Genomic DNA, 115,343 nt, shown 5'->3' on the forward strand with positions numbered 1-115,343 from the left:
GGTTCCAGCCCTTGTTAGCCGTCGCGCTCACCGAGGAGATCGCGCCATCGACTGTGTCCTGGCCTGTGCCCCCTACATTGCTCATGCTGAGCTGACCGGTCTGGATGTCGTAAGCCGAGTTACCGCCGAGCGCCGTTGCGGTCAAATTTCCGAGCATGTCGACACGCTGACCAACGCCGTTTATAGCCTGGTTAGTTGCAGATAGTTGCGACCCGTTGATCGCGTCCGTCGAATTAGAGGCGACATTGCCCGCGGCCACGTTAGTGATTTGCCGCTCATTTCCGGCAGAGCCCACGCTGACCACACTCCTCGGTGAGGTGCCAGCATAGCTGTACGTCTTACCATCGATTGTGTCGCTTGCGTGAGAGCTTGCCGAACCTGTAGCTGAGTTCGCGCCCAGTGCGACATCACTTTCGTGAGTGGCAGTCGCGCTGGAGCCCAGAGCTATTGCATTGCGGGCGCTCGCAATCACCATTGCCGTAGTGCCAAGGGCGATGGCCCCCGTGGAATTGACTGTTGCCCCAGGGCCAAGGGCGATGGCCTGCGAGGAGTTGGCTGTTGCCCCACCGCCAAGGGCGATGGCCTGCGCGGAATTGGCTACTGCCAAATTGCCAAGCGCAATGGAACTACCGCCGCTGGAAATAGTTCGAGCACCTATGGCGACGGCGCTATCGCCAGACGTTACACTCGCATCTCCGATTGCGACCGAAAACGCTGATTGAGCTTGGCTATTAAAGCCAATTGCCATCGCTCTAGCGTCGGAGGCCCGGGCGTACTGACCGATTGCGACAGAATCAAAACTAGATGCGCCGTCGTTGTTGTAGTTGCTTCCTGTTCCCGTCCCCGTCGAACTAACGCTGTAGTAGTGGGTGGTAGCCGCTGCCTTCGCCGCGTCCAACTGACTCAAATTAACGGCATCTGTGGCTGATGTCCCAGCAGCAAGATTGATGATCTTACGGCTGTCCGCATCGATGCCACTGGTTGTGACGCTAGGGCCATTGCTGATCGTCATGCCGGTGGAGGTGTAGATCGCGACGGTAGTGCCGTCGTCGACGGTCACGCCATTGCTACCCATCGAGACAGTCGCTCCTATCGAAGCACCGGAGACCAACATGCCGAGCGTCATGACGCCCACCAGCGCAGCTACTCTAGTCGCCCCGCCCCTACGAGGCCGCCGCTGTGCATTTGAACGACCAGAAAGCGCTCGATTGTCACCAGCACAGCCCGCCGCACTACTTGAAACTTTTTTACTCGCCAATTCGGACGTAACTACCAGTTGATGAAGAGCATGATTCCATACGACGTTGTATATTTTATTCATTATAGTTTTCCTAGAATATAAGTGCAGCAGTCCATCAGGCTTATTGCATGTAGATATTTACCGCTATACGTGCTATTGGTTAACTTATTCAAAGACAGAACAATGCCCTGTGTAAGAACGCAGAGAGCCGATTACTAAAAACTTTAGTATTCGAATAAGTCACCTCAGCCGAAGAAGCACGTAAGGCCAATAGTGCTAGGGGTATAGATCAAGACAGGCTTATAATAGGCACCCCCTTGCCAGCATTGACTTCACCGCGACATCACGAAACTCAGTGCTATATAATTAAGGCAGCCATCCATAACTCGTAAGGCCAAATTTATAAAATACGCATTGGACCAAGTCGCCTGCCTCGTAAATTTGTGCGCTATCCCGTGATAACTTTTAAACATAACAACAAACGTATTTTTAAATGAAAGTCGAACCCCGGGCAGGCGGAAATAATTAGTCGACGACTTGTGCCAAACATGTAAGCGCCTCATAAAAACTCATACGCTCCACCCCATAAAGCTGTCTCTTTTTCGTAAAACACACAAAGATCGACTTGAGGTTTAAGGGGATGAGGACGTTCAATGCAGTAGCCCTGAAGCCAGCGGATGTTAGCCACGGCGGCTAGTTCGATGTCGTCCGCACTCTCAATTCCTTCCGCAACAACGTAAGGTGCTAATGTCTGACAAAAAGCAACAAGCTTACGAAGCCGATCGGCAGCTGATAGATCGCTGCGTGCAGCATGCACATAAGTGCTATCGATTTTTATGACGTGAGGATTAATCGCGTTCGCGAAAGCTAAACTACTGTGCCCAACCCCAAAGTCGTCCAATGCAATCCGACACCCCGTTTTCTGAAGACGACGCACAAAAATGCACGCAGCATCAAAATTTGAAAGTGGCGCCGTTTCGGTGATCTCCAGCGTTAGCCGAGCTGCCACGTCAGGATTAATGACGAGGCGCTCAATGAGAGACTCCCACAGTGCATCTGAACTAAGGCTTTGGGCAGAGATATTGCAACCCAACTGTATAAAAGGATCGATCTCAAGGCGTTTGACAACAGCCATCATCACCGCGTGATCTAGCACTCGGACGAGCCCCAATCGCTCAAGAACATGAACAACTTGTGCGGGCCCTGAATTTGACTGACTCAGCCCAGTATCTAGACGAACCAGCGCTTCCTGATAAAGCACCGAACTAGGGGCACCATGCTGGACGATTGGCTGAAACACTAAGTTGGCTTGCCCCTGGGCCAAGGCTCGGTAAAAGGTGAGCGCCACCTCCATGTCACGCTCATAGCTCAGTGCCCATCGTTTTCCATAACAGACAGGCGGTAACGACAAGGGCGCTACGTGGCGCTCCAACTCATCGGGATAGCGCAAACAACCATCAGTCAATCCCACACTTGAAACACTCACGGCTTCAACGGTCACTGCCGGCAGCGCCGTGACACCGCCAAAATTCAAAGCCGTCATGAATAAGGCACACTGCCAACGCTCTATAAGAGCAATGAGTGGGCGCTCTTCATGCGGTAACTGCGCAAGCGAAACCAGGAAGCAATGTGAACCAATAACAAACACCGAGCCGCCCCACAGATGCGTGCACAGTTGCAATTTACGCATCGCCGCTGCCGCAAAATCGTCCCCATAAGCAGCCGCCAAATGAGCGTAATTACGCAATTCAACCAAGCAATGGGTCCGCACATCAAAGGCGTCGCTCATACAGCGCCTTCGGAACGGACATTATCCCGCCCCTCAAAATAGCCACCGAACGATCGTGAAGGCGCTCCGATAACTCCTTTTCTTTGCGAATCGCTTCCACTGGTGTACATAAGGGTTCCCTTATGTAACGATGTTTTTACGTTCGAAAACATGTAGAAAAGTGTCGCAATCGCGGCATTTTGGATGAGCGTCAGCCCTCGTGACAAAAAGGAACCTTTCTGTCAACACAGGGGGCGCGTCTAAAAGATAGCTTTCACGTTTGGTGCGCTTCAACGAGTCACCATGGCTGCAGCTTAAAGATCTCGCCCCCTTTAAATGAGGGCAATCATCCATGCTGATCGGGTACGCACGTGTATCAACCGAGGAACAAAACCTCGACTTGCAAACTCAAGCTCTTCAGAAGCTGGGATGCGACAAAATATATTCAGATTTTGGGGTCTCGGGAGCGAAAAACTCTCGCCAGGGACTGGACCAAGCGATGGCGCGCCTCAGATCAGGCGATAAGCTAGTAGTTTGGCGTCTAGACCGACTAGGTCGTTCGCTCGCACACCTCGTACAACTATTAGAAATATTGGGGCGGCGAAATATTCGCTTTCATTCGATAACCGAACACATTGACACCAGTTCATCTGGGGGCCGGCTGGTATTTCACATGATGGCTGCGCTCGCCGAGTTTGAACGCTCACTCATCAGCGAACGCACGCGAGCAGGTATCGCGGCTGCAAGGGCGCGCGGAAAACCCATAGGTCGTCCGCATTTGCTCTCGCCCGAGCAGGTTAATAGAGCCCGATCCTTAATTGAGAAGGAGCACCACACACAGCGAGAGGTAGCAAAATTATTGAGAGTACACCCAAGAACATTGCAAAGAATGCTAATCAGGGAAAAAGCGAAGGGCGGTGTTTTAAACATGCGCGGAGAGCTGAAACTCTATAAAAAACAAAACCTTTCAGCCCCTTAAAACGCGTGGAAGTTTAAGGTTTTACCGCGTCTATCTCATATATTTGATATGCGCGGCGCGGTGGGAAGCTCCATCGCGATTCGCAGTTCGCTGGCCAAGGACAGGCAAGTGAACTGCTGCTGCGTAAGCTTCGCTGAACTCGTCAGAACTTATCTCAATAACTCCGGCTAGGACATCCTCAAACTGGTGCTCAATCAGTTTGAGGATAATACTTTTAAATATTCTTCAGCGATATCTAGGATATGGAAGCAGAAAAAACCATCAAGGCGCTCAGACTCGAACGGTACGGCTGCGCTCTCAGATGTCGAGCTGTAACGGCTCTGCAAGAGATCTCGAAGGACCAGAGCATACTCGCCGTGTAGACCAATGAACCTAAACCTACTCCCCCCGTCGCCAGACAACCTTGAAATCATGACCCTAAACGGGAGACCGCCCGCGATCGCTATAGAGCAATACCCGCGATTCGTCAAGCAAATGGGAATGGATCAAGACTCTCTTATTTCGCTTGATGTGTAATCTGCACACATTAATGTGTAATTTCGTAACAATTAACGCAAAAATCTCACGCATTACGCCACTAAATGTAACACTTCTATTTCGCTTATAATTTTTCACCTCGCCCCGCCCCACAAGGGAAAATAAATAACTATCCAAACGGTCAATTTATATTTCATAAAAATCAGATAGTTAGTTAAGTAACCTATGAATAACAACTTACCTGTGACGTTAATGAATCCAAAACATGGCACGCATGTGGCTTATGGTATGGACAGCTTGTATACAATAAACAGCCAACATACATACACCTTGCATTTGCGGCGTACTTGCAAATGCCCTAGAGCCTGCCGGAATGCGTACAAGCCTCTCGAATGACCTCGCACTGGATCTGCCCTCCTCAGCCCTGCCCCCCGACGCCACCCAACCCGGCCCGTTGGTGCTCAGCCCGCGGCTGCACAACAAAGACCTGGCGCCCACCAAGGTGGAAGGTCGACGTTGGGGGCGCTACAGCATCTTTGCGTTGTGGACCAATGACGTGCACAACATCGCCAACTATTCGTTCGCCATCGGTCTGTATGCGCTGGGCCTGGGCGGTTGGCAGATCCTGTTGTCACTGGGCATCGGCGCGGCGCTGGTGTACTTCTTCATGAACCTGTCGGGCTATATGGGGCAGAAGACCGGCGTGCCGTTTCCGGTGATCAGCCGAATCAGCTTTGGTATCCATGGCGCGCAGATTCCGGCCTTGATCCGCGCGGTGATCGCGATTGCCTGGTTTGGCATCCAGACCTACCTGGCCTCGGTGGTTTTCCGCGTGTTGCTGACGGCGATTCATCCTGGATTCGCCGACTATGACCACAACTCAATCCTGGGCTTATCCACCCTGGGCTGGGCCTGTTTTGTGGCGATCTGGTTCGTGCAACTGGTAATCCTGGCCTACGGCATGGAGATGGTGCGGCGCTATGAGGGCTTCGCCGGTCCAGTGATTCTGGCTACGGTGGCCGCATTGGCCGGTTGGATGTACTTTCAGGCGGGCGGCCAGATTGCGTGGTCGATCCGTGAGCCGCTGAGCGGCGGCGAGATGTGGCGCAATATCTTCGCCGGCGGCGCGCTGTGGCTGGCGATCTACGGCACGCTGATCCTCAACTTCTGCGATTTCGCGCGTTCCTCACCGTGCCGCAAGACCATTCAGGTCGGCAACTTCTGGGGCCTTCCGGTGAATATCCTGATATTTGCCGCCATCACCGTGCTGCTGTGCGGCGGGCAATTCCAACTTAACGGCCGAGTGATCGAAAGCCCCACCGAGATCATCGCCGCCATCCCCAATACCTTCTTCCTCGTGCTCGGTTGCCTGGCCTTTCTGATCGTCACCGTGGCGGTGAACATCATGGCCAACTTCGTCGCCCCTGCCTTTGTGCTGAGCAACCTGGCGCCCAAGTACCTCAACTTCCGCCGCGCCGGGTTGATCAGCGCCACCGTCGCCGTGCTGATCCTGCCGTGGAACCTCTACAACAGCCCGCTGGTGATCGTGTACTTCCTTTCCGGCCTGGGCGCACTGCTGGGGCCGTTGTACGGCGTGATCATGGTCGATTACTGGCTGATCCGTAAAAGCCAGGTGGACGTGCCGCAGTTGTACAGCGAAGACCCAAATGGCGTTTATTACTACAGCCGGGGGGTCAATTTGCGCGCGGTGGCGGCGTTTATTCCTGCGGCGGTGATCGCCATCCTGCTGGCGCTGCTGCCTGGGTTCGCCAGTGTCTCGCCGTTTTCCTGGCTGTTTGGCGCCGGTATTGCAGGGCTGCTGTACGGGCTCATCACCAAGCGGCAGCCGTTCTACGCCGATGTCAGCGGCGAAAGCATTGCTGCCGATAACCATGGTTATTAATAAAGAGTATTTTTATGATCTGGGCGAGGATCTCATTTCAATATAGGCCAGTAGAACTTTAACGGTGAAAAACAGGAAGCTTTCTTAAACAAGCAATGCGAAAGCTTTTTTCGCAGCTTTATAGTTTTCTATCTTAAACTTTGAGAGATTAAAAATCTGGGAATTCACTTGAAGCAAACTTCGGTGTGCAAACAGATATTAATGGTTCGACAGGCATTTAACAGCTATTTTTCTAGCGCAGAATTAAGCTGATGGAACTCTTCAGCTATAAAGGTAAAAAGCTTTGATTATTGGATACGCGCGAGTTTCAACCGAAGACCAGAATCTGACCCTCCAAATACAAGCTCTGAAGGCAGCAGGATGTGTTAAGATTTATACAGATCAAGGGTATTCCGGCAGTCTAAGTTCTCGCCCTGGATTGGATAGTGCAATTCGAAGCCTCAAACCAGAAGGGAAATTAGTAGTATGGCGCCTTGATCGGTTAGGGCGCTCTCTTTCACATCTGGTGCAATTGTTAGGTAAACTAGCAAAACGACGCGTAAAGTTTCATTCGATTACAGAGAATATTGATACAACTTCTTCAGGAGGGCGTTTAGTTTTCCATATGATGGCGGCCCTGGCAGAATTTGAGCGTTCACTTATAAGTGAGCGCACTCGCGCGGGGATGTTAGCCGCGCGCGCTGAGGGCAAGACGGTAGGACGCCGTCCTTCGCTCACGTCGCAGCAATGCGAGCTAGCTCATCAGTTGATTGTGCAGCATGGTCTTTCTAAACAAGAAGTTGCTGCGCACTTTCATATACACGTGCGCACACTACTACGCCTTTTATATAAGCAATCCGCGAACTACACTCACTTAGATTCTAATAGTTCTGAAATCTTCGATGGACAATGTAGAACTAAATCCAAAAGCCAAGCCACTAGAAGATCATAGCAATGACGAGACACTTTCTAGAGATCGGACTGACTATTTAAATATTTGGCAGGTCGATAGGCTTGAGGTTGTGGCGATCAACAGGTACGCACGCACCATTCTCAAGCGATATCGCATAAAACGACGACAGCAACGGCTGATTCTCCAGATCGATGAGCAGGGTACTGATCCCTGCGTAGGCGCAGAACGCGCCCATATTAAAGCCAACCGTGGTTTTACCCGGCCCGCCTTTGGTTGAAACGACTGCAGCGACTTTCATGACATTTACCTCTGAATCGTGGGATTAGAGACGAACTCATGCGGGTCACGCTGTGCGCTTTGATCACCCCGGAAAAATCCAAAGCAAAAAAAAAGCCTGCATCGCTGCAGGCTTTTCCCTATCTGGCTCCACGACCTGGACTCGAACCAGGGACCCAATGATTAACAGTCATTTGCTCTACCAACTGAGCTATCGCGGAATTCGCCGTATGTTACTGATTGAAAAGGAGAAGTCAAGCCTTCCCTGCGGTTTTGGCGGATTAATCCGGATGACCGGTTGAACACTGCGATTCCCTGGCGAGTTCCAGCCAGGCGCGTGCCGCTGGAGGCAGGTGAGCGCTGGCGCGCCAGGCCAGGGCGATGTGCCAGTCGGTGTGGGGTTCGTCCAGGGGGATCAGGGCGATGCCGGGATGTTGGTGTTTGTGCGCCAGCATGCGTGGCAGAAAGGCAACGCCTAGGCCGGCGCAGACCAGGTCAACGATAAAGTCGATCTGGCCACTGCGGGCGGCGACGCGGGGCTGCACACCTTTATGCTCGCAGGCGGCGAGGATTTTGGCGTTGAGGGCGAAGCCGGCTTCGAACAGGATGAACGGTGAATCCGCCAGGTCAAGGAAGTCGATGCGTGCCCGCGTGGCCAGCGGGTGGTTGCTGGGCAGTACGGCCATCAGCGGCTCGTTGCGCACGGGTTGATAGTCGAAACCTTCGTCTATGGGCAACAGCAGCGCCGCCAGGTCGACCTCTCCTGCTTCCAGGCATTCGCGTAGTTTTTTGCTGCCGTATTCCGTGAGTTCGATGTCGATGTCCGGGTAACGATTGCGGTAGGTGGCGAACATCGTCGCGAACAGCACGCCACACCCCACCGGCGGCAGGCCGATGCGCAAGACGCCGCGCTTGAGGCCTCGCAGATCGTTGATTTCCGCCACCAGGTCAGTGTGCTCTGCCAACAGCATCAGGGCGCGGCTGTAGGCGATTTCGCCGGCAGCGGTGAGTTCGTTCTTGTGCCCCAGGCGATTGAGCAAGGGCATGCCCAATTCTTCTTCAAGGGTCTTGACCGCCTTGCTCACGCTCGATTGGGTCAGAGACACCACCTCGGCCGCCTGGGAGAAGCCGCCTTGGCGCACCACTTCAACAAAGGCACGCAATGTTCTCAGGTTCATCAGTATTCCTTCAGCGACTGACTACTAGCGATAAAAGTTGCTTTTATCATGACAGATGTTTGCCTATCTTGGAGCTACCCTGCCCTGGAGAGACACCGTCCATGATCATTTCGTCCGCCTCAGACTACCGCGCCGCCGCCAAGCGCAAGCTGCCGCGCTTTCTGTTCGACTATATCGACGGTGGCGCCTACGCCGAACACACGCTGCGCGCCAACAGTTCGGACCTGGCCGATATCAGCCTGCGCCAACGCGTGCTGCGCAATGTGGACAGCCTGAGCTTGAAGACCACGCTGTTTGGTCAGTCCCTGGACATGCCGGTGATCCTCAGCCCCGTGGGCCTGACCGGCATGTACGCGCGACGTGGCGAAGTGCAGGCGGCCAAGGCGGCGTCCAACAAGGGCATCCCGTTCTGCCTGTCGACGGTGTCGGTGTGTTCGATTGAAGAAGTGGCGGCGCAAAGCCCGCAGGCGATCTGGTTTCAGCTCTACGTGCTCAAGGACCGTGGCTTTATGCGCAACGCGCTGGAGCGGGCCCAGGCGGCCGGCGTGACGACACTGGTGTTCACCGTCGACATGCCGACACCGGGCGCGCGTTATCGCGATGCCCACTCGGGCATGTCCGGGCCGTTTGCCGCGCAGCGACGCATGCTGCAGGCCGTCACCAAACCGCAATGGGCCTTTGATGTCGGCTTGATGGGCCGCCCCCACGATCTGGGCAATATCTCCAAATACCTGGGCAAACCTACTCATCTGGAAGATTACATCGGCTGGCTCGCCAACAATTTCGACCCGTCGATCAGTTGGAAAGACCTGGAGTGGATCCGCGAATTCTGGAAAGGCCCGATGATCATCAAAGGCATCCTCGACCCTCAGGACGCCAAGGACGCGGTGAGCTTTGGCGCCGATGGCATCGTGGTGTCCAACCACGGCGGGCGCCAGCTCGATGGCGTGCTGTCCACCGCCAAGGCCTTGCCGCCGATTGCCGACGCTGTGGGTGATGACCTTACCGTGCTGGTGGATTCGGGGATCCGCTCCGGCCTCGACGTGGTGCGCATGCTTGCCCTGGGGGCCAAGGCTTGCTTGCTGGGTCGCGCGACCGCGTACGCCCTGGCCGCGGATGGCCGGCACGGTGTGGAAAACCTGCTGGACATCTTCGCCAAGGAAATGCGCGTGGCGATGACGCTGACCGGTGTGACCTCGATTGAGCAGATTGATACCAGCACCCTGGTGCAGTCAGCCAAATAACTGCCACTCCACCCAGCGACTGTTTTTCGGCTTAAAAACAGTCGTTGATTAATATGGAGTTTTTTTAAACTGAACGATCTGGCACGAATCTGGCTCTATGTCTGTTCAATCAGGTTGAACGATGACAAGACGTGCGGCAGGGTCCAGGGGCATTAGCCCTTGGTAAAGCGATCCAAGCTGTTTCCATTGTTTTACGCAATTGAAGGAACAGCAAAACGCTTGGTACTCGCCACGCTCATCGAGCCTGTAAGACAGTTAAGTGCTTAGAGGCCGATTGCTGATGAAAACACCTACCCAGACCCACGCAATCGATTTCGACAGTGCCAAATTGCAACGCCTGGGCTTTGGCCAGCCTTCTTCGCTCCCCCGTCGCCCCACGACCGTCGTGCAACTGCGCCAGCAGTTGGTGCAGCAGCTGCAAGTCAGCCTGGAGGTGGAGCGGATCCTCAGCGTGTTCTTTCGTGAGATTCAACGCTTGGTTCCGTTGGACGCCCTGCACTACCGCCACGAAGCCAGCGACCTGCGCCTTGAGTTCGGCCAGCGTGGCCACCACTGCGTAAGCTACAACCTGAGCCATGAAGGCGAGCATTTGGGCGAGCTGGCTTTTCGGCGCAACCAGCGCCTGGCTGAAGACGAACTCGGCCAACTCGAATCCCTGCTGGCCACCCTGCTTTACCCCATGCGCAACGCCCTGCTTTATCGCGCAGCCACCCGTAGCGCACTGCGCGACCCGTTGACCGAGACAGGCAATCGCATTGCCATGGACCAGACGCTGCATCGCGAGATCGATATAGCCCGTCGACACATGAGCCCACTGTCATTGCTGATGCTGGACATCGACCACTTCAAAATCGTCAATGACACCCACGGCCACGCAGCAGGCGATAGCGTATTGCGCAGCGTTGCTGCCGTAATCAAGAGCCAGTTGCGTAACGTGGACATGGTGTTCCGGTTTGGCGGGGAAGAGTTTCTGATCCTGCTGTCCAACACCGGGCGGGACGCGGCCGGGATGATCGGTGAACGACTGCGCCAGGCGGCACAGTCCCACGATTATTGGGTGGAAGATAAACGCGTTGAACTGACGGTGAGCCTGGGGTGCTCGACCTTGCTGGCCGCTGAGTCTGCTGAAAGCCTGTTGCGCCGGGCCGACAGCGCCTTGTATGTGGCTAAGCGCGAAGGCCGTAACCGTTTGGCAATGGCGGGGTAAAACCCCGCCATCTGTGTTACATCACGCTTCGCTGGCGACGCGCATCTGGCGTTCGCGCACCAACGCAGGTGCTTTCTCTTTTTCCAGGCGGATGCAGCTTTCCAAAAACAGATACATGTAGTCGTAGCTCTTGCACACAGCCTGGCGCAGCTCGACCTGCAAGGACCTGCTCGGGTTCATCCCCGCCAGAGTGCAGATGATTTCCAGAGCCTCCCAAGGGTGCGCATCGTCATACTGGGCATGCATCTTCAGCCACTTCATCGCACGCTTGCGGTCTTCCTCGGGGAAGGCCGCCGCGTAGACGCCGGTGGAACACACCACCGCAGACCACTCCCCGGTGGCCCCCTCAATCGCGTAGTTGGTCGCGGCAATCGCCACGATCAACGAGTCGGCTGAGCTGGTGTGCCAGCACCAATGGCTGAGTGCGTGCAATTCCGGCGGTACGTTCTGCGCTTGCAACTCGTCCAGGCTGACACCGTGGGCGCGAGCCCAATGTACCCAGTAGTCGGCATGGTTGAGTTCCACACGAATATTGCGCATCAGCCAACGTCGCGCCATGTCCTCACCAGGATGGCGGGCAAACTTGGTTTTGGTGAGGTTCTGTGCCATGTACAAAGCAAACTGTTCCACCACAGGCCAGCCACCGATCAAGTAGTGACGCATGGTCTTGGCGCTGAGCGTGTTATCGCGCATGCGCTGGTACAGTTCGTGTTCGACAACGCGGCGCTTGCTCTCGCTACAGTCCTGGATCAGTTGCTGAGCCCAGGCTGGGTAACTCGAGGCTTCCATAAGCGGACCGGTTCTGATGAATGTGTCGATCACTGTAACGCTCCTTTTTTAGTGTGATTGTACAGACCAACAGATGTTTCAGCGGAATGTGCCGGGCGCCTTGAATAACAGAGGCTGCGGCCGCACAGGTCGACACTGCAAGCTATCAAAGGTAAACAATTGCGGTCGTTCAATCAGGTAACCCTGAGCGTAATCCACACCAATTTCGAGTAAAGCCTGTTCGATTTGCGGTGTTTCAACAAACTCGGCAATTGTGCGCTTACCCATGACGTGGCCGATGTGGTTGATCACTTCGACCATGGCGCGGTTAATCGGGTCGTCCAGCATATCCTTTACGAAACTTCCATCGATCTTCAGGAAGTCTACAGGTAAATGTTTCAAATACGCGAACGAGGACATTCCGGCGCAAAAATCATCGAGTGAAAAATGGCAACCTAACGCTTTGAGTTCATTAATAAAACGAATCGCACTGCCCAAGTTCGCAATCGCACTGGTTTCAGTTATTTCAAAACAAATCATTTCTGGAGGGATGCTGTAACTCTCGAATTTCTCTCGTAAAAATCCTAAAAAATCATCATCGCCGATGGTTATTCCTGACAGATTAATCGCACACATGGCCATAGGCCGGGCCGGACGCTCGTGCATGCAACGGCCGATGATCTTGAATACGTTTTCCACCACCCAGCGATCCAGGGATGTCATCAAGCCATAACGTTCGGCGGCGGGAATAAAACTGTCGGGGAGGATAATTCGGCCCGCTTCATCATGCAGCCGCAGCAGGATTTCGATGTGTCCGTTGCCGGCATCCGTGTGGCCGAGTGGTGAAATTTCCTGGGCATACAGGCAAAACCGGTTCTCCTCCAAGGCCATGTGCAGGCGCTGGACCCAGGCCATCTCACCAAAGCGCAGGGACAGTTCGGAGTCATCAGAATGGTAGACCTGCACGCGGTTACGTCCCTTCTCCTTGGCCATGTAGCAGGCCATGTCGGCGGCGCGCAGCGAGGTCTCCAAAGTAGTCGGCGTGTTGGATGACAGATGCACCAGACCAATGCTCACGGTGGTCATGAACGGCCGGCCCTTCCACACAAAATGCAGGTTTTGCACGGTATGCCGCAGGCTCTCGGCGATTTTTTCCGCCACCGACGCCGGGCAGTTCTCCAGCAGGATGCCGAACTCATCCCCCCCCAGACGCGCCAGGGTGTCGCCTTCACGCAGATCCGATTGCAGCAACGCGCAGATATGGCGCAGCAACTCATCGCCCGCCGCGTGGCCGCAGGTGTCGTTGACCAGCTTGAACTGATCCAGGTCCAGAAACATCAGCGCATGGCGCCCGCCCTGCTGGTGCCCGGCAGGGTGCAGCACCTGTTCCAGGCGATACTCGAATTCGCGGCGGTTGGCCAGGCCGGTCAAGGCGTCGTGGGTCGCCTGCCAGGACAGGTTGGCAATATATTGACGCTCCTGGGTCATGTCGTGCAGCACCAGTACCGCACCGCTGATCTTGCCGGCGCTGCGGATAGGCGCGCCGACCAGCGTGACAGACACCGTGCTGCCATCCAGTCGCTGGATGGTCTTGGCGTGCTCGCTGCCGCCGCGCAGTTGGCCCTTGACGATGTGTTCGATCAGGGTAAAGCCGTCGGGCTGGGCATCGTCATCCAGCAGGCTGAACAATGCTGCCAGGGGCAGGCCCTGGGCCTGGGCGGAGTTCCAGTGAGTGAGCGCCTCGGCCGCAGGGTTCATGTAGGCGATCGCTCCGTCTACGTCAGTGGTGATCACCCCATCGCCGATCGACTCCAGTGTGATCTGGGCCCGTTCTTTCTCCTGCTGCAGAGCGTCGGCAAATGCATGGCGCTGGGCCAACAATTTATGGGTGCGCAGCAGCGCCAGCACGATCAGCCCCAGCGCAGTGGCCAGGTTGGTGATCAGCAGCAGCCGCAGAATCATGCGCGAGCCCTCGCCCAACGCATCGCTGAAGGCTTTGGCGGCGGGTGTCACGCCCTCATTGATGGCCGTGATATGCGCCTTCCATCGCCGTACGTCGTTGGCGCTGACTTGGTCGCGGCTGATCGCGTCGTGCATCTCCCGCGCCAGGTCGTCCAGTTGAACCAGGTAACCATCACCAATGGTCCACAGTTCGATGGCTTTTTCCAGGTAACTGAAGTGCCGAAAATTGAGGTACAGCCAGATCAGGCTGGGGACGTCATCCGCGTGGTTGCCGCCTTTGAGGATGCCTTGGCGCGCCGCAGAGAGGTCAGGACGAGGTCGGTCCAGGGCAATACGCAGTTCATGCCCGCCCTGGGGCACGGCAATCGCCTGCTGGTATTTGAGGTAGGTGGCTTGATCACGGTTATCGGCGTAGAGCGTCAGGTAATAGATCGCGTCCTTCTGGCCCTTGGACCACAAGCTCTCGCCGCCCACATAACCACGTACCGCTGAAAGCACGTAGAGGCTGACGCAACCCAACAATGCCTGAAACAGAACGACAGCGATGAAAGGCCAGACGATGCCCAACAGCCGAGGCGTTCCGAGAGTCCGCTTTTGCTTCATGAAGTCCCTTGCATATGCACTGCTGGATACGCACGCAAACATCCGCTTCCGATGGCACAGACTAGGCTAAATCAGCGCACTTGTTGCAAGTGTCCATACAGTTTGGCGTAAAGACCACCGTCGGCGATCAATTGCTGGTGATCGCCATCCTCAGCGATATGACCGCCGTCGAACACCAGGACTCGATCCGCCTGCTTAACGGCCGACAGACGGTGGGCAACGATCAGTGTAGTACGCCCACTGAGAAACCGCGCCAGGGCCTGATGCAGGTTGTATTCGGTGGCGGCATCCAGTGCGGACGTGGCTTCGTCGAGTATCACCACCTTCGGCTCGGCCAGCACCATGCGCGCAATTGCCAGGCGTTGGCGCTGCCCCCCGGAGAAACGTACACCGGAACGCCCCACCACACTGTCCAGGCCCAGTGGCAGGGCTTTGACGGTGGCATCCAGTTGGGCAATTTCCAGCGCCTGCCAGCAGGCCTGGTCACTGCGCTCGCGGCCCATGGTCAGGTTGGCACGCACGGTGTCGTTGAACAGCGCCGGGTGTTGCAGCACCACCGCAACATGCTCGCGGATGGTCTCCAGGCCGATCTCCTGCTGGGTTGCACCACCAAATCGGATGCTGCCCGCCTGGGGCGTGTACAGCCCGAGCAGCAACTGCACCAGGGTGCTTTTGCCTCCGCCGCTGGCGCCGACAATCGCGACTTTTTCACCCGGGGCAATCTGCAGGTGCAACTGGTTGAGTACCAGCTCGTCGCCATAACCAAAGTCGAGGCCGCGTACCTCGATGCCAACGGTCTGATGCCCGGTGAACGGGTCGGCGCCACCGGCATATTGCGGCTCGTCGGCACGCGCCAGCAGCTCATTGATGCGACTCAACGCGCCGCCCGCGGCGTAATAGGCGTATTGCAGATTCAGCAACTGCTCCACCGGGCCGATCATGAACCACAGGTAGCTGAACACCGCGAGCATCTGGCCGATGGACAGGTCGGAAAACAGCACGGTGAGCATCGCTGCCGCACGGAAGATGTCGATACCGAACTGGAACAGCAGCCCGCTGGCACGGCTGGACGCATCGGTTTTCCACTGGGAATGGATCGCATAATCGCGCACTTCCTGGGCACGCTGGCCCAGACGCCCGAGGAAAAAGCCCTGGCGGTTGCCCGCGCGGACTTCCTGTATGGCGTCGAGGGTTTCAGTCAGGGCCTGGGTGAAGCGCGAGGTGCTGTCGTTTTCCAGTTTCTTGAGGTGTTTGACGCGCTTGCCTAACTGCACCGTGGCGTAGATCACCAGCGGGTTGAACAGCAGGATCAGCAATGCCAGTTGCCAATGCATCCACACCAGGATCGCCGAAGTGCCGACCAGGGTCAGCATGGCGACCAGGAAGCGGCTGAGGGTTTCACCGACGAATTTATCCAGGGTATCCAGATCGGTCACCAGATGGGTGGTGACCGTGCCGCTGCCCAGGCTTTCGTATTCGCCCAGGGAGATGCGTTTGAGGCGCTCGATCAGGCGCACGCGGATGCGGTACACGATGTCTTTGGCCAGTCGCGCAAACAGCCGCGCCTGCACCACGTTGAACACCAGCGCGCCGCAGCGCAGCAGCAGGGTCACCAGCAGCATCAGGCCGATGTAGCCGGCGGCTTTCTGCCAAACCAGCGGCAACGCATGGTTCATCACCTTGAGCGCCGCATCACCATGGCCCAGCAGGACTTCGTCCACCAGCAACGGCAACAGCAGAGGAATCGGCACGCTGCACAGGGTCGCCAACACGGCGACGCCATTGGCGATCCACAGGGATTTTTTGTGACGCAGGGCCAGGCGGCGAATTTCCGCCCAGGTCAGGCGATCCGTGCGTTTGGGCTCATCAGGCACTGGTCGCTCTCTCCAGCCATCGAGCGAGCAGCGGTGACAGCTCGGACAGCGGCTGATAGCCGTTGGTGAGCAGTGCCAACTGACCATTGCGCTCAGCCAGCAAGGTCGGGAACCCGGCGATGCCCAGATCCTGCACCCAGGTGAAATCCGACGCCGTGGCAGCGTGTTGCTCGGCACGGTCAAACTCGCCGGCGAATTCGATACGCGGGATGCCTGCCTGTTCGGCCAGTTCCACCAACACGCTGGCGAGGGTCACGTCGCGGCCCTCGACATAAAATGCGTGCTGGATGAGCCCAAGCAGCGTCCACGCACAATCCGGCGCCAGGCTGCGTGCCGTGACAAGGGCCCGGCACGCCGGCTCCGTGTCATACACAAAACCATCGGGCAGCGCGCCTTCACGTTTGAACGGCTGGCCGGTGGCGTCGGTGACCGCCTGCCAGTGCTCAAGAATGTAGCGCCGGGTGGTCGGCTCCAGCGCAGCGCCGCTGCCGGTGCGCAAACCACCCACCACCAGGTGCACGTCGACGCCGGCCGCCTGGGCCTGCTCAATCAGCGCCTGCGCCACCGGGGCAAAGCCCCAGCACCAGGAACACATCGGGTCCATTACATAGAGCAGGCGCGCGGACATGGGTCAGACCTCGGAAGGGGTTTGCTTGTAGTTGAAGCCAATCGGGTGCGGCATATTGCGGGCCTTGGCCAGCTCAATCTGCTTTTGCCGGTCGATCGCGCTGCGACGGGTTTTCTCCGGCAGCTTATCCCAGCAATGCGGACAACTTATGCCGGCCACATAGTGCTCGGACGCGCGGTCTTCGACGCTTACGGGTGTGCGGCAGGCATGACATTGATCGTAGTCGCCTTCGCTCAAGTCGTGACGCACGGTCACGCGATTATCGAAAACAAAGCAGTCGCCCTGCCATTTGGTCTCTTCCTGCGGCACTTCTTCGAGGTACTTCAGGATCCCGCCCTTAAGGTGATACACCTCATCGAAGCCTTCGCTGAGCATATAACTGGAGGCCTTCTCGCAACGAATGCCACCGGTGCAGAACATGGCGACTTTCTTGTGCCTGGCCGGATCGAAGTTGGCTTTGATGTAGTCGGGAAATTCGCGAAAACTGGTGGTCTTCGGGTCGACCGCGCCTTCAAAGGTACCGATGGACACTTCGTAGTCGTTACGGGTGTCGATTAACAGCACTTCCGGGTCGCTGATCAGCGCGTTCCAGTCTTTGGGGTCGACGTAGGTGCCGACCTTTTTGTTCGGGTCGACGCCTGCGACGCCCAGGGTCACGATCTCTTTCTTGAGCTTGACCTTGGTGCGGTAGAACGGCTGGTCATCGCAGTACGACTCTTTGTGGTCGATGTCGTCCATGCGAGGGTCGTTCTTCAACCAGGCCATCAGGCCGTCGATGCCTTCGCGGCTGCCGGAAACGGTGCCGTTGATGCCTTCTTCGGCGATCAGCAAAGTGCCTTTGATGCCGTTGTCGACCATCGCCTGCAGCAGGGGCTCGCGCAGGGCGACGTAATCTTCGAGGGTGACGAACTTATACAGTGCCGCCACGACAATCGGTTGAGTCATGGGTGTTCTCTCCAGGTGGCTACCCTCGTAAGGGGTGAACCGGATAACGGCAGTTGCAGGTTTTTAGCTGCAGGCTGCAAGTAAAAGCAAAAAAAACGCGCCGACTGAGCGGCGCGTGGGGATTCTAACAAGAAGGAAGCTACGTGCGGTAAGAGTGCTTCAATCTTGTGGTTGGCAACTGAACACGTTCCGCTGCTTCACTCTCCCCCTGCGCAGGTCGGCGAGGCCGGCGCTGCGTCGATGGTCGCCCATTCTTCGGGCGTATAGGTATGCAGCGCCAGGGCATGAAACTCGCTCATCAGGTCACCCAGGGTGGCGTAGACCTTCTGGTGGCGCTTGACGCGGTTGAGCCCCTCAAACTGCTGGCTGACCAGCACGGCCTTGAAGTGGGTCTGCAACCCACGGCTGTGCATATGGCTTTCATCCAGCACGCTCATGTGTTGAGGCTCCAGAGCGGCGAGCGTCGTTTCGATACGCTGTTGCATGGTCATTCCTGCTTACTTCTTCTTGGCCGGTGCGGCGGCTTTTGGCGCCAGCTCGTTGGTCATGTCTTCCAACAGCTTGTTGACCACCGGCACTGCGCTTTCCAGCTTGGCCTGGGTCATCTGGGCCGATTGCTGGGTCAACTGCGGCATTTTTTCCAGGACTTTCTTGCCCAGTGGCGACTGGTAGAAAGCGACCAGGTCCTTGAGCTCGGACTCGCTGAAGTTGGTGGTGTAGAGCTTGACCATGTCCGGCTTCAGCTTCGGCCAGCCGATGGCCTGGTCGAGAGCGGCGTTGGCCTTGGCCTGGTAGCTGTCCAGTACGGACTGCTTGGTGGCCGGTGCCTTGGTCTGTTCGAAACGCTGGGCGAACATCTGCTGCACTTGCATGTACACCGGGGTACCCAGCTTGTCGGCATGGGCCAGGGTCAGGAAGGCTTCGGCACTGGCGTTGTGGCTGGCGGTATCGGCAAGAACCTGGCCGCTGGCGCATACCAGAGCAACCGCGGTACAGATGGCACGAAGACGAGTCATCGAGTTTCCTTTCTAGCTGGCGGGGTCAGTCCCCAAGGGCGCCCATTCTGCGCCTAAAAAAGCTTGCGGCTCAACCCCGAGCCTTATCGGCCGTGGATTGGCCGATGAAACGTCTTTTGAGGGAACCCACTTGGCCGATCACGGCCTAAACTGCGCTGACTGACTTCAAGGAGAGTGCCCGATGAGCCGTATCGAAACCGACAGTCTGGGAGAAGTAGCCGTCCCGGATGACGCCTACTGGGGTGCCCAGACCCAACGCTCACTGGTGAATTTCGCCATCGGCGAACAACGCATGCCCCTGGCGGTGCTGCACGCCCTGGCCCTGATCAAAAAGGCCGCCGCACGGGTCAACGACCGCAACGGCGACCTGCCCGCCGACATCGCCCGCCTGATCGAACAGGCCGCTGATGAAATTCTCGACGGCCAGCACGACGACCAGTTTCCCCTGGTGGTCTGGCAGACCGGCAGCGGCACTCAAAGCAATATGAACGCCAACGAAGTGATCGCCGGCCGCGCCAACGAGCTGGCGGGCAACCCGCGCGGTGGCAAAAGCCCGGTGCACCCCAATGATCACGTGAACCGCTCCCAGAGCTCCAACGATTGCTTCCCCACAGCCATGAGCATTGCGGCGGTGCAAGCGGTGCATGAACGCTTGTTACCGGCGATCGCCTGCCTGTCCGGCGGTTTGGCGGAACTGGCCGCGCGGCATATGAAGCTGGTCAAGACCGGTCGCACCCACATGATGGATGCGACGCCGATTACCTTCGGCCAGGAACTCTCCGCGTTTATCGCCCAACTCGATTACGCCGAACGCGCCGTGCGCAGCGCCCTGCCCGCTGCCTGCGAGCTGGCCCAGGGTGGCACGGCGGTGGGCACCGGGCTGAATGCGCCCCATGGCTTTGGCGAGGCGATTGCCTCAGAGCTGGCCGCCCTCTCCGGATTGCCGTTTGTAACCGCACCGAACAAGTTCGCCGCCCTGTCCGGCCACGAGCCACTGGTGACCCTGCACGGCGCCCTGAAAACCCTGGCCGTGGCCCTGATGAAAATCGCCAACGACCTGCGCCTGCTGGGCTCGGGCCCGCGTGCTGGGTTGGCGGAGGTCAAACTGCCGGCCAACGAGCCGGGCAGTTCGATCATGCCGGGCAAGGTCAACCCGACCCAGTGTGAAGCGCTGTCGATGCTGGCCTGCCAGGTGCTGGGCAATGACGTGACCATCGGCATTGCCGCCAGCCAGGGGCATTTACAGTTGAACGTGTACAAACCGGTAATCATCCACAACCTGCTGGAATCGATCCGACTGCTGGCCGACGGCTGCAATAACTTCCAAGAGCATTGCATTGCAGGCCTTGAACCGGACGCCGGGCAAATGGCCGATCACTTGGAGCGCGGGCTGATGCTGGTGACGGCGCTGAACCCGCATATCGGCTATGACAAGTCGGCGGAGATCGCCAAGAAAGCCTACGCCGAAGGGCTGACGCTACGCGAGGCGGCCTTGGCGCTGGGCTACCTCACGGATACGGAATTCGATCAGTGGGTACGCCCGGAAAACATGCTCGGCAGTTGACCTTACGAAGCCATGCGCAGCCGCCGGGCCTTGAGCCCGGCGAGCAGCGACGGTGCCAGCGCGACCGTCGCCGAGCCCAGCACCACCACCAGTGCGCCGAAGTAACCCAGGGCGTTGATCTCTTCGGCCTGCACGTAGTCCGGCCACCACCACGCCGCCAACGCCACCGCAACAAACGTCACCAGCGGCGTGAGGGCCAGGGTCGCACTCACCCGCGAGGCCTCCCAATGTGCCAGCGCCTCAGCAAACGCACCGTACGCCACCAGGGTATTCATGCAGCACGCCAGCAACAGCCAGCCTTGCAGCGGGCTCAGTTGCAGCGCCTCCAGCGGATGCGCCCACGGCGTGAGCAGCAAGGCGCAGGTCAGGTAGATCACCATCATCACTTGCAGCGAATTCCACACGGTCAGCAGTTGCTTCTGGCCCAGGGCGTAGAACACCCAGACCGACGTCGCCAGCAGAATGGTCAGCACGCCGGCGGTGTAGGCGCCCAGGGACGTGAGCAGTTCCTCCAGGCGTTGGTTGAAGAACAACCCGAAGCCTGCAATCAACACGATCAGGCCAAGTACCTGTCCGCGACTGAAACGCTCCTTGAATACGAACACACTGGCGACCATCAAAAAGATCGGGCCCATCTGCACCACCAACTGGGCCGTGCCGGGGCTGAGCAGCTTGAGACCGACCAGGTACAACACGTAATTGCCCACCAGGCCGCACACCGCCATCGCCACCAGCCAGCCGCCTTTAGGACCCAACACCTTGCGGCTGGGCAAACGCTTGGTGGCCGCGAGGTAAACGAACAGCAGGCTGCCGGCGACCGTCAGGCGAAACCAGGTCACGGTGATCGGATCCATCACCTGCAGCACCTGTTTGAGTTTGATCGGCAGGATGCCCCAAAGCAGCGCGGTCAACAGGGTCAATAAAAAACCGTAGACCCAGCGACCGGAAGAGATATGCATGAATGCCCCAAAAGCCAAAGGTGGAAGAGCGGGCATTCTAGGGCGCTGCGGTGCGCTTTGGGTACAGGTCATTCCTCAAGCGGCTTCAGCCGTGGCTCATGGCACCCCCATGACCAGTACTCCGCTCCCGCTTATGGCCCCGGCGGCCGGCAGCGATGCCGCTCGCCGCACCAGCGAAAACGTCACATCGTCACCCCCGACGCTGTTGCTGATCTGAGTCAGGAACGATCCATTCACCGGAACGGCAACGCCGCCACGCACAAGGGCTGTACCCACTTGCGGGTTGCTCATCATCAGCAGCCGGGTGTCGAACGACGACCGGGTTCCCTTGTAAGTAATGGTGATTGGTGTGCTGATCCCGCCCTGGGGGCATGAGTAATTCAGCCTGCGATTGCTGATGATGGGGGTGGTCAGCGGGTCGCTGCCGATGGCCCGTTGATTGACCTCGCCGAAGTTGATTTCGATCGGGTTGTTATTGTTGATCGTGCAGGTCGACGGCGAGATGGTGAAATTGTTGTTGGCCAGGTAGGTGACGGTAAGTCGCGACGAACCGCTCCCCGAGTTGTTCGTCTGGGTCATGCGCAGCAGCCCCAGGTTGTCACCGACCCGGATGTTGATCGGATTCCCCGGACTATTACGCATCACTATGTAGGGCGCGACATTGATTGGATAGCCGACCCTGTTGTCCGGCAGCGTAGCCACCCGGATACCACCGGCCACCGGGTAGTTTCGGTACACACCGTTGACGCGCAGGCCCGTGCCTTCGGAGGCGAACTTCGGACCGGGTGTCCACGGAATACCGGCGGAACTGCCGGTGGCCCAATAGTCTTCGGCACGAGAAGGAGTTTGAGGGCCGGGCGTGTATCGACATTCGAGGTTCGCCCCTTCCATTAAGATTCGATTCTGGTTGGTATCCAGCCGAACATTCACAGGCACCTGCAAGTTGATATCCTGCCCCCCGCCTACCGTGATCCAGGGACCGCCATTCATACGACAGTCAACGGCGCCAGCCGTCGTAGCCACACCGGCAAGGAACAAAAGCGCCATGGCGCCAGCTGTTTTTTTCATGTTTATTTCTCGTCGCTCTGCCCTGTCCAGGCACAGCCTATGGATAGTCCAACGTGAAGGTTGAGGTCACCGAGTACGCCCCGTGCCCGATGGTTTGATCCCTGATCGCAGCCGGCTCGCCCTGCACATAGGCTTTGAGCTCGATCACGTTGCTGCCATCACTCAACGCCTGCCTGTCGCTTTCGGTATTCAAGGGCAACGGCTTATCGCCGAGTGTTTCCAGGCCGACCCCGATGCCCGAGGCGCCACTGCCGGCGTCCAGCGCGAACAAACCGGGAAGCTCGGGGTTTCCTGCACCGCCGAAGGTGATGGTCACCGAGTCGCCGATGGTGGTGTCGCAGTCTTCCAAGTGCAGCTTGAAACGCCTGCCCACCGAACGCGTGTTGATATAGAGGTACTTGCTGGTCAGGTCCCACAGTTCCAGGGTGATGGCCTCGTCACCGGGGCGCAGGGTGCAGGCTTCCTCTACCAGATTGCCCTTCAAACGCAGGTTGTCCGCTGCCTGCCCGAGCGGGATCAGGCCGCAGGAGAGCAGCAGGGCCAGTGCGCCCTTATGAACCCTTTCATGTCGCATAGACTCGACTCCTACTGGTATTCAGCCAACAACGTGGCCACCGCCGTGAATCCGGTGGGGCTCAGGATTGCGCCGGGCTGCTGGACGGGCACCACTTCCAATGTCGGCGGTGACGACAGAGTGATATCCAGGGGGGTATTGAGCGCAAACGGCTGGTTGTCCTGAAAAACCCGTATCCCCAGCGCAGGCGCGCTGGTCTGCACCGCCGAGCCGTCAAACGTGGTGGGTGTACCGTTGACGCTCAACTTCAACGCCCAAGGCAGCGTGTCGGTACCACAGCGGATGGTGTAACCCACGTGCTTGCGGTACCTCACGCCATCGACGCGCTTGACCCCCACATCGCCAAAGTCGACTTCAATGGTGTCGCCGCCATCAATCGTGCAGGGCGGTGGCTCATTCAACGTTCCGCTGAACGTCACGTTGGCCGACGCGCCGCCACACAGGCCGATGGCGCACAGGAAGAGCAGCGCTCGCTGCTGCCTGATTGTCATTGATCGTTCCTCTTTATCACGGCATCAGACGCCATCATTGATAATCGACCACCAGGGTGGCGGTCGCATCGAACGCCCCCCCGGTCAGTTGGCTACCGGCACGCTTGACGGGCACCGCCTGCACCACGGGGAAATCCGGATGGGTAAAGTTCACGGCGCTGTTCAACGGCCAGTCGGCGCCATTGACGAACAGCTTGACCCCTAGATCCGCCTTGCGGGTCGCAAGCACGCGGCTGTCGAACGCGGCGCCCGTGCCCTTGAGTTCCAGGGTCAAGGCGTTACTGAAGGGAGAATCACAGGTGACGGTGTAAGGCACCTCACGACGATAATTGACCCCATCGATCCGCGACGTCAGCAGGTCATTTCCAAACGGCACATCCAGCGTACCGCCGCCGTTGATGACACACGGCGGCGGCGCAACGATGACCGCGCGAATGATCAAACTGGTGTCGGCCTGTACCGCCTGGCAGGCCGCCCACAGCAAGGTGCCCCCGGCCAGAATGGCGCGCGAGCCGTTTGTGTTAACCATTGTTCTGCCCTTACTCATAGTTGAGCCTGAAGTCCACGACGGCCCTGAACGCTCCGCTGGTCAGGGGCGCGGCGGTGCGTGTGGGTTGAACCTTCCAGGTCTGGGTGGTAGCGCCCACGGCCAGGAACAGCGGTTGGCCCCTTGACCCCAACTGCACATCCCGCCCCAGCGCATCGGTCAGGCGCAGGCCCATCCCGGTGATGCCTTGCACCTTGACCAGTCGCGGGTCATCGGCATCGGCAGGTGCGATAAACGCCACCGACAACACCGGCTGATAGGCACTCCATGTCAGGTTTCCGGTACGTTCATTACGGATGCTGCCGGCGGTGCGCTGGCAATCATCGAAGCGCAGTTGAAAGGCCACCGGGTTCGCTTGATCGCCGGGGCGTTGCAACTGGCTGGTCGAGACATCTCCCAGGTCAATCGTTTGATTGACGGAGGTCATCTCCAGGCTGCAAGGGCTTTCATGCAGCGACCCGAGCACGTTCAGCATGCCATTCATACCCTCGACGTCCTGGGCCTTCGCCCATCCCGTCAGCATCAGTAACAGGCCACCGAGTACTTTCACGGTGTTCGACTTCATGACGTTCTCCATCCCCAGACGTTACTCATTGGACGGTGCTACCTGGCAGGTTTCGCCACGGCAGGTGAAGGCCAGCAACGGACGTCCGCCGTAGTCATTCACGTAGCTCAAGTAGGGAGCAGTTCCCAATGCCGTCGCCGAGGGTTTCAATTTCAGCGAGCCTTTGGGCGCAACCATCATGGGCTCGAAGCCCGCCACGGTTTTACCGTCCTTGGTGCTGCGGGCATCCACCAGGGTCACGTAGTAAGGCGTGGGGTTGTTAACGGTGTAGTGGTCGCCCTCGCGAGTCAGGGTGAGCTTTTCCTGCCAAGGGTTGGACAGGTCCTGCTGGCTCGGCTCAATGGCCTGCGGCCGATAGAACAACTTGATGCGGGTCTGCAGGGCAATTTGCAGGGTGTTGGATTTGTCGCTGCGCGGCGGAATCTCCCGCAGGTTGAAGTAGTACACCGTTTCCCGGTCCTGCGGCAGCAACCTGGCCGCCGGCAAGGCCTGCACCTTGACCTGGCTTTGCTTGCCGGGCTCCAGCCGCTGCACCGGTGGCAGTACGATCAGCGGCGTGGTGATTTTCTGGCCGGTTTCATCTTCAATCCAACCCTGGGCCAGGTACGGCAACTGAGTGTTGTTATTGGTGATGTTCACGCTGGTAGCCTGTTTGCCGCCGTCGAAAATCACGCGGGTACGATCCAGGCCGACAGCGGCGCTGGCATTTTGGATAAAGCCAGGCCCCAGCAGCGCAAAGGCCAGGACGATGAGGCACGTGTTCGGCATCATGAGGATGTGTTCTCCGTATCGATAGGCGTCCCGGTCAATACGGCCGGGTCGGGTGAAGATTGATCGGCGGCCAATAGCTGGCAGCCCAGGTTCAGCGCATCGGTCAGGCCATCGGCGGGCAAAATGGTCGGCAGCGTGAGGGTGCAACGCTCGGCACCTCCCCAACTGACGATCATCCGTTCGCCAGCCTGAATCCCGCTCAGGTAGACATGACCGTCGTCATTCACAATGCCGGTGTCCTGCTGCTTGAGGTTTTTCACCGTGGCGCCGAAGGGCGGTGCGCTGCTGTCCGGCAGGCGCAGCACCGCCATGGCTTTGTCACCGGAAATCACTTGCAGCGAGCGATAACCGATGGCGCCCTCGGTGAGCGTCAGTTGTGTCACGGATTGGGTGGCTTCGACATTGCCGGGCAAACGCTCCAGATCGACACTGGCGGAGGTGCGCTGATAGCTGCCGATGTCGGCAATCACCGCCTTGCCAAACGCATTACTGCGGGTCGGCGAGCCGTAACCGCGCACCGGCACATCGGGCACACCCGCGGTGTCGATCATCAACCGGGTACCGCCGGTGCTTTGAGTACGATGCAGGGCCGCACCGTAAGGGGTGAGCGTGGCACCGCCACGTGCGGACACGCCGAGGCTGCTGTAAGCGCCCTTTTGCGTACTGGCACTCAGATCAATGTCGGCCCCGTCCCCCATGTGGCTCAAATAACCACTGGCCGACTGGTTGCTCGCACCGATCTGGTAACTGTTGCGCTCATCCAGGCGATCGCTGTAGCGCGTGGCCAATGAGTTTTTACCCGCAGCGCTGTTGGCATCCATCGACAGGGTGCCGGTGCGCCCCAGCGGCAGGCTGACCATAAGCGACAGGCCGTTGTCCTTATAGTTGTAGTCCTCGCTGCGGTACATGTTCAGGGACAGGCTCATGTTTTTCACCGTGCCCACATTGAAGTAGCGCGACACCGACAGATTCCAGCGCTGGGTGTCCGAGCGATTCCAATACGTCTGCTTGTTGTAACTGGCATAGACGGTGGTGCCCAGGTCGCGAAACTGCTTGTTCAGTGTCACGGTATAAAGGGCTTTGCTGGCGCCAAGCGGCTTCCAGTTGTCGCGTTCCACACCGTACTCATCACGGCTGCCGCGTTCGCCGTTGAGCCCGTAATAACGAGCGTCCAGGTATTCACTCATGCTCAGGAAGTTTTCCTGGGAGAACCGGTAACCGGCAAACGTCACCTGACTGTCGTAGTCTTCAAAGTTCTTCGAGTATTGAAGGCGCAACGACTTGCCCGAGAGGCTTTCATTCCAGACGCTGGCCCGCGATTGCGTCACGTCCAGCGAGACGGCGCCGAACGCCAGCAGGTCGCGCCCTGCCCCCACTGACAGTGCCCGGTAGTTGTTATCGGTGATGCCGCCGCCGAACAAGGACCAACCGTTACTGATCCCCCAGGAGAACTCGCCGGAAGCAAACGTATCGCCGTCAGCACCGTGTTGAAGTCGACTCGGTCGCCCACTCGCCAACTTGTAACGAACCTGGCCGGGACGTGTCAGGTAGGGAACGCCCGCCGTATCGATCTGGAAGGTGTGGACCGACCCGTCCTGCTCTTCGACCCGCACATCCAGGGTGCCCGTCACCGCGTCATTGAGGTCCTGGATACGAAAAGGCCCCGCCGCAACCAGGGTTTCATACAGCACACGGCCCTGCTGGCTGACGATCACCTTGGCATTGGTTTTCGCCACCCCGACCACTTCCGGCGCGTAACCTCGCAGGTTGGGGGGCAACTGGCTTTCATCTGAGTTGAGCGCGGCACCGGTAAAACGGAAGCTGTCGAACAGGTCCGAATACAGGTAGTTCTCACCCAGCATCAAACGGGCGCTCAGCCCTGGCAGCGCGCGATAGGCGTAATAACGGCTCCACTCCAGCTTCTGGGGCCCGGCCGCCGACTCGCGACCGTTTTCGACACGCCCCTGCCAATCCGCCCGCAGGCGCCAGGCCCCGGCATTGGCCCCCACCGTGCCGTTGCCACTCAGGTTTTTGCGCTGGCCGTCATTGCGCTGGAAGATCGACTGCGCCGTCAGGTTGTAGTCAACCAGCAAGCCCGGTACGCCATCATCCCAGCGTGACGGCGGATCCCAGTTGATCGCGTTGTAGCGAAGGTAAGCCTGGGGCAGGCTGATGCTCAGCGTGGACGTGGCCAGGTCTGCACTCACCTGCGCGCCCGGCAAGCCTTGAACATCAAGGCATTCCCCATCTCGCCACGCTGCAAGGCCAGCGGCGTGTGCGGCCTTGAGGCCCAGTTGCTCCACCAGGGCGGGCGAGACACACGCCTGACTGCCCTTTGGATCATCGTCGGGGGGATAGAACGTCACTGATTGTTCGGAAACAGCCTGGGCGTTGACCTGCACAACCATTGAGTAAGTGCCCGGCAGAATAAACCCGCTGCGCGCAAACCGGGACAAGTCAATATTGCGGCGATCACTCAGGTCAAGCACGTCAGTATTGAACTCGATATCCCCTGCACCCAATGCCGTTCCGGCCAACGACATCAACCCTCCCAACAGACTTGGGCGAAACGTCTGTCTGACTTTCGATGTATTCAACATGCAAGCAATCCATCACTGTTCAAAAGTATTCCAACCTGAACCGCACGGCGGCACTGTGGGGCCCGACGACCAGTGGCAATCCGTTGCCGACCAAATTGAGCGTGTAGTGAAGGGTCATATCGCCTTCACTCAATGGCCTGGGTGCCATCCGTTCACCCGGCACGCTTTCCTGACCGGCGGAATCGACGATATGCAGGGCAACGCCCTGTGAGCCGCCGAAGACCGCGAATGAGCGCCCGCTCCGATCGGTCGGGCCGTCAAACGTCACTTGCATGTGCTGCCAATCCGGCAACGTCTCGCCTGGACGCGAAGGGTCGGGACGCGTCAACGTGCAATTGACCAGGCGCAACTGGAAGGGATGTGTTTCACCCTGCGCGTTTCGCAGCAGCCGCCCTACCGGCTCAGCAGGCATCTCGACGGTTTGATCGAGGCTGCTCAGCTCCAGCCCACAGGCTGAATCAACCACCTCGCCACCTAACGTGACGGCCCCCTCGCCCTGGGAAGACGACTGCGCGAAAACGCAAGGGCCAATGAGCGCCGTCAATGAGAAGGCGATCGGGATATGTATGGATATGTTCACGTGGACCTCCCGCCAGCGTGCCCCCGCCACAGACAGTGGCGGGGGCAGAACTTACTGATAGGCCAGGGTGAAATTGGCGACTGCGCTGAAGTCCCCGGGAACGATGTCCCCCGTGGCGACGCCTTGCACATAGGCACCGAATTCCAGGGTGTTATCGCCGGCACTGATTGGCTGCGGGGCGGTTGGCACGCCTAACTGCACAGGGCTGCCGCCGTGAGTCATCATGATGCCGACGCCGCCGGCGCCGCCCACGGTACCGATAGCACCCGGCACTGTGTTTGAAGGTGCCCCGGTGAAGGTGGTGGTCACGGTGTTATCGGTGAGCCCGGCCAGATCGCAGCCTTGCAGTTCGATCAGCACAGGTCGGGCCTCGGACTTGCCACCGGCTTGCAATTGATGTTTGGCAATGGCGCCCAGGTTAACGGTTTGATCAACGGACTCAGGCTTGATAGAGCACGCGCCCGAATGAACCGAGCCCAAAAACGTCACCGTTCCCTGCGACGCCTGCGCAACAGACAACGAACCAGCCAACACACAGGCAGACAACAGCGCAACGTTAAATATCGTTTTCATTCACAGTTTCCCACTTAACAAGTGTCATTAAAAAGCGCCGCCACAGACGGGCAAAGCGCTAACTAACCAGCGGTTTTAAACAATGCGTTTGCTCGGCCAGCCGTGTTCGCCTTTGCAACTTTTTCACTGCGAAATCAGGCCGCCGATCAACGGCATGCAAGTTCCCACTCCACACTTGAATAAACAACCCAGCGACGTCAGATGGTCGCGTAGGCAAACTGCATCACGATGCATAGGAAACTTATTGCTTCCTACAAAAATATTAAGAACGTCTGAAGGACGCGGACTACATATGTTTAATTAAAACTGATGTTCAACGGCAAAACTCCACAAGAAAAAAAAACGACGCCTTTAAACATTTCAGCCTTGTTAAACTCCAAGCCGTTAATAACTGACTGATAAATCGACGATATAGAAAAGGGGGAGCAAGCTCCCCCTTTATAGTTGTCGGGTGCCACAGCGCCTGAGTGCGCTAGCGCACCGCCTCGAACAACCCCGTCGCGCCCATGCCACCGCCAACACACATGGTGACGATGCCGTAACGCAGGTTGCGCCGCTGCAACTCCCGCACCAGATGCCCGACTTGCCGCGAGCCGGTCATGCCAAACGGATGGCCGATGGAGATGGAACCACCGTTGACGTTGTACTTGGCATTATCGATGTCCAGCCGATTGCGGGCGTAGAGGCACTGGGACGCGAACGCTTCATTGAGCTCCCACAGGTCGATATCCGCCACCTGCAAGCCGCGCGCCTTGAGCAACTTGGGCACCGAGAACACCGGGCCGATGCCCATCTCATCCGGCTCGCAACCGGCCACCGCGAAACCGCGGAAGAAAGCCTTGGGCTTGAGTCCCAGCGCCAGGGCTTTTTCCAGGCTCATGACCAGGGTCATCGACGCGCCATCGGACAACTGCGAAGAGTTGCCCGCCGTCACCGAGCCATCTTCGGCGAACACCGGTTTCAGGCCCTGCAGACTGGCAAGGGTGGTGTCGGGACGATTGCAGTCGTCACGATCGACTACGCCGTCGAGGATCTGCACCGCGCCGGTGGCCTTGTCCTCGACCTTGTACTTGACCGCCATGGGCACGATTTCATCATCGAACAAGCCGTCGGCCTGAGCCTGGGCGGTGCGCTGCTGGCTTTGCAGGGCGTAAAGGTCTTGTTCCTCGCGGCTGACGTTATAGCGGCGCGCGACGATTTCGGCGGTCTGGCCCATGGGGAAATAAATGCCTGGCACCTGCTCTTTGAGCAACGGGTTGATCAGGTTGTCGGTGTTGACGCTTTTCATGGTCAGGCTGATGGACTCGACACCCCCGGCGACGATGATGTCGCTGCACCCCGACGCGATCTGGTTCGCCGCGATGGCGATTGCCTGCAGCCCCGAGGAACAGAAGCGGTTGAGGGTCATCCCTGCCGTGCCGGTACCCAGTTGCGACAGCACCGCTACGTTGCGCCCGATGTTATAGCCCTGGGCACCTTCGTTCGAGCCGGCGCCGACAATGCAGTCTTCCACCGCGGCCGGGTCGATGCCATTGCGCGTCAGCAGCGCATTGACGCAATGGGCCGCCATGTCATCCGGACGGGTCTGGTTGAACTTGCCACGAAAGGACTTGGCCAGGCCGGTTCGCACGCTGTCGACGATCACTACTTCACGCATGGGCTACCTCGATCTTGTGGTTGTTGGGAGATGGATCGAGGATAGATCCGCACCCCGGCAACCGCGACGATCATTCATCACGTAGATGCAAAAGCATGGCGAGAGGGGCGAATCGCAGTGGTGGGGATGAGCGGGCGTATTGTGGTGAGCGAGCTCACCACAGGGGGCTTCGCATCGGCCGTGGGGTTACTTCTTTTTCTTCTTGTCGTGTTTGTCGGACTGCTCGAACGCTTCTTCCAGCGCCAGGTTGATGGTGCGCAGTACCTTGACCCGCGCCCAGCGCTTGTCATTGGCTTCCACCAGGGTCCAGGGCGAGATTTCGGTGCTGGTGCGGTCGACCATATCGCCCACGGCGGCACGGTAATCGTCCCATTTATCGCGGTTTCGCCAGTCGTCCTCGGTGATCTTGAAACGCTTGAAGGGGATTTCTTCACGGGCCTGGAAGCGTTCCAGTTGGGTCTGCTTATCGATCGCCAGCCAGAACTTGACCACGATCACCCCAGCATCGCGCAGTTGTTCTTCAAAGTCGTTGATCTCGCCATAGGCGCGCATCCAGTCCGCCGGGGCGCAGAAGCCTTCGATACGCTCCACCAGCACGCGGCCATACCAGGAGCGGTCAAACACGGTGAACATGCCGCGCGCCGGGATTTTCTGCCAGAACCGCCAAAGGTAGGGCTGCGCGCGTTCGTCCTCACTCGGCGCGGCAATCGGCACGATATGGTATTGACGCGGGTCCAGGGCCGCCGCCACCCGGCGAATCGCGCCGCCCTTGCCGGCCGCATCGTTGCCTTCGAACACGGTGATCAACGCGTGTTTGCGCATGCGTTTGTCGCGCATCAGACCAGACAGACGCGCCTGTTCGGTAATCAACTGTTCTTCGTAATCGTCCTTTTCCAGGCGCTGGGTCAAGTCGAGGCTGTCCAGCAGGCTCTTCTTGTCCACCGCTGCTATCAGCGGCGCCGGGTTCATGCCGCTGGCTTTGCGCTTGGGCAATTTGAGCGCATTCTGCATGCCTTCAAGCAGCAACTTGCCCACCGTGAGGCTGCGGTAGTTGCTGTCCACGCCTTCAATCACATGCCACGGCGCATAGTCGCGACTGGTGCGGCGCAGGATACGTTCACCAAAGTGCACGAACTTGTCGTAGGTCTTCGACTGTTGCCAGTCCAGCGGGCTGATGCGCCAGCTGTGCAGCGGATCGTCGGCCAGAGCCTTGAGGCGTGCCTTCATCTGCTTTTTGGAGAGGTGAAACCAGAACTTGAAGATCAGCGCGCCTTCGTCGCAGAACATTTTTTCCAGACGCTCGGCACCGGCAATCGCCTGGTCGAGCCGCGCATCCTTGATGTGCCCGTGTACACGGCCTTGCAGCATCTGGCTGTACCAGTTGCCAAAAAACACACCCATGCGGCCTTTGGCGGGTAGCTGGCGCCAGTAACGCCAGGCCGGTGGCCGCGCCAGTTCTTCGTCGGTCTGCTGGTCGAAGGTGCGCACTTCGATCAGGCGCGGGTCCATCCATTCGTTCAGCAACTTGACCGTTTCGCCCTTGCCGGCGCCTTCGACGCCATTGATCAGGATGATCACCGGAAAGCGCTTTTGCTGTTGCAGCTCGTACTGCACCTCCAGCAGGGCCTCGCGCAGCGCGGGCACTTCGCCGTCGTAGGTGTCTTTGTCGATGGCGTGACCGATTTCGGCGGATTCGAACATGGGCAGCTCCGTTTCAAGATGGCTCAAGACTAGCGGATTGGGCAGCACCACGCGGGAGGAAATTCCACACACGCTTGCCATGGGTCAATTGATTGCCTGTTGATCAGCTAGAATGGCCGCCTTGCCTTTGCCTGCTTTATTTTCGATGAGCCGCCCATGAACCCCGTATCCCACGCCCAGCTCGACTGGGATGAACAAGGTCGCCCGCACTCGCGGGTATTCGACGACGTGTACTTCTCCGACAAGTCCGGCCTTGAAGAAACCCGCTATGTGTTCCTGGAACAGAACCGCTTGCAGGCGCGCTTTGCCGCCCTGCCGGCCGATGGGCGCCTGGTGATCGGCGAGACCGGTTTCGGCACCGGGCTGAACTTCCTCTGCGCCTGGCAGTTGTTCGAGCAGCACGCCGTGACCGGGGCACGCCTGCATTTTGTCAGCGTGGAAAAATACCCCCTGAGCCACGCCGACCTGCAACGGGCATTGGCTCTGTGGCCTGAGCTGCAGCCCTTCGCCGCCCAATTACTGGCCCAGTACGTCGCCATCCATCAGGGCTTCCAACGCCTGATTCTGGACGGCGGCCGTGTCACCCTGACCCTGCTGATCGGCGACGCCATGGAACAGTTGCCACAACTGGACGCACAGATCGACGCGTGGTTTCTCGACGGCTTCGCCCCGGCGAAAAACCCCGACATGTGGACCGCCGAGCTGTTCGCCGAACTGGCGCGGCTGACCGCACCCGGTGCAACCATCAGCACGTTCACCAGCACCGGCTGGGTACGCCGCCTGATCAATGCCGCCGGGTTCAAGATGAAGCGCACCCCCGGCATCGGCCATAAGTGGGAGATTCTGCGCGGTGAATTCGTCGGCTGGCCCGAAGCGACAGCCTTGCCTCCCGCCACCGCTCCATGGTTCGCACGGCCTGCGCCACCTGCCGGCGAACGCCGCGCCCTGGTGATCGGCGGCGGCATGGCCGGTTGCACCACCGCCGCCAGCCTGGCGGCCCGGGGCTGGCAGGTGAACGTGCTCGAGCGCCACGATGGACTGGCCCAGGAAGCTTCCGGCAACCCCCAGGGCGTGCTCTATCTCAAACTCTCCGCCCACGGCACCGCGCTGTCGCAATTGATCGTCAGCGGTTTCGGCCACACCCGCCGGTTGCTGGAACAGCTGCAACGCGGGGTGGACTGGGATGACTGCGGTGTGCTGCAGCTGGCGTTCAACACCAAAGAAGCCGAGCGTCAGGCCCAGTTGGCCGCCGCGTTCCCGAGCGACTTGCTGCACCCGGTGGACGCCACGCAAGCCGCAGCCCTGGCGGGTGTGCCGCTGGAGCACGGCGGGCTGTTTTATCCTGAAGGCGGTTGGGTGCATCCCCCCGCTTTGTGCCAATGGCAGGCGCGCCATCCAGCGATCACGGTGCAGGTGCATCACGATGCCCTTACCCTGCAACGGGTCGATGGCCAATGGCAGGCCCATGATGGCGAGCGCCTGCTGGCCAGCGCGCCGGTGGTGGTGCTGGCCGGCGCCGCCGAGATCAAGCGCTTCCCTTTCAGTGCCGAGTTGCCACTCAAGCGTATTCGCGGGCAAATCACGCGTTTGCCCGCCACCGCCGAGAGCCGGCGCTTGAGTACCGTGGTCTGCGCACAAGGCTATGTCGCCCCCGCGCGCCTGGGCGAACACACCCTCGGCGCCAGCTTCGATTTCAATAGCGATGACCTGACGCCGACCCATGCCGAGCATGTGGGCAACCTGGCGTTGCTGCAGGAAATCTCCGCCGATCTACTGCACGCATTGCACGTCGACAGCCTGCCGATCGAGGCCCTGGAGGGCCGCGCTGCGTTTCGTTGCACCAGCCCCGATTACCTGCCGATTGTCGGGCCATTGGCCGACGCAGCGGCGTTTACCGAGGCATATGACGTACTCGCCAGGGATGCCCGGCAAGTTCCCGACACGCCCTGCCCCTGGCTGGAGGGCGTGTACATCAATAGCGGCCACGGCTCACGCGGCCTGATCACCGCGCCGCTGGCCGCCGAGCTGCTGGTGGCGTGGCTGGAGAACGAACCGCTGCCGCTGCCCGCCGCCGTGGCCCATGCCTGCCATCCGAACCGCTTTGCGCTGCGCGAACTGATCCGCGGCAAACGCCGGCCGGCGCCGTGAGCCGTGAGCCGTGCTAAGGCAACTCGCACACCGCCAGTTTGTCGACCTCCAGTGCCGCGCGGGTCAGGCGCTCAATCTCAATTTCCTCGGCGACCCGTTGCTCCCTGAGGACGCTATTCATGCGGGTACGGTAGGTTTCGCTGTCGAGATCCAAGGCCTGATCGAACACCTCGCGCATGCGGGTATCGAACGGTTCGTTGAGGGTTTCGAAACGGGTGGCGTGGATTTTCTTGAGGTAGCTCTGCCAAAACGGTAACTCACCTAGAAAGCGCAGCAGCGCAGGCGTCAGCTCGGCGGCCCGCACGGTGGCTTCAGCGGCGTTCAACTGCGCCTGTGTGACACCGCTCAAACTGGCATAGCGCATATGCCTGGGTTGGCCCGGCAAATAAAACATGTCGGCCAGGCCCGTGCGGTAGGCCAGGCTGACTTCCAACGGATCAGTGCCCGGATTGTCGAGGCTGTGGGAGCGCGCGATGCTTTCCAGTCGATCGAGTCGGTACAGGCCCTGACCCAAAGCCAGCAGTGCTTTGGCGGAAACGTGCCCACCCTCGATCTGGAGACTGGCGTCGCTGATTTCCACCAGTATCTCCAGGCTGCTGAAGTTCAACGCGGCGGCGTCATCGCAGTTGATCGGTGTCGCAGCGCGTTCGAACACTTCAGTCGCCAGTTCCGCACGCTGGCCGGTGGCTTCGAGCACACGCCAGACCCGGCGTGTCATGTCTTCGCGCACGTGCTCGGTGTCTGCCGAGCCGCCCAGTTCAGCCAGCAGCTTGAACAGCCCATCACTGTCCTTGTCGTCGCGCAGCATCAACCAGAGGTCATTTTTCTGCGGGTAATCGGGCAGGCGCGGGTCGGGCATCCACAACTCACGGGCGGCCTGTTCGTTAAGGCGCGCGATATCGTCTTCAAAATAGCCCAGGCCGGTTCCGGTTTGCCGGCGGTAGTCGGTCAACTGCGACAGCGTCGAGGAAGACAGCGGGTTGTGGCGCAGGTTGATCGCCTGGGTACGCTGGCGAGGCGCGCGGAACAGCCAGTCCGGCAGGCGGCTGATGTCGTTCTGGCGCAGGTCGACCGTTTCCAGGAACGGCAAGCGCCATAAGCCTTCGGGAAAGGTCTTGAGCCGGCAATCACGCAGGATCAAGCGGCGCAGGTCGAACAGGTGGTCCAGTGGCGGCGGATCGACCAGCCGGTTGCCGGCCAGGCTCAACACCCGCAGGTTGCGCAAGTCGGCAAGCTTGGCGCGGGTGTACACCGTCAGCTCAAGGTTATTGTGGTCCAGGTACAGCGCTTCGAGGTGGGGCATGTGCGACAGCGCCTCGGGCAGTCGCGTCAGGCGGTTGCTCGACAGGTCCAGGGACTTGAGCCCTTTGAAATACTTGAGGAAATAGGCCGCTTCATCGCCGACGTCCATATTTTTCAGGGTCAGGTGGCGCACGTGATCAAAATTGACCACCGACGGCAATGTCGGCAGCGCCCCCACCCGCATGCCGTCGAGCGCCAGCCGCGAATCTTCACCCAGCCCGGTCAGGCGTCGCCAGCACTGCTCCAATTGCTGCGCCGCGTGCTTGCGGCTCAGGCGCGCCTCTACCAACGGCTCATTGATGCGTTCCAAGCCGGCCCGGTCGTTGCGCCAGGCATCGAGCGTGCGGTGCAGCGCCTCAAAGGACAGTTGCAACAGCTTGACCACATGGGCGCGGGCCAGATGGTCCTCGCCCAACCCTTCGATCAGCCCCGACGCCTGAACCTCGTTGAGCATGGGGTAGAGTGTTTGCACCTTGCGGATCAGTTGCCGCGGCTGCAGCGTCGTGGCCGGGGGAGCCGCCTGCATGCAACCCAGTTGCGATGGCGCCAGGGGTTCGGGTGCAGGCTCACGCAGGTATCCACCCACATGGTCGCGCGCTTCAGCGACCAGCAAGCGCAGCTTGGCCTGCAGTTGCGCAGCGCCCTGCTCACCGCTGGAATAGATGCCCAGCCGGCTGCGCTGCAACGCTGACAAGCTGCCCAGCAGCGCCTGGTAAAACCCTGACGGCCCAAGCACCGGGGCGTGCAGGGCCTGCCCTTGCGCGTCGAACAGCTGATAGCCACGTTCGGACGTGACCAGCGTATGCAACACGCCGGTCGATGCCTCTGCGCGCTCGGCCAGCAACGCGCCGTCCAGGGCCCCGGCACGCAGTTGCACATGGATTTCCCGCGGCCAATGGGGCAGGCGCCCGAGCAAGCCGATCGCCAGGCGTTCGGTCGGCGCCGTGGCCAATGGGGGTAAATACAGCCCCGCCACCGCGCGATCCTCCACCAACGCATGTAACGCCTGCCGCGCTCGTGCGTGCAGGCGGCGCGGCACACGTTCGGTATTGCGCAGCAGTTGGCGGTCGACGGACGAAGTTTCGCCCAACAATTCCTGCGCCACGCCCGTCGGCAACTGCGGGAAGCGTTTCTTGAGCAAGGCGACACTGCCTTCGGCAAGCGGGTCATAGTCTCGGTAGAGTTGCTCGAACAGTGTCTGATAATGGCGCTTGACGCTGGCCAGCAAACGCACCGACAGCCGCTGCTGCAACTGCTCGGGCGCGACGTCTGCGCCCAGCAGCGTGCGGCGTTCTTCGTCGCTCAGGGCATCAAGCAGGATCTGGGTCAATTGACCGTCCTTGAGTTGCTGTTCGCTGACATGGATGCTCAGGTCTTCGTAATCGAACGGGGCGGTGTCCGGATAACGCTTGAGCAAGTTGCCGCTCTCATCCAGCAATTCGAAAAAGCGCCCCCTGGGCCAGCCGTCCAGCAGCGGCAACGCAGTCATTTGCACGCGCGCGGTGCTTGGCTGGCCCTGGCCGTGATAGTCCAACTGCCAAAGCAGGTCGCGAATAGTCTGGTCCAACCGCCAGCGCGCCACGCTGTCGCGCAGCCGCGACGGCAACGCCTGGTTTTGCTCGACGAGCAGGCGCAAATCATGCAGTCGGCAGTGGGTGGCGGTGATGATTTCGGCCAGTCGGCCGTCCGGCAGCGAATTCACCCCCGGCGACAGGCGTTCGAACGCATAGGTCGGCGTGCGCCATTGATCCACCCGCTCGCCCATGTGGCGCCAGCCACCGGCGTCATTGTGCTCAAGCGGCGGGCTGTACGCTGCCTCACGCGAGGGATGCAGCACGCGCCAGCGGCTGATGGCAGGGTCATAAGACACCCGGTAGAACGCGCCGTCGATGGCGATATAGGCACGCCCATGGGCTTGATAAATCCCGCGATAACTGGGGGTCGCCAGCATGTCGGCCTCGGGCACGTGACGATACGGACGCAGACTGTTGCGCCACAGACGCTTCTGCGTGCTGGACAGCTTCACGGCATCGAACTGCTCGAAAAACGCAGCGGGCGGTTCCGCCGTCCGTTTGAACAGCGAGCCCACGACCTTGCCCGCCGCCATAAACAGCGCCATCGAAGCGACGCCTTGCGCCACATTCAACAGGTGCTCCAACGCTTCGGTTTTACGCTGGTGGGTCCAGTCCTCAACGCCCTCATAGACCTCGGCCAGTAATTGCCCGATGGCCACGCCCATCATCAACTGGCCCAGGCCAGGGGTGAAAAAACCGGCGATATTGGCCAATGTCAGGCCAGCATCCAGATACCGTCGAAGCAAGGCGCGGCGAGCCTCCTCATCCACCTGAACGACGGGCACGGCCAGGACCATCGCGTCCAACTGCGCCTTGCCCACGTAGGCCTCGAAAAAACTCTGCGACACGCTGACGTTTACCGCCAGCCCTTGCAGATTCAGGCGTTTGTCGCGATCAAAGCCCACGAAGAAATCCGGGCGCTCGGACTCATCCAGATAGCCTTTAAAAAACTCACGATAGGCCGGGATCTGCAACTTCAAGCTGAGATAGCCCGTAAAGTCCTCCAGCGTCTCGTACTCGAACCAGGGCCGAACCGGCTCATTGGGCATGTACACCACGCAGCGGCCGTTGGATAAACCTTTGCCCGTATGGCCGGCAAATACCAGCACGCTCCACAGGCACGCCTGGTTCATGTTCAAGCCGTGCCAGGTCAGCGCACGCCCCTCTATCAACAGGTCCTCGATCGGATGGGTATCGGCATTGCGCGCCAGCATGGCGAGCAACCGCTCGTACATCGGCTTGCTGACGTCCCCCTTCGCCAGGGCGATATGCAGGTCGGTACGCATGTCGAGCAGCTTGAGCCGGCCAATGTCGCTGGCCACCTCGTTATAGCGGCCGGCAACCGTTTGTTCGCCGGGAGCCGGCAGGTTGAACACCTCGCGCACATGGCGCTGGTATGCGCTGCCCAGGTCCAGTTCGCGGCAGTGCCGGACAAACTCGCCGGCGCTGATCGACGTGTTTCGCTCACCCGTGGCGGCGCTGCGGATCATCGCAGTGATCGACAGGCCGCCGTTTTGGGCCTGTGAGGCGCTGAAGTTCTGCATGGCCGCCTGCAACAGGCTGTGCTTTTCGGTGGTGACCGTGACCAGCAGCGGCCCTGCGAGGTCGGGGTTGAGGTTGGTCAACGAGCGGTGGGCCAGTTCCAGCATGTCCTGTTTGACATCAACACCGTGCACGCCCTTGGCCGCCAGAAACGCGTCCAACCGTTCGGCGCAGAACGTGTCGAGCGGCTCCAGCCTGTTCAGCGTGGCCTGGACCTTTTCACGCAGGGGCCCACTGTCCTGGTGAGCCTGTTCGAGCGCCGACAGCGTTTGCGCCTCCGCTTCTACCAGCCATCCCGGCAAAGTGGCTTGCAGCGTCTGGGCGGTGTCCAGGTCCTGGGTGACTTCCAGCAAAACCTTGGGCAACTCGGCCAAGACTTCAGGGGTGACCACGTCGTTCAATGTGCGTTCTTCGCCCATGTCATTCCTCCTTGATGGTGCTTGATGAACGCGCCCTACGATAACCCCGGCGCCCCGCGGGAAAGGTTTGAATAGCTGCTGGGACGGCCTGCGAAGCGACCCGAATTTTGCGTGCCGAATTGACGTAACTAACGCCCTGCCGGCAACGCCCCGGCGCAACGCCGAACGCCGTGCGCCTGGCCCCGCTGGGAGCGACCGTTGGTAACATCCAGGCAAATTTCAGGGAACGATCAAGCGCCACCGGGACTCGTAAAAACCAGACTCCTTACGACGGCGCGCTCTGATCATGCTTTCGCGCCGCAGGGAGCGGGCGCAGATCAGAGCAGTACGTCCGCTCCGAAACAGGGCCGCAGCGCTACTGATGCTGCAACTGAATCCGTTCGTCCGTACCGGTCGAGCTGAACGTATCGGACAGGGTGAACATCGGTACCACAGGCGTACCGACACTCAGCAGTAGCGCCGAGGCCCAGCCAAAACAAGGGCTTTAGCACCATGTGCGGATTAGCTGGCGAGTTACGTTTCGATCATCAACCTGCGGACCTTGCAGCCGTGGAACGCATCACCCATCACCTGGCCCCGCGAGGCCCGGACGCGTGGGGTTTCCATGCTCAGGGGCCGATTGCCCTAGGGCATCGCCGCCTGAAAATCATGGACCTGTCGGACGGCTCCGCCCAACCGATGGTCGATGCCCAACTGGGACTGTCTCTGGCCTTCAACGGCGCCATCTACAACTTCCCGGAACTGCGCCAGGAGCTCGAAGCCCTGGGCTACGCCTTCTATTCCGGCGGCGACACCGAAGTGCTGCTCAAGGGCTATCACGCCTGGGGCGAAGCGTTGCTGCCCAAGCTCAACGGCATGTTCGCCTTCGCCATCTGGGAGCGCGATGCCAAGCGTCTGTTCATCGCCCGCGACCGCCTGGGGGTGAAGCCGCTGTACCTGTCGCGCACCGGCCAGCGCCTGCGCTTTGCCTCGGCGCTGCCGGCGCTGCTCAAGGGTGGTGATATCAACCCGATCCTCGATCCGGTGGCGCTCAACCATTACTTGAACTTCCACGCCGTGGTGCCGGCACCGCGCACCTTGCTGGCGGGTATCGAAAAGCTACCGCCAGCCAGCTGGATGCGCATCGACGCCGACGGCGCCACCGAGCAGAAAACCTGGTGGACCCTGCCCTACGGCCCCCACGACGATGAGAAAAACCTGACCCTGCACGACTGGACCGACCGCGTGCTCGAGAGCACCCGCGAAGCCGTGGCCATCCGCCAACGGGCGGCAGTGGATGTGGGCGTGTTGCTCTCCGGCGGTGTCGACTCGAGCATGCTCGTCGGCCTGCTGCGGGAAGTCGGGGTGCAGGACCTGTCGACCTTCTCGATTGGTTTTGAAGATGCCGGCGGCGAACGCGGTGACGAGTTCCAGTATTCGGATTTGATCGCCAGGCACTACGGCACCCGTCACCACCAACTGCGCATTGCCGAAAGCGAGATCATCGAGCAACTGCCGGCGGCGTTCCGCGCCATGAGCGAACCAATGGTCAGCCACGACTGCATCGCCTTCTACCTGCTGTCGCGGGAAGTGGCCAAGCACTGCAAAGTGGTGCAAAGCGGCCAGGGTGCCGACGAGCTGTTCGCCGGTTACCACTGGTACCCGCAAGTGGATGGCGCCAGCGATCCCTACGCCGCCTACCGCGATGCATTCTTCGACCGCAGCTACGACGATTACGCCGCCACCGTCGCGCCGAAATGGCTGACCGCCAATGACGCCGCCGGCGACTTCGTGCGCGAACACTTCGCAATGCCCGGTGCCGATGCCGCAGTCGACAAGGCGTTGCGCCTGGACAGCACGGTGATGCTGGTGGACGACCCGGTCAAACGCGTCGACAACATGACCATGGCCTGGGGCCTGGAGGCGCGCACGCCTTTCCTGGACTACCGCCTGGTGGAGCTGTCGGCCCGTGTGCCAGGAAAATTCAAGCTCCCCGATGGCGGCAAGCAGGTGCTTAAAGAAGCTGCGCGCAGGGTGATCCCGAGCGAAGTCATCGACCGTAAAAAAGGCTACTTCCCGGTACCCGGCCTCAAGCATTTGCAGGGCGACACCTTGAACTGGGTACGTGACCTGCTGCTGGACCCGAGCCAGGATCGCGGACTGTTCAACCCGGCCATGCTCGACCGCCTGCTGACTGATCCCCAAGGCCAACTGACCCCGCTGCGCGGCTCCAAGCTGTGGCAACTGGCGGCGCTGAACCTATGGCTCAGCGAACAAGGAATCTGATTGATGAAACCCCACGCAGCGGCTTACAGCCAACGCTTGATAAAAGGCCAGGCGCCCACCTACGAGCGCCTGCAGGCCCGACTGGCCGAAGACGGCAGCCCCCTGGCCGCCGAACCGATTGCCGTGCATTGTGGCTGGGGCCGCCTGTTGATCGGGCACACCTTCCCCGACCCCGCGAGCCTGGCCCAGGAACTGCTGCATGAGCAGCCTGGCGAGCGCGACATCGCGCTGTATGTGGCCGCGCCGCAGCAGATTCTCGGCATCGACCCGCAGCAGTTGTTCCTCGACCCGTCCGACACCCTGCGCCTGTGGTTCAGCGACTACCGCCCGGCCACCCGCGTGTTTCGCGGTTTCCGTATTCGCCGGGCGCAAACCGAGGCCGACTGGCTGGCGGTGAACCAGTTGTACCAGGGGCGCGGCATGTTGCCGGTCGACCCCGAACGCCTTACGCCCCGCCATCAAGGCGGCCCGGTGTACTGGCTGGCAGAGGACGAAGACAGCGGCGCGGTAATCGGCAGTGTCATGGGCCTGAACCACCAGAAAGCCTTTCACGACCCGGAAAACGGGTGCAGTTTGTGGTGCCTGGCGGTCGACCCGCAATGCAGTCGCCCCGGCGTCGGCGAAGTGCTGGTGCGCCATTTGGTGGAACACTTTATGAGCCGTGGCCTGAGTTACCTCGACCTCTCGGTGCTGCACGACAACCGCCAGGCCAAGAGCCTCTACGCCAAGCTCGGGTTCCGCGCGCTGACCACCTTTGCGATCAAGCGCAAGAACGGCATCAACCAGCCGCTGTTTCTTGGGCCAGGCCCGGAGGCGGGGTTCAACCCTTATGCACGGATCATCGTTGAAGAAGCCCACCGACGCGGCATCGATGTGCAGGTCGATGACGCCGACGCCGGCCTCTTCACCCTCAGCCACGGCGGGCGCCGCGTGCGCTGCCGTGAGTCGTTGAGTGATCTGACCAGCGCCATCAGCATGACCCTGTGCCAGGACAAGAGCCTGACCCACAAAGTGCTCAAGGCCGCCGGCTTGCAGCTGCCGTCGCAGCAACTGGCAGGCAGCGCCGACGACAACCTGGAGTTCCTCGACGAACACCAGCGCGTGGTGGTCAAGCCGCTGGATGGCGAACAGGGCCAGGGCGTGGCGGTCGACCTGCAGAGTATCGAAGAGGTGCAGCAGGCGATTGAAACCGCGCGCCAGTTCGACAGCCGGGTGCTGCTCGAAAGCTTCCACGAGGGCCTGGATCTGCGCATTCTGGTAATCGGTTTCGAAGTGGTCGCCGCTGCGATTCGCCGCCCTGCCGAAGTGACCGGGGACGGGCAGCATTCCATCCGCGCGCTGATCGAAGCGCAAAGCCGACGCCGTCAGGCCGCAACCGACGGTGAAAGCAAAATCCCGCTGGACGCTGAAACCGAACGCACCCTGGCCGCCGCCGGCTTTGACTACAGCAGCATCCTGCCGCGTGGCCAGACCCTGGCGGTGCGCCGCACGGCCAACCTGCACACCGGTGGCTGCCTGGAAGACGTCACTGCGATCCTGCACCCCACGCTCAAGGATGCCGCCGTGCGGGCCGCACGGGCCCTGGACATTCCCATGGTGGGCCTGGACCTGTTGGTGCCCGCCGCCGATCAACCCGAGTACGTGTTTATCGAAGCCAATGAACGAGCCGGCCTGGCCAATCATGAACCGCAACCGACGGCGGAAAAGTTTGTGGATCTGCTGTTCCCCCACAGTCAGCCGACGGCTTGAGACACAGGCTGCCCGTACCGCCGCTGTCGCGGGCAAGCCCGGCCCTGCAGGTTGATTGCCTTTCCCTGCTGGAGCCGGCTTGCCCACGATGCGGCTGTCACAGGCGCCACCCGCTCACCTGTCATCAGGAGTTTCCATGACCCGAACCATCCCAGAACCGGATCTCAATTACCTGCAAAAGGTGCTGCTGGAAATGCTCGCCATTCCCAGCCCCACCGGCTTTACCGACACCATCGTGCGCTACGTCGCCGAACGCCTGGAAGAGCTGGGCATCCCGTTTGAAATGACCCGGCGCGGCACTATTCGCGCCACGCTCAAGGGCCAGAAAAATAGCCCTGACCGCGCAGTCTCAGCCCACCTCGACACCATCGGCGCCGCCGTACGCGCGATCAAGGACAACGGTCGCCTGACCCTCGCGCCGGTGGGTTGCTGGTCGAGCCGCTTTGCCGAAGGCAGCCGCGTCAGCCTGTTCACCGACAACGGTGTGATCCGTGGCAGCGTGTTGCCGCTGATGGCCTCCGGGCACGCATTCAACACGGCGGTGGATGAAATGCCGGTGAGTTGGGACCATGTGGAACTGCGCCTGGACGCCTACTGCGCGACCCGCGCCGATTGCGATTCGCTGGGCATCAGCGTCGGCGACTACGTGGCCTTCGACCCCTTGCCCGAGTTCACCGAGAGCGGGCATATCAGCGCGCGCCACTTGGACGACAAGGCCGGCGTCGCCGCCCTGCTCGCCGCGCTCAAGGCCATTGTCGACAGTGGCGAGCCGCTGCTGATCGACTGCCACCCGCTGTTCACCATTACCGAGGAAACCGGCAGCGGGGCCGCGGCCGCATTGCCGTGGGACGTGAGTGAGTTCGTCGGCATCGATATCGCCCCGGTCGCGCCGGGCCAGCATTCCAGCGAGCACGCGGTAAGCGTGGCCATGCAGGATTCCGGCGGCCCCTACGACTATCATTTGTCGCGCCATCTGCTGCGTCTGGCCGCGGACAATGACCTGCCGGTGCGCCGCGACCTGTTCCGCTATTACTTCAGTGACGCGCATTCGGCGGTCACCGCCGGCCACGACATCCGCACCGCGTTGCTGGCGTTTGGCTGCGATGCGACCCACGGCTACGAACGGACCCATATCGACAGCCTGGCCGCCCTGAGCCGCTTGCTGGGCGCGTATATCCTCAGCCCACCGGTGTTCGCCAGCGACGCGCAGCCGGCCCAGGGTTCGCTGGACCGTTTCAGTCATCAGTTGGAACATGAGACGCAGATGGAGAGCGACACACGGGTGCCGTCGGTGGACAGCCTGGTCGGTCAGAAGTCCTGAGACTGGTCACACGGGTCCCGGCGCAGTAGCATCGCCGGGACTTAATACCTGAGGCTTGTATGCTGATTCCCTACGACGCACTTGAAGTCGACACCCTGACGCGCCTGATCGAGGATTTCGTCACCCGTGACGGCACCGACAATGGCGACGACACGCCCCTGGAAACCCGCGTACTGCGCGTGCGCCAGGCGCTGACCAAGGGCCAGGCGCTGATCGTGTTCGACCCCGACAGCGAGCAATGCCAGTTGATGCTCAAGCACGACGTGCCCAAGCACCTGTTCGACTGACTAGGGGTTACTGTCCGGTTGCGTTGACGTGAGCGAGCGCTTGAGAAGCGTGCGGTGCGCCTCGTCGCGGCGCACGTGCCCTCCGGCAGGCGCCTGAACGCCGACCTTCACGTGATGACCGTTCACTTCGAGGATGTGCACGGCAATGTCATCGCCAATGCAGATGACTTCGCCTACGGCGCGGCTTAAAACCAACATGGCGTGTGTCCTTTTGCAGTAACAGGACCTCGACCATGCGCGCTCAGCAGATTTGCAGCAATGGCTTGCGGTCAAATCAGGCGCGACCTACATAACAAGGTAATTTGCCTGACAGACCGCGCCTTATTCAGCCTTTAACAGCCTGCGCCTTGGCGCGCATTTTGTCGGCCATGGTGGTCATTTCGTTGTAGAGCAACTGCGGGTTCTTCTGTTTCAAGGCCCACGCCATCCGCCCCTGCTCGTGGGGCAAAATCATGAACTCCCCCTCCGCCACACGCTGATAGATGTAATCGGCAATGTCCGCCGCCGAGATCGGCGAGCTTTCAAGCAACTTGCCCACCTGCGCCTTCATGGCCGGCGTTGGCCCACGGAACGAGTCCAACAGGTTGGTCTGGAAGAACGACGGGCACACCACGTGCACGCCCACCTCCTGTTGCTTGAGTTCCACCAGCAGGCTCTCCGACAGCGCCACCACACCGGCCTTGGCCACGTTGTAGTTGCTCATGGCCGGCCCCTGCATCAACGCGGCCATGGAGGCGATGTTGATGATGCGGCCCTTGCTCTTTTCAAGCAGGGGCAGGAAGGCTTTGCAGCCCTTGACCACGCCCATCAGGTTGATTGCGATCTGCCAGTCCCAATCCTCGAGGGACAGCTCGGCGAAAAAGCCACCGGACGCCACCCCCGCGTTATTGACGATCACGTCGATGCCGCCCAACTTGACCTCGCAGGCCTGGGCAAACGCGGTGAGCTGGCTGTAGTCACGCACATCGCAGCGCTGGATAAAGCCATCGCCACCGGCCTCGCGCACCTGCTTGAGGGTTTCCTGCAGGCCCGGCTCGCTGACATCCGACAAGGCCAACTGCCAGCCCTCACGGGCCCAGCGCAGAGCGATTTCACGACCCAGGCCGGACCCGGCGCCAGTGATCATCATGCGATTTTGCATAGGAAGTAGCCTTGTGGTTCACAGAAGAAGTGATCGGCAGTGTAGCGAAGGTTTTTCCCGCACCCACGCACCATCAGGCTGATGAATGCCCCAGGCAAACCGCGGGCCCGGTCGGATGTCGGCGGCGTGGCTAAGTTCAATGTTTTTCAACTAAGCGATGCTTTTAGTGCACGCGTTAAAAGAAATAACCCACGCAGCGAAATGCTTTAAAAAAACTTGGAATTTTCTGTGAAGCGCACGAGTCGGAGTTGTTAAGGCGTTCGTAACAAGATGTGCGAGCGTGTCGTTAATGACCGGTCTTTATAGAAGGCCAATAAGGAAAAAAACCATGAGCCTCATTCTGATCATTATCCTGATCCTCCTGCTGGTCGGTGGTCTGCCAGTGTTCCCTCACTCCCGCAGCTGGGGTTATGGCCCGTCGGGTATCCTGGGTGTTGTGCTGGTGGTGCTGCTGGTGCTGTTGCTGCTCGGCAAGATATAAAACGCAGACAAAAAAAAGAGGCCTTTTCGAAGGCCTCTTTTTTATTGCGCGTCAGTTAGTCCGGCTTACCGTCGACGACACCGGCGGTGTTGTCCAGCAAGCTTTTGGTGGCGGTCTGCAAGAACGACTCAAGCTTTTGCTTGAGGGCCGCCTCGTCCGGCGATTCAGGAATGACTTTACCGCTCGGCTCCGCGCCCAGTTGGTATGCCCACAACTTCGGCGGCATCTCCTTGGGCAGTACCAGAATACGGTCGCCCGTGACCAGAGCCACGGTCTGATCGCTGCCCGATGGTTTGATCACGCCGAAGCCTTTGTCGCCTTCCGGCAGGTTAAGCAAGTCACGTCCCCAGCACTGGTGCAGGGTGTCGCCACCCAGGCGGCCCATGATGGTCGGCACGATGTCGATCTGCGTGCCCACGGTATGGTCACGCTCGCCGAACTTCTCCTGCATGCCCGGTGCGATCATCAGCATCGGCACGTTGAAGCGGCCCAGGTCCATTTCGGTGATCTGCTGTTCGTTGCCGAAACCGTGGTCGCCCACAATCACAAACAGGGTCTCCTTGAAGTACGGCTCCTTGCGGGCCTTTTCAAAGAACTGGCCCAGGGCCCAGTCGGAGTAGCGCATGGCCGTCAAATGCTCGTTGAGGCTGCCACGGTCGGTGACTTTCTCGACCGGCAACGGGGTCGGCAATGCATACGGCGTGTGGTTGGACAGGGTTTGCAGCAGCGCATAGAACGGCTTGCCGCCTTCGCGCGCCTTGAGCTCTTCCAGGCCACGGTTGAACATGTCCTGGTCGGACACGCCCCACGTCGGGTCGGAGAACACCGGGTTGACGAAGTCGTTGCGGCCGATGAAGTCGGTCATGCCCTGGTTGCTGAAGAAGCCCGACTGGTTGTCCCAGGCAAAGTCGCCGTTATAGACATACACGTCGTTGAAATCACGGGCGCTGAGCAGTTGCGGCAGGCCTGACAGCTTGTGGCTGCCTTCCGGGGTCTGCATCAGGTATTCGAAGCCTGGCAGGTTCGGGAAGCACGCCATGGTGGCGAACATGCCCTGGTGGGTGTGGGTGCCGTTGGAGAAGAAGCGGTCGAACAGCAGGCCTTCCTTGGACAATTTGTCGAAGTACGGCGTGATGTTACCCGGACGGCCCAATGCGCCCACCGAGTGACCAGCGAAACTTTCCATCAGGATGACCACCACGTTCTTGATCGGCAGGGTCTTCTCGGCCGGTGGCATGTAGTCACGGCGTACGGCCGCGCTGTCGGTGTCGACCAGTTTCTCTTGCGGCAGCACCAGCATGTCGCGCACGGTCTGAGTCGCCAGCGGCTGGTCCAGGGTGGCCTTCCACACGTTGGAACGGTCTTCACCGAAGCGCGCCTTGGCCGCGGCGATCAACGACAAGGTGCCATTGAGGCCCAGTTGGTTGGCGAAGTTGGAATCGGTGGTATACACGTCACCCCAGCGCAGCGGCGGACCCTGGCGCAGGGTGCCGCGCGCGGCGACCACAGCGATCAACAGGCAGACCACGAACACCGCAATGCGTGAATACCATGGCGCCACCTGACGGGTGCCGATGCTGCCGCCGCTGAACGGCCCTCGTGGACGGGTGGCGCGGTCGGCGCCTTTGAACGCCATACTCAGGATCAGCGTACCCACGGCCCAGGCCAACAGGTAGCGCACCACCGGAAAACCGTACCAGAGCATGCTCATCACGGTTTTCGGGTCTTCCTTGACGTACTGGAAGACCAGGCCGTTGAGGCGCTGGTGGAACTCGCGGTAGAAGTCCATCTCCATCAAGCCCAGGAACAAGGCGATGCTGGAGGCGAGCGTCAGCCAGAAACGGAATAAGCCTCGCGCGGCCATGGCGCGCACGCTGAACAGTGCCAGCAGCAACGGAATGAGCAGGTACACCACCAGACGAATATCCAGGCGCAGGCCGTTGGCGAACGCTTCAAGGAAGGTCGAGGCCGGCGTGTCGAGGATCATTTCGCGGTTATAGACCAGCAGCGCCAGGCGCAGCAGGGAGAGCATCACCATCATGACCAGTGCGCAGAGCAGCGTGTACGCCAGATGGGATTTGACGGTCGGTTGCAGCAGGCGATTTGAAGCTCGCTGCTGACTCAGGGCGTCCGGGTTAGCCATGTCGTTTCAGGACCCAATGGAAGTTTAAGTTGCGAAATAATGCAGGGGCGTCCGTCCCTCGCCCAGGCTGGCTGGGGTAGGCGGTTAACGCGGTGGCGCAAATGGTGCCCGATCAAGACCGGCAAGGCTATTAATTACTGAACGTACACCCCTGCCCCGCCTTTAATGGCCTTTGAGATAGAGCCTTGGCAGGCAGATAAAGCCGGCGAATTGTCTTGGATCAGATGTGAAAATTCTGTGCAGCGAATATTTCGACACACAAAATTAAACGGAGGAATGTGCAGGAAGCCCCCGGCCGCGGTGACCGGGGGCGGGCGATCAGATGCGCACGTTACCGCGCGGCCCGGCAATCGCCCAGATGATCAGGCCCAGTACCGGCAGCAGCAGGATCAACAGGATCCACAAGACTTTGGCGCCTGTGCTCGCGCCGCTTTTGAACACGTTGATGATCGCCCAGATATCCAGCGCGAGGATGATCAGGCCGATCAAGCCGTTAAAAGTGGAACCCATGGTGTCGCTCCTAAGTGAGGGCATGCCCTTCTAGGATAGTCAGCGCAGCCAGGGGTTCCGTTTTATTTCAGACGTGCACGGCGATCTTCAGCGCTTCCAGCGACGGCTCGGCCTTGATGCCCACCTCGGCGCACAATTGCAACACGCGCGGCAGGTCGTTGCCGAACACCAGTACGGCCTGGATCTCGTCATCCAATAGCTGGCTGAAGTTGAGCAGCACATAGCCGCCGTCTTCCGGGCTGAGAGCGCTCATCTGGATCTGGATGCGGTTCAACGCCGTGAGGTCTTCGGTCTTGGCCAGTTGCTTGGGCTTGAGGTTGAACGCCACGCCTGGACCAAACGAGGCGACGATCTGCGCAAACAAGTCGCCATAGGTGTCCGCCTGAAACAGCACGGTGTCCGGCAAGCTCCCCACCACCACCCATTCACCCAGCGGGATCGGGAAGCTGTCGTCGTAGTTGATGTCCGGGTTGGCCGCCAGGAATGCCACAGGATCGGCGTAGGCCTGGGCGGCCTCATCGGCGATGCGCGCCACCTCATCCTCGCCCATGACCCCGGCGCTGATTTTGCTGATAAGTTCGACGAGGGCGGTTTTCATGGGGCGATCCTGTGACGGGCGGGTTTTCGAGGGCGCGTAGCCTACACCAGTTTCTGCAACCGCGCCGCCGTATCCGCCGCGCCCATGGTCAGCGCCGCCGCCAGCGCCGTGGCACCCTGGGCGTCAGTGGCCTTGGGGTTTGCGCCCTGGCCGAGCAGGTAGTCGAGCATCTCGACACGGTTGAACATCGCCGCCATCATCAAGGCCGTGCGGCCATCAGACGATGCCGCCTCCACCGGCGTGCCCCCGTCAATCAGCGCCTTGACCACCTCCAGGTTGCCCTTGAACGCCGCGCCGGCAATCGGCAACTGGTTCTTGTCATTGGCGATGAGTGGGTCGGCCTTGAACTCCAGCAGCACTTTGACCGCCTCGGCGTGACCATGGTAGGCCGCAAGCATCAGCAGAGTGTCGCCATTGTGATTGCGAAAATTGGCCGGCAAGCCTTTGGCCAACAGTGCAGCGAGCATCGCAGCATCACCACGGCGGGCCACATCGAAGACTTGCTCGGCAAATTCGGCGGCTTCGTCTTCGGTCATTTGTTTAGGCTGGTCGGACATGTGGGGCTCCTTTTCGAATACTGAATAGGCGTCAGTGTCGCGACGGAGTTCCCACCTGTCATGGCTTTTTTGTCAAAAGCGCCCATAGGCATAATCAATAACGGAACTGACCCCCCTGGATCTGCGCAAGCAATTGCACGGTTACCGGCACGTAGCTGTCCGAGCCCGGCAGCCAGGCATACACCGGGTCATTGCCCGCCCTGGCCGGGTCAAACGCTTCCTCCTTGAGCTTGACCTTCTGGTACTTGAAGGTGCCAGTCGTCTCCATCTTGACCTTGATTCTCAAAAACAGTGGCACCGCATACGCCGGCAACTGGCCGTGGGCAAACTGCAGCAGCTCGCGCATATCCAAGGCGGCCAGCGACTCGCTCGGCGTGATGGCGACCATGCCCGCGCGGCCGTTAGTATTTTCGATCTCCACGCCATAGGCCACCACTTCAGCGATCTGAGGGTGTTGCAGCAGCACGTTCTCGACTTCGGTGGTGGACACGTTTTCGCCCTTCCAGCGATAGGTATCCCCCAGACGATCGACGAATTGCGCATGACCGAAGCCAATGCTGCGCAACAAGTCGCCGGTATTGAAGTAGCGGTCGCCTTTTTCGAAGACGTCCGTGAGCACCACGTTGCGGTTCTTTTCCGGGTCGGTGTAACCGTCGAACGGTGACTTATCGTCGATGCGCGCCAGCAACAGCCCCTGTCCGCCCGTGGGCACTTTGCGCATAAAGCCATCGCCGCCCCGCAGCGGTTCACCGCTGTCATGGGCGTAGTCCACCAGCGCCCACTGTTGCAGGCAAAAGCCGATGGTGTTGTCGAAATTCAATACATTGGTAAAGCCGATATTGCCGTCGCTGGCCGCGTACAACTCGCAAATATGCTCGACGCCATACCGCGCCTTGAACTGTGCCCACACGCCTGGACGCAAGCCATTGCCAACCATCTTGGTCACGCGGTTGTCGCGGTCGTTTTCGCTGAGCGGCTGGTCCAGCAGGTAACGGCACAGCTCGCCGACATAACCGAGGGTGGTCGCGTTGAATTTACGCGCATCCTCCCAGAACTGACTGGCGCTGAACTTGCGGCGGATGGCGAAGCCTGACGCGCCGACAATCGCCGAGCCCCAGCACACGCAGAGCCCGGTGGCGTGGTAGAGCGGCAACGTGCAATACATGACGTCGTCCGGGCCCATGTCCAGGGCAATGCTGCCGAAGCTGACGGCGGTTTTGGTCCAGCGCCCATGTTTCATGATGCCGGCCTTGGGCAGGCCAGTGGTGCCAGAGGTGTAGATATAGAAGCAGGGGTCGTTGGAGAACACCTGCGCAGTGCTGGCCGGGTTGTCCGCGGGGCACTCGGCGCTGGTCGCCAGCAGGTCGATGTAGCGCTCCGGCACCGTGCCCGATGCTTGGTCAGCAACGAACCAGGTCCTTTGCCGAGGAATCTGAACCTGATCACGCACCGCGTCAAAGGCCGTCACCAGCTCTGCCCCCACCACAATCGCCACCGGGCTCACCAGGTTCAGGCTGTGCACCAGCGCCGCCTGGGTTTGCGCGGTGTTGAGCATCGCGCAGATGCCACCCAGCTTGGCCACGGCCAATACGGTCAAGAGCAATTCGGGGCGGTTTTCGATAAACAGTGCCACCACATCCGCCTTGCCGATGCCCTGAGCGTGCAGGTGATGGGCAATACGGTTGGCGCGCGCGTTGGCTTCGCGGTAGCTGAGCACGCTGTCGCCGTACAGCAGGGCATCGCCTTCAGGGTTGCGCTGGGCTGCTTGCTCAAAGTGCCAGCCCAACCCGCAGGGCTGCGCAGGGTCGGTGACGTTGGCGGCACGCATGCCGCGTACCACCCGAGGCAAGGCGCGCACGATGGCGGGCACCTTACGCAGCAGCTTGCTCCAGGTGATCATGTCGTTCTGCGGATGGCTCATTGGAACGTCCTTTTTCTTATTCTTTGTATGATCCAGAAACGCCGGCATTCGTAGGCAGGAGGCCAAATGCCTTGCAGGAAAATACGTCAGCCGTTCTTCAGCTGTACACGCAGGATTTGAAATGTTTTGTATCCCGGCACGCCGGCGATCAAAAAAGGAATTTTGCCGCGTAATGGCAGTCTTTATGGATGACGGTACCCTATGTGCACCGTCCGAGTAGCGCAAAATGCAGGATGCACGATGGCCATTCATGCAAATTGCACGAAATTGAAAATTCATAGAACTTGTAATGTATTGATTTATAAGAACATTTTTATAATTCAATAGCTGGCACAATCACTGCACCTATCTCTCCATGCTTGCCCACTTGAGCCAATGGAGCTGATAGACATGAGCCTGATCCAAGATAAATTCGCTTCAGTATTCTCCAACTATGACGTCACCACCCAGCCACGCCCTGACGGCGGCATCCTGTTGACCCTGCGCAACAGTGAAGGCAAACAGGTCAAGCGCTCGATCTCTTACCAACAGTTGCACACCGCCGATCAACTGACCTGGGTCATCAGCGCCATTCGCCGTGACTTGGCCGAACAGGCCAGCGACCTGCCGCAGATTTCGATGTTGCAAAGCCAGAACCGCTTTGCCTTGCCGACCTACCACTCGGCTTAAACCACGCACTACAAAGAAGGGCCGCGACGCCGTTGAGCGTCGCGGCCCTTTTTCATGGGCTCGCCACAAGGCCCTGGCGCGTCGCCTCATTCATGGCCTGCACGCGGTTGGTCACTTCCAATTTGCCGTAGATATTGCGCAAGTGGAACTTGACCGTGGCCTCGGACGTGGCACGGATCTGGCTGATCTCCCACACGGTCTTGCCTTCCGAGGCCCAGCGCAGGATCTCCAGCTCCGCCGGAGTCAGGGGCTTGCCGGATAAATTCAGGCGCCGTCTCACGGCGTTGGGCACACGATAAAGCGGCGGGCTCGGTTCCTCTGGGCCATTCATTACGTTCTCTCCTTTCTTATTGGCGCATGCCTATTACCGTTCGGATTCCTCCTATAGACAGGCGATATAAACGTTGAGGCCGCAGAGAGTTACATAACGGATGGAATCAGTGCGCAGAGAGGCCAACAAACAGCCGATCCCTACAAAAACTTAGGCTTCTTCCCACAGCAACTTCCACCTTACCGGGGTTGAAGAGCCTAATCAGTGGACCTCAGTCGTCCAAGCCTGGGAAACGACGGGCAATAGCGTCGCGAGTGAACTCGGGCGCTGCGCCTTTTTGCCCACTGGATAAACGCAATGCCACCACATGCGGGTTCTCACCCATATCAAACCAGTGCGCCACGCCTGCCGGGATGATCAACAGATCGTTTTTCTCACAGCGCACGGCGTAGACGTAATCGCCAGCGTGCACGTTGAACAAGCCCTGGCCGGCGATGAAAAAAAGCGCCTCATCTTGTTTATTGCGTCGCTCATCAAGGTACTGCGCGCGCAGTTCGGCGTTCTGTGGGTGCTCGCTGGTGATGCTGAGCACGTCCACGTGCGCGTAGCCAAGGGCGTCGACTTGCGTCCGGTACGCCGCGATCATCGCAGCGTCGCTGGCGCCCTTCTCGATCGGGCTGGGCTGCCAGCGCTCGAACCGCACGCCGTGCTCGGCCAGAGCGGCGGCGATGTCGTCGGCATGGGTCAGCACCTTGTTCGGGGTATCCGGCGTAGTAACGGAGTAGACGGCGACATAACTCATTGAAGGGTTCCTTGGTTCTGCTCGTGCATTCGAAGACCAATGATAACGGCTGCGGCCAGGGCGGCGACGCTGGCGATACTAAAGGTGAAGGTGGGCCCCAGCAGGTTCCAGCTATAGCCGGAATACAGCGCGCCCAGCGCACCGCCGGTGCCGGCCAGAGCGGCGTACAGGGCTTGGCCCTGGCCTTGTTGTTTATCGCCGAAACTGCGTTGTACAAAGGCAATCGCGGCCGCGTGAAAGCTGCCGAACGTGGCGGCGTGCATCACCTGCGCCAGCAGCAGCACCCAAAAGTATTCGGCAAACGAGCCCAACAGCAACCAACGCAGCGCCGCCAACAGGAAACTGGCCAGCAGCACCCGGCGCACCGAAAAGCGCGTGAGGATGCGGCTCATGCCCAGGAACATCAGCACTTCGGCCACCACCCCCAGGGCCCACAGCATACCGATCACGCCTCGGCTGTAGCCCAAGTGTTCGAGGTGCAGGGTGAGGAAGGTGTAGTACGGGCCATGGCTCATTTGCATCAATGCCACGCAAACGTAAAACGCCAGCACGCCAGGGCTGCGCAGTTGCCTGAGGAACCCATCGCCCGCCAGGCGATTACCCCCGGTCGCAGGCTGCGCGTTCGGCACCCACAGGCTGGCGCCAATGATGCCGGCCATGATCACCACAATGACCACCGGATAAATGTCCAGGCTCAGCCAATCGAACAGGCGGCCCATTATCACAACGGTGAGGATAAAACCGATGGAGCCCCACAAGCGCACCTGGCTGTAGCGCGATGTCTGGTGTTGCAAATGAGCCAGGGTGATCACTTCAAACTGAGGCAGCACCGCGTGCCAGAAGAACGCATGCAAGGCCATCACCAGCGCCAGCCAGGCATAGGTTTTGCTGACGAAAATCAGCGAAAAACTGATCAGCGTGCACACCGCGCCAAAACGCACGATGGCCAGGCGTCGGCCGCTGTAGTCCCCCAGCCAGCCCCACAGGTTGGGGGCCACGCAACGCATCAGCATGGGAATGGCCACCAGCTCACCGATGCGCGCGCTGGAGAAGCCCAGATGATCGAAGTACAGCGCGAGGAACGGCGCTGTCGCCCCGAGCAGGGCGAAGTAGAACAGGTAGAAGCTGGAAAGGCGCCAATAAGGAAGGGCTGTCACAACCAGCCCGTCACAGCTGGCCCAGCACCGGTGTGCTCACACGCACATCCGCGTTTTGCCCACGGTTGCGCAGCAGGTGATCCATCAGCACGATGGCCATCATCGCCTCGGCAATCGGCGTGGCACGGATACCGACGCACGGGTCGTGACGGCCCTTGGTAATCACGTCCACCGGATGACCGTGTACATCGATTGAGCGGCCCGGCGTGGTGATGCTCGACGTGGCCTTGAGCGCCAGGTGCGCAACGATCGGCTGGCCGGAGGAAATACCACCGAGGATGCCGCCGGCGTTGTTGCTGAGGAAGCCTTCAGGGGTCAGCTCATCGCGGTGTTCGGTGCCCCGCTGGGAGACACACGCGAAGCCGGCGCCGATTTCCACGCCCTTGACTGCGTTGATGCTCATCAGCGCATGGGCCAATTCTGCGTCGAGGCGGTCGAAGATCGGTTCGCCCAGGCCAGGCTTCACGCCTTCGGCCACCACGGTGATTTTGGCGCCCACCGAGTCCTGATCACGGCGCAACTGGTCCATGTAGGCTTCCAGCTCCGGCACTTTGTCCGGGTCCGGGCAGAAAAAGGCGTTGTCCGCCACGCAGTCCCAAGTCTTGAACGGAATCTCGATCGGGCCCAACTGGCTCATGTAGCCACGGATCACGATGCCCTGGGTGGCCAGGTACTTCTTGGCAATGGCGCCGGCGGCCACGCGCATCGCGGTTTCGCGCGCCGAGCTGCGGCCACCGCCACGGTAGTCGCGTTCGCCGTATTTGTGGTGGTAGGTGTAGTCGGCATGGGCCGGGCGGAACAGGTCCTTGATCGCCGAGTAGTCCTTGGACTTCTGGTCGGTGTTGCGGATCAGCAGGCCGATAGAGCACCCGGTGGTGCGGCCTTCGAACACGCCGGAGAGGATCTCGACTTCGTCGGGCTCCTGGCGCTGAGTGGTGTGGCGACTGGTGCCGGGCTTGCGCCGGTCGAGGTCACGCTGCAGGTCTTCCAGGGACAGCTCGAGGCCGGGCGGGCAGCCGTCGACAATGGCGACCAACGCCGGGCCATGGCTTTCGCCCGCGGTGGTGACAGTGAACAGCTTGCCGAAGGTATTGCCGGACATGCAGAGCGCTCCGTGAAATCAGTTGAATCAAGTCAACCGTAATAACTTAAGGCGGCCAGTATACGCAGGCTAACCGACTAGTTCATCCTCGAAACCTTCCCGGTAGGCGCCTGTCCAACCGGCACCTTCCCATGATGGCGCGATGATGCTTCGAGTTCTGCTGCTAACCCTCACCTTGTTTACCGCCGTGGCCCACGCCGCCCCTGTCGTGCTGCAACGGCCCATCAGCCTGGACACCGGCAGCGGCGAGCTGTTTGGCTCGCTGTTACTGCCACAGTCGGATAAACCCGTGCCTGTGGTGCTGATCATCGCCGGCTCCGGGCCCACCGATCGTAACGGCAACAGCGCCGACGGCGCGCGCAACGACAGCCTCAAGCGCCTGGCCTGGGTGCTCGCCCGGCACAATATCGCCAGCGTGCGCTATGACAAGCGCGGTGTGGCCGCCAGCCTCGCCGCCACGCCGGACGAGCGCAATCTGACCCTCGACGCCTACGTCGCCGACGCGGTGGCCTGGGGCCAATTGCTCAAGGCCGACAAGCGCATGGGCCCGCTGATTGTGCTCGGTCACAGCGAAGGCGCGCTGGTGGCCGCCCTCGCGGCGCCGCAGTTGGACCCTGCAGGCGTCATCTCCCTGTCCGGCAGCGCACGCCCGGTGGACCAGGTGATCCGCCAGCAACTGGCTGACCACATGCCACCTGCGCTGCTGCTGCGCAGCAATGAAATCCTCGATCATCTCAAGGCCGGCCAAGTGGACACCGACGTGCCTGCCCCGCTTCAGGGAATTTTCCGCCCCAGCGTCCAGCCTTATCTCATCAGCCTGTTTCGCGCCGACCCCGCGGCGGCCTTCGCCAAACTGCACATGCCTGCGCTGATCATCCAGGGCACCAACGATATTCAGGTCGGTGTCGGCGACGCCAGGCAGCTCAAACGCGCCAAACCCGACGCGCAGTTGACGCTGATCGAAGGCATGAACCACGTGATGCGCATCGTGCCCAACGAGGTCAAACAGCAACTGGCCTCCTACAACGACCCGCAATTGCCCCTCGCCGCTGAGCTGGGCGACCGTGTAGTACGGTTTATCGCCGGACTTCAATCCCGTTAAGCGACAAATTGCCTCCAGTCCTGGCGACAGCGGCCGATAAGCCCAGGGTCGACAGAAACAAGACAGTCGACTCGCTGGGCTTGGACAGGATCGCACCGCATGACAACCTCTGAAGCAATACCCGAACCGACCGCCGAAACCGCGGTTGAAACGACCGAGGCCACCAACACCGCCCCCCTGCCGTGGGCGGACGTTCAGGCCGAGCATTTCAAGATGCTGCGCCTGGCGCCCCTGGCAACTGACCGCGCCACCGGCGTGCGGCCGCTGCGGTTCGTGCAGTTCGGTTATGCCGAGCGCAATGACAAGCATCACAGCCTGCTGCGCATGGTTATCCAATTGCCCGGTCAGCGTGTGCGGCGCGAGCAGAACCATCTGGATATCTGGGTCGATCACGACACCCATCGCGTGCATTTCGGCCCGGGCAACAGCCTGGAGATCGAACCGGCCAACAGGGGGATCGGCCGTTTCCTGGTGGCCCAAGGCGCGGCGTGGGCGAAAAAGAAGTGGTCACACTACCGTGTCGACGGTGTCGACCTGGCCAACAAGGACGCGCTCAACGAAGCCACACGCCTGCGCCGCGATCACTTCCTGCGTGTCCAGGGCTTTGATGTGGCCTACGCCGATGTGCAGCATTTGAAAGGTAACGTGCAGCCGGGCAAGGTCAGCGATGTGCTGGACAGCTGGAACACCGAGAAGGTGCAGTTTGTCGAGATCCTTGAAGCCGCGCAGATGCTGCAACAGGCTGAGCACAACCTGCTGGAGCAGGAAGTGAAGCTGCGCAAGGAAGAAGAAAAGGTCACCAAGTTCAAGCGCGAGGACAGCGGTCTGCGCTTTACCATCACCTGCCTGGTGGCGTTTACCGTGTTTCAGGCGGGCTTGTTGATCTGGATTGCCACTCACCGGTAAGTCACGATTTACCTGTGCATACCGAATGCAATTGTGGGAACGGGCTTGCTCGTTCCCACATTAAATCCAGCCTTTTCAACCTGTCAGGTTAAACCCGCGCAGCAAACACCGCCTGATGCGCCCGGCACTGCTCGGCCGTGAGCATGAATACCCCATGCCCACCGCGCTGGAACTCCAGCCAGGCAAAGTCCACCTCCGGGTACAGCGCTTCGACGTGCACCTGGCTGTTGCCCACTTCGACAATCAGCAAACCCTTCTCGGTCAGATGGTCCGCCGCTTCGGCGAGCATCCGGCGTACCAGGTTCAAGCCATCGTCGCCACAGGCCAGACCCAGCTCCGGTTCGTGCTGGTACTCGTCCGGCATGTCAGCGAAATCTTCGGCATCCACGTACGGAGGGTTCGACACGATCAGGTCAAAACGCTGCCCCGGCAGGCCATCAAAGCCGTCGCCCTGCACGGTGTACACGCGCTCGTCCACGCCATGACGCTCGATATTCTGGTTAGCCACCTCCAGCGCTTCGAAGGACAAATCGCCCAACACCACTTCGGCGTCCTGGAACTCGTACGCGCAGGCGATGCCGATGCAGCCGGAGCCCGTGCACAGATCAAGGATGCGAGCTGGCGGCTGGGCCAACCAGGGCTCGAAGCGGTTTTCGATCAGTTCGCCAATCGGTGAGCGCGGGATCAACACTCGCTTGTCGACGATGAACGACATGCCGCAGAACCAGGCCTCACCCAGCAGGTAAGCGGTGGGCACGCGCTCATGGATGCGCCGATGCAGCAAACGCTGCACGTGGGAGATTTCCTCTTCCTCCAGGTTGCAGTCCAGGTAGCTGTCGGCAATTTCCCACGGCAGGTTCAAGGCGCCGAGCACCAATTGCCGAGCTTCGTCCCAGGCATTGTCGGTACCATGGCCAAAAAACAGGTCTTCCCCATGGAAACGGCTGACAGCCCAACGGATATGGTCGCGCAGAGTGCGCAGGCGGGAAGTGATCACGGGGCAAGCTCCTGGAAAAAACGACTGGCGATTCTAACAGCCTTCGCCTGTACCGACGATGTACGAAAACGTGTTGCCATACGTCGGATTTCATCCAATTTGCCGGCTTTGTAATAAACAAGCCCACCTCTTGACATGGCTGCACGCCAGCAACGGCGTACCTTACGATCGTAGCGATTCACAGAACCGCTCAGCCAGTGGACAATGTCGCAAAAGCCCCCCTCACAGGAGCCCCAGAATGTCCGTTCCAAAGACGATGTTTCAACTCAGCGGTCGTGGTTACGCAGCTGCCAACCTTGCCCATGCGACCCTCGTGATCATCGACGCCCAGAAGGAATACCTCAGTGGCCCACTCGCCCTTTCGGGCATGGACGCCGCCGTCGGCAACATCAAACAACTGGTCGGTGCTGCACGCAACGCCGGGCGCCCGATCGTGCATGTGCGCCACTTGGGCACCGTCGGCGGCCTGTTTGACCCGCAAGGCGAGCGCGGGGAGTTCATTCCCGGCCTCGAGCCTGAAGGTGACGAGACCATCATCGGCAAGCTGCTGCCGAGCGCTTTCCACGGCACTGGCCTGGAAAAACACCTGCAGGACCTCGGTTCCCTGGACCTGATCGTCTGCGGCTTCATGAGCCACTCCAGCGTCAGCACCAGCGTGCGCGCCGCCAAGAACCTGGGCTTTCGCTGCACCCTGGTGGAAGACGCCTGTGCCACCCGTGACCTGCCCTATAAAGGCGGCATCCTGACTGCCGAGCACGTGCAGCAGACGGAGATGGCAATCATGGCCGACAACTTCGCCACCCTCGCGCTGACCAAAGACCTGATCTGATCGACCTCCCGGTGAGCGGTGCTTCAGTGGCCCGCTCATCTGCAAAGCCTGCTCATTTGGCGCATTTGCCTCCCGTACAGGAACAACCTGTGCATCTTCCGGTCGAAGGGCCGATACCCTGGAGGAAAGGTCGGAATGAAGATATCCGATGGTTTTGACGCTCGTCGCTTGCGCCCCAAGGGCCCGAGCAATTGGCGTCTGCGCCTGGTGGCCGGCATTGCCGCACTGCTGGCGATCGTAGGTCTGTTGTTGGCCGGCGCTGGTGGCGCCGGTTTGTTGGGTCACTCGCCGGCGCTCGGGGAACTGAATGCCAGCCCAGGCGGTGCAGCCCTCTTGCTCGGCGTCGGGCTGGTGGTGCTGTGGTTGGGCGTGTGGTTGTGGCGCCGCAGCCGGCGCAAAATGCGCCAGCCGCTGTCGCTGAACATCGCCTCACACCTGATGAAAAAGCACGACTAGTGGCGCTTGGATAGCGTTTCCTGCGCCCGGGCCGCCGCGATTAGGTAAACTGCCCGCCCTTCGCGGAGGCTGACATGCAAGACGACGACTTTTCCCTGTTCAAAAACGAGCTGCGCGGCGTCAAGCCGATCAAGCACGACCGCGCCGACACCGGCAAACCCAAGGCTGACCGGGCGCAGATCGCCAAACTGCGCCAGGCCGCGACCGTGCGCACCGACGCCACCACGGTCGATGGCCTGTCGGACCAGTTCGTGATCGACGTGGGCCCTGAAGATGAGCTGATGTGGGCGCGCGACGGCGTGCAGGAAAGCCAGATACGTAAGCTCAAGGCCGGTCAGATCCCCTTCGAAGGCAGCCTGGACCTGCACGGCATGACCGTAGAGAAAGCCCGCGAAACCCTGTGGGCCTTCCTGGCCGAAGCCACCAAGTTCGAAATCCGCTGCGTGCGCGTCACCCACGGCAAGGCCGTGCGCCTGGATGGCAAGCGGCCAATGATCAAAAGCCACGTCAATACCTGGCTGCGTCAGCATGCCCAGGTACTCGGCTTTACCTCGTGCCAGGCCCGCCACGGCGGCGCGGGTGCGGTGTATGTGATGCTCAAGCGTACGATGATGGAAGGGCGCGACGAGTAAAAATAAAAAAGCCCAGTACGCTGGCTGGGCTTCCTTTTTCGCGTCTATTCGCTGGCGAGCTCTTTAGCCCTTTTTTCTCTAGCCAGGGAAATCACGGCTTTTTGCATCGTGATCGCAGTATTGGCTGCGCTTCGATAAACCGCTCGCCTCTCTTCTACCGAACAGCTTCGGAAAAAATCGGACAGGGTCGTTGAAGGGTATTTTTCTAATGCTTCCGTGATTTCGCCTTTCATGAGGCTACTCCGGTCAACAATTGCTCAAGTTGATCTGGATGGTAGGGCTGCCTGACCAGTTCGTCAATTTCGTCGGTTGAAAGGTCAATACCAATCTCGGCGTCGCTTCCATCGGTGTCTTTTAGAATGACGTCGACCTGAAGATCTCCCAGAAACTCACGTTTCAGTTGGCATACGGTTACCTTGGATGCGTAGAACTGGCGTACGAATTCCATGCAGGGGATATTTCTGCCTTCTATGGCCTCACGCGCAAGCACAAACTCCCACGCCAGTTGCGGCTTCTGATAAACATAGATGACTTGAACCGACCGGTTTGCCTTATCAAGCGCACGTTGAACATTTTTTCGCGCAACGTCGAGATTCGCCAGTGTCCCATCCAGAATAAACGACTGCTGCTGCTGGTAAACAAGGTCAATGGCCCGCTCAACCATGACAGTTACACCACGCTGAAAAAGACTCGAATTCGCACCGGTGTACTCGGGAAAATACGCTCTGAAATCGTCTGGGTCGATACGAAGAGCCTTGGCACCATGGATTTCCATCAATTGGATAAAGGACTTTGATACTTCCGTCTTACCCGCGCCAGGAGAACCGGCCATAAAGACCGAGACGGGATACTCTTCGCCTGGATAGCGCTCCAAACAAGCCAATTCCCTGGCTATGCGTGTCCGATTAGCCTTGGCAAAAAGCACGGCCCGCTCAGAAATGCTTCGTTCCAGTGGTGTCCTTGAGTCCTCCTGACTGGAGACCGACTCTAACATCAGCATCGACCAGGAATACACCTGTCGGCATACCTACGCTACTATGTGCGCCAATAATCAGCGCACACTGCGGTATTTGCGGTGAAAAAACGCTTCACATTGGTACAGGCATACACCGTACCGTTCTGCAACCCATACGGAAACAGTGCTGTGACATTGGAACAGAATTACACCGCGATCCTCGGCCAACTCGGCGAGGACGTCTCCCGCGAGGGCCTGCTCGACACGCCCAAGCGTGCCGCCAAGGCAATGCAGTACCTCTGCCGCGGTTATGAGCAGACGCTCGAAGAAGTCACCAACGGTGCCTTGTTCAGCTCCGACAACAGCGAAATGGTGCTGGTCAAGGACATCGAGTTGTACTCGCTGTGCGAACACCACCTGCTGCCGTTTATCGGCAAGGCCCACGTGGCGTATATCCCCAGCGGCAAGGTGCTGGGGCTGTCCAAGGTCGCGCGGATCGTCGACATGTATGCGCGCCGCCTGCAGATCCAGGAAAACCTCAGCCGCCAGATCGCCGATGCAGTGATGCAAGTGACCGGCGCCCTGGGCGTGGCCGTGGTGATTGAAGCCAAGCACATGTGCATGATGATGCGCGGTGTGGAGAAACAGAACTCTTCGATGATCACCTCGGTGATGCTCGGAGAGTTCCGCGAAAACGCGGCCACTCGCAGCGAATTCCTCAGCCTGATCAAGTAACGGGCCGGGTAGGAAAAACCGGCGTTCATCGCCGGTTTTTTTTCGTCTGCAGAAATCAGGTAAGCTGCGCCCCCTCAGTTCTGGGCAAGAGGTAACAGCCATGTTCGTCAAAGCACTTCGAGTGGGCCTCGGCCACGTCATCATCGCGGGCGACTTCCTGACCCGTCCACGCAAAAAGCAGCGCCCGGCCGAACAACAGGCGCAGGTCAATGCGGCGGCCAAAGGCCTGACGCTGTATCAATTCCACGCTTGCCCGTTCTGTGTGAAGACCCGTCGCACCCTGCACCGCCTGAACGTACCGGTGGCGTTGAAGGATGCGAAAAACAACGAGCAGGACCGCCAGACCCTGCTGGAGCAAGGTGGCAAGATCAAAGTGCCGTGCCTGCGCATCGAAGAAAACGGCCAGACCACCTGGATGTATGACTCCAAAGTGATCATCGATTACCTCGACAAGCGCTTCGCCGCGATCTGACCGACACCGACCCGCTATGGGGGTTGTGTGAGCGGTCCTACATCCGCTGCCACCATTTGACCGGCGTTTAATCCAGCATCGCCACATGTTTGGGATGGCTGGCCACGCGCTTCAACCACGCCTGCACGGCCGGGTAAGGCGTCAAATCAAACCCGCCTTCGTGGGCTACATGGGTGTAGGCATACAACGCGATATCGGCGATCGAATATTGCTCGCCCACCAGGTACGGCGTGGCCTGCAACTGACGCTCCATGACCCGCAGGGCTTTGTAACCGCCCTTGTGGGTGGTCTTGTACTCCTCAAGACGATCCTCGGGCATGTTCAGGTAAAACTGGATAAACCGCGCTACCGCAATGTACGGCTCGTGGCTGTACTGCTCGAAGAACTGCCATTGCAGCACTTGGGTGCGCAGGCGCGGCTCGGTCGGCAGAAATTCGCTGCCGTCGGCCAGGAAGTTGAGGATCGCGTTGGACTCCCACAGGCATGTGCCGTCTTCCAGTTCCAGCACCGGGATCTTGCCGTTGGGGTTCTTGGCCAGGAACTCTGCGGTCTGGGTATCGCCCTTTAGGATGTCGACATCCACCCACTGGTACGGAATGCCCAGCAGGTTGAGCATCAACTTGACCTTGTAGCAGTTGCCCGAACGGTAATCGCCATAAACCTTGTACATGGGGCTCCCCTTATGCCGCTTGCGCGTGCTGTGCTTGACGGACCACCGCGGCCAGGCGCTTGAGACCTTCGTCCAGGCGGGCCGGGTCGATATGACTGAAATTGAGGCGCAACGAGCCCAGGTGTCGGTCCGGCTCGGAGAAGAACGGTTCACCGGGCATAAACGCGACGTTCTGCTCCAGCGCTTGGGCCAATAAGGTGCGGGTATCCAGCGGTTGTTTCAAGGTCAGCCAGAAGAATAATCCGCCCTGGGGCACTTGCCAGTCGGCCAGCTCACCAAAGTGGCGCTCGAGGGCGGCCTGGAAAGCATCGCGGCGCTCGCGGTAAAAATGGCGCAGTTGCCCCAGATGGTGCTGGTATTTTTCTGTGCCGATCCACTGCATCGCCTGCCATTGGCCCACACGATTGGTGTGCAGGTCGGCCGATTGCTTGAGCTTGAGCAGATGCGGGAACAGGTCGGGACTGGCGATCAGGTAACCCACACGCAGTCCGGGCAACAGGGTCTTGGACACGGTGCCGGTGTAGATCCAGCTGGCTTTGGTCAGGCGGCTGACGATGGGCTGCGCGCTGGCGCCGTCGAAGCTCAGTTCGCGGTAGGGCTCGTCTTCGATCAGGGTCACGCCGAACTCATCGAGCAAGGCCGCCACGGCGTCGCGCTTGGCGTCGCTGTAGCGCACGGCCGAGGGGTTCTGGAAGGTCGGGATCAGGTAGATGAATGCCGGGCGATGGCGCTCCAGGTTGTCGCGCAACGCGGCCAAGTCCGGGCCGTCGGCTTCCAGTTGCACGGTGAGGCATTCGGCGCCGAACAGTTGGAAGATCTGCAACGCGGCCAGGTAGGTCGGGCCTTCCAGCAGGATCTGCGTGCCTTTGTCGATATACAGCTTGGCCGCCAGGTCCAGGGTTTGCTGGGAGCCACTGACCACCAGCACTTGGCTGGCCTGGCACGGCACGCCCAGTGCGCGGGCTTCGGCGGCGAGCAGTTCGCGCAGCTGCGGTTCACCTTCGCTCATGCCGTACTGGCCGATGTTCAACGGCATGTCGTCCCAGTTCAGCGCGGGCAACATGGCTTCGGCCGGCAGACCGCCGGCGAACGACATCACTTCCGGGCGCTGGGCCGCCGCGAGAATTTCCCGGATCAGGGAGCTTTTAAGGCGTGTCACACGTTCAGAGAAGGCCATGGAGGTCACCGCTAGCGAAGGCTGTAGGAAATACGTCAAACTGGTTGACCGAAATTACGCCGACCCGAGTAGATACGTCAATATGCTTGACCTTAAAAACCAGACCAGCCAGCAACAAGCCATGGAGGCGTTCTTCTTCGGCTATCAGGCGTTTACCGCCAAGGCTGACGAAATGCTCGAGCGTCGCGGCCTGAGCCGGGTGCACCAGCGCATCGTTTTTTTTATCGCGCGCTACCCGACGTTGAGCGTGAAGGAGCTGTTGGAATTACTCGGTGTGAGCAAGCAGGCGCTGAATATGCCACTGCGCCAATTGCAGGAAATGCATCTGGTGGACAGCGTTGCGTCCGCGACCGACAAGCGCAAACGCCTGCTGCAATTGACCGAAGAGGGGCTGCGTTTCGAGCAGTCGTTACGCCGTGAACAGGTGAAGTTGTTGCAACGCGCGTTCAATGAGGCCGGCGAAGAGGCGGTGAACGGATGGTTGGCGGTGAACCAGGCACTTGCGGGCCAACCTTGAGCCCCTGAAGCGCCGCTGCGCGTCCCAACGTGCACAAACCCGCTCGCCACAGGCGTCATGTGGGCGTTGCCTTTCATCTCTTTCGCACACAAAATACAAAACATTATTTGCTTTATTTGTATACAAAAGCATAATTCGCTTCGTGCGAGTTCCTGACCTTTCAGTCAACAAACCCGCAGGTACCTCACAGCGCCTTGGCGCTGGACATAACAATAAAATGCTTGAGGAGTACTCGCTGTGGATAGCCGCAAATCCGAAGCCCCGCTGGACCTTGCCCCGCCAAACCTCGCCCCCGTCAAGCAGGGCTGGCTGGAACGCCTGTTCAAATTGAGCGTGCATGGCACCACAGTGAAGACCGAGCTGATCGCCGGCCTCACCACCTTCATCACCATGGCCTACATCATCTTCGTCAACCCCAACATCATGGCCGACGCCGGCATCGATCACGGCGCCGCGTTCGTCGCCACCTGCATTGCCGCAGCACTCGGTTGCCTGTTGATGGGCCTGTACGCCAACTGGCCCGTGGGGCTGGCGCCGGGCATGGGTTTGAATGCGTTTTTTACCTACACCGTGGTCGGAACCATGGGCTACAACTGGGAAACCGCGCTGGGCGCGGTGTTTATCTCGGGCGTGCTGTTCATGATCCTGACCCTGTCGCGCATTCGCGAATGGCTGCTGAACAGCATCCCGGTGAGCCTGCGCCATGCCATGGGCGCAGGTGTCGGTCTGTTTCTCGGGGTGATCGGCCTGAAGACCGCCGGCATCATCGTCGACAGCCCGGCCACGCTGATCAAGCTGGGTTCACTGCATGAACCGGCGCCACTGCTGGCGGCCATCTGCTTTTTGCTGATCGCGATCCTCAGCTATCACCGTGTATTCGGCGCGATCCTGCTGAGCATCATCGCCGTGACGCTGGCCGGCTGGGGCCTGGGCCTGGTGCAGTATCAGGGCATCGTCGCCACCCCGCCGAGCCTGGCGCCGACCTGGATGGCCATGGATGTGATGGGCGTGTTCAACGTCAGCATGATCAGCGTGGTGTTTGCCTTTCTGTTTGTGCACATGTTCGACACTGCCGGCACCTTGATGGGCGTGGCCCAGCGCGCCGGTCTGGTGAACCCCGACGGCAGGATCGAAAACCTCTCCCGCGCTTTGAAAGCCGACAGTGCGTCCAGCGTGTTCGGCGCCATGGTCGGCGTGCCCCCGGTAACCAGCTACGTAGAAAGTGCCGCGGGCGTGGCCGCCGGTGGGCGCACCGGGCTGACAGCCGTCACGGTGGGCGTATTGTTTGTGGCGGCGATGTTTTTTGCACCGCTGGCAGGCATGATTCCTGCCTATGCCACGGCGGGCGCGTTGATCTACGTGGCGATGCTGATGATGAGCGGCATGGCGCATATCGAATGGGACGAAGCCACCGACAGCATTCCGGCGATCGTCACCATGATCATGATGCCGCTGACCTTCTCGGTCGCCGATGGCATCGCCCTGGGCTTTATCACGTACGTGGCGCTCAAGGCCGGCACCGGCAAGCACAAGGAAATTTCCTTGAGCCTGTGGGCGTTGTGCGCAATTTTCATCGCCAAGTTTGTCTTCCTGTAAATCGGGAAGTGGCGAACACTGCCTCGCCTTCGGACGGGGCTTTTGCATGATTGGAGAACTGTAATGAGTGTGGAAACCTGGCTGCTGTTCAGCGCCGCTGCCTTGATCGTGATCCTGATTCCAGGCCCCCTGTCGTTGCTGATGATCAGCAACAGCCTCAACTACGGCCTGCGCCGTTCGTATCCGGCCTTTCTCGGCGGAGTGTTTGCCTCGATCTGTCTGTTGAGCGCTTCGGCCCTGGGCCTGGGCGCGCTGTTGCTGGCCTCGGAGCAGCTATTCAGCGCCTTGAAGATCGCCGGTGCGCTGTATCTGTTCTACCTCGCCTGGCAGAGTTGGCAGCAATCGCGCCTGCCGTCCCAGGGCGCGGTTGTGCCGCAAGCGGCTGCGGTGCCGCGCTTTCGTGCCTTGTTTGGCCGCGCCTTTGTACTGGGCGCCAGCAACCCCAAGGACATCCTGTTTTTTGCCGCGTTCCTGCCGCAGTTTCTCAGCAGTGAGCAACCGTTTTTACCGCAGTTGCTGATCATGATCGCCACCTGGACCGTGCTCGACCTGCTGTGCAAGCTGGCTTACGGCCTCGGCGCCCATGGTGCTGCGCGGTACCTGCGCAGCGGCAAGGGCCAGAGTTGGTTCAATCGCGTGAGCGCCGGGTTGTTTGGCGGCGCCGGGGCCGCATCGTTGCTCAGCCACTGACCCCCCTCCCTTAAGCCGGTCGAACCTATGGCAGGTCGGCCGGCCTGATGAAGTACACGGTGGGCGGGTTGACGTTCTGGATCCCCGCGAACAGTTTGACCAGCCGCCCCTGCTCCTGGGCCGCCTGGAATGGCTTGTAGATGTCCGGGTGCAATCTGCTCTTATCCATTAGCCAGGCATGCGACATCGCGCGTTCTCTGCCGAGCTTCATGGAAAGGCTTCGACCGTCCAACCATTTGATCAACACGAAATACCGGTTACCAGATGCCGGGTGCGTGCAGTCCAAGTGAAGGTATTGAGGATGGTGTGGAACGGGCACTCGCTTGACCACAAACCCCTGGCGCCTGAGAACATCGCTGACCGCATCGGCGCTGGCGGTTACCCGAGCGTGTGTGGTCGCCCTGTCACCAGTGCGCCTGCTGAATAACTTTACGTCCAGGGCAGCAGGCAGGTAGAAGTCCACCCGTTCGAAGCCTCCCACTTCAGTGTCCGCGCCGACATAAAGCGTGCCTTTCTTGCGTGGGCTCAGCGGCCGCAGCATGGTCAGCAAATCATCGGTTTCAACCATTGCGCCTACGCTGCGAGGCGTCCATTTATTCAGCGCCGCGCGGATGTTCAACAGGCGGGTACCGGTCACAGCGGTGCCCGCATCGGCCAGCTCCACCAAACGGCGCGTGACCTGCTGAACGCTTGAGGGGGTCAGGTCCGGGAAGCGCGCGCCCATTGAAGCAGGCAGCGGCTGACTGAACAGCGGTTCGCGCGCCGTCCAGCGCAGGTCTTCGCCAAAGGTGAAAGGCGCAGGTTGCTGGGGAAGGTTCTCACTCAGGCAGCGGGTCAACTGATCGATGCTCTGCATGAGCTCGCCCCTGGGCTTGAGGAAAACCACATCGGATTGGGACTGGGCGCCGGCCGGGAGCGTGTCGTAATAGTGCTCGCCTATTTTCAGCAGCGCCCCTCGTCGCCCATCGGCGATGTACAACCGTTTGTCCGGCACCAACTCCCTGACCTGGGCGGCGTCCAGCGCCTGCCCCCATTCGCGCCAGTAACTGGTGAGGTTGTGGGCGCGTTTTGTCAGGTCTCCGGCCAGATACTGCGAGGGCGGGGCCCAACTGACCGGGGTGGACGACGGGGTGGGCTGCCAGAAAGGCCCCGCGCCGGCACTGGTCCCCGGCTGTGGCTCCAACCGGTCCGCGCCCAGCAACCAATCCCGTGGTTCCTCGACGTACACGAACAGCTCGTTTTCTCCTGGTGTCTGCCGGTTTCTGAAACGCAACCGCTGCTCGCCTTCACGCTGGTAGACGCCAAAACGCTGGCCGTTGGCGTCGGGCACATAGTGTTCGCCGTTGCGTATGAATGTGCCCTTGTCCAGCGGCGCCTTCAGCTCGATGGCCTCGCTGGCGGCGCCGGGCAGCTTATAGAGGTCCACGCCCTTGAGCCGGATGGGCGACGGCGGCGGCCCCACAGCCAGGGTGCCCAGCCTGCGATAACCGCGACGCAAGTGCCTTAACGCCGAGCCCATCAAGCGTCCAGACGCGCCCGTCAGCGGCTTGGCCACCGCGCCTGCCCCTTTGACCGGCACAAACGTCAGCGCCACCTCGATCAGCACTTGATGCAGGGTGATGGCCAACTCGACAGCATCGTCGGCACTGCCACTGTGATAAAACCGGCGCGCAGCCACCAGCGCCTCATAAGCCAACACCCCCAGCCCCACCAGCGGTATCAGCGCCAGCAGCCCACGGGTCACCCGCGCGGTGGCTTCATCCTGGCGCCAGGCGCGATAGGCTTGCAGGCTGTGCCTGGAATTGGATTCGGCGCGCGCCTGACGCTGCACCTGCAGCACGTGCGCGTGGGCCAGCAGCCCGAGCATGTCCTCGGCGTTCGTGGCGCTGATCCCCAGCCATTGTTGCGGATCAGCGTCGCGCTGCTCGTGCAGTTCGGTTTCTATCTCGCTCAGGGTCGTCGCCGGAAATACGCGCTTGGTCTGGAACCATTGATACAGGCATCTGCCCACCGCCACGGCCGGGCCGAGCACCGACGAAAGCGTGAATAGTCTGGAGCGCTCCAGCATGCAGCGCCAACGCGAGGCTGGTTCCACTTGTGCCCTGAGCTCGCCGGGGTAGCTGGCCAGTGCTTCGGTTTCGGAGCCGGCGGCGACACTGCTGGCCAACGCGGCGAGGGCCTCCTTCGTCTGCCCTTGCGCCACCAAGGCCTGACGCAAGGCATTGAGGTCGGGGTATTCGGTCAGCGTCGGTAAGCCGTTGGCCTGCGGCCAATACAGCAGGCAATGAGGGCTGTGGCGGTCTTGGATGACCACCATCCCGGCGATGTGTCGCGCCCACGGTAAGGTCAGCGCCTCCAGCCGGACCACGGACAACGACGAAGCAGCCCGTCCCGGCCTAGACGCCGCCTTCAATGCCTGCTCGAACAAACGCACACCTTTGTCGCTCAGCGCGCGCTGCCGGGCATCGATCAACTGCAGTTTCGCCTCGCGCCGAACCGGCCTGCGCAACAACTCATGCAACAGCGGCGCGGCCTGGGCCGTCGCTGCCATGCCGTCCTCGCCATAACACACCTGGAAAATCTTGCGCTCGTAGTGGCCGCCGATATCCAGGGCGGCGATGGTCCTGATCAGGTAGTCCACGTTCAAGCGCGCCCGCCAGGCCGGGTCCAGGCATTTCATGTGGTTCAGGCGCCAGCGGGTCCACGGTGCTTCGGGGTCCAGGTTATGCAGCGCAAGTTGCACAAAGCTGAAGGTGGTGCGCTGGGGACTGACCACGGTTTTCGGTCCGGCCTCACCGGGCAGGCGCTCGGGATGGCCCGCCCAGACCATGCTCACATCGTCGGGTACATCGAACAGCGGGGTGTCGATATTCACCTGCGGGTACACCCCGTCCTGCGTCAGTTGTCGGATCAAGCGTTGACGGCCGAAATGCTCAACGTCCCCCAGGTGCCTGACCAGCCAGCGTTGCAGGTTGAGCGCGCTGTGTTGTTGCCGCACGAACAGTCGTCTGCGCTGCTTGCGCACCGACGCCGGCGCATCCACCGTGCCGACCGGCAGCGCCGCGCTGAGCCGCGCAGCGGCAATCACCAGTTCGATGTTGCTGAGCGCGCGTTCGCGGGCGTCGTTTGACGGCACCTGCAGGTTCCGGGAGGTTTCCATCGCTAACAGGCGCATCGCCAGCGCCGTGTCGCTCACCTCGCTGAACAACCGCTCATTGCGTTGCAGGCGTTCGCGCGCCTCGGCGAAGGCGGCGAGCTGTGCCTGCAGCCCGGCCTTCATGGCATCACCGTCGATCGTTTCGAACGACACCACCGGCACACTCTGTGCAGCCAGGCCCTGGACCCAGGCGCGCGCGGCAGTGCGCTGGCCACGCGCGATGCAGTGCCAGAGCGCGCCCGGTTCGCCCGCGGTGAAACTGGCCTGCACGCGCTGGGACAGCACCGCCAGGGACCTGAACCGTTGCAGGCCACCCTCGCTGCCCGGCACGTACAACAACACCGCCTGGCTGGCGGAAACATCGCCGGGCTCAGCGCCTCCCGCCACCACAAACGCCCCCACCAGCGAGTACCTGGGCTGGGTTTGGCCGCCGATGCTGAGCGCCAGTACCTGGCTGCGGTCAGCCTCACGCGCGCGCGCCGGCGGATCCACCACGGCGCTGATCCGCGCCAGCAAAAGACCATCGATGCGCTTCAAACGATGCTGCAGCTGGGCTTCGGCCACCAGCGCCGAGCCACGGGCGGCCAGCAGGCTTTGCTCCACGCTGTCACCCCCGCCGCCCTTGGCGCGCCAGAACGCCGGGTCATCCAGACGCTCTTCATGCCCATCAAGCAACGCGGCGCAGCGCGCACGTGCCTGTTGCCACTGGTGGTGCAGCGCGACGACGGTGCCGAAGTCCTGGCTTTCCCGGCCGGGATCCAGCGGATCAAGCAGGCTTTGCAAGGCCTGCTCGTGGCGACGCACCTTGGCTTCGCAGGTGCGCAACGGCAGGCGTGTCGAAAGGCTGGCGAAGCTGATTTCCAGGCGCCGGCGCTGCCTGTCACGTTCCAGCAACTGCGCCAGCACGGCTTTCAAGCCGGGCTGCACACAGGCGGCGCTGCGCCCTTGCTCGACATGCAACAAGCGCTCGGCAGGGCTCATGGCGGTCCCCTTGATGGCATTGTCGGGAAACAGGTAGGCGATGTTCACCTCAAGCAATGTGGCCAGTTCGTTGTCCCATTGCACCTGCAACAACGCCTCGGCGCTGTGGGCCAGGGCATCGTCTGTGATCAGCGTGCCCCGGTGGCCTGCGCTCATCGGCGCGCGCCCGTTGATGTTCCAATCGGGCAACCGGTGGCGATCACGCAGGGGCAGCACGCCCCATAACCGTCCCCAATGGGCCTGGGCCAGCGCCGGAAAATCGCGTTGCCAGTGCGCGTACGTGCTGAACTCATAGAACAGCGGGTCCAAGCCCGGCAGGAACAGCACCTGGCGCGTATCGGCAGTGTCGCCGGCATAGAACAGATGCAGCGCACCGCTGAACACAGTCAGGCTGTTGACCTGCCCCGGGCAGACCACGTCGGCCACCTGCAACCCGGCGCGCGCGCCGCCGGCCCGCGTGCGCGCTTGGGCCGTGGGCGCCTCAACCAGGGTCATCAGCATGGCCAGGCCCGTGTCGGAAAGTTGATTCAACGCATGGGCCAACAGCGCATGGTCTGCCACGTAGGTTTTATATAACGCGCACCAGCGCTGACGGCGTGAACACATGTCGCCTTCGGCCAATACCTGCCAGTACGCCGGTGCTGCGGCTTCGATCCGCGTCAGCAGGTCCTCATCCAGCACCTCATCCAACACCTTGTCGGCCAGCGCCCCGACCCGGCACGCCTGTTCACTCAGGTGCTCGGCCCTGGCACAGCTGCGCTCGGCGAGCAGACGCATCACCGTGTCGGTCAAGCTGGGACGCCAGGGCGGGTCGCGGCGGGTCAATGGCACATTGAGCCGCAACGCGTCGGGATCGGTCTGGAAGGTTTCGCGCAGAGCCTGTCGGATCAGTCGACTGATGCGCGGCGAACGCACCAGCGCCTGCTGCAGGACGTGGGCATGCGCGGCGCAGCGCCTCTGAGCGTCATACAACCGGTTGAGCAGGTGACTGGGGTGCGCACTGGTCTGCAGGCGCTCGCTCAATACCCGCTCCCACCAGGCCCGGCCACCGGGTGGGTGGGCCTGTGCCCCTGGGTCGTTTTCCGTAGACAGCAACTGTTCGGGTTCCATGCCTGCATTCGCTCTTCGCTTGAAAAGCGCAGGTTAGGCGGCCGACGCGCACGGCTGGCGTTACATAGATGGCGTCAGGCAGGTGCTGCGGAGGCTGGCGGCCGACGAAAAAAAGCCCGCAGTGTGCGCGGGCGAAACCAACGAAGAGCTTTGGGGGTGTGAAGCGAGGTGACGCTCAGCTACCGCGATAAGTGGAGTAGCTGTAAGGCGAAATCAGCAGAGGGACGTGGTAGTGATCCTGTTCGGCACTGATACCGAAACGCAGCACCACCACATCCAGGAAGGCCGGCTGCGGCAATTGCACGCCACGGGCGCGGTAGTAGTCGCCGGCACTGAACTGCAACTGGTAAACGCCGCTACGGTAGTCATCACCTTGCAGCAACGGCGCATCGCAACGGCCGTCACTGTTGGTCACGGCGCTGGCGACCAGTTCGAGCTGAGCGCCATCGACGCGGTACAGTTCTACCTGGATGGCACTGCCGGGGCAGCCGTGGGCAGCATCCAGTACGTGTGTGGTCAGTCGTCCCATGGCACGGGGCTCCGTTAAGTCGAGTGAAAAGGCCGCCCCTTTACAGGGCACAAAAAATCGGCGACGGGCTGATTAAGACATTTTTCATAAAAATTGTACACAATAAAAACCACAAAGTTTTTCGCAGAGGTTTGGCGCGCCGTCTTAACGATAAATGACCACTAAGCATTGCTTTTAAACAACCTTTCATCCATTTACTGACCAGATGGGCAAGTTTCTTGCAGGTGCATACCGTGACAAGCGCCTGGAAAAAATGCAGAAATACAGGCTTACAAAGTGCGCATCAAGTTGTATACAATCAGCCCATCGCTGTGACGCCACCAGGTCTTTCCGCTGGCTGCCACGCACTTGCTACCACGAACAAGAAGGAAGACTGCAGTGAGCGCTGACTACCCACGCGACCTGATCGGTTACGGCAGTAACCCTCCTCACCCCCACTGGCCGGGCAAGGCACGCATCGCGTTGTCTTTCGTACTCAACTACGAAGAAGGTGGCGAGCGCAATATTTTGCATGGCGACAAAGAATCCGAAGCGTTCCTCTCGGAAATGGTCTCGGCCCAGCCGTTGCAGGGTGAGCGCAACATGAGCATGGAGTCGCTGTACGAATACGGCAGCCGTGCCGGCGTGTGGCGCATCTTAAAGCTGTTCAAAGCATTCGATATTCCGCTGACCATCTTCGCCGTGGCCATGGCTGCCCAGCGCCACCCGGATGTGATCCGTGCCATGGTCGAGGCCGGCCACGAGATCTGCAGCCACGGCTACCGCTGGATCGACTATCAGTACATGGACGAGGCCCAGGAGCGCGAGCATATGCTCGAAGCCATCCGTATCCTCACCGAGCTGACCGGCGAACGCCCCCTGGGCTGGTACACCGGACGCACCGGCCCCAACACCCGTCGTTTGGTGATGGAAGAAGGTGGTTTCCTGTATGACTGCGACACCTACGACGACGACCTGCCCTACTGGGAACCTGACACCCCCACCGGCAAGCCGCACCTGGTGATCCCCTACACCCTGGACACCAACGACATGCGCTTCACCCAGGTGCAGGGTTTCAACAAGGGTGATGACTTTTTCGAGTACCTAAAGGATGCCTTCGACGTGCTTTACGCCGAAGGGGCCGAGGCGCCGAAGATGCTCTCCATCGGCCTGCATTGCCGCCTGATCGGCCGCCCGGCGCGCCTGGCCGCATTGAAGCGCTTTATCGAATACGCCAAAAGTCATGAGCAGGTGTGGTTCACCCGCCGTGTGGACATCGCCCGTCACTGGCACGACACCCACCCGTACACGGGAGCGGCGAAATGACGGCGTTCAAGACCCTCAAGCCATCGACCCTGAGCCGCGATGCCTTCGTCGCCGCCTTCGCCGATACCTACGAACATTCGCCATGGGTGGCCGAAAAGGCCTTCGACCTGGGCCAGGATGCGTCGATCGACCAGATCGAAACCCTGCACCAGCGCATGAGCGACATCCTGTTGAGTGCCGATCATGCCCGCCAGCTGGCCTTGATCAACGCTCACCCGGACCTGGCCGGCAAAGCCGCCGTCCAGGGCCAACTCACCCAAGCCAGTACCGATGAGCAAGCTGGCGCGGGGATTCACCACTGCACGGCCGAAGAGTTCTCACGCTTCACCGAGCTGAACGAGGCCTACAAGGCCAAGTTCAAGTTTCCCTTCATCATGGCGGTAAAAGGCAGCAACCGGCATCAAATCCTGGCCGCGTTCGAAACGCGCATTCACCACTCGGTAGACACCGAGTTCAAGTGCGCGCTGGACGAGATCAACAAGATCGCGTTGTTCCGTTTACTGACCCTCTAAACGACCATCCCCAGCCACTCTATCTAAGGCAGACAAGAAGAATGAAAGCGCAACCGTTACCTTTCGAAAAATTCGTCAACCTGGCCGATGCCCGTCTGGGCACCAAGATTCTCTCGGTGACCGACGACTGGTTTGCTGACGCCAACCGTCTGTTCCAGCCGACCCCGGCCGTGTGGAAGGAGGGCGTTTTCGATGACAACGGCAAGTGGATGGACGGCTGGGAGTCTCGCCGCAAGCGCTTCGAAGGCTACGACAGCGCGGTGATTCAACTCGGCGTACCGGGTTCGATCAAGGGCGTGGACATCGACACTTCATTCTTCACCGGCAACTTCCCGCCGTCGGCCTCCCTGGAAGCCTGTTTCCTGACCTCGGGCGAGCCGGACGAAAACACTCAGTGGACCGAAGTGCTGTCGGCCGTCGAGCTGCAAGGCAACAGCCACCACTACCACGAAATCAACAACGACCAGGCCTTCAGCCACCTGCGCTTCAACATCTACCCGGATGGCGGCGTGGCCCGTCTGCGTGTGTACGGCGTGCCGTACCGCGACTGGTCTTCGGTGGGCGACAACGAACAAGTTGACCTGGCAGCCGCACTCAATGGTGGCCGCGCGCTGGCCTGCTCCGACGAGCACTTTGGGCGCATGAGCAACATCCTCAACCCAGGCCGTGGCGTCAACATGGGCGATGGCTGGGAAACCGCGCGTCGTCGTACCCCGGGCAATGACTGGGTGATCGTCGCATTGGGCCACCCAGGCGAGGTGGAAAAAATCATCGTCGACACCCTGCACTTCAAAGGCAATTACCCGGACACCTGCTCGATCCAGGGCGCCTTCGTCAAGGGCGGCACCGACAGCCAGATCGAAACCCAATCGCTGTTCTGGCGCGAACTGCTGCCGGCGCAGAAACTGGAAATGCACGCCGAACACACCTTCGCCGAGCAGATCAAGGCACTGGGCCCGATCACCCATATCCGCCTGAACGTGTTCCCGGATGGCGGTGTGAGCCGCCTGCGGGTTTTGGGCAAGGTCTCCAAATAACACCCGATCGGACGCAGAGCGTCCAGGCAGCGTTCCCACGCAGAGCGTGGGAACGATCTATAGACAAGATAAGAAGACAGCCATGCGCACATTGATGATCGAACCGCTGACCAAAGAAGCCTTCGCCCCTTTCGGAGACGTTATCGAAACCGACGGCAGCGATCACTTCATGATCAACAACGGCTCGACCATGCGCTTTCACAAGCTGGCAACGGTAGAAACCGCACAGCCTGAGGACAACGCAATCATCAGCATCTTCCGCGCCGATGCGCTGGAGATGCCGCTGACCGTGTGCATGCTGGAGAGACACCCGCTGGGCAGCCAGGCCTTCATTCCGCTGCTCGGCAACCCCTTTCTGATCGTGGTCGCGCCACTTGGCGATGCACCTGTATCAGGCTTGGTCCGCGCCTTCGTTACCAACGGCAGGCAGGGCATTAATTACCATCGCGGCGTCTGGCACCACCCGGTGCTGACGATCGAAAAGCGGGATGACTTCCTGGTGGTTGATCGCAGTGGCACAGGCAATAACTGCGATGAGCATTTTTTCAAAGAGGATGAGCGGTTGATCCTCGCCCCCCACCAATAAGAGAAGGCCGGATCACCCGACAACAAGGGTGACAGGCGAGAGGTAAAGACTGTGGAAGCACATCTGTTGGAATGGCTGAACCTTAGCGTGCGCTGGGTTCACATGATCACTGGCGTCGCCTGGATCGGCGCTTCTTTCTACTTTGTCTGGCTGGAAAACAACCTTAATCGCGTCAACCCCAAGAGCGGCCTGGCCGGTGACTTGTGGGCGATCCACGGTGGCGGCATCTACCACCTGGAAAAATACAAACTGGCGCCGCCGACCATGCCGGACAACCTGCACTGGTTCAAATGGGAAGCCTACTTCACCTGGATGTCAGGCGTTGCGCTGCTGTGCGTGGTGTTCTACCTCAACCCGACGCTGTACCTGCTCGCCCCCGGCAGCAGCCTGAGCGGCACCGAAGGCGTCTTGCTGGGCATCGGTTCACTGTTCGCCGGTTGGTTCATCTACTCCTTTCTCTGCGACTCGGCCCTGGGCAAACGCCCTGCCCTGCTTGGTTTCATCCTGTTCGTGCTGTTGATTGCGGCGGCCTACGGCTTCAGCAAAGTGTTCAGTGGCCGTGGCGCCTACCTGCACGTGGGTGCGGTGATCGGCACCATCATGGTGGGTAACGTGTTCCGCATCATCATGCCGGCGCAACGCGCGCTGGTGGCGGCCATCGCCGAGAACCGCACCCCGGATCCGGCCCTGCCGGCCAAGGGCCTGCTGCGCTCACGCCACAACAACTATTTCACCTTGCCGGTGCTGTTCATCATGATCAGCAACCACTTCCCGAGCACCTACGGCAGCCAATACAACTGGCTGATCCTGGCCGGGATCGCGGTGGCGGCGGTGTTGGTGCGCCACTACTTCAACACCCGGCACAACAGCCAGAAATATGCGTGGACCTTGCCGGTTGGCGCCCTGGCGATGATCAGCCTGGCGTACGTCACCGGGCCCAAGCCGGCCGAGCCGATTGCCAAGGCACCGGCAGCCATTGAGTACCAGCCACTGCCGGAAACGGCATTGGGCGGTGGCGTGAAACCCGCCGCACCTGCCGCACCCGCCGTGGAACCCGCACCCGCGCAGGCCACCACGGACTTCGCCCAGGTCCACAGCGTGATCGAACAACGCTGCACCGTGTGCCACTCGGCCAAGCCGACCAGCCCGCTGTTCAGCACCGCCCCGGCCGGCGTGATGTTCGATACGCCGGCGCAGATCCAGCAGCAAGCGGCGCGCATTCAAGCACAGGCCGTGGCGAGCCAGATCATGCCGCTGGGCAACATCACGCAGATGACCCAGCAGGAGCGGGACTTGATCGGCACCTGGATCAATCAAGGGGCACGTACCAACTGACAGCCTGATGCAAATCCGGTGGTGCGGGTTTGCCCGCACCCACAGGGTTTGCGTTGCCATAGAAAACGCGCTCCAACCAACACAACAATAAAAAGATTCGAGGTGTTGCATGTCCCAGTTAGAACCGCAGACTTCTGCCGTGCCCGCCATGGTGCGGCTGCCTCTCTTGCAACTGATCCTGGTAGGCCTGCAACACGTCTTGCTGATGTACGGCGGCGCCGTCGCCGTCCCCCTGATCATCGGCCAGGCTGCGGGCCTGAGCCGTGAAGAAATCGCCTTCCTGATCAACGCCGACCTGCTGGTCGCCGGCATCGCCACCGTGGTGCAATCGTTCGGCATCGGCCCGGTGGGCATTCGCATGCCGGTGATGATGGGCGCCAGTTTCGCCGCCGTCGGCAGCATGGTCGCCATGGCCGGCATGCCCGGTATCGGCCTGCAGGGCATCTTCGGCGCGACCATCGCCGCCGGGTTCTTCGGCATGCTGATCGCGCCGTTCATGTCCAAGGTGGTACGTTTTTTCCCGCCCCTGGTGACCGGCACCGTGATCACCGCCATCGGCCTGTCGCTGTTTCCCGTGGCCGTGAACTGGGCCGGGGGCGGCAGCGCGGCAGCCACCTTCGGGTCGCCGATTTACCTGGCGATCGCCGCTCTGGTACTGGCCACCATCCTGTTGATCAACCGCTTTATGCGCGGCTTCTGGGTGAATATTTCGGTGCTGATCGGCATGGGCCTGGGCTACGCCTTGTGCGGGGCCATCGGCATGGTCGACCTCAGTGGCCTGGCCCAGGCGCCGTGGGTGCAGGTGGTGACGCCGCTGCATTTCGGCATGCCCACATTCGAGCTGGCCCCCATCCTGTCGATGTGCCTGGTGGTGGTGATCATTTTTGTCGAGTCCACCGGCATGTTCCTCGCCCTGGGCAAAATCACCGATCAGGAGGTCACGCCCAGGATGCTGCGCCGTGGCTTGCTGTGCGATGCCGGCGCGTCGTTCTTCGCCGGTTTTTTCAACACCTTTACCCACTCCTCATTCGCCCAGAACATCGGCCTGGTGCAGATGACCGGCGTGCGTTGCCGCTCGGTGACGATCATGGCCGGCGCCTTCCTGATTGTGCTCAGCCTGCTGCCCAAGGCCGCGTACCTGGTGGCGTCGATCCCGCCGGCGGTACTTGGCGGCGCGGCGATTGCCATGTTCGGCATGGTCGCGGCCACGGGGATCAAGATCCTCCAGGAAGCCGACATCGCCGACCGCCGCAACCAGTTGCTGGTGGCGGTGAGCATCGGCATGGGCCTGATTCCCGTGGTGCGCCCGGAGTTCTTCGCGCAGTTGCCGTTGTGGATGAGCCCGATCACCCACAGCGGCATCGCCATGGCCACCCTCAGCGCCTTGTCGCTGAACATCCTGTTCAACATCCTCGGCGGCGCTGAGCGCGTTGCCGTTGGGCACGCCCACAGCTAAAGCATGCCCCATTGTCGCCGCGTGCGCGCTGTAACGGCGCACTTGAGCCCAAACCTGGGAGCCAGTATTCTCCGCGCCCGCTTGAATCGACGGTGGTTTTACCGCCTTGGCGCGGCTTTTGCTGTAGCCATAAAGCTGACCAATCAGACGAGTTTTTCAGCGAACCCAAAGGCGCCACACCAGAGCGCCTGCGTAAAAGAAAAACCATAAAACTTTAACTCGGGAGCAACCGAATGAAACCTATGTTCAAAGGCCTGATGTTGGCAGGATCCCTGCTGGCCGGCGGCCAGGCCGTGGCCGGTGACTTATTGCAGTGGCAGAACAACAGCCTGACCTACCTGTGGGGCAAGAGCTTTACCGTCAACCCGCAGATCCAGCAAACCGTCACCTTCGAACACGCCGACGCGTGGAAGTACGGCGACAACTTTGTGTTCGTCGACCGCATCTTTTACAACGGCAAGGAAGACGGCAACGTCGGCCCGAGCACCTATTACGGCGAGATCAGCCCACGGTTGTCATTCGGCAAGATACTCGACAAGGACCTGTCTTTCGGCCCGATCAAGGATGTATTGCTGGCCCTCACTTACGAGTTCGGCGAAGGCGATAACGAGTCGTACCTGGTCGGTCCCGGCTTTGATTTGAACATCCCCGGTTTCGACTACTTCCAGCTCAACTTCTACCAGCGCCAGACCGAAGGCAATCGCGCCGGCGACGGTGTGTGGCAGATCACTCCGGTGTGGTCGTACACCCTGCCGGTGGGCAATTCCGACATCGTGATCGACGGCTTTATGGATTGGGTGGTGGACAACGACAAGAACGCCCGCGGCACTTACCACGCCAACCTGCACTTCAACCCGCAGGTCAAATATGACCTGGGCAAGGCGCTGCATTGGGGCGACAAACAACTGTATGTCGGCTTTGAATACGACTACTGGAAGAACAAGTACGGGATCGAAGATTCCGGCGCGTTCAAAACGACGCAAGACACCGCAAGCTTCCTGGTCAAATACCACTTCTAAAAGTGGGACGCGGCCCCTGTGGGAGCTGGCTTGCCAGCTTCCGCATTCAGTTCGGGTCAAGCCCCAGGAATCGGGTGATCTCGTCACGCTTGGCCAACGCATCACTGCGCCCCAACTCGATCAACTCGCTGCAATACCCCGCCTCGAACAGCAAGTAACTCAACACCCCCGCCCCGCTCGTCTTGGTCGCCCCAGGCCCACGCAAGAACAGACGCAACGCCGCCGGCAATTCCTGGCGATGCCGCGCCGCGATTTCATCGATCGGCTGGCTCGGCGCGATCACCAGCACATCGACCGGCGCCAGGCCGCGCGCGGCACTGTCGGCAGGCTGCAAGTGACTGAACTGGTTCAGGCGCTCCAGCAGTTCGATATCGCTTTCCAGGCTGTCGATGAACGTACTGTTGAGCATATGCCCGCCGATCTGCGCCAGGGTCGGTTGCTGGCCGGTGTAACTGCGTTGTATCGCCGGCTCATTACCCCGTGGGTTGCCGCTGACACCCACCACCAATACGCGGCTGGCGCCCAGGTGCAGGGCCGGACTGATCGGGGCTGACTGGCGCACGGCACCGTCGCCGAAATATTCCTGGTCGAGTTTCACCGGGGCAAACAACAGCGGGATCGCCGAACTGGCCAACAGGTGTTCAACCGTCAGTTGGGTGGGCACGCCGATACGCCGGTGGCGTAACCACGCGTCGATGCTGCCGCCGCCCTGGTAGAAGGTCACCGCTTGCCCCGACTCATAGCCGAACGCGGTGACAGCGACCGCATGCAGGTGTTTTTGTCGGATGGCCTCGTCGATGCCGGCCAAGTGCAGCTTGTCCTGCAGCAAATCGCGCAGCGGTGAACTGTTGAGCAACGCCACTGGAAACTGGCGGCCGAAGCCAAACAGGCTGTGGATCAGGAAACGACTGGCCTGGCGCACCACGCCCGGCCAGTCGCTGCGCAGCACCTGATGGCTGCGAAAACTTTGCCAGAACGCGGTGAGATGTTGCACCGAGGCCTTGAAGTCCATCGCACCGCTGGCCAGGCTCACGGCGTTGATCGCACCGGCCGACGTGCCGACGATCACCGGAAACGGATTGGCTGCCCCCGGCGGCAACAACTCGGCAATCGCCGCCAATACCCCCACCTGATACGCCGCTCGCGCCCCGCCGCCGGAAAGAATCAAGCCTGTAACCGGTTCAGCTGGGCGCATCGCGTCACTCCATGGTGGGGAAAGTCGGTGTTAACGGCGTTTTTCGTAGAGCTTCGGTTCGCCCGGTGGCCGGCTCTTGAAGCGGCGGTGGGTCCACAAGTATTGCTCGGGGCATTCACGCACCGCCGTTTCGATCCACCGGTTGATGCGCAGGCAATCGATTTCGTCGGTTTCGCCGGGGAAGTCGCTCAGCGGCGGGTGGATCACCAGGCGGTAACCACTGCCATCGGCCAGGCGCTCCTGGGTGAACGGCACCACCAGCGCCTTGCCCAGCTTGGCGAACTTGCTGGTGGCGGTGACGGTGGCGGCCTGGATGCCGAACAGCGGCACGAAGATGCTTTGTTTAGCGCCGTAGTCCTGGTCCGGCGCGTACCAGATGGCGCGACCGGCCCGCAGCAGCTTGAGCATGCCGCGTACGTCTTCGCGTTCGATGGCCAGGGAATCGAGGTTATGCCGCTCGCGGCCACGGCGCTGGATAAAGTCGAACAACGGGTTGCCGTGCTCGCGGTACATGCCATCGATGGTGTGCTTTTGGCCGAGCAGTGCCGCGCCGATTTCCAGGGTGGTGAAGTGCAGGGCCATCAGGATCACGCCCTTGCCTTCCAACTGAGCCTGTTTGAGGTGCTCGAGGCCTTCGACATGGGCCAGGCGCGCCAGACGCTGGCGCGACCACCACCAGCTCATGGCCATTTCAAAGAAGGCGATGCCGGTGGAGGCAAAGTTCTGCTTGAGCAGTTGCTTGCGTTCTTTGGCGGATTTTTCCGGGAAGCACAGTTCCAGGTTGCGCGCAGCGATGCGCCGACGTTCGCCGGCCACACGGTACATGCCGGCGCCCAGCAGCCGACCAATGGTCAGCAGCGCGCGATAAGGCAGCTGGGTGACCAGCCACAACAGGCCGAGCCCCAGCCATAACAGCCAGAAACGCGGGTGAAAGAATGCAGCTCGAAAACGCGGGCGATCCATTACAGATTCCGGTAAAGACAGGGCCGCGCATTCTACAACGGTTCGACTCGGCTTGCGGCGGGTGAGTGTTCTCGTTATAAGTCTCGACACTTTTCGTGACAAGCCGCTTTATGCCGACCATGAGCCAAACCGAACCGCTAGACAGAGATCCCGTGTTCCAGCTGAAGGGCAGCATGCTCGCCATTACCGTGCTGGAACTGGCCCGCAACGACCTCGAGGCCCTGGACCGCCAGCTCGCCGCCAAGGTCGCCCTGGCGCCGAACTTCTTCAACAATGCCCCGCTGGTGCTGGCGCTGGACAAACTGCCGGCCGGCCAGGGCGTCATCGATCTGCCCGGTCTGATGCGCGTGTGCCGCTCCCATGGCCTGCGCACTCTGGCCATTCGTGCCAGCCGTATTGAAGACATTGCCGCCGCCATCGCCATTGAACTGCCAGTATTGCCGCCGTCCGGTGCGCGCGAACGTCCACTGGAACCGTTAGTCGACGAAGTGAAGAAAAAACCGGAAAAACCGCCGGAGCCGATGATCAAGCCTACAAAGATCATCACCTCTCCCGTACGCGGCGGGCAGCAGATTTACGCCGATGGAAGCGACCTGGTAGTGATCGCCTCGGTCAGCCCCGGCGCGGAACTTCTCGCCGATGGGAACATCCATGTATACGGCCCGATGCGCGGACGTGCACTCGCCGGCATCAAGGGCGATATCAAGGCGCGTATTTTTTGTCAGCAGTTGACCGCTGAGCTGGTGTCCATCGCAGGCCGGTACAAGGTTTCCGAAGATTTGCGCCGTGACCCGCTGTGGGGGGCCGGGGTGCAAGTCAGCCTGGCGGGCGATGTGTTGAACATCACCCGGCTTTAACGGATACTGCCGCATTTTCCAAGCATCTCTAGACTCTGATAGCACAGCGAAACCGGCAATACTTGTGTAGGAATAATCGGAAGTTGGCGTTCCCTTTACGGGAACCACATCTTTTTCCTACAAGGGCTGTCCGCCTGCAGCGAGTTTCAAGAGATGTTTTTCAGGGGCTGAAAAGTCCTTTTTCCTTAGGGGTGAAACACCTTGGCCAAGATTCTCGTGGTTACATCCGGCAAGGGTGGTGTGGGTAAGACCACCACCAGCGCCGCTATCGGTACCGGCCTCGCTCTGCGCGGCCACAAGACAGTCATCGTCGACTTCGACGTCGGTTTGCGTAACCTCGACCTGATCATGGGCTGCGAACGCCGCGTGGTGTACGACTTCGTCAACGTGGTGAACGGCGAAGCGAACCTGCAACAGGCCCTGATCAAGGACAAGCGTCTTGAGAACCTGTACGTCCTGGCCGCCAGCCAGACCCGCGACAAAGACGCGCTGACCAAAGAAGGCGTAGGCAAAGTTCTCGCTGAACTGAAAGAAAACTTCGAATACGTGGTCTGCGACTCCCCGGCCGGTATCGAAACCGGTGCTCACCTGGCGATGTACTTCGCCGATGAAGCCATCGTGGTGACCAACCCGGAAGTCTCCTCCGTACGTGACTCGGACCGCATGCTTGGCCTGTTGGCCAGCAAGTCCCAGCGCGCCGAAAAAGGTGAGGACCCGATCAAAGAGCACCTGCTGCTCACCCGTTACAACCCTGAGCGCGTCAGCAATGGCGAAATGCTTGGTGTTGAAGACGTGAAGGAAATCCTCGCCGTGACCCTGCTGGGCGTGATCCCGGAATCCCAGGCCGTGCTGAAGGCTTCCAACCAGGGCGTGCCGGTGATTCTCGACGACCAGAGCGACGCCGGCCAGGCATACAGCGATGCTGTCGATCGCTTGCTGGGCAAGACCGTGGAACATCGCTTCCTCGATGTAAAGAAGAAGGGATTCTTCGAGCGTATCTTTGGAGGCAACTAAACAATGAAATTTCTCGACTTCTTTCGCGCCAACAAAAAACCAAGTACCGCATCGGTCGCGAAAGAGCGTCTACAGATCATCGTGGCGCACGAACGCGGCCAACGCAGCACCCCGGACTACCTGCCAGCCTTGCAGAAGGAGCTGGTCGAGGTGATCCGCAAGTACGTCAATATCGGCAACGATGACGTGCATGTCGCCCTGGAAAATGACGGCAGCTGCTCGATTCTGGAACTCAATATCACCCTGCCTGATCGTTAATCGAAAAGGCGGCCGCCACGGCGGCTCGATCACCCTGATCCCATTGCGGGGCCTGGGCGGTCGAGCCGCCGTTGGCGTTTGTTACGAGGCTGTTTAATGCCGCTGTCCAACATCCATATCCTTCATCAGGACGACGCTGTCCTGGTGGTGAACAAGCCGACCCTGCTGCTCTCAGTGCCTGGCCGCGCCGACGACAACAAGGATTGCCTGATCACCCGCCTGCAGGAAAACGGCTACCCCGAAGCCCGCATCGTCCATCGCCTGGATTGGGAAACCTCGGGGATCATCCTGTTGGCCCGCGACGCCGACACCCATCGCGAACTGTCCCGCCAGTTTCACGACCGTGAAACCGAAAAGGCCTACACCGCATTGGCCTGGGGCCAGCCGGAACTGGACAGCGGCAGTATCGACCTGCCCCTGCGCTACGACCCGCCGACCAAGCCCCGCCACGTGGTGGACCACGAGTTCGGCAAGCACGCGCTGACCTTCTGGAAAGTGCTGGAACGCTGTGGCGATTGGTGCCGAGTGGAACTGACGCCGATCACCGGGCGCTCGCACCAGTTGCGCGTGCACATGCTCTCCATCGGTCACCCGCTGCTGGGTGACGGCCTGTATGCCCACGAACAAGCCCTCGCGGCATGGCCACGCCTGTGCCTGCACGCCAGCATGCTGAGCTTTACGCACCCGCAAAGCGGCGAGCGCTTGCGTTTCGAGTGCCCGGCGCCGTTCTAAGTTTGGCAATTGGCCAAGCGTGTGGGAGCAAACGCGCTCCCACATTTGTTCTGCGTCTTCTTCGCCACCGAGCTAAACCAATACGGTAAACTCCGCGCATTGCTGTCTGGAGCTATTTATGCGCGAAGCGTTGAATCAAGGCCTGATCGACTTCCTCAAGGCCTCCCCTACTCCTTTTCATGCCACTGCCGCCCTGGCCCAACGCCTGGAAGCGGCGGGTTACCAGCGTCTGGATGAGCGCGAAACCTGGACCACCGAAGCCAACGGTCGCTATTACGTCACCCGTAACGACTCCTCGATCATCGCCTTCAAACTCGGCCGTCACTCGCCGTTGCAGGGCGGTATCCGCCTGGTCGGCGCCCACACCGACAGCCCATGCCTGCGGGTCAAGCCGCAGCCCGAACTGCAACGGCAGGGCTTCTGGCAGCTGGGCGTGGAAGTCTACGGCGGCGCGCTGCTGGCGCCTTGGTTCGACCGTGACCTGTCCCTGGCCGGCCGCGTGACGTTCCGGCGCGACGGCAAGGTCGAAAGCCAACTGATCGACTTCAAGCTGCCCATCGCAATCATTCCCAACCTGGCCATTCACCTCAACCGTGAAGCTAATCAGGGCTGGGCGATCAATGCCCAGACCGAGCTGCCGCCGATCCTCGCGCAGTTCGCCGGTGACGAGCGCGTGGACTTCCGCGCCGTGCTCACCGAGCAACTGGCGCGCGAACATGGGCTCAATGCCGATGTGGTGCTCGATTACGAGCTGAGCTTCTACGACACCCAAAGCGCCGCGGTGATTGGCCTCAACGGTGACTTTATCGCCGGTGCGCGGCTGGACAACCTGCTGTCGTGCTACGCCGGCCTGCAAGCCTTGCTCACCAGCGAAAGCGATGAAACCTGCGTGCTGGTGTGCAACGACCACGAAGAAGTCGGTTCCTGCTCGGCGTGCGGCGCCGATGGACCGATGCTGGAACAGACCCTGCGCCGCCTGTTGCCCGAAGGTGATGAGTTCGTGCGCACCATTCAAAAATCGCTGCTGGTATCGGCCGACAATGCCCACGGCGTGCACCCCAACTACGCCGACAAACACGACGCCAACCACGGCCCCAAGCTCAATGCCGGCCCGGTGATCAAGGTCAACAGCAACCAGCGCTACGCCACCAACAGCGAAACCGCCGGGTTCTTCCGCCACCTGTGCATGGCCGAAGAAGTGCCAGTGCAGAGCTTCGTGGTGCGCAGCGACATGGGCTGCGGTTCAACCATCGGCCCGATTACCGCCAGCCACCTGGGCGTGCGCACCGTGGACATCGGCCTGCCGACGTTCGCCATGCACTCCATCCGTGAGCTGTGCGGCAGCCACGACCTGGCGCACCTGGTGAAGGTGCTGGGCGCGTTCTACGCCAGTCGCGACCTGCCCTGACAATCCGGGAGGGGGTTCTCCCCCTCCCGCATTCATCTGATCCAGATCATCTGCACTTCCCGCAATCCGACCTAGACTTGTCAGTATTCCCACTCCGACAAGGCCGTCGTCTCATGATTTCCATGTCCTCCTTCCACGCCATGCTCATCCCTATTCTGATCGGCATGATCATGCTCGCGGTGGGTTTCAACTTTCGCGACAAGCCTCTGGGCGTGTTCGGCATGTGGGTCGGCATGCTGCTGATCCTGGGCACTGTGGTGTACAAGATCCTCGCCAAACTGGCCGAATGACGCGGGCACTCGTACACTCGGCCAACCCGTCGTCTCCAAGGTTGACCGCCTCGTGCTTTCCCGTCTGTTCGCTCTGCCCTCTTATCTGCTGATCATCCTGCTGACCCTGCTGCCGACCTTGCCTGCCCAGGCCGTGGGTTTGCCTGGGCTGCTGGGTGGCACCACCAAGGCCCAGCCTCAAGCCGAAGTGCCTCTGGGGCAGTCGCTGGACGAGGTGATCAAAACCCTGGAAAACGACAGGCAGCGCACCCAATTGCTCAGCGACCTGAAAAAGCTGCGGGCCGCCACCCAAAAGGCCCAGCCGGCCGCCGAACCCGGCGTGCTCGGGTTGATCGGCAACACGCTGTCCAGCCTGGAACAACAGTTCTCCGGCAACGACAGCCCGCTGGGGCGCTGGTCCAATGAGGTCGACCTGGCCAAGGACGAACTTGACGCCTTGATGCTGCCGGCCAGTGAATGGCTGCCGATCATCTTCGGTTTTGCGCTGATCCTGGCGGTATGGAGCCTGCTGGCCGCCGCGCTGATCTGGCTCAGCCACCGCGTACGCGAACGCTTCGGCCTGCCCGAAGAACTGCCGCAACACCCACGCACCTGGGACATGCTGCGCTTTGCCTTGCGCAAACTGGGGCCATGGCTGATCGCCCTGGTGATCACGGTTTACTTGAGCTACGCCCTGCCCTCGTCCCTGGGCAAATCCCTGGCGATGGTGCTGGCCTACGCCCTGGTGGTCGGCACCTGTTTCTCGGCGATCTGCGTGATTGCCTTCTCCCTGCTGGACGGCCCGCACCGCCATCGCGCGCTGTATATTTTGCGGCGCCAGGCCTTCCGCCCATTGTGGTTGATCGGCAGTTTTGCCGCCTTTGGCGAGGCCCTGAGTGACCCGCGCCTGGTCAACGCCCTCGGCCAGCATCTGGCCCATACCGCAGCCACCGTGGCCAATGTGATGGCGGCGCTGTCCACCGGCGTGTTTATCCTGCGTTTCCGCCGGCCGATCGCCCACCTGATCCGCAACCAGCCGCTGTCACGCCGCCTCACGCGCCGGGCGGTCACCGACACGCTGTCGATCATCGGCACCTTCTGGTACCTGCCGGCGCTGTTGCTGGTGGGCATCTCGCTGTTTGCCACGTTCCTGTCGGCCGGCGACACCAGCACTGCCCTGCGCCAGTCGCTGTTGTGCACGGTGTTGCTGGTGCTGTGCATGGTGATCAACGGCCTGGTGCGTCGCCACGCCCTCAAGCCATTGCGCGGGCACAAGCGTCACGCGTTGTATTCCGAGCGCTTGAAGAGCTTCATCTACACCCTGGCGCACCTGGCGGTGTGGCTGGTGTTTATCGAGCTGGGCCTGCGAGTGTGGGGCCTGTCATTGATTGGTTTTGCCGAAGGCGAAGGCCATGACATCGCGGTCAAGCTGTTTGGCCTGGCCGGCACCCTGCTGTTTGCCTGGCTGATCTGGATCCTCAGCGACACTGCGATCCATCACGCCCTCACCCGCTCGCGCAAAGGCCTGGCCAATGCGCGGGCGCAAACCATGATGCCGCTGATCCGCAACGTGCTGTTTGTGACCATCTTCATCATCGCCGCCATCGTCGCCCTGGCGAACATGGGCATGAACGTCACGCCGTTGCTGGCCGGTGCCGGTGTCATCGGCCTGGCCATCGGTTTCGGTGCGCAATCGCTGGTGGCGGATTTGATCACCGGTCTGTTCATCATCATCGAAGACTCGCTGGCGATCGATGACTACGTGGATGTGGGCGGCCACCTCGGCACCGTCGAGGGCCTGACCATCCGCACCGTGCGCCTGCGCGACATCGACGGCATCGTGCACACCATCCCGTTCAGCGAAATCAAAAGCATCAAGAACTACTCGCGGGAGTTCGGCTACGCGATCTTCCGGGTGGCGATCCCTTACAACATGGAGATCGATGCGGCGATCAAGTTGATCCGCGATGTCGGCCAGAAAATGCGCAACGACCCCTTGCAGCGCCGCAATATCTGGTCGCCGCTGGAGATCCAGGGGGTGGAGAGCTTTGAGTCCGGCAGCGCGATCCTGCGCGCCCGCTTCAAGACAGCGCCGATCAAACAATGGGAAGTGTCGCGGGCGTTCAACCTGTCACTCAAACGGCATCTGGACGAGGCCGGGCTGGACCTGGCCACGCCACGCTTGAGTGTGCAGGTGGTGACGGGGGCGTCGGGCGGGTTGGAGAAAGAGCAGAATGCCTGAAGACACCCTGCTCACAAAAAAGGTGTGTCAGGTCAGTGCAGCGCCGTCCATCTTCTGGCGCAGGCTCAAGGGGCGCATGTCGGTCCAGGTTTCTTCGATGTAGGCCAGGCACTCTTTTTTCAGGCCGCTCTTGCCCACGGTGCGCCAGCCTTGCGGCACGGCCTTGTAGTCCGGCCAGATGGAATACTGTTCTTCATGGTTGACCACTACCTGAAACAGGATGTCGTCGCGGTCAAATACTGAGGTCATTGCTGTGCTCCGTCGCTAAAAGGCCGGCTGCGCACCACGCGCAGCGCTGATATCTGTAGAAACGTACCAAACCGTCGAAAAATTAGAGGCTGGCCACTGCCGCCGTCAGGGCGCGCCCGAAGATTTCGGCCACGCGGTCGACTTCGGCGGCGGTGATCACCAGCGGCGGCAGGAAGCGCACCACGCTGCCATGGCGACCACCCAGCTCCAGAATCAGCCCGCGCTTGAGGCATTCGCGCTGTACCAGCGGCGCCAATTGGCGGTGCAGCGGCGGGTGGCCCTGGATATCGAGGGCGCCATCCGGGTCCACCAGTTCCACGCCGAGCATCAGCCCGCGACCACGAATATCCCCCAGGTGCGGGAAATCCCGCTGCAGGATGCGCAGGTGTTCGCCCAGGCGCTCGCCCATCGCCGCCGCATGGCCGGGCACATCGTGGTCCTTGAGGTAGCGCATCACCGCCGACCCCGCAGCCATCGCCATCTGATTGCCACGGAACGTCCCGGCATGGGCCCCCGGCAGCCAGGTGTCGAGCCAGTCGCGGTACACCACCACCGCCAGCGGCAGGCTGCCGCCGATGGCCTTGGACATCACCACCACGTCCGGGATGACCCCGGCATGCTCAAAGGCAAACATCTTGCCGGTACGCCCGAAACCGCTCTGGATCTCATCAACGATCAACGCCACACCGGCCTGCTCGGTGATACGGCGCAGGCCACGCAGCCAGTCGAGGTCCGCCGGGATCACACCGCCCTCGCCCTGCACCACCTCAACAATCACCGCCGCCGGCAGCAACACCCCGGCCTCCGGGTCGTTCAGCAGGTTTTCCAGGTAATGCAGGTTGACGCGCACGCCTTCGGCGCCGCCGAGGCCGAACGGGCAACGGTAGTCATACGGGTACGGCAGGAACTGCACGCCGTTGCCGAGCAACGCGCCCAAGGGTTTCTTCGGCCCCAGGCTGCCCATCAGGCTTAACGCGCCCTGGCTCATGCCGTGGTACCCGCCCTGGAACGACAGCACCGTGCTGCGCCCAGTGGCGGTGCGCACCAGTTTCAACGCCGCTTCTACCGCGTCGGTGCCGGTGGGGCCGCAGAACTGGATTTTCGCTTCGCGCGCCAACGCTGCCGGCAACAGACCAAACAGGTCCTGCACAAACTGGTCCTTGACCGGCGTGGTCAGGTCGAGGGTGTGCAGGGGCAGTTCATCGCTCAGCACTTGCTGGATAGCCTCGATCACCGCCGGGTGGTTATGCCCCAACGCCAGGGTGCCGGCACCGGCCAGGCAATCGATGAATTGACGGCCTTCCACGTCTTCCACATAGATGCCTTTGGCCCGCTTCAGGGCCAGCGGAATGCGCCGTGGGTAGCTGCGGGCGTTGGACTCCTGCTGACGCTGACGGGCCAGCAGTGGCGTTTCATCGAACTGATAGAGCGTTTCCACGGGTGCCGGGCTGACTTGCACCGGGGCGTCTTCGATACGACTGGTAGCGACTGACATCTCTCGATCCCTCAATACACTGATAATGGTGACCAAACTGCCATCCGTTGGCGGCTGGCCCAGGGGCATGCGCACGGATTTCCTGTTCTGGAAACGCATCAGCGTGGAGAGGATTTACTCCTCCGGTCGCGAAAAGCCCTCAGCCACACAGTCCCAGGTACTTTTCGTTCAGTGCATACAGAATCGCGCACGTCTGCGCATCCAATACCCCGCAATAGTCCTGCGCACGAAAGTGCATCTGAAAGGCTCGCGTGCGGTGTTCAAAGCTCTGGCGATTTTTCGCCGGTGCGTAGCCATAACGCTGGAAAGCCCGCTCCACCTCCACCTCCGGCGGCAGCCCCAGGCAAAACCGACGCTGGTACATCGCCCGCGTGGCCTCATCGAACCAGGCGCCGATGCCCGCTTCGAATAATCGCCGCCACGGCAAGCGCGGCCCCGGATCGCTCTTGCGCCAGTAGGCCACGTCCGAATGCCCGAGGATGTCTGTCGGCCCAAGCTGCGGGTAGCGGCCAAGCAGGTCGCGAAGCAATGCGATCAGGACCTCGATCTGCTCTTCGCCGTAGTCAGGAAAGGTGAACACCCCGCCGTCATCCCTCGCCAGATTGACGAGTTCGATGCCGATCGAGCGGCTGTTGAGGTTGTCGCGCCCGCCCCACTGGCTGACGCCCGCGTGCCAGGCACGCCGGTGTTCGTCGACCAGGCGAAACGCGCGCAACTCGTCATAACCGGCGGCGCGATAGCTGGGCTCGTGAGGGTCGGGCAGCAGATAGTGAGCGCTGACCGCCTCCCCGGTCAGGGTGCGCAAGGCGGATGCGAACGGGGCTGCGGTGTAGTGCAAAACCAACTGTGCGACGGGCTCGCCATTACGCTCGTTGAAGCCTGTGGCGGGGAAACTGGTGTCGATGACCAACATAAGAACCGTCCTTTTCAATACAGGCCGAGTCTTTCGGCCCGTTCAAGCGCAAAAAAATTACCGCCATCCTGAAGGCTGGAACCTCAGGCGGGCGGTAACTATTTGGCACGTGAAAAAGGATCAGCGTCGCAGCGGCATGCCCAGTTCAACGCGCAGGCCATCGGCCTGGCTGTCGAACGTCAGCGAACAGGCGCAGCGCTGCACAATCGCTTGCACGATCGCCAGGCCCAGGCCGCAGCCTTCGCTGTTGCCGTTGCGCCAGAAGCGTTGGGTCAGGTATTGCAGGTCTTCGCTGGAAATCTGCTTGCCGTGGTCACGCACGCAGAACACCACCCGGTCAGGGCCGGTGTTCACGCGCAGTTCCACACGGGTGTCCGCCGGGGTGTGGCGCAAGGCGTTGTCCAGCAGGTTACGCAGGGCCGCGACTGCCAGGCCCACGGGCATGTCCACCGGCGCGCCGGACAGGTTGTCCGGCAGGATCAGGTCGATGCGGCCGTTGTCGCCGGTATTGGCGTCCTGGATTGCCAAGCGCGCGACCTCTTCGGCACTGGACTGCAAGCCATCGTCAAACGACAGGCTGCCTTCCACCCGCGCCAGCAGCAATAACTGCTCCAGGGTGCGGTGCAGGCGGTCAGCGCCTTCTTCGGCATGGGCCAGGGATTGGTCGCGCGCCGCGCCGTCGGTCATGCGTGCCACTTGCAGGTGGGTCTTGATCGCCGTCAGCGGGCTGCGCAGTTCGTGGGCGGCGTCGCCGGTCAGGCGGCGTTCACGCTCGATGGTCTTGGCGATGCGCTGCAGCAGTTGGTTCTGGGTGTCGAGCAGCGGCTTGAGTTCGCTGGGCAACGGGTGGATCTGCAGCGGTTCGAGGGAGTCGGCACTGCGCCGCATCAGCGCATCACGCATGCGGTTGAGCGGCAGCAGGCTTTGGCCGATCCCCAGCCACAGCAGGCACAGGCAGCCCAGCATGGCCACGCCGACCGGCACCGATGCCGCCAGCAGGATCGACATATTCAGCGCTTCACGCTCCACCTGGCGATCAGCGGTGGTGATCAGCAGGTCGCCACGGGACAAGGTAAAACTGCGCCAGCCCACGCCGTCGATCATCTGGTCGCGAAAGCCACTGCGTTGCGACTCCAGGCCCTGATCCGGCGTGGTGTGGCTGCGCGCGAGGATTTCTCCGCGCAACGAACTGACCTGGCACGCCATGCCGCCCGGCACATGCAGCTGCTCGGCACTGAAATGCGCGCCGCCACTGACACTGGCCAGCCCCGGCATCTGCTCGGTCAGGCCCGCCACCATGCGTGCCGACGCGACCAGGCGCTGGTCGAGGGAAAACATCATCTGGTTGCGCAGGTCGTTGAGCATCCAGGCCGCCGCCAGGGCCCAGATCAGCACAAACGCGGCGCCGAGCTTGAACGTCAGGCGCAGGCGCAGGCTTTTCACGAAGCGTTTTCTCCGTCATCGGCAGGGCCCAGGCGATAGCCCAGGCCGCGTACGGTCTCGACGATGCCGTTGCCCAGCTTGCGCCGCAGGTGATGGATATGCACGTTGAGGGCGTTGCTTTCCAGCTCATCGTTGAAACCGTACACGCTGTCCTTGAGTTGCTCGCTGGACAGCACCCGGCCCTTGTTGTGCAGCAGGGCTTGCAACAGCGCCTGTTCGCGCCGGGACAGGTCCACCGGCTGGCCGCCCAACAGGGTTTCGCGGCTGCTGGGGTCGTAGCTCAAGCGGCCGTGTTCGATCAGGTTGACGCTGCGCCCGGCCATGCGGCGCAGCAAGGTCTGCAGGCGCGCGGCCAGTTCGCGCAGATCGAAAGGTTTGAGCAGGTAATCGTCGGCGCCGGCTTGCAGGCCGTCGACGCGGTTGGTCACCGAGTCCCGCGCGGTGAGGATCAGCACCGGAATCTCCAGGCCCTGGCTGCGCAGTTGTTGCAGCAGCTTGAGGCCGTCTTCGTCGGGCAGGCCGAGATCGAGCACCATGATGTCGAACGTCGCCGCCTTGAGCATCGCCCGCGCCGCCGCCGCGGTCGCCACGCGCTCGACGGTAAAGCCCTGGGCGCCGAGGCCGGCCACAATGCCGCTGGCGATCAGTTCGTCGTCTTCACAGACCAGTACGTGCATGCTGAACCCTTCATGAAAGATGGGGCGATTAGAAAAGCCATGGATTAAGCGCGCATTATGCCGCCAAAGTTCGCAACACCCGACAATCCGTAGGCTCTAGAATAGCGCCCGGTTAATCATCGGTTAATCAACGCCACACATTGTGTGCCTCACTTGCATCGAACTAAGGCTTGACCATGCGGTATCTGTTTACCTTTCTGCTGGTGTTATTCGCGGGGTTCGCCCAGGCCGCGCCGGGCGACCCGTTTGCGACCAAACCCGATTTTCTCCCAGTGGGCAAGGCGTTCACCTTTACTTCCGAACGCCTGGAAAGCGGCGAGACCCAGCTGTATTGGCAGATTGCCGACGGTTATTACCTGTACCAGCAACGCATGAAGTTCGATGGCCTGGCCGAAAAGCCCGTGCTGCCCCAGGGTGAAGCCCACAGCGACGAGTTCTTTGGCGAGCAGCAAGTGTATCGCCAGGGCCTGGAAGTGAAGATCCCGGCCGGTGCCACCGGCCAGGTCAAGTTGGGCTGGCAGGGTTGCGCCGATGCCGGGCTGTGTTACCCGCCGCAGTCGATCACCGTCGACCTGGGTGGCAACCCGGCCGTCGCGGCCACCGCACAAGCCCAGGACCAAAGCCTGGCCAGCGGCCTGCAACAGCGCAGCCTGGGTTGGAGCCTGCTGGTGTTCTTCGGTTTGGGCCTGCTGCTGGCGTTTGCGCCGTGCTCATTACCGATGTTGCCGATCCTCGCCGGCCTGGTGGTAGGCAGCGGCGCCAGCCCACGGCGCGGCCTGGCCCTGGCCGGCAGTTACGTGGTGTGCATGGCGCTGGTGTACGCCGCACTCGGTGTGTTGGCCGCCCTGCTTGGCGCCAACCTCGCCGCCCTGTTGCAAACCCCCTGGATCCTGGGCAGCTTTGCCGCGCTGTTCGTGATCCTCGCCCTGCCGATGTTCGGCTTCTTTGAACTGCAACTGCCGGCGTTCCTGCGTGATCGCCTGGACACCGTCAGCCGCCGGCAAAGCGGTGGCAGCCTGGTCGGCGCCGGTGTGCTCGGCGCGCTGTCCGGCCTGCTGGTGGGGCCGTGCATGACCGCGCCACTGGCCGGCGCCCTGTTGTATATCGCCCAGAGCGGCAATGCGCTGCACGGTGGTTTAATCCTGTTCTCCATGGGCATCGGCATCGGGATTCCGCTGTTGCTGCTGGTGACCGTGGGCAACCGCTTCCTGCCCAAGCCTGGCACGTGGATGAACGTGCTCAAGGGCATCTTCGGCTTCCTGTTCCTCGGCACCGCCGTGCTGATGATTCGCCCCGTGGTCGGCGACACCCTGTGGATCGGCCTGTGGGGCGTACTGGCCCTGGTCATGGCCTACTGCGGCTGGGCACTGGCCCGGGAGTACGGGCTGGCCGCCAAGGTATTCGGCGCCGGCGCCGTGGTGCTGGGCCTGTGGGGCGCGGTGCTGGTGGTGGGCGCCGCCGGTGGCAGCGATGACCTGTGGCAGCCGCTGAAGGTGTACAGCGGTTCGCCGGCCATCGGCACACCGACCGCCCACGACGCCTTCATGACCGTCAACGACTCTGCCGTGCTGCAAAGCCAGCTCGACAGTGCCAAGGCCCAGGGCCAATGGGTGCTGCTGGACTACTACGCCGACTGGTGCGTGGCGTGCAAGATCATGGAAAAACAGGTGTTCGGCCGCCCCGAAGTGCTCGACGCCTTGAAAGACGTGCGCCTGCTGCGCCTGGACGTCACCGCCGACAACGCCGCCAGCCGCGAACTGCTGGGACGCTACAAGGTACCGGGTCCACCCACGTTCATCTGGATCGGCCCCAACGGTGAGGAACGCCGCGCCCAGCGCATCACCGGTGAAGTCGATGCCGAGGCTTTCCTGCAACGCTGGAATCAAGCCCGGGACGCCCTCTGATGCTGACCCTGACCATCGGCACCTTCGCCATTGCGCTGAATCACATCCTGCTGATCAGCGCGCTGATTCTCGCCACCCTGGTGGGCTGGCGCGTGGCCAAGCGTGGCGGTGAGAACCCCGAGTCAGTGCTGTTCAGCCTGTTCCTGTTGGGCATGTTCGCGGCGCGCGTCAGCTTTGTGCTGATGTACTGGCGTTACTACAGCGACGACTGGCTGCAGATGGTCGACCTGCGTGACGGTGGGTTTCTTGCCTGGCCCGGCATTATTGCGCTGCTCCTTGGCGCACTGGCCTACGGCTGGCGGCGCCCGGCGCTGCGCAAGCCACTGAGTGCCGCGGTCATCACCGGCCTGGTGTTCTGGGGCCTGACGGGCCTGGCCCTGAACCTCTATGACAAGGGCACGCAACTGCCGCACATCACCTTGCGCACGGCCGAAGGCCAAGAGGTGCACCTGACCGATTACAAGGGCGGCCCGCTGGTGATTAATTTGTGGGCGACCTGGTGCCCGCCCTGCCGCCGGGAAATGCCGGTGCTCGAACGCGCCCAACGCCAACGCCCTGACGTGACTTTCCTGTTCGTCAACCAGGCCGAAAGTATGCAAAGCGTGAGCACCTACCTGGCCACCCAGGGCCTGACGCTGGATAACGTATTGTTCGACGCCAGCGGCCGCCTCGGCCAGGCCGTCGGCTCCATGGCGTTGCCGACCACGCTGTTCTACACAGCCGACGGGCGCCTGATCAACAGCCACCTGGGCGAGTTGTCCCAGGCCAGTCTGGCCCGCGCCATGGAACCCTTCGACACCGCCCCAGAAAGGAAACCGACATGCCAAGCCTCCGCCACCTGCTGACCCTGCTGCCCCTGATGGCGGCGGCCACTCTGGTCAGAGCCGAAGACTGGCCGGCACCGATCAAACAGATCGAAGCCAAGGGTGCCAGGATCCTCGGCAAATTCGATGCGCCCAGCGGCCTCACCGGCTACGCCGCGCAGTACCAGAACCGCGGCATGGCCCTGTACCTGACCGCCGACGGCAAACACGTGATCGCCGGCAACCTCTACGACGCCCAAGGCAATGACCTGAGCAACGCGCCCCTGGAAAAACTGGTCTACGCACCAATGGCCAAGGAAGTCTGGGCCAAGATGGAAAACAGCAGCTGGATCCAGGACGGCGATAAAAACGCACCGCGCATCGTCTACCTGTTCAGCGACCCCAACTGCCCCTACTGCAACATGTTCTGGGAGCAGGCGCGGCCGTGGGTCAAGGCCGGCAAGGTGCAACTGCGCCATATCATGGTGGGTATCATCCGCGAAGACAGCGCCGCCAAGTCAGCCGCCCTGTTCGCCGCCAAAGACCCGCAAAAGGCCCTGAAGGAGCACGAAGCCGCCGGCAAGGGCAGCACGTTGCAGGCACTGGCCAAGATCCCGGCCGACATCGAGGCCAAGCTCGACGCCAACATGAAATTGATGGACGCGCTGGAATTGTCGGCGACGCCGGCAATTTTCTACCTGGATGACAAGGGTGGCTTGCAGCAACAGCAAGGCGCACCGTCGCCAGGCAAGCTGGCGACGATTATGGGCCCCAAATAGGCAGTGCCTGTCAGGTCTCGTCGGGGGCTTGCCCCTGATGAGACCTGACAGGCAACTGAGGTCAGAGCCCTTCCAGCTCCGCCATCAAATCACTCAGCCGATCCACCTTCTCCGCGCTGATCTCATTGGCCGCCAGCCCCTCAATGTATTCGGCCAACTCCGCCACCGTGCTGCACTCGAACATCGCCCGTAACGGCACATCACGCTGCAAACTTTTCTGCACCCGCGAGGCAATCTGCGTGGCCAGCAACGAGTGCCCGCCCAGTTCAAAGAAGTTGTCTTGCACACCAACCCGTTCGACCTTGAGCACCTCAGCCCAGATCGCCGCCAGGGTGGTTTCCAGTTCGTTGCGTGGGGCCAGGTAGTCCTGGCTGTGCAACTGGCCGATCTCCAGGGTCGGCAGGGCCTTGCGGTCGAGCTTGCCGTTGGCATTGAGGGGCAGTCGCTCGAGCCACAGCCAGTGCAGCGGCACCATGTATTCCGGCAGTTCGGCACGCAGGCGTTGCTTGATACGGTCCAGGCGTTCAGCGGGGTTGAGACTTTGATCAGCCGCAACCAGGTAGCCGACGAGGTGCTTGCCGTTGACGCCTTCCTGCACCGCCACCGCCGCATCGCGTACGTGCGGTTGCTCGTGCAGGCGCGCTTCGATTTCACCCAGTTCGATGCGGTAACCGCGAATCTTCACCTGATGGTCGATACGCCCGACGTATTCCAGCACCCCGTCGCTGCGCCGCCGCGCCAGGTCGCCGGTGCGGTACAAGCGCTCGCCCGGCGCACCGAACGGGTTCGGTACAAAGACCGCAGCGGTGCGCAGTGGGTCGCTGACGTAACCTCGACCGACACCAGTGCCGGCAACGCACAGCTCCCCCACGGCGCCTTGCGGCACCAACTCCAGCGCACCGTCGAGCACATATAACCGGTTGTTGTCGGTGGGTGTGCCAATCGGCAGGTAGGTACCACGGGTCGACGCCAAGTCGACGCGGAAGAACGCCACGTCATCCGAACATTCGGCCGGGCCGTAGGCATTCACCAGGCCGATCTGCGGGTAACGCAATAGCCATTGGTGCGCCAACTCCGGCGGCATGGCTTCACCGGTGGGCAGCATCCAGCGCAGGCCGTCGAGACCGATACGCTCCTGGGCCAGCATGCCCTGGATCAGCGACGGCACGCTTTCCAGCACCGTAATGCCGTGTGCCTGAACGTGGGCCAGCAAGCCTTGCGGGTCGTGGGCGATGGTGTTCGGCACGATATCCACCCGCGCGCCGAACAGCGGCGCGGCGAGGAACTGCCACACGGAAATATCGAAACTTTGCGACGCCGTCTGTGCGATCACGTCCGTCGCGCTCAGGTCCAGGTACGGCTGCTTGCTCAGTTGGTTGTTGAGCATGCCGCGCTGTTCGACCATCACCCCTTTGGGCAAACCGGTGGAGCCCGAGGTGTAGATCACGTAGGCCAGGTTGTCCGGGGCGCTGTAAACGCCAGGGTTCTGCGCCGAGGCCGCCAGCGTGTCCCACACCAGCAACTTGGGCCGCCCGGCACAGCCCAATTCCTCCAGCAGTTCCAGCGCCTGCGCGCGGCAGGCCTCGGTGCACACCAGCAACGGCGTGCGGCTCAGCTCGATGATTCGGCTCAAGCGCTGGCTCGGCAAGCCTGGGTCCAGCGGCAGGTAACCGGCACCGGCCTTGAAGCTGCCGACGATCATGCCCAACAGGTCCAGGCTACGCTCGGCCAACAGCGCCACCGGCTGATCGAGGCCGACGCCCGCTGCAATCAAGGCATGGCCCAGCCCGTTACTGCGCCGGTTCAGTTCGTCATAGGTCCATTGCTGGTCCAGGCAACGGGCGGCAATGCGCTGTGGATGGGCCGCTACCTGGCGCTCGAACAGCTCGATGTAACTGCTGTCCAGCGGGTAGTCGTGCTCGCTATGGTTGCACCCGTCCACCAGGAACTCACGCTCCTGCTCGCCGATCAACGGCAGGTCAGCCATGTCGCCGTGAAAACCTTGCACCAGCGCCAGCAGCAGGCGCTTGAACTCGTCGAGCATGCCTTGCACGGTGGTTTCGTCGAAATAACGGGTGTCATAGGACAGGTGCAAACCGAGGTCATCGCCTGGGTAGCACACGGCGGTCAACGGGAAGTTGGTGTGGGTGCGGCCGGAGTCCGAGGTGGCGTTCAGGTTGTGGGCGTGGTCCAGCACCGAGCTTTCCACCGGGGCGTTTTCGAACACGAACAGGCTATCGAACAGCGGCTGGCCCTTGGGCAGCTCGCTGTGTTCCTGAATAGCCACCAGCGGCAGGTATTCGTACTCGCGCAGTTGCATATTGCTGTCGAGCAGGTCGCTCAACCACTGGCGCACGCTGCACGGTTGATCGTCCTGCGGCAGTTTGACCCGCAGCGCAATGCTGTTGATAAACAGGCCGACGGTGCGTTGCATCTCGGGCATGTCCACCGGGCGCCCGGCCACGGTGACACCGAACAGCACGTCGCGATCGCCGCTCAAACGGCGCAGTACCAGGGCCCAGGCCGCCTGCGCGAAGGTGTTGATGGTCAGTTGATGGGCCTGGGCCAATTCGCGCAGTTGCGCACCGTCGCGGACATCCAGGCGGGTGTAGCAGTCGCCCACGATCATGCCGCCGCTGTGGCCCGCGTGTTCGCGCAGGAACGGCCGGTCGCTCGGGATCGGCGTGGTGCGCTCGAAGCCCTGCAGGTTCTGCTGCCACCACTGGCGTGCCTGGGCCAGGTCCTGGCGTTGCAGCCAGGCGATGTAGTCGCGGTAGCGCGGCGGCGTGGCCAGTTGCGCATCACGGCCTTCACCCAGGGCCATATAGAGCTCAAAAAAGTCATTCATCAGCAGCGAACGGCACCAGGCATCGATCAGGATGTGGTGATTGCTCATCATGAACCAGTAGCGCGCTTGACCAACGCGGATCAGGCGCAGGTAGAACGGCGCCTGGTTGAGCAGATCGAAACCGGCTTCGCGTTCAGCCTTGAGCAGCGCTTGCAGACGCGGCTCCTGCTCGGCTTCAGGCGCGTCGCGCCAGTCCAGGTACTCGATCGGCGTGCTGCCCGGTTTGTGGATCACTTGCAGCATGTCTTCGCCGACGTTCCAGCAGAACGAGGCGCGCAGGGCTTCGTGACGGGCGATGACCGCCTGCCAGGCCTGGGCGAAACGTTCAGGGTCCAGGGCGCTGTTGATGCGGTAGCGGTCCTGCATGTAGTACAGGCCGGTGCCCGGCTCCAGCAAGGTGTGCAGCAACAGGCCTTCCTGCATCGGCGTCAGCGGGTAGACGTCTTCGATGGCGTGCGCCGGGACCGGCAGGCTGTCGAGTTGCGGCTGCGTCAGCCGCGCCAGCGGGAAGTCGGACGGCGTGAGGCCGCCGGCGTCGTCCTTGAGGCAGTGGGCGATCAGGCTTTGCAGCTCCGCCAGGTAGGCCTCGGCCAATTCGCTGATGGTGTGTGTGTCATGGCGTTCGCGGCTGAAGGTCCAGCGCAGCACCAGCTCACCGCCGTACACCTGGCTGTCGACGCTCAGTTGATTGGGCAGCGGTGCATCCGGGTCATGGGCCTGGCCTGCGGGCTCATCCAGCGGATGGAGCAGCGCATCGCTGCCAAAGCTTTGGTCGAACTGACCGAGGTAGTTGAAGGTGATGGCGGCGCTGGGCAGTGCCGTCATGGTTTGCCGGCACAGGTCGTCCGCCAGGTAGCGCAGCACGCCATAGCCCAGGCCTTTGTGCGGCACGCCACGCAGTTGCTCTTTGATCGCCTTGATCGAGGCGCCCTGCCCGGCCGCTTCTTCGATGTCCACCGGAGTCAGGCGCAGCGGGTAAGCGCTGGTGAACCAACCGACGCTGCGGGTCAGGTCGATCTCATCGAACAGGGTTTCGCGGCCGTGGCCTTCGAGTTGGATCAACGCCGACGCGTGGCCGCTCCAGCGGCACAGCACACGGGCCAGGGCAGTCAGCAGCAGGTCATTGACCTGGGTGCGGTAGGCGCTCGGCGCGTGTTGCAGCAACTGGCGCGTGTGCTCGGCGTCCAGGCGCACGCTGACCGTCTCGGCATCGCGATGACGCAGCGAGCCGTGGGCACGGTCGACCGGCAACGCCACGGCGGGACCGGCCAACTGCGCTTGCCACACACTCAGTTCCTCACGCAGGGATTCGCTGCTGGCATAGGCCTGCAAACGCGCGGCCCAGTCACGCAGTGGGCTGGTCTTGGCCGGCAGGCTCACCGATTGGCCGTCGCTCAATTGGCGATAGACGTTCTGCAGGTCCTCAAGCAGCACGCGCCACGACACACCGTCCACCACCAGGTGATGGATCGCAATCAGCAGGCGCTGTTGACCGTCGGGACCGTCCACCAGCAACGCACGCAGCAGCGGGCCGTGTTGCAGGTCGAGGCTGCGCTGGGTGTCGGTGAACAGCGCGGTGCACTGCGCCATATCCCGCACGTGCGCCTGCATCAGTACGCCGCCCTGGGGTACGGCCAAGTGTTCGGCGTGCCAGTGCGCATCGCGCTGGCTGAAACTCAGGCGCAGCGCATCATGGTGTTCCAGCACCGCCAACAGCGCTTGCTCCAGGCGATGGGGTTCAAGCAGTTGCAGCGGTTTGAGCACCAGGGCCTGGTTCCAGTGCTGACGCGCGGGAATCTCGCTGTCGAAGAACCACTGTTGGATCGGCGTCAGGCCCGAGCTGCCGGTGAGCACGCCCTGCTCGGCGGTCACACGCTCGGTGCGCGTGGCGACGGCAGCCAGGGTCTGCACGGTCTGGTGCTGGAACAGGTCGCGGGGGCTGAAATGGATGCCCGCCTGCCGCGCGCGGCTGACCACCTGGATCGACAGGATCGAGTCGCCGCCCAGTTCAAAGAAGTTATCGTCCAGGCCGACTTGCTGCACGTTCAGCACGGCAGCCCAGATCGCTGCCAGGGTGTGCTCAAGCGCGTTGCGCGGTGCCACATACTGCTGACGATTGGCCTCGGGGTCAGGCGCCGGCAGGGCGCGGCGGTCGAGCTTGCCGTTGGCGGTGAGCGGCATGCTGTCGAGCACGATCAGGTGCGCAGGCACCATGTAGTCCGGCAGTTGTGCCTTCAGATGAGCCTTCAGCGCTTCGCGCAAGGCGCCGTGCTCGGCGTCGCTGACCAGGTACGCCACCAATTGCCTGCCGCTCGGCGAATCCAGGGCCAGCACCACGGCTTCGCGCACGGCTGTGTGTTCGAGCAGGCGGGTTTCGATCTCGCCCAGTTCGATACGGAAACCCCGGATTTTCACTTGATGGTCAATCCGCCCCAGGTATTCCACCAGGCCATCGGCGCGCTGGCGCACCAGGTCGCCGGTGCGGTACAGGCGCCCGCCGTTGCGCGCGAACGGGTCAGCGACAAACCGTTCCGCGGTCATGCCCGGCCGCTCGTGGTAACCCTGGGCCAGGCCGGCGCCGCCGACATACAGCTCGCCGGTCGCGCCTTGGGGCACCAACGCCAGGTCGGCGTCGAGGATGTACGCGACGCGCTCACCAATGATGCTGCCGATCGGCACGCTGGCGGCGCCCTCTTCCAGTTGCTCGGGGGCCAGGCTGGCCAGTGGCATCACCACGGTTTCCGTCGGGCCATAGGCGTTGAAAAACACCTGCGGCTGGAACGCCGCGCGGATGCGCTGCAAATGCTCGCCGGTCAGGGCCTCGCCGCCGGTGATGCACATGCGCACCGGCAAGGTCTGCTGTTGCGTTGCCAGCCACTGCGCCAACTGGCTGCCGTAGCTGGGGGTAAAGCCGAGAACGGAGATGCGATGGGTGCGGATCAGCGCGCAGATTTCTTCCGCATCCCACTGGCCCTGTGCCCGCAACACCACCTGCGCGCCACTGAGCAGCGGCACGAGCAAGCGCTCGGTGGCGGCGTCAAAGTTGATCGAATAGAAATGCAGCTCACAGTCGTCCGGGCGCATGCCGAAGCGCTCGATCACGGCCTGACAATGCATGGCGATTTCGCCGTGGGACACCACCACACCTTTGGGTTTACCGGTGGAGCCGGAGGTGTAGATCAGGTACGCCTGGTGCTGTGGCAGGCTGATGAACGGCAGCTCACTCGCCGGGTAGTTGGCCAGCACCGGCGCGTCATCCTCCAGGCACCAGCACGCCACCGTTGCCGGCAGTTCACCGAGGGCTTCGAACATTGCCGCATCGCTGAGCAACAGGCCGATGCCGCTGTCTTCGATCATGTAATGCAGGCGATCCAGCGGGTACTCCGGGTCCAACGGCACATAGGCGCCGCCGGCCTTGAGGATCGCCAGGAGGCCGATGACCATTTCCAGCGAGCGCGGCAGCGCCAGGCCCACCCGCACCTGCGGGCCCACGCCGCGCTCGCGCAGCATCCAGGCCAGGCGATTGGCGCGAGCGTCCAGCTCGGCGTACGTGAGGGTGACACCGGCAAAGGTCAGCGCCGGCGCATCGCCACGCTTGACCGCATGCCGGCTGAACAACTGATGGATGCACTGATCGAGACGGTGTTCGCCGGGTTCCACACCCAGACTGTCCTGCAACACCCGCTGCTCGCCGACGCTCAGCAACGGCAGCTCGCTGAGGCGCTGCTCGGGGCTGGCGATCAAGGCTTGCAACAGGTTGCGCCAATGTTCGGCCATGCGCGCAATGCGCGGTTCATCGAACAGGTCGGTGCTGTAGGTCAGGCAGCAGCCCAGGCGGTGGTCGAGGTCGGTGACTTCCAGGTTGAGGTCGAACTTGGTGGCGCGGGCATCGTTGGCCAGGTATTCGACGGTCATGCCCGCCAGTTGGCGGCTTTGCTGGAACTCCCAGCGCTGCACGTTGCACATCACTTGGAACAGCGGGTTATACGCCGCACTGCGCGGCGGTTGCAGAGCTTCCACCAGATGATCGAACGGCAGGTCCTGGTGCGACTGGCCTTCGATCACGGTGTGGCGCACCTGATCGAACAGCTCACCGACACTCATCTGCCCGTTGAGCTGGCAACGCAGCACCTGGGTGTTGAGGAACGCGCCGATCAGCCCTTCGCTTTCCGGGCGGATACGGTTGGCCACGGGGGCGCCAATGCGCAGGTCGGTCTGGCCGCTGTAGCGGTAGAGCAACACGGCCAGGGTCGCGGCCATGGTCATGAACAGGGTCAGGCCACGCTCGGCGTTGAACGCGCGCACGCGGGCGGCCAGTTCGTCGCTCAAATCGAAGCGGTACAGCTCGCCCTGATGACTTTGCACCGGTGGCCGCGGGCGGTCACCCGGCAACTCCAATAACGGATGCTCGTTGCCCAGTTGTGCGGTCCAGTAGTCCAGTTGGCGTTGGCGCTCGCCGGACTCCAGCCACTGGCGCTGCCACACGCTGTAGTCCAGGTACTGCACCGGCAAGGGAGCCAGCGGCGACGGGCGCTCGTCGATAAAGGCTTCGTAGAGTGCACTGAGTTCACGGGCAAAAATGTCCATGGCCCAGCCTTCGGTGACGATATGGTGCAGAGTCAGCACCAGGTAGTGCTCGGTCTCGCCGGCCTTGACCAGGCACGCACGCAGCAACGGCCCGGTTTCGAGGTTGAACGGCGTATGGGCTTCGTGATCGGCCAATTGCTGCAAACGCTGCGCGCGCGCGGCTTCATCCAGCGCACTGATATCCTGCCAGTCCATACGCAGGCCGGTCTGCGCCGCGACCTTTTGCCAGGCCACGCCGTCGACGCTCGGGAACGTGGTGCGCAGGGTTTCGTGGCGCATGATCAAGGCCTGCAACGCCGCCTCGAAGCGCCCCACATCCAGCACGCCACGCAGGCGTGCCATGCCGCCGACGTTGTAGGCCGGGCTGTCCGGTTCCATCTGCCAGAGGAACCACATGCGCTGCTGGGAATAGGACAGCGGCACCGGTTGGCTGCGGTCGACCGTGGCAATCGCGGTTTGCCGGTTACGCTGGCCTGCCGCCTGGATCCGGCCGACCTGTTCGGCAAACGCTTCCAGTTCGCTGGCGTCGAACAAGGTGCGTAATGGCAGCTCGACGTCACAGGCCTGGCGAGTGCGCGAGATGATTTGCGTGGCCAGCAAAGAGTGGCCGCCCAGGGCGAAGAAGTCATCGCGTAGGCCGACGTTCGGCAGCCCCAGGACTTCGCGCCAGATCGCGGCGATCTGCTGTTGCAACGGCGATTCAGGCGCGACGTGCTCACGGGTGTGCCACACCGGCTCGGGCAATGCACGACGGTCGAGTTTGCCGCTGGGGCTCAGGGGCATCGCGTCCAGACGCATCAAGAGCGCGGGCACCATGTATTCGGGTAACTCGGCGGCCAGGGCGGTTTTCACCGTGTGTTCGTCCAGCGCAGTGCTGGCGGTGTAGTAGCCGATTAACGTGGCGTTGCGCACCAGCACCACGGCCTGGGCGATACCGTCGAGCGCCAGCAGGCGCGCTTCGATTTCTTCGGGCTCCACACGGAAGCCGCGCAGCTTGACCTGTTGATCCAGACGGCCGAGGTATTCGAGTACGCCATCGGCGCTCCAGCGCACCCGGTCACCGGTGCGGTACAGGCGCGCGCCCGGCTCGCCCAGTGGGTCGGCAACGAAGCGTTCAGCGGTCAGCCCGGCGCGCCCCAAGTAACCCCGCGCCAGGCCGATGCCACCGATGCACAGCTCTCCCGGCACCCCGGCGGGCAACAGGTTGAGGTGATCGTCGAGAACGCGGCAGATCACATTGCCCAACGGGCGGCCGATCGGCGAGCGCTCGCCATCGTCGGCCTGGCAGTGCCAGTGGGTGACGTTGATCGCGGTTTCGGTCGGGCCATACCGGTTGTGCAATTGCACCGCCGGCAACTGGGCCAACACGCGGTTGCGCAGCTCGGCAGGCAACGCTTCGCCGCCGGAGAACAGACGACGCAGGCTGGTGCAGTCGGCCGCCAGGGGCTCGTCGATGAACAGCTGCAACAGCGGCGGCACAAAGTGCAGGGTCGTTACACCGTGCTCCTGCACCAGTTGCGCAATGCGGTGCGGATCGCGATGTTCACCCGGGCCGGCCAGTACCAGGCGGCAGCCGGTGATCAACGGCCAGAAGCATTCCCACACCGACACGTCAAAGCTGATCGGGGCCTTTTGCATCAGCACGTCGGTGTCGTTGAGCAGGTAAGTGGCTTGCATCCACTGCAAGCGCTCGGCCAGGGCCCCATGGGTATTGCCCACGCCTTTGGGCTGGCCGGTGGAGCCGGAGGTGTAAATCACGTAGGCCAGGTTGTCGCCGTGCAGGTGCAGGCCCGGCGCCTGGGTCGGCCAGCGGTCCAGGTGCAGGGTATCCATGGCTATGACGCACACGCCTTCGGCAGTTGGCAGCTGCGCGAGCAGCGAGGTCTGGCTCAGCAGCAGGTGCACACCGCTGTCTTTGAGCATGTAGGCCAGGCGGTCGGCGGGGTAATCCGGGTCCAGCGGCACATAGGCGCCACCGGCCTTGATGATCGCCAACAGGCCGATCAGCAGTTGCGGCGAACGCTCGGCGGCGATCGCCACGCACACGTCCGGGCCGACGCCTTTGTCGCGCAGGTAATGCGCCAGGCGGTTGGCCTGAGTGTGCAATTGGGCGAAGCTCAGGCTGCCGCCCTGCCAGACCAGCGCGGTGCGCTCCGAGGTGTGTTGGTTGAGCAATTCGGGCAACCACTGCCGGGCCGGCGCGCACGGTGCCTGGCTCCAGGGTTGCGGCGTGTGCGCGGGCATCAACGGCAGCTCGCCGAGGGCCTGGTGTGGCTGTTGGCAAATGGCGTGCAGCAGGTGGATAAAGTGCTCGGCCAGGCGCTCGATGGTTGCGCGGTCGAACAGTTCGTCAGCGTAGTCGAACGACAGGCTCAGGCGCCCGTTGCGGTCTTCTTCGCTGTGCAACTGCAGGTCGAACTTGGCTTCGCGGCTGTGCCACGGTAACTCATCGGCGAGCATGCCCGGCAGGCGGCGCAAGGCGCTGAGGTCGCGCTGCTGGTGGTTGAACATGACCTGGAACAGACCTTGTTCGCGGGCCTGGGGAAAGGCTTCGAGCAGTTGTTCGAACGGCAGGTCCTGGTGAGCCTGGGCGCCCAGAGCCGTCTGGCGCGTGGCGGCCAGCAACTGGTTGAAAGGCAGGCATCCGTCCAGCTCGGCGCGCAGCACCAGGGTGTTGATAAAGAAGCCGACCAGGCCTTGGGTTTCCTGGCGTGAGCGGTTGGCATTGGGCACGCCGATACGGATATCGCGCTGGCCGCTGTAGCGATAGAGCAAAGTCTGGAACGCCGCCAGCAGCAGCATGAACGGCGTGGACTCATTGACGTTAGCGGTCTGGCGAATCGCCTCGCTGAGCTGAACGCTCAGGCGCGTGGTATGGCGCGCGGCCGTGTTGAGGCGCCTCGCCGAGCGCGGGTGGTCGGTGGCCAGGCTGAGTGTCGGGTGTTCGTCGCCCAGCTGGGTTTTCCAGTACGCCAGTTGGCGCTGACCTTCCCCTTCGGCCAGCCATTGACGCTGCCAACTGCCGTAGTCGGCGTATTGCAGGGCCAGGGGCGGCAGCTCAAGGCGCTGGCCCTGGGCGGCAGCGGCGTACAGCCGCGAGAATTCATCGATCAGGATATTCAGCGACCAGCCATCGGCAATGATGTGGTGCAGCGTCACCAACAACTGATGGTCTTCCTCGTCGAGGCGCAACAGGGTCACCCACAGCAGCGGGCCTTTTTCCAGGTCGAACTGGGTGCGCGCTTCGTCTTCACGGATCTGCTGCGCGCGAACTTCGCGCTCGGCCACGGGCAGGTCGCTGAGGTCGATGACCTGCAGGTCGAACGCGCCCTTGGCATCGATGCGCTGGAAGGCCTGGCCATCGCGCTCATAGAAGCGCGTGCGCAGCGATTCGTGACGCTGGACCAACTGCTGGAAGCTCAGGCGGACGGCGTCTTCATCCAACTCGCCGCGCAGGCGCAACGCGCCGGGAATGGTGTAGGCGCTGCTCTGCGGGTCCAGTTGCCAGGTGATCCACAGACGGTTCTGGGCCAGGGATTGCGGCAACTCGTCGTGGCGCGACAAGGCGCGGATCGCGCCCTGGGCCACGCCGCCGTCTTGCTGCAACTGCGCGACACCGGCGGCAAACGCGGCCAGGGTTGGCGCTTCGAAGAGCAGGCGCAGGTTCAGTTCCAGGCCCAGAGCTTCCCGCAGGCGCGCAATCACCTGGGTGGCGGTGATGGAGTTGCCGCCCAACAGGAAGAAGTGATCATCGGCGGCGACACTCGCCACCTGCAGCTGCTCGCACCAGATCGCGGCGATCTGGCTTTGCAGCTCGCACGCCAACGGCGCGTCGCTTAGCGGCCCTTGCAGGTCGGGGAACTGCGCGTAGCTGTCGAGGCTGCCGTCGGCGTGGCGCAGGGCACACGCGGCACGCTGCACTTTGCCGCTGGAGGTCTTGGGCAACGCGCCGGGGTTGAGCAACACCACGACGCTCGGCGCCTCTTGGCAGGCTTCGGCCACGGCTTGGCGGATGGCGTTGATCAGCGCTTGCGGCGCCAGAATTTTCTGCACGCTGCGGCTGATTTCGACGGCAATGCCGATGCCTTCCAGGCCCTGGTCATGCACCGCAAACGCGGCGACGCGACCCTTGCGCACCCCTTCCACTTCGCGTTCGATGGTCTGTTCGATGTCTTGCGGGTACAGGTTGTGGCCGCGCACGATCAGCAGGTCTTTGAGGCGACCGGTGATGTACACCTCGCCGTCGCGGATAAACCCCAGGTCGCCGGTGCGCAGCCAGGTGCGCCCGGCATGCTTCACAAAGGTCTTGGCGGTGGCTTCAGGGTTGCGCCAGTAGCCGTGGGCGATGCTCGGGCCAGTGGCCCAGAGTTCGCCGACGCGGTTGTCGGGCAGTTCGCTCAGGGTGTGCGGGTCAGCGATCAGCACCGCATGGTCCGGCTGGGCGGTGCCGCAGCTCATCACCGCAGTGCCCTCGCCGGGCTCGGCGCGGTTGGCGGCCAGGGCCTGCGCATCCACGCGCAGCGCCGGGATGCCGTGACCACGGGTGCCGCCGGCGACGAACAACGTCGCCTCGGCCAGGCCGTAGGAGGCAAAGAACTGCTTGGAGCCAAAGCCACAGGCAGCGAACTTCTCGGCGAAGCGTTCCAGGGTGTCGAGGCGAATCGGCTCGGAGCCGGAATAGGCCACGCGCCAGCGGCTCAAGTCCAGGCGTTCCAGGGCCGACTCACTGACCCGCTCAGTGCACAAGCGATAGGCGAAATCCGGGCCGCCGCTGATGGTGCCACCGTACTCGCTGATTGCTTCCAGCCAGCGCAACGGCCGGCCGAGGAAGTACGCCGGCGACATCAGCACGCAGGGCACGCCGCTGAAGATCGGTTGCAACAGGCCGCCGATCAGGCCCATGTCGTGGTACAGCGGCAACCAGCTGACGATGACGTCATCCGGGTTGAGGTCGATGCCGAACCCGCGGCGTATCAGCACTTCGTTGGCCACCAGGTTGCCGTGGCTGACCTGCACGCCCTTGGGCAGCGCCGTGGAGCCGGAGGTGTATTGCAGGAAGGCGATGTCGTCAGGCTTCAGGTCGGGCGCACGCCAGTCGAGAGCGCTTTGCGCATCGAGGGTATCGACGCTCAGCACAGGCGGCGCGTTGTCGATGCGTGCCAGGTCATCGGCAAGGCTGGCGATGGTCAACAGCAGGCGCGGTTGGGCATCGCCGATGATCGACAGCAAACGTTCCTGATGATGACGGCGCGTGGATTCCGGCGGATAGGCCGGCACGGCGATCACCCCGGCGTACAGGCAACCAAAAAACGCTGCGACGTAATCCGGACCACTGGGGAACAACAGCACGGCACGCTCGCCCGGCGCCGCGTTGGCTTGCAGGGCGGCGGCGATGGTGCGGGCGCGCCTGTCGAGGTCGCGGTAGCTGAGCACCAGGCTGTGCTCGGCGGACTCGGCGAGGAAGCGCAGGGCGACCTGGTCCGGGGTCTGCGCCGCGCGACGCTGAAGGGACTGGACCAGGGTTTGAGGAAGTTCGAAGGCGTCCATCATGGGGTTCCTGCCTGAAATCGGCTTACAGGGAAATCGGGAAATTAGGGGGCGTTCAGCCGGCGGCCAGTTGCCGCGCCGCGCCATTGCGCCAGCGGGCCAGGTGCTGCTCGGCGTAGCGCCGCATGCAGCGCAGTACGGCGCTTTCGTGCTGCACGAGGAAGAAGTGGTGGCCGTCAAACATGTCCAGGGAAAAACCACTGGCGGCATCGAGTTGCCAGTCGAGCAATTGGTCGGCGCGCACGCTGTCCTGCTTGCCGCCAAACACGTGGATCGGCATCTCCAGGGGCGCGCGCCGGCCGTAGGTGAAGCTGCCGCAGAGCAGGAAGTCCGCGCGCAGGATCGGCAGCATCAGTTGCATCAATTCGGGGTTGGCCAGGGCTTCTTCGGCGGTGCCCTTGAGCTCACGCAGGCGCTCGATCAGTTGCTCGTCGGTCTTTTCGATGGCGTATTCGCTGACGTCGCGGCGCGCCGGACCGGCCGTGCCGGAGGCGAACAGCGCCAGGGGCGCCGGCGCATTGCGCGCTTTCAGCGCGTGGGCCAATTCGAATGCCAGCAGCCCGCCAAGGCTGTGCCCGAACAAGGCGTAGGGCCCATTCAGGTCGCGGCTGATCTCATCGGCCAACTGGGCGGCCAAGGCCGTGATGTCGCGCTGCAACGGCTCGTCCATGCGCATGCCACGGCCCGGTAATTCCAGCGGGCACACCTGCAACCACTCCGGCAGGGCTCGACGCCAGCGCGCATACACCATGGCACTGGCGCCTGAATAGGGCAGGCAGAACAGGCGCAGTCGGGTGGGGGTACTCATCGCTCGAGTACCGCGAACTGAAACACGCTGTGTGCACGATAAAAACCCATCTCGTCCTCCTGCGGGTGCTGATCCTTGGCCGCCTGACTAACGGACCTGTCACCCAAAAGAACGGACGGCATCGGCAAATAATTAGTCGTCGGCCACCTACGAGACACACATCACAGCTTACGAGAAGGCACAAGATTAGTTCGTCTTCTCATTTGACAATCATTATCATTCAGCCTAATTTGTTGCCCGATGTGTAGGAGGCCTCAGCAAGGACGCCCTCCCCCAACCTCTTTATCAAGGTGATTTCCATGACGGAACAAGTATCCACAGGCAGGTGCGACTCACCACTTCTGCAGGCGTTCGTCGACAATCGACTGATCCTGGTGAAGATTGCAGCACGCATCACCGGGTGCCGCTCCCGTGCGGAAGATGTGGTGCAGGACGCCTACTTCCGATTGCAGTCGGCGCCGACCATTACGTCTTCGTTCAAGGCCCAGTTGAGCTATCTGTTCCAGATCGTGCGCAACCTCGCCATCGATCACTACCGTAAGCAGGCACTGGAGCTCAAATACTCCGGGACGGAAGAGGAAGGCTTGAATGTGGTCATTCACGGCGCGTCACCGGAAACCTCCCATATCAATTTCAACACCTTGGAAAACATCGCCGACGCCCTGACGCAGCTACCCCAGCGCACCCGCTACGCGTTCGAGATGTACCGTCTGCACGGCGTGCCGCAAAAGGACATCGCCAAGGAACTGGGGGTCTCGCCCACATTGGTGAATTTCATGATTCGCGACGCGCTGGTGCATTGCCGCAAGGTCTCGGGCAACCACAGCGACACCTTTGCACGGCGGGTTTGACCGCCCGCTGATCGCTCCCAGGGCGGGAACGATCAGCGGTGGTTCAGACTAATCCACACCGCGCAAAAAACCGCTCCCGCCCCAGGATCATCAGCGCAGCGCGCTTGTGCGGGAAGTCGAACTCCTTCTCGCAATGGAAGCACTGGTTGTGCATGTGACCGATCATCTTTGCGTTATCGGCACGGGGCTCCGCCACCACGCGCTGGGTACGCGGATCATCCAGAAACAGGTAGTGCACCAGCGCCGACAACCAACTGGCAACCTTGTGCGGACCGCGATGATGTTCCTCGCCCACCAGCATGTGAATGCCCCGATCGTAGTCGCCGGCATCGTAGAACGGTGCGATACGGTCTTCCTTGGCCCAGTAGGCTTCGAAGTAGGCAAAGGGTTCGTCATCGAAACAGCCGATCAACGTGAGGGTGTGCGGGTCGGCTTGCAGCTTGCCGAGGTAGTCACGGTGCTGTTCGAGGCTGCCGCTTTCCTGCCAGAAATTCGCCACCCGCGCGCTGTTCTGCCAGCGACTGAAGCGCGCTACGTCCACGTCGATCTCCACGGTACGCAGTGAAATCCACGCGCCAAGACGTGCGTCGAAACGGCGGTACACCTCACCCCGCGGCTTGGGCGCACGGGCGGGATGGCGCTTGCCATCACTGATGATCATCTGTTGCGGGTAACTGCCACTGGGCGCGTGCCCCAGCCACGGCTGGGGTAACTGCCAGAACAGGGTGCGCTCGCAGTGGTATTGCCCGGGGCTGTCACTGCTCACCAACAGCCCACTGCGCAAGGCTTCTTCGGGCGCATGCTCAAGATGCCAGGTCAGGCGCTGGCGGGTCGGCTCCTTGACGAACAACCAGTAGCAGGCCGCCCACAACGCCCTTGCCGATGGCACCTCGTTGGCCTGCTGCAGGTGCACGTGCAGTTCGTCACCGCGCTCCAGGCGCAGCCGGGCCAACGGCTGGCCTTCCAGGGTCAGGCTCAGGTGGCTTTCGGTTTCATCGGCATTCAGGGCAGGCCCGGCCGGCAACGGCAAGACCGACAGGTCATTCAGATTGGACATGGAAAGGGCTCACGCTCGTCGACAGATAAAGAAGTGACGTGAGCCACACGCGCAAATTTAGCCGTTCAAGGTGCCGCCATCACATCGATGCGGTACGGCTCGAAAATCTTCAGCATCTGCCCGCTGTCGCGCAGCCCCTTGAGCAACGCCGAAAACGCCTCCGCGGTGATCGGCGCCTTGGGCCGTAGCAAGGCGTAATGGTGATACACCTGGTCGATGCGCTCCGAAACCAGGAACTGCCCTGCCATGTCGGCGTTACGCACCATGAAGTCACTCAGGTAGGAGCGGGTCACCAAGGCGATGTCGGCCCGCCCACGGGCGACCATCAGCAGGTTGCTGTCATGGGAGTAGGTCAACGTGGCGTTGAAGTGCTCGGCCATGTACTTGGGGTCGGAGTTGAAGTGGGCGAAGGCATAGTGATAACCGCTGAACACCGCCAGGCGTTTGCCGTCCAGGTCCGCAAAATAACGCTGCTCGCGACCGACTTTGCGTTGGGCAACGAAAATTTCCGCATCCTCAAGGCCCATGTCGACGGCCGTATGGGGGATTTCCTGCCAGCCCCAGTCGGGGTTTTCGAAGATGGCCATGTCGATCCGGCCTTGTTCGAAATCGCGAAAGCGCCGGGGAATGGAGGTGGGCACCAGCACAAATTGGTAATTGCTTTGCGCGGCGTTCAAAGCCTCGACCAGTTGCGGCAACAGACCGGTGTCGGCGCCCTGCTCCGGGCGCACGGTATAGGGCGGGAAATGTGCCGCACCGATGCGCACCAACTGCGCCGCCGACGCCGGCATCCACCACGCGGTGCCGAGTGCCCATAGAGTAAGTCCTGCAGCCAATCGCCATGGCGTTAACATCAAGGCACGCACCGTTCAACACATTGATGGCGATAAGCTAGGCGTTTTTAACTGGCGAGACAACTTTTCATCGGCAAATTAATGGCTTGCGCCTCAATCGGCTTTCAGAACCATCAACAACGCCTCTTGGGCCAGTTGCTCCAGGGTCAGACTGCCTTCGGCACGGAACCAGGTGGTGGTCCACGATAACGCCCCGGTGAGAAAGCGCCGCGCAATGAACACGTCCCCCTTGATATAGCCCGCGGCCTTGGCTTCCCCCA

General features: G+C 61.4%; 93 protein-coding genes, 1 tRNA gene and 2 pseudogenes (1 of these 96 running past the window's edge). 41 read left to right on the top strand and 55 right to left on the bottom strand.

The features are described from left to right. Both KZX66_RS06490 and KZX66_RS06495 read right to left on the bottom strand, forming a co-directional pair. Positions 1-1,126 (bottom strand): annotated as a pseudogene (locus KZX66_RS06490) (hypothetical protein); the annotation flags it as partial. Positions 1,127-1,799: 673 nt separating this feature from the next. Continuing rightward, complete coding sequence (locus KZX66_RS06495) at positions 1,800-3,029, bottom strand: EAL domain-containing protein (protein ID WP_248077727.1); 1,230 nt, start codon at positions 3,027-3,029, stop codon at positions 1,800-1,802. A 331-nt stretch (positions 3,030-3,360) separates the two neighbouring features. Here KZX66_RS06495 and KZX66_RS06500 point away from each other — a divergent pair, with 331 nt between their 5' ends. From KZX66_RS06500 to KZX66_RS06510, 3 genes are all read left to right on the top strand, one after another. Further along, the gene (locus KZX66_RS06500; RefSeq protein WP_248077729.1) at positions 3,361-3,987 is read left to right on the top strand and encodes a recombinase family protein; all 627 of its coding nucleotides are present in this window, start codon (positions 3,361-3,363) and stop codon (positions 3,985-3,987) included. Positions 3,988-4,837: 850 nt separating this feature from the next. Next, positions 4,838-6,367 (top strand): NCS1 family nucleobase:cation symporter-1, encoded by a 1,530-nt coding sequence (locus KZX66_RS06505; protein WP_248077731.1) that lies wholly within the window; start codon positions 4,838-4,840, stop codon positions 6,365-6,367. A 283-nt stretch (positions 6,368-6,650) separates the two neighbouring features. After that, positions 6,651-7,298, top strand: coding sequence for a recombinase family protein (locus KZX66_RS06510; protein WP_248077735.1), 648 nt, complete (start codon positions 6,651-6,653; stop codon positions 7,296-7,298). Between the two features lie 106 nt (positions 7,299-7,404). On the opposite strand, the pseudogene KZX66_RS06515 reads toward KZX66_RS06510, so the two are convergent. From KZX66_RS06515 to KZX66_RS06525, 3 genes and pseudogenes are all read right to left on the bottom strand, one after another. After that, positions 7,405-7,557, bottom strand: a pseudogene (locus KZX66_RS06515) (AAA family ATPase); the annotation flags it as partial. A gap of 123 nt (positions 7,558-7,680) precedes the next feature. After that, positions 7,681-7,756, bottom strand: a tRNA-Asn gene (locus tag KZX66_RS06520). Positions 7,757-7,816: 60 nt separating this feature from the next. After that, positions 7,817-8,713: a LysR family transcriptional regulator gene (locus KZX66_RS06525; protein ID WP_248077738.1), complete on the bottom strand. Its 897-nt coding sequence runs from the start codon at positions 8,711-8,713 to the stop codon at positions 7,817-7,819. Between the two features lie 101 nt (positions 8,714-8,814). Here KZX66_RS06525 and lldD point away from each other — a divergent pair, with 101 nt between their 5' ends. Then, positions 8,815-9,957, top strand: coding sequence for an FMN-dependent L-lactate dehydrogenase LldD (lldD, locus tag KZX66_RS06530; protein WP_248077741.1), 1,143 nt, complete (start codon positions 8,815-8,817; stop codon positions 9,955-9,957). 280 nt (positions 9,958-10,237) lie between these two features. Continuing rightward, a complete protein-coding gene (locus KZX66_RS06535) occupies positions 10,238-11,164 on the top strand; it encodes a GGDEF domain-containing protein (RefSeq protein ID WP_248077743.1) in 927 nt (308 codons plus the stop codon). 21 nt (positions 11,165-11,185) lie between these two features. On the opposite strand, the gene KZX66_RS06540 is transcribed toward KZX66_RS06535, so the two are convergent. The 7 genes from KZX66_RS06540 to KZX66_RS06570 all read right to left on the bottom strand — a co-directional run bounded on the left by KZX66_RS06540 (position 11,186) and on the right by KZX66_RS06570 (position 18,960). Beyond that, on the bottom strand, positions 11,186-11,986 hold the full coding sequence (locus tag KZX66_RS06540) for an iron-containing redox enzyme family protein (protein ID WP_248077744.1): 801 nt from the start codon (positions 11,984-11,986) through the stop codon (positions 11,186-11,188). A 45-nt stretch (positions 11,987-12,031) separates the two neighbouring features. Beyond that, on the bottom strand, positions 12,032-14,497 hold the full coding sequence (locus KZX66_RS06545) for an EAL domain-containing protein (protein WP_248077745.1): 2,466 nt from the start codon (positions 14,495-14,497) through the stop codon (positions 12,032-12,034). A gap of 71 nt (positions 14,498-14,568) precedes the next feature. Next, positions 14,569-16,371, bottom strand: coding sequence for an ABC transporter ATP-binding protein (locus tag KZX66_RS06550; protein WP_248077746.1), 1,803 nt, complete (start codon positions 16,369-16,371; stop codon positions 14,569-14,571). Then, the gene (locus KZX66_RS06555) at positions 16,364-16,999 is read right to left on the bottom strand and encodes a DsbA family protein (RefSeq protein ID WP_248077747.1); all 636 of its coding nucleotides are present in this window, start codon (positions 16,997-16,999) and stop codon (positions 16,364-16,366) included. The genes KZX66_RS06550 and KZX66_RS06555 overlap by 8 nt, the downstream gene beginning before the upstream one ends. 3 nt (positions 17,000-17,002) lie before the next feature. Then, on the bottom strand, positions 17,003-17,944 hold the full coding sequence (locus KZX66_RS06560) for a rhodanese-related sulfurtransferase (RefSeq protein WP_248077748.1): 942 nt from the start codon (positions 17,942-17,944) through the stop codon (positions 17,003-17,005). A gap of 197 nt (positions 17,945-18,141) precedes the next feature. Next, entirely contained in the window at positions 18,142-18,435 is a 294-nt protein-coding gene (locus KZX66_RS06565) for a BolA family protein (RefSeq protein WP_248077749.1), read from the bottom strand. Positions 18,436-18,441: 6 nt separating this feature from the next. Next, positions 18,442-18,960 (bottom strand): DUF2059 domain-containing protein, encoded by a 519-nt coding sequence (locus KZX66_RS06570; RefSeq protein WP_248077750.1) that lies wholly within the window; start codon positions 18,958-18,960, stop codon positions 18,442-18,444. Positions 18,961-19,141: 181 nt separating this feature from the next. Between KZX66_RS06570 and KZX66_RS06575 the strand changes: the two genes are divergently transcribed. Next, positions 19,142-20,524 carry a class II fumarate hydratase gene (locus KZX66_RS06575; protein ID WP_248077751.1) on the top strand — a complete coding sequence of 461 codons (1,383 nt, stop codon included), beginning with the start codon at positions 19,142-19,144 and terminating at the stop codon, positions 20,522-20,524. A 2-nt stretch (positions 20,525-20,526) separates the two neighbouring features. Here KZX66_RS06575 and KZX66_RS06580 read toward each other — a convergent pair whose 3' ends face one another. From KZX66_RS06580 to pap, 12 genes are all read right to left on the bottom strand, one after another. Next, on the bottom strand, positions 20,527-21,483 hold the full coding sequence (locus KZX66_RS06580) for a DMT family transporter (RefSeq protein WP_248077752.1): 957 nt from the start codon (positions 21,481-21,483) through the stop codon (positions 20,527-20,529). A gap of 96 nt (positions 21,484-21,579) precedes the next feature. Beyond that, positions 21,580-22,551, bottom strand: a complete 972-nt coding sequence (locus tag KZX66_RS06585; RefSeq protein ID WP_248077753.1) for a fimbrial protein — start codon at positions 22,549-22,551, stop codon at positions 21,580-21,582. A 37-nt stretch (positions 22,552-22,588) separates the two neighbouring features. After that, entirely contained in the window at positions 22,589-23,125 is a 537-nt protein-coding gene (locus KZX66_RS06590; protein WP_248077755.1) for a fimbrial protein, read from the bottom strand. An 11-nt stretch (positions 23,126-23,136) separates the two neighbouring features. Beyond that, positions 23,137-23,616: a fimbrial protein gene (locus tag KZX66_RS06595; RefSeq protein WP_248077757.1), complete on the bottom strand. Its 480-nt coding sequence runs from the start codon at positions 23,614-23,616 to the stop codon at positions 23,137-23,139. A gap of 34 nt (positions 23,617-23,650) precedes the next feature. After that, positions 23,651-24,145: a fimbrial protein gene (locus KZX66_RS06600; protein WP_248077759.1), complete on the bottom strand. Its 495-nt coding sequence runs from the start codon at positions 24,143-24,145 to the stop codon at positions 23,651-23,653. Positions 24,146-24,155: 10 nt separating this feature from the next. Next, positions 24,156-24,728, bottom strand: a complete 573-nt coding sequence (locus KZX66_RS06605; RefSeq protein WP_248077761.1) for a fimbrial protein — start codon at positions 24,726-24,728, stop codon at positions 24,156-24,158. Positions 24,729-24,749: 21 nt separating this feature from the next. Then, positions 24,750-25,499 carry a fimbria/pilus periplasmic chaperone gene (locus KZX66_RS06610; RefSeq protein WP_282445857.1) on the bottom strand — a complete coding sequence of 250 codons (750 nt, stop codon included), beginning with the start codon at positions 25,497-25,499 and terminating at the stop codon, positions 24,750-24,752. Next, positions 25,496-28,099: an outer membrane usher protein gene (locus KZX66_RS06615; RefSeq protein ID WP_248077763.1), complete on the bottom strand. Its 2,604-nt coding sequence runs from the start codon at positions 28,097-28,099 to the stop codon at positions 25,496-25,498. Before KZX66_RS06615 ends, KZX66_RS06610 begins: the two co-directional genes overlap by 4 nt. A gap of 19 nt (positions 28,100-28,118) precedes the next feature. Continuing rightward, positions 28,119-28,679, bottom strand: coding sequence for a fimbrial protein (locus tag KZX66_RS06620; RefSeq protein ID WP_248077765.1), 561 nt, complete (start codon positions 28,677-28,679; stop codon positions 28,119-28,121). 51 nt (positions 28,680-28,730) lie between these two features. After that, positions 28,731-29,252: a fimbrial protein gene (locus tag KZX66_RS06625; RefSeq protein ID WP_248077767.1), complete on the bottom strand. Its 522-nt coding sequence runs from the start codon at positions 29,250-29,252 to the stop codon at positions 28,731-28,733. 472 nt (positions 29,253-29,724) lie between these two features. Continuing rightward, a complete protein-coding gene (locus tag KZX66_RS06630; protein WP_248077769.1) occupies positions 29,725-30,909 on the bottom strand; it encodes a thiolase family protein in 1,185 nt (394 codons plus the stop codon). 186 nt (positions 30,910-31,095) lie between these two features. Beyond that, positions 31,096-32,610, bottom strand: coding sequence for a polyphosphate:AMP phosphotransferase (pap, locus tag KZX66_RS06635; RefSeq protein ID WP_248077770.1), 1,515 nt, complete (start codon positions 32,608-32,610; stop codon positions 31,096-31,098). A 156-nt stretch (positions 32,611-32,766) separates the two neighbouring features. Between pap and mnmC the strand changes: the two genes are divergently transcribed. Then, the gene (gene mnmC / locus KZX66_RS06640; protein ID WP_248077771.1) at positions 32,767-34,758 is read left to right on the top strand and encodes a bifunctional tRNA (5-methylaminomethyl-2-thiouridine)(34)-methyltransferase MnmD/FAD-dependent 5-carboxymethylaminomethyl-2-thiouridine(34) oxidoreductase MnmC; all 1,992 of its coding nucleotides are present in this window, start codon (positions 32,767-32,769) and stop codon (positions 34,756-34,758) included. Positions 34,759-34,771: 13 nt separating this feature from the next. On the opposite strand, the gene KZX66_RS06645 is transcribed toward mnmC, so the two are convergent. Then, positions 34,772-39,595, bottom strand: coding sequence for an NEL-type E3 ubiquitin ligase domain-containing protein (locus KZX66_RS06645; protein WP_248077772.1), 4,824 nt, complete (start codon positions 39,593-39,595; stop codon positions 34,772-34,774). A 492-nt stretch (positions 39,596-40,087) separates the two neighbouring features. On the opposite strand from KZX66_RS06645, the gene KZX66_RS06650 reads away from it, so the two are divergent. The 4 genes from KZX66_RS06650 to KZX66_RS06665 all read left to right on the top strand — a co-directional run bounded on the left by KZX66_RS06650 (position 40,088) and on the right by KZX66_RS06665 (position 45,217). Then, on the top strand, positions 40,088-41,860 hold the full coding sequence (locus KZX66_RS06650) for an N-acetylglutaminylglutamine amidotransferase (RefSeq protein ID WP_248077773.1): 1,773 nt from the start codon (positions 40,088-40,090) through the stop codon (positions 41,858-41,860). 3 nt (positions 41,861-41,863) lie between these two features. Next, a complete protein-coding gene (gene ngg, locus KZX66_RS06655; RefSeq protein WP_248077774.1) occupies positions 41,864-43,609 on the top strand; it encodes an N-acetylglutaminylglutamine synthetase in 1,746 nt (581 codons plus the stop codon). Between the two features lie 136 nt (positions 43,610-43,745). After that, positions 43,746-44,930: an osmoprotectant NAGGN system M42 family peptidase gene (locus KZX66_RS06660; RefSeq protein ID WP_159936516.1), complete on the top strand. Its 1,185-nt coding sequence runs from the start codon at positions 43,746-43,748 to the stop codon at positions 44,928-44,930. A gap of 59 nt (positions 44,931-44,989) precedes the next feature. Further along, positions 44,990-45,217 carry a YheU family protein gene (locus KZX66_RS06665; protein WP_003236706.1) on the top strand — a complete coding sequence of 76 codons (228 nt, stop codon included), beginning with the start codon at positions 44,990-44,992 and terminating at the stop codon, positions 45,215-45,217. Here the strand turns inward: KZX66_RS06665 and KZX66_RS06670 are convergent, their stop codons facing one another. Together KZX66_RS06670 and KZX66_RS06675 are read right to left on the bottom strand one after the other, a co-directional pair. Beyond that, positions 45,218-45,415, bottom strand: coding sequence for a carbon storage regulator (locus KZX66_RS06670; protein WP_248077775.1), 198 nt, complete (start codon positions 45,413-45,415; stop codon positions 45,218-45,220). Positions 45,416-45,542: 127 nt separating this feature from the next. Further along, entirely contained in the window at positions 45,543-46,358 is an 816-nt protein-coding gene (locus tag KZX66_RS06675; protein WP_248077777.1) for an SDR family oxidoreductase, read from the bottom strand. A 328-nt stretch (positions 46,359-46,686) separates the two neighbouring features. Here KZX66_RS06675 and KZX66_RS06680 point away from each other — a divergent pair, with 328 nt between their 5' ends. After that, positions 46,687-46,839 carry a DUF3309 family protein gene (locus KZX66_RS06680; protein ID WP_010208879.1) on the top strand — a complete coding sequence of 51 codons (153 nt, stop codon included), beginning with the start codon at positions 46,687-46,689 and terminating at the stop codon, positions 46,837-46,839. A 55-nt stretch (positions 46,840-46,894) separates the two neighbouring features. Here the strand turns inward: KZX66_RS06680 and KZX66_RS06685 are convergent, their stop codons facing one another. From KZX66_RS06685 to KZX66_RS06705, 5 genes are all read right to left on the bottom strand, one after another. Then, positions 46,895-48,982, bottom strand: coding sequence for an LTA synthase family protein (locus KZX66_RS06685; RefSeq protein ID WP_248077779.1), 2,088 nt, complete (start codon positions 48,980-48,982; stop codon positions 46,895-46,897). A gap of 318 nt (positions 48,983-49,300) precedes the next feature. After that, a complete protein-coding gene (locus KZX66_RS06690; protein WP_003172956.1) occupies positions 49,301-49,492 on the bottom strand; it encodes a PLDc N-terminal domain-containing protein in 192 nt (63 codons plus the stop codon). Positions 49,493-49,559: 67 nt separating this feature from the next. Next, positions 49,560-50,090 (bottom strand): hypothetical protein, encoded by a 531-nt coding sequence (locus tag KZX66_RS06695; RefSeq protein WP_248077782.1) that lies wholly within the window; start codon positions 50,088-50,090, stop codon positions 49,560-49,562. 41 nt (positions 50,091-50,131) lie between these two features. Beyond that, on the bottom strand, positions 50,132-50,647 hold the full coding sequence (locus KZX66_RS06700; protein WP_248077783.1) for an ankyrin repeat domain-containing protein: 516 nt from the start codon (positions 50,645-50,647) through the stop codon (positions 50,132-50,134). A 94-nt stretch (positions 50,648-50,741) separates the two neighbouring features. After that, complete coding sequence (locus KZX66_RS06705) at positions 50,742-52,568, bottom strand: long-chain-acyl-CoA synthetase (protein WP_248077784.1); 1,827 nt, start codon at positions 52,566-52,568, stop codon at positions 50,742-50,744. A gap of 390 nt (positions 52,569-52,958) precedes the next feature. On the opposite strand from KZX66_RS06705, the gene KZX66_RS06710 reads away from it, so the two are divergent. After that, positions 52,959-53,237, top strand: a complete 279-nt coding sequence (locus KZX66_RS06710) for a DUF3509 domain-containing protein (RefSeq protein WP_010208870.1) — start codon at positions 52,959-52,961, stop codon at positions 53,235-53,237. A gap of 52 nt (positions 53,238-53,289) precedes the next feature. Here the strand turns inward: KZX66_RS06710 and KZX66_RS06715 are convergent, their stop codons facing one another. The 4 genes from KZX66_RS06715 to aroC form a co-directional block, all read right to left on the bottom strand. Further along, entirely contained in the window at positions 53,290-53,568 is a 279-nt protein-coding gene (locus KZX66_RS06715; RefSeq protein WP_248077785.1) for a helix-turn-helix transcriptional regulator, read from the bottom strand. A 211-nt stretch (positions 53,569-53,779) separates the two neighbouring features. Further along, positions 53,780-54,310: an acireductone dioxygenase gene (locus KZX66_RS06720; RefSeq protein WP_248077786.1), complete on the bottom strand. Its 531-nt coding sequence runs from the start codon at positions 54,308-54,310 to the stop codon at positions 53,780-53,782. Beyond that, positions 54,307-55,473: an MFS transporter gene (locus KZX66_RS06725; protein WP_248078182.1), complete on the bottom strand. Its 1,167-nt coding sequence runs from the start codon at positions 55,471-55,473 to the stop codon at positions 54,307-54,309. Before KZX66_RS06725 ends, KZX66_RS06720 begins: the two co-directional genes overlap by 4 nt. Positions 55,474-55,477: 4 nt before the next feature. Then, positions 55,478-56,569, bottom strand: coding sequence for a chorismate synthase (gene aroC / locus KZX66_RS06730; protein ID WP_248077787.1), 1,092 nt, complete (start codon positions 56,567-56,569; stop codon positions 55,478-55,480). Positions 56,570-56,711: 142 nt separating this feature from the next. Here aroC and KZX66_RS06735 point away from each other — a divergent pair, with 142 nt between their 5' ends. Further along, on the top strand, positions 56,712-57,671 hold the full coding sequence (locus KZX66_RS06735; protein WP_248077788.1) for an alpha/beta fold hydrolase: 960 nt from the start codon (positions 56,712-56,714) through the stop codon (positions 57,669-57,671). A gap of 99 nt (positions 57,672-57,770) precedes the next feature. Continuing rightward, entirely contained in the window at positions 57,771-58,577 is an 807-nt protein-coding gene (locus KZX66_RS06740) for a hypothetical protein (RefSeq protein ID WP_248077789.1), read from the top strand. Between the two features lie 88 nt (positions 58,578-58,665). Here the strand turns inward: KZX66_RS06740 and prmB are convergent, their stop codons facing one another. After that, entirely contained in the window at positions 58,666-59,574 is a 909-nt protein-coding gene (gene prmB, locus KZX66_RS06745; RefSeq protein WP_248077790.1) for a 50S ribosomal protein L3 N(5)-glutamine methyltransferase, read from the bottom strand. 238 nt (positions 59,575-59,812) lie between these two features. On the opposite strand from prmB, the gene KZX66_RS06750 reads away from it, so the two are divergent. The 3 genes from KZX66_RS06750 to KZX66_RS06760 all read left to right on the top strand — a co-directional run bounded on the left by KZX66_RS06750 (position 59,813) and on the right by KZX66_RS06760 (position 61,491). Then, positions 59,813-60,403 carry a cysteine hydrolase family protein gene (locus KZX66_RS06750; protein ID WP_248077792.1) on the top strand — a complete coding sequence of 197 codons (591 nt, stop codon included), beginning with the start codon at positions 59,813-59,815 and terminating at the stop codon, positions 60,401-60,403. A 135-nt stretch (positions 60,404-60,538) separates the two neighbouring features. Next, positions 60,539-60,859, top strand: a complete 321-nt coding sequence (locus tag KZX66_RS06755; RefSeq protein WP_248077794.1) for a hypothetical protein — start codon at positions 60,539-60,541, stop codon at positions 60,857-60,859. Between the two features lie 74 nt (positions 60,860-60,933). Further along, positions 60,934-61,491 carry a Smr/MutS family protein gene (locus KZX66_RS06760; RefSeq protein WP_248077796.1) on the top strand — a complete coding sequence of 186 codons (558 nt, stop codon included), beginning with the start codon at positions 60,934-60,936 and terminating at the stop codon, positions 61,489-61,491. Between the two features lie 44 nt (positions 61,492-61,535). Here the strand turns inward: KZX66_RS06760 and KZX66_RS06765 are convergent, their stop codons facing one another. Beyond that, positions 61,536-61,724 carry a hypothetical protein gene (locus KZX66_RS06765; protein ID WP_248077798.1) on the bottom strand — a complete coding sequence of 63 codons (189 nt, stop codon included), beginning with the start codon at positions 61,722-61,724 and terminating at the stop codon, positions 61,536-61,538. Continuing rightward, a complete protein-coding gene (locus tag KZX66_RS06770) occupies positions 61,721-62,491 on the bottom strand; it encodes a zeta toxin family protein (protein WP_248077800.1) in 771 nt (256 codons plus the stop codon). The genes KZX66_RS06765 and KZX66_RS06770 overlap by 4 nt, the downstream gene beginning before the upstream one ends. A 144-nt stretch (positions 62,492-62,635) precedes the next feature. Between KZX66_RS06770 and folE the strand changes: the two genes are divergently transcribed. Further along, the gene (folE, locus tag KZX66_RS06775) at positions 62,636-63,181 is read left to right on the top strand and encodes a GTP cyclohydrolase I FolE (protein WP_019826593.1); all 546 of its coding nucleotides are present in this window, start codon (positions 62,636-62,638) and stop codon (positions 63,179-63,181) included. Positions 63,182-63,281: 100 nt separating this feature from the next. After that, positions 63,282-63,653 carry a glutathione S-transferase N-terminal domain-containing protein gene (locus KZX66_RS06780; RefSeq protein WP_248077802.1) on the top strand — a complete coding sequence of 124 codons (372 nt, stop codon included), beginning with the start codon at positions 63,282-63,284 and terminating at the stop codon, positions 63,651-63,653. 67 nt (positions 63,654-63,720) lie between these two features. On the opposite strand, the gene KZX66_RS06785 is transcribed toward KZX66_RS06780, so the two are convergent. Further along, positions 63,721-64,323 (bottom strand): glutathione S-transferase family protein, encoded by a 603-nt coding sequence (locus KZX66_RS06785; RefSeq protein WP_248077803.1) that lies wholly within the window; start codon positions 64,321-64,323, stop codon positions 63,721-63,723. A 10-nt stretch (positions 64,324-64,333) separates the two neighbouring features. Continuing rightward, positions 64,334-65,500, bottom strand: coding sequence for a PLP-dependent aminotransferase family protein (locus KZX66_RS06790; protein WP_248077804.1), 1,167 nt, complete (start codon positions 65,498-65,500; stop codon positions 64,334-64,336). 82 nt (positions 65,501-65,582) lie between these two features. Between KZX66_RS06790 and KZX66_RS06795 the strand changes: the two genes are divergently transcribed. The 3 genes from KZX66_RS06795 (at position 65,583) to KZX66_RS06805 (ending at position 68,303) form a co-directional block, all read left to right on the top strand. Next, positions 65,583-66,017: a MarR family transcriptional regulator gene (locus KZX66_RS06795; protein WP_248077805.1), complete on the top strand. Its 435-nt coding sequence runs from the start codon at positions 65,583-65,585 to the stop codon at positions 66,015-66,017. Positions 66,018-66,281: 264 nt separating this feature from the next. After that, the gene (locus tag KZX66_RS06800) at positions 66,282-67,613 is read left to right on the top strand and encodes an NCS2 family permease (protein WP_248078184.1); all 1,332 of its coding nucleotides are present in this window, start codon (positions 66,282-66,284) and stop codon (positions 67,611-67,613) included. Positions 67,614-67,676: 63 nt separating this feature from the next. Beyond that, complete coding sequence (locus KZX66_RS06805) at positions 67,677-68,303, top strand: LysE family translocator (RefSeq protein ID WP_248077806.1); 627 nt, start codon at positions 67,677-67,679, stop codon at positions 68,301-68,303. A gap of 25 nt (positions 68,304-68,328) precedes the next feature. Here KZX66_RS06805 and KZX66_RS06810 read toward each other — a convergent pair whose 3' ends face one another. Then, positions 68,329-73,551 carry a DUF6543 domain-containing protein gene (locus tag KZX66_RS06810; RefSeq protein ID WP_248077807.1) on the bottom strand — a complete coding sequence of 1,741 codons (5,223 nt, stop codon included), beginning with the start codon at positions 73,549-73,551 and terminating at the stop codon, positions 68,329-68,331. Positions 73,552-73,726: 175 nt separating this feature from the next. After that, entirely contained in the window at positions 73,727-74,080 is a 354-nt protein-coding gene (uraH, locus tag KZX66_RS06815) for a hydroxyisourate hydrolase (protein WP_248077808.1), read from the bottom strand. 378 nt (positions 74,081-74,458) lie between these two features. Between uraH and puuE the strand changes: the two genes are divergently transcribed. From puuE to KZX66_RS06850, 7 genes are all read left to right on the top strand, one after another. Then, complete coding sequence (gene puuE, locus KZX66_RS06820) at positions 74,459-75,385, top strand: allantoinase PuuE (protein WP_248077809.1); 927 nt, start codon at positions 74,459-74,461, stop codon at positions 75,383-75,385. Continuing rightward, on the top strand, positions 75,382-75,897 hold the full coding sequence (gene uraD / locus KZX66_RS06825; RefSeq protein ID WP_248077810.1) for a 2-oxo-4-hydroxy-4-carboxy-5-ureidoimidazoline decarboxylase: 516 nt from the start codon (positions 75,382-75,384) through the stop codon (positions 75,895-75,897). The genes puuE and uraD overlap by 4 nt, the downstream gene beginning before the upstream one ends. Before the next feature lie 41 nt (positions 75,898-75,938). Then, complete coding sequence (gene alc / locus KZX66_RS06830; RefSeq protein WP_248077811.1) at positions 75,939-76,934, top strand: allantoicase; 996 nt, start codon at positions 75,939-75,941, stop codon at positions 76,932-76,934. A gap of 82 nt (positions 76,935-77,016) precedes the next feature. Further along, positions 77,017-77,520, top strand: coding sequence for an ureidoglycolate lyase (locus KZX66_RS06835; RefSeq protein ID WP_248077812.1), 504 nt, complete (start codon positions 77,017-77,019; stop codon positions 77,518-77,520). A gap of 51 nt (positions 77,521-77,571) precedes the next feature. Then, positions 77,572-78,855 (top strand): urate hydroxylase PuuD, encoded by a 1,284-nt coding sequence (locus KZX66_RS06840; RefSeq protein WP_248077814.1) that lies wholly within the window; start codon positions 77,572-77,574, stop codon positions 78,853-78,855. A gap of 109 nt (positions 78,856-78,964) precedes the next feature. Then, positions 78,965-80,311 carry a nucleobase:cation symporter-2 family protein gene (locus KZX66_RS06845; RefSeq protein ID WP_248077815.1) on the top strand — a complete coding sequence of 449 codons (1,347 nt, stop codon included), beginning with the start codon at positions 78,965-78,967 and terminating at the stop codon, positions 80,309-80,311. 233 nt (positions 80,312-80,544) lie between these two features. Beyond that, positions 80,545-81,330: an outer membrane protein OmpK gene (locus tag KZX66_RS06850; protein WP_248077816.1), complete on the top strand. Its 786-nt coding sequence runs from the start codon at positions 80,545-80,547 to the stop codon at positions 81,328-81,330. A gap of 46 nt (positions 81,331-81,376) precedes the next feature. Here KZX66_RS06850 and KZX66_RS06855 read toward each other — a convergent pair whose 3' ends face one another. Beyond that, positions 81,377-82,525: a patatin-like phospholipase family protein gene (locus KZX66_RS06855; protein ID WP_248077817.1), complete on the bottom strand. Its 1,149-nt coding sequence runs from the start codon at positions 82,523-82,525 to the stop codon at positions 81,377-81,379. Between the two features lie 30 nt (positions 82,526-82,555). Further along, positions 82,556-83,488, bottom strand: a complete 933-nt coding sequence (locus KZX66_RS06860; RefSeq protein ID WP_248077818.1) for a lipid A biosynthesis lauroyl acyltransferase — start codon at positions 83,486-83,488, stop codon at positions 82,556-82,558. A gap of 119 nt (positions 83,489-83,607) precedes the next feature. Between KZX66_RS06860 and minC the strand changes: the two genes are divergently transcribed. The 7 genes from minC (at position 83,608) to KZX66_RS06895 (ending at position 90,268) form a co-directional block, all read left to right on the top strand. Beyond that, a complete protein-coding gene (gene minC / locus KZX66_RS06865) occupies positions 83,608-84,345 on the top strand; it encodes a septum site-determining protein MinC (RefSeq protein WP_248078186.1) in 738 nt (245 codons plus the stop codon). Positions 84,346-84,546: 201 nt separating this feature from the next. Next, positions 84,547-85,359: a septum site-determining protein MinD gene (minD, locus tag KZX66_RS06870; protein WP_248077819.1), complete on the top strand. Its 813-nt coding sequence runs from the start codon at positions 84,547-84,549 to the stop codon at positions 85,357-85,359. Between the two features lie 3 nt (positions 85,360-85,362). Beyond that, positions 85,363-85,617: a cell division topological specificity factor MinE gene (minE, locus tag KZX66_RS06875; protein WP_003175252.1), complete on the top strand. Its 255-nt coding sequence runs from the start codon at positions 85,363-85,365 to the stop codon at positions 85,615-85,617. A 96-nt stretch (positions 85,618-85,713) separates the two neighbouring features. After that, the gene (locus tag KZX66_RS06880; protein WP_005789965.1) at positions 85,714-86,349 is read left to right on the top strand and encodes an RluA family pseudouridine synthase; all 636 of its coding nucleotides are present in this window, start codon (positions 85,714-85,716) and stop codon (positions 86,347-86,349) included. 118 nt (positions 86,350-86,467) lie between these two features. Next, positions 86,468-87,757 (top strand): M18 family aminopeptidase, encoded by a 1,290-nt coding sequence (locus KZX66_RS06885; protein ID WP_248077820.1) that lies wholly within the window; start codon positions 86,468-86,470, stop codon positions 87,755-87,757. Positions 87,758-87,870: 113 nt separating this feature from the next. Next, positions 87,871-88,047 carry a hypothetical protein gene (locus tag KZX66_RS06890; protein ID WP_016970148.1) on the top strand — a complete coding sequence of 59 codons (177 nt, stop codon included), beginning with the start codon at positions 87,871-87,873 and terminating at the stop codon, positions 88,045-88,047. Between the two features lie 52 nt (positions 88,048-88,099). Then, the gene (locus KZX66_RS06895) at positions 88,100-90,268 is read left to right on the top strand and encodes a mechanosensitive ion channel domain-containing protein (RefSeq protein ID WP_248077822.1); all 2,169 of its coding nucleotides are present in this window, start codon (positions 88,100-88,102) and stop codon (positions 90,266-90,268) included. Positions 90,269-90,295: 27 nt separating this feature from the next. On the opposite strand, the gene KZX66_RS06900 is transcribed toward KZX66_RS06895, so the two are convergent. The 5 genes from KZX66_RS06900 to KZX66_RS06920 all read right to left on the bottom strand — a co-directional run bounded on the left by KZX66_RS06900 (position 90,296) and on the right by KZX66_RS06920 (position 95,045). After that, positions 90,296-90,517: an MbtH family protein gene (locus KZX66_RS06900; protein WP_248077824.1), complete on the bottom strand. Its 222-nt coding sequence runs from the start codon at positions 90,515-90,517 to the stop codon at positions 90,296-90,298. Between the two features lie 82 nt (positions 90,518-90,599). Then, a complete protein-coding gene (locus tag KZX66_RS06905) occupies positions 90,600-92,012 on the bottom strand; it encodes an aspartate aminotransferase family protein (RefSeq protein WP_248077826.1) in 1,413 nt (470 codons plus the stop codon). A 139-nt stretch (positions 92,013-92,151) separates the two neighbouring features. Continuing rightward, positions 92,152-92,925: an N-acetylmuramoyl-L-alanine amidase gene (locus tag KZX66_RS06910; protein WP_248077827.1), complete on the bottom strand. Its 774-nt coding sequence runs from the start codon at positions 92,923-92,925 to the stop codon at positions 92,152-92,154. Between the two features lie 120 nt (positions 92,926-93,045). After that, positions 93,046-94,368 carry an ATP-binding protein gene (locus KZX66_RS06915; RefSeq protein WP_248077829.1) on the bottom strand — a complete coding sequence of 441 codons (1,323 nt, stop codon included), beginning with the start codon at positions 94,366-94,368 and terminating at the stop codon, positions 93,046-93,048. After that, a complete protein-coding gene (locus KZX66_RS06920) occupies positions 94,365-95,045 on the bottom strand; it encodes a response regulator (protein ID WP_003175260.1) in 681 nt (226 codons plus the stop codon). Before KZX66_RS06920 ends, KZX66_RS06915 begins: the two co-directional genes overlap by 4 nt. A 176-nt stretch (positions 95,046-95,221) precedes the next feature. Between KZX66_RS06920 and dsbD the strand changes: the two genes are divergently transcribed. From dsbD to dsbG, 3 genes are read left to right on the top strand one after another with little or no spacing between them, the layout of a single operon-like run. Further along, positions 95,222-96,949 (top strand): protein-disulfide reductase DsbD, encoded by a 1,728-nt coding sequence (dsbD, locus tag KZX66_RS06925; protein ID WP_248077831.1) that lies wholly within the window; start codon positions 95,222-95,224, stop codon positions 96,947-96,949. After that, positions 96,949-97,794: a TlpA disulfide reductase family protein gene (locus KZX66_RS06930; protein WP_248077833.1), complete on the top strand. Its 846-nt coding sequence runs from the start codon at positions 96,949-96,951 to the stop codon at positions 97,792-97,794. Before dsbD ends, KZX66_RS06930 begins: the two co-directional genes overlap by 1 nt. After that, complete coding sequence (gene dsbG, locus KZX66_RS06935) at positions 97,770-98,531, top strand: thiol:disulfide interchange protein DsbG (protein ID WP_248077835.1); 762 nt, start codon at positions 97,770-97,772, stop codon at positions 98,529-98,531. Before KZX66_RS06930 ends, dsbG begins: the two co-directional genes overlap by 25 nt. Before the next feature lie 61 nt (positions 98,532-98,592). Here the strand turns inward: dsbG and KZX66_RS06940 are convergent, their stop codons facing one another. Then, positions 98,593-111,516, bottom strand: coding sequence for a non-ribosomal peptide synthetase (locus KZX66_RS06940; protein ID WP_248077838.1), 12,924 nt, complete (start codon positions 111,514-111,516; stop codon positions 98,593-98,595). A 52-nt stretch (positions 111,517-111,568) separates the two neighbouring features. After that, positions 111,569-112,321 (bottom strand): alpha/beta fold hydrolase, encoded by a 753-nt coding sequence (locus KZX66_RS06945; RefSeq protein ID WP_248077840.1) that lies wholly within the window; start codon positions 112,319-112,321, stop codon positions 111,569-111,571. A 299-nt stretch (positions 112,322-112,620) separates the two neighbouring features. Between KZX66_RS06945 and KZX66_RS06950 the strand changes: the two genes are divergently transcribed. Then, positions 112,621-113,172, top strand: a complete 552-nt coding sequence (locus KZX66_RS06950; protein WP_248077842.1) for an RNA polymerase factor sigma-70 — start codon at positions 112,621-112,623, stop codon at positions 113,170-113,172. A gap of 43 nt (positions 113,173-113,215) precedes the next feature. On the opposite strand, the gene KZX66_RS06955 is transcribed toward KZX66_RS06950, so the two are convergent. The 3 genes from KZX66_RS06955 to KZX66_RS06965 form a co-directional block, all read right to left on the bottom strand. Then, on the bottom strand, positions 113,216-114,229 hold the full coding sequence (locus KZX66_RS06955) for a GNAT family N-acetyltransferase (protein WP_248077844.1): 1,014 nt from the start codon (positions 114,227-114,229) through the stop codon (positions 113,216-113,218). Positions 114,230-114,294: 65 nt separating this feature from the next. Then, a complete protein-coding gene (locus KZX66_RS06960; RefSeq protein WP_248077846.1) occupies positions 114,295-115,083 on the bottom strand; it encodes a transporter substrate-binding domain-containing protein in 789 nt (262 codons plus the stop codon). Between the two features lie 93 nt (positions 115,084-115,176). Then, positions 115,177-115,343: the 3' end of a TetR/AcrR family transcriptional regulator gene (locus tag KZX66_RS06965; RefSeq protein WP_248077848.1), read on the bottom strand. It continues 457 nt past the right edge of the window; the window shows 167 of its 624 coding nt (coding positions 458-624); its start codon lies off the right edge, out of view — the gene reads right to left on this strand; its stop codon occupies positions 115,177-115,179.

It is taken from the genome of Pseudomonas sp. EYE_354, assembly GCF_023148575.1.
Classification (GTDB): domain Bacteria; phylum Pseudomonadota; class Gammaproteobacteria; order Pseudomonadales; family Pseudomonadaceae; genus Aquipseudomonas.

Excerpts from the sequence above, each read along its gene's own strand:
- KZX66_RS06495 (WP_248077727.1), bottom strand. The coding sequence starts at position 3,029 with ATGAGCGACGCCTTTGATGTGCGGACCCATTGCTTGGTTGAATTGCGT.
- KZX66_RS06500 (WP_248077729.1), top strand. The coding sequence starts at position 3,361 with ATGCTGATCGGGTACGCACGTGTATCAACCGAGGAACAAAACCTCGAC.
- KZX66_RS06505 (WP_248077731.1), top strand. The coding sequence starts at position 4,838 with ATGCGTACAAGCCTCTCGAATGACCTCGCACTGGATCTGCCCTCCTCA.
- KZX66_RS06525 (WP_248077738.1), bottom strand. The coding sequence starts at position 8,713 with ATGAACCTGAGAACATTGCGTGCCTTTGTTGAAGTGGTGCGCCAAGGC.
- lldD (WP_248077741.1), top strand. The coding sequence starts at position 8,815 with ATGATCATTTCGTCCGCCTCAGACTACCGCGCCGCCGCCAAGCGCAAG.
- KZX66_RS06535 (WP_248077743.1), top strand. The coding sequence starts at position 10,238 with ATGAAAACACCTACCCAGACCCACGCAATCGATTTCGACAGTGCCAAA.
- KZX66_RS06545 (WP_248077745.1), bottom strand. The coding sequence starts at position 14,497 with ATGAAGCAAAAGCGGACTCTCGGAACGCCTCGGCTGTTGGGCATCGTC.
- KZX66_RS06555 (WP_248077747.1), bottom strand. The coding sequence starts at position 16,999 with ATGTCCGCGCGCCTGCTCTATGTAATGGACCCGATGTGTTCCTGGTGC.
- KZX66_RS06560 (WP_248077748.1), bottom strand. The coding sequence starts at position 17,944 with ATGACTCAACCGATTGTCGTGGCGGCACTGTATAAGTTCGTCACCCTC.
- KZX66_RS06565 (WP_248077749.1), bottom strand. The coding sequence starts at position 18,435 with ATGACCATGCAACAGCGTATCGAAACGACGCTCGCCGCTCTGGAGCCT.
- KZX66_RS06570 (WP_248077750.1), bottom strand. The coding sequence starts at position 18,960 with ATGACTCGTCTTCGTGCCATCTGTACCGCGGTTGCTCTGGTATGCGCC.
- KZX66_RS06575 (WP_248077751.1), top strand. The coding sequence starts at position 19,142 with ATGAGCCGTATCGAAACCGACAGTCTGGGAGAAGTAGCCGTCCCGGAT.
- KZX66_RS06580 (WP_248077752.1), bottom strand. The coding sequence starts at position 21,483 with ATGCATATCTCTTCCGGTCGCTGGGTCTACGGTTTTTTATTGACCCTG.
- KZX66_RS06585 (WP_248077753.1), bottom strand. The coding sequence starts at position 22,551 with ATGAAAAAAACAGCTGGCGCCATGGCGCTTTTGTTCCTTGCCGGTGTG.
- KZX66_RS06590 (WP_248077755.1), bottom strand. The coding sequence starts at position 23,125 with ATGCGACATGAAAGGGTTCATAAGGGCGCACTGGCCCTGCTGCTCTCC.
- KZX66_RS06595 (WP_248077757.1), bottom strand. The coding sequence starts at position 23,616 with ATGACAATCAGGCAGCAGCGAGCGCTGCTCTTCCTGTGCGCCATCGGC.
- KZX66_RS06600 (WP_248077759.1), bottom strand. The coding sequence starts at position 24,145 with ATGGTTAACACAAACGGCTCGCGCGCCATTCTGGCCGGGGGCACCTTG.
- KZX66_RS06605 (WP_248077761.1), bottom strand. The coding sequence starts at position 24,728 with ATGAAGTCGAACACCGTGAAAGTACTCGGTGGCCTGTTACTGATGCTG.
- KZX66_RS06610 (WP_282445857.1), bottom strand. The coding sequence starts at position 25,499 with ATGATGCCGAACACGTGCCTCATCGTCCTGGCCTTTGCGCTGCTGGGG.
- KZX66_RS06615 (WP_248077763.1), bottom strand. The coding sequence starts at position 28,099 with ATGTTGAATACATCGAAAGTCAGACAGACGTTTCGCCCAAGTCTGTTG.
- KZX66_RS06625 (WP_248077767.1), bottom strand. The coding sequence starts at position 29,252 with ATGAAAACGATATTTAACGTTGCGCTGTTGTCTGCCTGTGTGTTGGCT.
- KZX66_RS06630 (WP_248077769.1), bottom strand. The coding sequence starts at position 30,909 with ATGCGTGAAGTAGTGATCGTCGACAGCGTGCGAACCGGCCTGGCCAAG.
- pap (WP_248077770.1), bottom strand. The coding sequence starts at position 32,610 with ATGTTCGAATCCGCCGAAATCGGTCACGCCATCGACAAAGACACCTAC.
- mnmC (WP_248077771.1), top strand. The coding sequence starts at position 32,767 with ATGAACCCCGTATCCCACGCCCAGCTCGACTGGGATGAACAAGGTCGC.
- KZX66_RS06645 (WP_248077772.1), bottom strand. The coding sequence starts at position 39,595 with ATGGGCGAAGAACGCACATTGAACGACGTGGTCACCCCTGAAGTCTTG.
- KZX66_RS06650 (WP_248077773.1), top strand. The coding sequence starts at position 40,088 with ATGTGCGGATTAGCTGGCGAGTTACGTTTCGATCATCAACCTGCGGAC.
- ngg (WP_248077774.1), top strand. The coding sequence starts at position 41,864 with ATGAAACCCCACGCAGCGGCTTACAGCCAACGCTTGATAAAAGGCCAG.
- KZX66_RS06660 (WP_159936516.1), top strand. The coding sequence starts at position 43,746 with ATGACCCGAACCATCCCAGAACCGGATCTCAATTACCTGCAAAAGGTG.
- KZX66_RS06665 (WP_003236706.1), top strand. The coding sequence starts at position 44,990 with ATGCTGATTCCCTACGACGCACTTGAAGTCGACACCCTGACGCGCCTG.
- KZX66_RS06670 (WP_248077775.1), bottom strand. The coding sequence starts at position 45,415 with ATGTTGGTTTTAAGCCGCGCCGTAGGCGAAGTCATCTGCATTGGCGAT.
- KZX66_RS06675 (WP_248077777.1), bottom strand. The coding sequence starts at position 46,358 with ATGCAAAATCGCATGATGATCACTGGCGCCGGGTCCGGCCTGGGTCGT.
- KZX66_RS06680 (WP_010208879.1), top strand. The coding sequence starts at position 46,687 with ATGAGCCTCATTCTGATCATTATCCTGATCCTCCTGCTGGTCGGTGGT.
- KZX66_RS06685 (WP_248077779.1), bottom strand. The coding sequence starts at position 48,982 with ATGGCTAACCCGGACGCCCTGAGTCAGCAGCGAGCTTCAAATCGCCTG.
- KZX66_RS06690 (WP_003172956.1), bottom strand. The coding sequence starts at position 49,492 with ATGGGTTCCACTTTTAACGGCTTGATCGGCCTGATCATCCTCGCGCTG.
- KZX66_RS06695 (WP_248077782.1), bottom strand. The coding sequence starts at position 50,090 with ATGAAAACCGCCCTCGTCGAACTTATCAGCAAAATCAGCGCCGGGGTC.
- KZX66_RS06700 (WP_248077783.1), bottom strand. The coding sequence starts at position 50,647 with ATGTCCGACCAGCCTAAACAAATGACCGAAGACGAAGCCGCCGAATTT.
- KZX66_RS06705 (WP_248077784.1), bottom strand. The coding sequence starts at position 52,568 with ATGAGCCATCCGCAGAACGACATGATCACCTGGAGCAAGCTGCTGCGT.
- KZX66_RS06710 (WP_010208870.1), top strand. The coding sequence starts at position 52,959 with ATGAGCCTGATCCAAGATAAATTCGCTTCAGTATTCTCCAACTATGAC.
- KZX66_RS06715 (WP_248077785.1), bottom strand. The coding sequence starts at position 53,568 with ATGAATGGCCCAGAGGAACCGAGCCCGCCGCTTTATCGTGTGCCCAAC.
- KZX66_RS06720 (WP_248077786.1), bottom strand. The coding sequence starts at position 54,310 with ATGAGTTATGTCGCCGTCTACTCCGTTACTACGCCGGATACCCCGAAC.
- aroC (WP_248077787.1), bottom strand. The coding sequence starts at position 56,569 with ATGTCCGGCAATACCTTCGGCAAGCTGTTCACTGTCACCACCGCGGGC.
- KZX66_RS06735 (WP_248077788.1), top strand. The coding sequence starts at position 56,712 with ATGATGCTTCGAGTTCTGCTGCTAACCCTCACCTTGTTTACCGCCGTG.
- KZX66_RS06740 (WP_248077789.1), top strand. The coding sequence starts at position 57,771 with ATGACAACCTCTGAAGCAATACCCGAACCGACCGCCGAAACCGCGGTT.
- KZX66_RS06750 (WP_248077792.1), top strand. The coding sequence starts at position 59,813 with ATGTCCGTTCCAAAGACGATGTTTCAACTCAGCGGTCGTGGTTACGCA.
- KZX66_RS06755 (WP_248077794.1), top strand. The coding sequence starts at position 60,539 with ATGAAGATATCCGATGGTTTTGACGCTCGTCGCTTGCGCCCCAAGGGC.
- KZX66_RS06760 (WP_248077796.1), top strand. The coding sequence starts at position 60,934 with ATGCAAGACGACGACTTTTCCCTGTTCAAAAACGAGCTGCGCGGCGTC.
- KZX66_RS06765 (WP_248077798.1), bottom strand. The coding sequence starts at position 61,724 with ATGAAAGGCGAAATCACGGAAGCATTAGAAAAATACCCTTCAACGACC.
- KZX66_RS06770 (WP_248077800.1), bottom strand. The coding sequence starts at position 62,491 with ATGCTGATGTTAGAGTCGGTCTCCAGTCAGGAGGACTCAAGGACACCA.
- KZX66_RS06780 (WP_248077802.1), top strand. The coding sequence starts at position 63,282 with ATGTTCGTCAAAGCACTTCGAGTGGGCCTCGGCCACGTCATCATCGCG.
- KZX66_RS06785 (WP_248077803.1), bottom strand. The coding sequence starts at position 64,323 with ATGTACAAGGTTTATGGCGATTACCGTTCGGGCAACTGCTACAAGGTC.
- KZX66_RS06790 (WP_248077804.1), bottom strand. The coding sequence starts at position 65,500 with ATGGCCTTCTCTGAACGTGTGACACGCCTTAAAAGCTCCCTGATCCGG.
- KZX66_RS06795 (WP_248077805.1), top strand. The coding sequence starts at position 65,583 with ATGCTTGACCTTAAAAACCAGACCAGCCAGCAACAAGCCATGGAGGCG.
- KZX66_RS06805 (WP_248077806.1), top strand. The coding sequence starts at position 67,677 with ATGAGTGTGGAAACCTGGCTGCTGTTCAGCGCCGCTGCCTTGATCGTG.
- KZX66_RS06810 (WP_248077807.1), bottom strand. The coding sequence starts at position 73,551 with ATGGAACCCGAACAGTTGCTGTCTACGGAAAACGACCCAGGGGCACAG.
- uraH (WP_248077808.1), bottom strand. The coding sequence starts at position 74,080 with ATGGGACGACTGACCACACACGTACTGGATGCTGCCCACGGCTGCCCC.
- uraD (WP_248077810.1), top strand. The coding sequence starts at position 75,382 with ATGACGGCGTTCAAGACCCTCAAGCCATCGACCCTGAGCCGCGATGCC.
- alc (WP_248077811.1), top strand. The coding sequence starts at position 75,939 with ATGAAAGCGCAACCGTTACCTTTCGAAAAATTCGTCAACCTGGCCGAT.
- KZX66_RS06835 (WP_248077812.1), top strand. The coding sequence starts at position 77,017 with ATGCGCACATTGATGATCGAACCGCTGACCAAAGAAGCCTTCGCCCCT.
- KZX66_RS06845 (WP_248077815.1), top strand. The coding sequence starts at position 78,965 with ATGTCCCAGTTAGAACCGCAGACTTCTGCCGTGCCCGCCATGGTGCGG.
- KZX66_RS06850 (WP_248077816.1), top strand. The coding sequence starts at position 80,545 with ATGAAACCTATGTTCAAAGGCCTGATGTTGGCAGGATCCCTGCTGGCC.
- KZX66_RS06855 (WP_248077817.1), bottom strand. The coding sequence starts at position 82,525 with ATGCGCCCAGCTGAACCGGTTACAGGCTTGATTCTTTCCGGCGGCGGG.
- KZX66_RS06860 (WP_248077818.1), bottom strand. The coding sequence starts at position 83,488 with ATGGATCGCCCGCGTTTTCGAGCTGCATTCTTTCACCCGCGTTTCTGG.
- minC (WP_248078186.1), top strand. The coding sequence starts at position 83,608 with ATGAGCCAAACCGAACCGCTAGACAGAGATCCCGTGTTCCAGCTGAAG.
- minE (WP_003175252.1), top strand. The coding sequence starts at position 85,363 with ATGAAATTTCTCGACTTCTTTCGCGCCAACAAAAAACCAAGTACCGCA.
- KZX66_RS06880 (WP_005789965.1), top strand. The coding sequence starts at position 85,714 with ATGCCGCTGTCCAACATCCATATCCTTCATCAGGACGACGCTGTCCTG.
- KZX66_RS06885 (WP_248077820.1), top strand. The coding sequence starts at position 86,468 with ATGCGCGAAGCGTTGAATCAAGGCCTGATCGACTTCCTCAAGGCCTCC.
- KZX66_RS06890 (WP_016970148.1), top strand. The coding sequence starts at position 87,871 with ATGATTTCCATGTCCTCCTTCCACGCCATGCTCATCCCTATTCTGATC.
- KZX66_RS06900 (WP_248077824.1), bottom strand. The coding sequence starts at position 90,517 with ATGACCTCAGTATTTGACCGCGACGACATCCTGTTTCAGGTAGTGGTC.
- KZX66_RS06905 (WP_248077826.1), bottom strand. The coding sequence starts at position 92,012 with ATGTCAGTCGCTACCAGTCGTATCGAAGACGCCCCGGTGCAAGTCAGC.
- KZX66_RS06910 (WP_248077827.1), bottom strand. The coding sequence starts at position 92,925 with ATGTTGGTCATCGACACCAGTTTCCCCGCCACAGGCTTCAACGAGCGT.
- KZX66_RS06920 (WP_003175260.1), bottom strand. The coding sequence starts at position 95,045 with ATGCACGTACTGGTCTGTGAAGACGACGAACTGATCGCCAGCGGCATT.
- dsbD (WP_248077831.1), top strand. The coding sequence starts at position 95,222 with ATGCGGTATCTGTTTACCTTTCTGCTGGTGTTATTCGCGGGGTTCGCC.
- KZX66_RS06930 (WP_248077833.1), top strand. The coding sequence starts at position 96,949 with ATGCTGACCCTGACCATCGGCACCTTCGCCATTGCGCTGAATCACATC.
- dsbG (WP_248077835.1), top strand. The coding sequence starts at position 97,770 with ATGCCAAGCCTCCGCCACCTGCTGACCCTGCTGCCCCTGATGGCGGCG.
- KZX66_RS06940 (WP_248077838.1), bottom strand. The coding sequence starts at position 111,516 with ATGATGGACGCCTTCGAACTTCCTCAAACCCTGGTCCAGTCCCTTCAG.
- KZX66_RS06945 (WP_248077840.1), bottom strand. The coding sequence starts at position 112,321 with ATGAGTACCCCCACCCGACTGCGCCTGTTCTGCCTGCCCTATTCAGGC.
- KZX66_RS06950 (WP_248077842.1), top strand. The coding sequence starts at position 112,621 with ATGACGGAACAAGTATCCACAGGCAGGTGCGACTCACCACTTCTGCAG.
- KZX66_RS06955 (WP_248077844.1), bottom strand. The coding sequence starts at position 114,229 with ATGTCCAATCTGAATGACCTGTCGGTCTTGCCGTTGCCGGCCGGGCCT.
- KZX66_RS06960 (WP_248077846.1), bottom strand. The coding sequence starts at position 115,083 with ATGTTAACGCCATGGCGATTGGCTGCAGGACTTACTCTATGGGCACTC.